The sequence below is a fragment of the Paenibacillus apiarius genome (assembly GCF_017052585.1).
Taxonomy (GTDB): domain Bacteria; phylum Bacillota; class Bacilli; order Paenibacillales; family Paenibacillaceae; genus Paenibacillus_B; species Paenibacillus_B apiarius.
Map to the genome: position 1 here is coordinate 3,700,001 of NZ_JAFFHZ010000001.1, position 115,343 is coordinate 3,815,343.

102 protein-coding genes, 16 tRNA genes, 1 rRNA gene, 2 pseudogenes, 1 riboswitch and 1 other annotated feature (2 of these 123 running past the window's edge) are annotated in these 115,343 nt (G+C 52.0%); of the genes and pseudogenes, 96 read left to right on the forward strand and 25 right to left on the reverse strand.

Translation table 11 applies throughout. The features are described 5' to 3' along the window. From JSQ80_RS16490 to JSQ80_RS16570, 17 genes are all read left to right on the forward strand, one after another. Positions 1 to 2,557: ribosomal RNA gene (locus JSQ80_RS16490) — 23S ribosomal RNA — on the forward strand (it extends 371 nt beyond the left edge of the window). A gap of 78 nt (positions 2,558 to 2,635) precedes the next feature. After that, positions 2,636 to 2,711 (forward strand) — tRNA-Asn (locus JSQ80_RS16495). 1 nt (position 2,712) lies between these two features. Further along, positions 2,713 to 2,805 (forward strand) — tRNA-Ser (locus JSQ80_RS16500). A gap of 5 nt (positions 2,806 to 2,810) precedes the next feature. Continuing rightward, positions 2,811 to 2,885: transfer RNA gene (locus tag JSQ80_RS16505), tRNA-Glu, on the forward strand. Between the two features lie 82 nt (positions 2,886 to 2,967). Further along, positions 2,968 to 3,043, forward strand: a tRNA-Val gene (locus JSQ80_RS16510). Between the two features lie 4 nt (positions 3,044 to 3,047). Beyond that, a tRNA-Met gene (locus JSQ80_RS16515) sits at positions 3,048 to 3,124 on the forward strand. A gap of 5 nt (positions 3,125 to 3,129) precedes the next feature. Then, positions 3,130 to 3,206, forward strand: a tRNA-Asp gene (locus JSQ80_RS16520). A 4-nt stretch (positions 3,207 to 3,210) separates the two neighbouring features. Beyond that, positions 3,211 to 3,286, forward strand: a tRNA-Phe gene (locus JSQ80_RS16525). 12 nt (positions 3,287 to 3,298) lie between these two features. Then, positions 3,299 to 3,371: transfer RNA gene (locus tag JSQ80_RS16530), tRNA-Thr, on the forward strand. A gap of 10 nt (positions 3,372 to 3,381) precedes the next feature. After that, positions 3,382 to 3,467: transfer RNA gene (locus JSQ80_RS16535), tRNA-Tyr, on the forward strand. A 7-nt stretch (positions 3,468 to 3,474) separates the two neighbouring features. Continuing rightward, positions 3,475 to 3,548 (forward strand) — tRNA-Trp (locus tag JSQ80_RS16540). 19 nt (positions 3,549 to 3,567) lie between these two features. Further along, a tRNA-His gene (locus tag JSQ80_RS16545) sits at positions 3,568 to 3,643 on the forward strand. 11 nt (positions 3,644 to 3,654) lie between these two features. Further along, a tRNA-Gln gene (locus JSQ80_RS16550) sits at positions 3,655 to 3,729 on the forward strand. Between the two features lie 3 nt (positions 3,730 to 3,732). Further along, positions 3,733 to 3,807: transfer RNA gene (locus JSQ80_RS16555), tRNA-Gly, on the forward strand. Positions 3,808 to 3,810: 3 nt separating this feature from the next. Next, a tRNA-Cys gene (locus tag JSQ80_RS16560) sits at positions 3,811 to 3,885 on the forward strand. Positions 3,886 to 3,896: 11 nt separating this feature from the next. Further along, positions 3,897 to 3,973, forward strand: a tRNA-Arg gene (locus tag JSQ80_RS16565). Positions 3,974 to 3,995: 22 nt separating this feature from the next. After that, a tRNA-Leu gene (locus JSQ80_RS16570) sits at positions 3,996 to 4,078 on the forward strand. 340 nt (positions 4,079 to 4,418) lie between these two features. Here JSQ80_RS16570 and JSQ80_RS16575 read toward each other — a convergent pair. Continuing rightward, positions 4,419 to 5,969: a flotillin family protein gene (locus JSQ80_RS16575; protein ID WP_206096053.1), complete on the reverse strand. Its 1,551-nt coding sequence runs from the start codon at positions 5,967 to 5,969 to the stop codon at positions 4,419 to 4,421. 45 nt (positions 5,970 to 6,014) lie between these two features. Continuing rightward, the gene (locus tag JSQ80_RS16580; RefSeq protein ID WP_206096054.1) at positions 6,015 to 6,554 is read right to left on the reverse strand and encodes an NfeD family membrane protein; all 540 of its coding nucleotides are present in this window, start codon (positions 6,552 to 6,554) and stop codon (positions 6,015 to 6,017) included. Between the two features lie 255 nt (positions 6,555 to 6,809). Between JSQ80_RS16580 and JSQ80_RS16585 the strand changes: the two genes are divergently transcribed. The 7 genes from JSQ80_RS16585 (at position 6,810) to JSQ80_RS16615 (ending at position 11,573) form a co-directional block, all read left to right on the forward strand. Continuing rightward, positions 6,810 to 7,115, forward strand: a complete 306-nt coding sequence (locus JSQ80_RS16585) for a LiaF transmembrane domain-containing protein (protein ID WP_087435859.1) — start codon at positions 6,810 to 6,812, stop codon at positions 7,113 to 7,115. Positions 7,116 to 7,167: 52 nt separating this feature from the next. Continuing rightward, the gene (locus JSQ80_RS16590) at positions 7,168 to 7,833 is read left to right on the forward strand and encodes a PspA/IM30 family protein (RefSeq protein ID WP_087435860.1); all 666 of its coding nucleotides are present in this window, start codon (positions 7,168 to 7,170) and stop codon (positions 7,831 to 7,833) included. An 8-nt stretch (positions 7,834 to 7,841) separates the two neighbouring features. Continuing rightward, complete coding sequence (locus tag JSQ80_RS16595) at positions 7,842 to 8,321, forward strand: PspC domain-containing protein (protein ID WP_087435861.1); 480 nt, start codon at positions 7,842 to 7,844, stop codon at positions 8,319 to 8,321. 1 nt (position 8,322) lies between these two features. After that, positions 8,323 to 9,006: a PspA/IM30 family protein gene (locus JSQ80_RS16600; protein WP_206096055.1), complete on the forward strand. Its 684-nt coding sequence runs from the start codon at positions 8,323 to 8,325 to the stop codon at positions 9,004 to 9,006. A gap of 110 nt (positions 9,007 to 9,116) precedes the next feature. Further along, a complete protein-coding gene (liaF, locus tag JSQ80_RS16605; RefSeq protein ID WP_087435863.1) occupies positions 9,117 to 9,767 on the forward strand; it encodes a cell wall-active antibiotics response protein LiaF in 651 nt (216 codons plus the stop codon). Positions 9,768 to 9,841: 74 nt separating this feature from the next. Beyond that, entirely contained in the window at positions 9,842 to 10,945 is a 1,104-nt protein-coding gene (locus tag JSQ80_RS16610) for a HAMP domain-containing sensor histidine kinase (protein WP_087435864.1), read from the forward strand. Continuing rightward, positions 10,926 to 11,573 (forward strand): response regulator transcription factor, encoded by a 648-nt coding sequence (locus JSQ80_RS16615; RefSeq protein WP_206097636.1) that lies wholly within the window; start codon positions 10,926 to 10,928, stop codon positions 11,571 to 11,573. Before JSQ80_RS16610 ends, JSQ80_RS16615 begins: the two co-directional genes overlap by 20 nt. Before the next feature lie 81 nt (positions 11,574 to 11,654). On the opposite strand, the gene JSQ80_RS16620 is transcribed toward JSQ80_RS16615, so the two are convergent. Continuing rightward, the gene (locus JSQ80_RS16620; protein WP_140397948.1) at positions 11,655 to 11,903 is read right to left on the reverse strand and encodes a hypothetical protein; all 249 of its coding nucleotides are present in this window, start codon (positions 11,901 to 11,903) and stop codon (positions 11,655 to 11,657) included. A 330-nt stretch (positions 11,904 to 12,233) separates the two neighbouring features. Between JSQ80_RS16620 and JSQ80_RS16625 the strand changes: the two genes are divergently transcribed. The 10 genes and pseudogenes from JSQ80_RS16625 (at position 12,234) to JSQ80_RS16670 (ending at position 24,697) form a co-directional block, all read left to right on the forward strand. Then, positions 12,234 to 13,010, forward strand: coding sequence for a YwmB family TATA-box binding protein (locus JSQ80_RS16625; protein WP_206096056.1), 777 nt, complete (start codon positions 12,234 to 12,236; stop codon positions 13,008 to 13,010). A 198-nt stretch (positions 13,011 to 13,208) separates the two neighbouring features. After that, a complete protein-coding gene (zwf, locus tag JSQ80_RS16630; RefSeq protein ID WP_206096057.1) occupies positions 13,209 to 14,753 on the forward strand; it encodes a glucose-6-phosphate dehydrogenase in 1,545 nt (514 codons plus the stop codon). 232 nt (positions 14,754 to 14,985) lie between these two features. Then, positions 14,986 to 16,593: an ABC transporter substrate-binding protein gene (locus JSQ80_RS16635; RefSeq protein WP_087435868.1), complete on the forward strand. Its 1,608-nt coding sequence runs from the start codon at positions 14,986 to 14,988 to the stop codon at positions 16,591 to 16,593. Positions 16,594 to 16,673: 80 nt separating this feature from the next. Further along, on the forward strand, positions 16,674 to 17,624 hold the full coding sequence (locus JSQ80_RS16640; RefSeq protein WP_087435869.1) for an ABC transporter permease: 951 nt from the start codon (positions 16,674 to 16,676) through the stop codon (positions 17,622 to 17,624). Positions 17,625 to 17,631: 7 nt separating this feature from the next. Continuing rightward, positions 17,632 to 18,477: an ABC transporter permease gene (locus JSQ80_RS16645; RefSeq protein WP_206096058.1), complete on the forward strand. Its 846-nt coding sequence runs from the start codon at positions 17,632 to 17,634 to the stop codon at positions 18,475 to 18,477. A gap of 104 nt (positions 18,478 to 18,581) precedes the next feature. Beyond that, on the forward strand, positions 18,582 to 19,592 hold the full coding sequence (locus tag JSQ80_RS16650) for an ABC transporter ATP-binding protein (protein WP_206096059.1): 1,011 nt from the start codon (positions 18,582 to 18,584) through the stop codon (positions 19,590 to 19,592). Beyond that, on the forward strand, positions 19,589 to 20,578 hold the full coding sequence (locus JSQ80_RS16655; RefSeq protein ID WP_206096060.1) for an ABC transporter ATP-binding protein: 990 nt from the start codon (positions 19,589 to 19,591) through the stop codon (positions 20,576 to 20,578). The genes JSQ80_RS16650 and JSQ80_RS16655 overlap by 4 nt, the downstream gene beginning before the upstream one ends. Before the next feature lie 142 nt (positions 20,579 to 20,720). After that, positions 20,721 to 21,179 (forward strand): hypothetical protein, encoded by a 459-nt coding sequence (locus tag JSQ80_RS16660; protein WP_206096061.1) that lies wholly within the window; start codon positions 20,721 to 20,723, stop codon positions 21,177 to 21,179. 393 nt (positions 21,180 to 21,572) lie between these two features. Beyond that, positions 21,573 to 23,159 carry a peptide chain release factor 3 gene (locus tag JSQ80_RS16665; protein ID WP_087435874.1) on the forward strand — a complete coding sequence of 529 codons (1,587 nt, stop codon included), beginning with the start codon at positions 21,573 to 21,575 and terminating at the stop codon, positions 23,157 to 23,159. Between the two features lie 173 nt (positions 23,160 to 23,332). Beyond that, positions 23,333 to 24,697 (forward strand): annotated as a pseudogene (locus tag JSQ80_RS16670) (IS1182 family transposase). A gap of 114 nt (positions 24,698 to 24,811) precedes the next feature. Here JSQ80_RS16670 and JSQ80_RS16675 read toward each other — a convergent pair. From JSQ80_RS16675 to sspI, 3 genes are all read right to left on the reverse strand, one after another. Then, positions 24,812 to 25,579: a class I SAM-dependent methyltransferase gene (locus tag JSQ80_RS16675; RefSeq protein WP_206096062.1), complete on the reverse strand. Its 768-nt coding sequence runs from the start codon at positions 25,577 to 25,579 to the stop codon at positions 24,812 to 24,814. Between the two features lie 3 nt (positions 25,580 to 25,582). After that, complete coding sequence (locus JSQ80_RS16680) at positions 25,583 to 26,647, reverse strand: MerR family transcriptional regulator (protein ID WP_206096063.1); 1,065 nt, start codon at positions 26,645 to 26,647, stop codon at positions 25,583 to 25,585. A gap of 327 nt (positions 26,648 to 26,974) precedes the next feature. Continuing rightward, positions 26,975 to 27,202 (reverse strand): small acid-soluble spore protein SspI, encoded by a 228-nt coding sequence (sspI, locus tag JSQ80_RS16685; protein ID WP_087435877.1) that lies wholly within the window; start codon positions 27,200 to 27,202, stop codon positions 26,975 to 26,977. A gap of 289 nt (positions 27,203 to 27,491) precedes the next feature. On the opposite strand from sspI, the gene JSQ80_RS16690 reads away from it, so the two are divergent. The 3 genes from JSQ80_RS16690 (at position 27,492) to JSQ80_RS16700 (ending at position 29,667) form a co-directional block, all read left to right on the forward strand. After that, a complete protein-coding gene (locus JSQ80_RS16690; protein ID WP_206096064.1) occupies positions 27,492 to 28,160 on the forward strand; it encodes a potassium channel family protein in 669 nt (222 codons plus the stop codon). After that, a complete protein-coding gene (locus JSQ80_RS16695; protein WP_206096065.1) occupies positions 28,157 to 28,999 on the forward strand; it encodes a TrmH family RNA methyltransferase in 843 nt (280 codons plus the stop codon). Before JSQ80_RS16690 ends, JSQ80_RS16695 begins: the two co-directional genes overlap by 4 nt. Before the next feature lie 146 nt (positions 29,000 to 29,145). Continuing rightward, the gene (locus tag JSQ80_RS16700; RefSeq protein WP_206096066.1) at positions 29,146 to 29,667 is read left to right on the forward strand and encodes a GrpB family protein; all 522 of its coding nucleotides are present in this window, start codon (positions 29,146 to 29,148) and stop codon (positions 29,665 to 29,667) included. Positions 29,668 to 29,733: 66 nt separating this feature from the next. On the opposite strand, the gene JSQ80_RS16705 is transcribed toward JSQ80_RS16700, so the two are convergent. Continuing rightward, on the reverse strand, positions 29,734 to 31,272 hold the full coding sequence (locus JSQ80_RS16705; protein ID WP_206096067.1) for an ABC-F family ATP-binding cassette domain-containing protein: 1,539 nt from the start codon (positions 31,270 to 31,272) through the stop codon (positions 29,734 to 29,736). A 435-nt stretch (positions 31,273 to 31,707) separates the two neighbouring features. Here JSQ80_RS16705 and yunB point away from each other — a divergent pair, with 435 nt between their 5' ends. Next, positions 31,708 to 32,709, forward strand: a complete 1,002-nt coding sequence (gene yunB, locus JSQ80_RS16710) for a sporulation protein YunB (RefSeq protein ID WP_206096068.1) — start codon at positions 31,708 to 31,710, stop codon at positions 32,707 to 32,709. Between the two features lie 75 nt (positions 32,710 to 32,784). On the opposite strand, the gene JSQ80_RS16715 is transcribed toward yunB, so the two are convergent. Beyond that, entirely contained in the window at positions 32,785 to 33,900 is a 1,116-nt protein-coding gene (locus tag JSQ80_RS16715) for a M23 family metallopeptidase (protein WP_087435884.1), read from the reverse strand. A 171-nt stretch (positions 33,901 to 34,071) separates the two neighbouring features. Here JSQ80_RS16715 and lipA point away from each other — a divergent pair, with 171 nt between their 5' ends. Together lipA and JSQ80_RS16725 are read left to right on the forward strand one after the other, a co-directional pair. Next, complete coding sequence (lipA, locus tag JSQ80_RS16720; protein ID WP_087435885.1) at positions 34,072 to 34,959, forward strand: lipoyl synthase; 888 nt, start codon at positions 34,072 to 34,074, stop codon at positions 34,957 to 34,959. Between the two features lie 35 nt (positions 34,960 to 34,994). Beyond that, entirely contained in the window at positions 34,995 to 35,648 is a 654-nt protein-coding gene (locus JSQ80_RS16725) for a YutD family protein (protein ID WP_240463699.1), read from the forward strand. A gap of 112 nt (positions 35,649 to 35,760) precedes the next feature. Here the strand turns inward: JSQ80_RS16725 and JSQ80_RS16730 are convergent, their stop codons facing one another. Together JSQ80_RS16730 and ylbJ are read right to left on the reverse strand one after the other, a co-directional pair. Continuing rightward, positions 35,761 to 36,567 carry an NAD kinase gene (locus tag JSQ80_RS16730; protein WP_206096069.1) on the reverse strand — a complete coding sequence of 269 codons (807 nt, stop codon included), beginning with the start codon at positions 36,565 to 36,567 and terminating at the stop codon, positions 35,761 to 35,763. Positions 36,568 to 36,691: 124 nt separating this feature from the next. Continuing rightward, the gene (ylbJ, locus tag JSQ80_RS16735; RefSeq protein ID WP_206096070.1) at positions 36,692 to 37,954 is read right to left on the reverse strand and encodes a sporulation integral membrane protein YlbJ; all 1,263 of its coding nucleotides are present in this window, start codon (positions 37,952 to 37,954) and stop codon (positions 36,692 to 36,694) included. A 514-nt stretch (positions 37,955 to 38,468) separates the two neighbouring features. Here ylbJ and JSQ80_RS16740 point away from each other — a divergent pair. Both JSQ80_RS16740 and JSQ80_RS16745 read left to right on the forward strand, forming a co-directional pair. Continuing rightward, complete coding sequence (locus tag JSQ80_RS16740; protein ID WP_087435888.1) at positions 38,469 to 38,849, forward strand: globin domain-containing protein; 381 nt, start codon at positions 38,469 to 38,471, stop codon at positions 38,847 to 38,849. An 82-nt stretch (positions 38,850 to 38,931) separates the two neighbouring features. Continuing rightward, a complete protein-coding gene (locus JSQ80_RS16745) occupies positions 38,932 to 39,651 on the forward strand; it encodes a DUF2225 domain-containing protein (RefSeq protein WP_087435889.1) in 720 nt (239 codons plus the stop codon). A 560-nt stretch (positions 39,652 to 40,211) separates the two neighbouring features. Here the strand turns inward: JSQ80_RS16745 and JSQ80_RS16750 are convergent. Together JSQ80_RS16750 and JSQ80_RS16755 are read right to left on the reverse strand one after the other, a co-directional pair. Further along, positions 40,212 to 40,442, reverse strand: coding sequence for a hypothetical protein (locus JSQ80_RS16750; protein ID WP_087435890.1), 231 nt, complete (start codon positions 40,440 to 40,442; stop codon positions 40,212 to 40,214). After that, a complete protein-coding gene (locus tag JSQ80_RS16755) occupies positions 40,439 to 40,621 on the reverse strand; it encodes a YycC family protein (protein ID WP_087435891.1) in 183 nt (60 codons plus the stop codon). Before JSQ80_RS16755 ends, JSQ80_RS16750 begins: the two co-directional genes overlap by 4 nt. 161 nt (positions 40,622 to 40,782) lie before the next feature. Here JSQ80_RS16755 and JSQ80_RS16760 point away from each other — a divergent pair, with 161 nt between their 5' ends. After that, positions 40,783 to 42,573 (forward strand): M3 family oligoendopeptidase, encoded by a 1,791-nt coding sequence (locus JSQ80_RS16760; RefSeq protein WP_206096071.1) that lies wholly within the window; start codon positions 40,783 to 40,785, stop codon positions 42,571 to 42,573. 74 nt (positions 42,574 to 42,647) lie between these two features. Next, positions 42,648 to 43,832 carry an MFS transporter gene (locus JSQ80_RS16765; protein WP_206096072.1) on the forward strand — a complete coding sequence of 395 codons (1,185 nt, stop codon included), beginning with the start codon at positions 42,648 to 42,650 and terminating at the stop codon, positions 43,830 to 43,832. A 98-nt stretch (positions 43,833 to 43,930) separates the two neighbouring features. Here the strand turns inward: JSQ80_RS16765 and JSQ80_RS16770 are convergent, their stop codons facing one another. Next, complete coding sequence (locus JSQ80_RS16770) at positions 43,931 to 45,187, reverse strand: methyl-accepting chemotaxis protein (protein ID WP_087435894.1); 1,257 nt, start codon at positions 45,185 to 45,187, stop codon at positions 43,931 to 43,933. Positions 45,188 to 45,440: 253 nt separating this feature from the next. Between JSQ80_RS16770 and JSQ80_RS16775 the strand changes: the two genes are divergently transcribed. Then, complete coding sequence (locus tag JSQ80_RS16775) at positions 45,441 to 45,833, forward strand: O-methyltransferase (RefSeq protein ID WP_087435895.1); 393 nt, start codon at positions 45,441 to 45,443, stop codon at positions 45,831 to 45,833. Between the two features lie 181 nt (positions 45,834 to 46,014). On the opposite strand, the gene JSQ80_RS16780 is transcribed toward JSQ80_RS16775, so the two are convergent. Both JSQ80_RS16780 and JSQ80_RS16785 read right to left on the reverse strand, forming a co-directional pair. Then, the gene (locus tag JSQ80_RS16780) at positions 46,015 to 46,242 is read right to left on the reverse strand and encodes an alpha/beta-type small acid-soluble spore protein (RefSeq protein WP_087435896.1); all 228 of its coding nucleotides are present in this window, start codon (positions 46,240 to 46,242) and stop codon (positions 46,015 to 46,017) included. Positions 46,243 to 46,368: 126 nt separating this feature from the next. Continuing rightward, positions 46,369 to 47,334 carry an aldose 1-epimerase gene (locus tag JSQ80_RS16785; protein WP_206096073.1) on the reverse strand — a complete coding sequence of 322 codons (966 nt, stop codon included), beginning with the start codon at positions 47,332 to 47,334 and terminating at the stop codon, positions 46,369 to 46,371. A gap of 182 nt (positions 47,335 to 47,516) precedes the next feature. Beyond that, positions 47,517 to 47,777 (forward strand) — a binding site (T-box leader). 63 nt (positions 47,778 to 47,840) lie between these two features. On the opposite strand from JSQ80_RS16785, the gene trpS reads away from it, so the two are divergent. Further along, entirely contained in the window at positions 47,841 to 48,827 is a 987-nt protein-coding gene (gene trpS, locus JSQ80_RS16790) for a tryptophan--tRNA ligase (RefSeq protein WP_206096074.1), read from the forward strand. Between the two features lie 103 nt (positions 48,828 to 48,930). Here the strand turns inward: trpS and JSQ80_RS16795 are convergent, their stop codons facing one another. Continuing rightward, positions 48,931 to 49,119 carry a hypothetical protein gene (locus JSQ80_RS16795; RefSeq protein ID WP_087435899.1) on the reverse strand — a complete coding sequence of 63 codons (189 nt, stop codon included), beginning with the start codon at positions 49,117 to 49,119 and terminating at the stop codon, positions 48,931 to 48,933. Positions 49,120 to 49,240: 121 nt separating this feature from the next. Here JSQ80_RS16795 and JSQ80_RS16800 point away from each other — a divergent pair, with 121 nt between their 5' ends. Then, a complete protein-coding gene (locus JSQ80_RS16800; protein ID WP_087435900.1) occupies positions 49,241 to 49,459 on the forward strand; it encodes an alpha/beta-type small acid-soluble spore protein in 219 nt (72 codons plus the stop codon). A 191-nt stretch (positions 49,460 to 49,650) separates the two neighbouring features. On the opposite strand, the gene JSQ80_RS16805 is transcribed toward JSQ80_RS16800, so the two are convergent. Next, a complete protein-coding gene (locus tag JSQ80_RS16805; protein ID WP_087436122.1) occupies positions 49,651 to 50,628 on the reverse strand; it encodes a metal-dependent hydrolase in 978 nt (325 codons plus the stop codon). An 86-nt stretch (positions 50,629 to 50,714) separates the two neighbouring features. On the opposite strand from JSQ80_RS16805, the gene JSQ80_RS16810 reads away from it, so the two are divergent. The 3 genes from JSQ80_RS16810 to JSQ80_RS16820 all read left to right on the forward strand — a co-directional run bounded on the left by JSQ80_RS16810 (position 50,715) and on the right by JSQ80_RS16820 (position 52,738). Beyond that, on the forward strand, positions 50,715 to 51,011 hold the full coding sequence (locus tag JSQ80_RS16810) for a hypothetical protein (protein WP_254912330.1): 297 nt from the start codon (positions 50,715 to 50,717) through the stop codon (positions 51,009 to 51,011). 129 nt (positions 51,012 to 51,140) lie between these two features. Next, entirely contained in the window at positions 51,141 to 52,073 is a 933-nt protein-coding gene (gene cyoE / locus JSQ80_RS16815; RefSeq protein WP_087435902.1) for a heme o synthase, read from the forward strand. Between the two features lie 50 nt (positions 52,074 to 52,123). Further along, entirely contained in the window at positions 52,124 to 52,738 is a 615-nt protein-coding gene (locus JSQ80_RS16820; RefSeq protein WP_087435903.1) for an SCO family protein, read from the forward strand. Between the two features lie 11 nt (positions 52,739 to 52,749). Here the strand turns inward: JSQ80_RS16820 and JSQ80_RS16825 are convergent, their stop codons facing one another. Both JSQ80_RS16825 and JSQ80_RS16830 read right to left on the reverse strand, forming a co-directional pair. Continuing rightward, on the reverse strand, positions 52,750 to 53,100 hold the full coding sequence (locus tag JSQ80_RS16825; protein ID WP_087435904.1) for a toprim domain-containing protein: 351 nt from the start codon (positions 53,098 to 53,100) through the stop codon (positions 52,750 to 52,752). 505 nt (positions 53,101 to 53,605) lie between these two features. Further along, the gene (locus JSQ80_RS16830) at positions 53,606 to 54,796 is read right to left on the reverse strand and encodes an MFS transporter (protein WP_087435905.1); all 1,191 of its coding nucleotides are present in this window, start codon (positions 54,794 to 54,796) and stop codon (positions 53,606 to 53,608) included. Between the two features lie 166 nt (positions 54,797 to 54,962). On the opposite strand from JSQ80_RS16830, the gene JSQ80_RS16835 reads away from it, so the two are divergent. From JSQ80_RS16835 to JSQ80_RS16950, 24 genes are all read left to right on the forward strand, one after another. Further along, positions 54,963 to 55,403, forward strand: a complete 441-nt coding sequence (locus tag JSQ80_RS16835) for an ATPase (protein WP_087435906.1) — start codon at positions 54,963 to 54,965, stop codon at positions 55,401 to 55,403. Beyond that, the gene (locus JSQ80_RS16840; RefSeq protein WP_206096075.1) at positions 55,400 to 56,596 is read left to right on the forward strand and encodes a transglutaminase domain-containing protein; all 1,197 of its coding nucleotides are present in this window, start codon (positions 55,400 to 55,402) and stop codon (positions 56,594 to 56,596) included. The genes JSQ80_RS16835 and JSQ80_RS16840 overlap by 4 nt, the downstream gene beginning before the upstream one ends. 87 nt (positions 56,597 to 56,683) lie before the next feature. Beyond that, complete coding sequence (locus JSQ80_RS16845) at positions 56,684 to 58,795, forward strand: peptidoglycan D,D-transpeptidase FtsI family protein (RefSeq protein WP_206096076.1); 2,112 nt, start codon at positions 56,684 to 56,686, stop codon at positions 58,793 to 58,795. Positions 58,796 to 59,044: 249 nt separating this feature from the next. Then, positions 59,045 to 60,040: a metal ABC transporter solute-binding protein, Zn/Mn family gene (locus JSQ80_RS16850; RefSeq protein WP_206096077.1), complete on the forward strand. Its 996-nt coding sequence runs from the start codon at positions 59,045 to 59,047 to the stop codon at positions 60,038 to 60,040. 72 nt (positions 60,041 to 60,112) lie between these two features. Next, positions 60,113 to 60,883 carry a metal ABC transporter ATP-binding protein gene (locus JSQ80_RS16855; RefSeq protein WP_206096078.1) on the forward strand — a complete coding sequence of 257 codons (771 nt, stop codon included), beginning with the start codon at positions 60,113 to 60,115 and terminating at the stop codon, positions 60,881 to 60,883. A 5-nt stretch (positions 60,884 to 60,888) separates the two neighbouring features. Next, positions 60,889 to 61,842, forward strand: a complete 954-nt coding sequence (locus JSQ80_RS16860; RefSeq protein ID WP_206096079.1) for a metal ABC transporter permease — start codon at positions 60,889 to 60,891, stop codon at positions 61,840 to 61,842. After that, positions 61,839 to 62,720 carry a metal ABC transporter permease gene (locus tag JSQ80_RS16865; RefSeq protein ID WP_206096080.1) on the forward strand — a complete coding sequence of 294 codons (882 nt, stop codon included), beginning with the start codon at positions 61,839 to 61,841 and terminating at the stop codon, positions 62,718 to 62,720. The genes JSQ80_RS16860 and JSQ80_RS16865 overlap by 4 nt, the downstream gene beginning before the upstream one ends. Positions 62,721 to 62,970: 250 nt before the next feature. Next, the gene (locus JSQ80_RS16870) at positions 62,971 to 63,705 is read left to right on the forward strand and encodes a Cof-type HAD-IIB family hydrolase (protein WP_206096081.1); all 735 of its coding nucleotides are present in this window, start codon (positions 62,971 to 62,973) and stop codon (positions 63,703 to 63,705) included. Between the two features lie 63 nt (positions 63,706 to 63,768). Then, the gene (locus JSQ80_RS16875; RefSeq protein WP_206096082.1) at positions 63,769 to 64,254 is read left to right on the forward strand and encodes a DUF456 domain-containing protein; all 486 of its coding nucleotides are present in this window, start codon (positions 63,769 to 63,771) and stop codon (positions 64,252 to 64,254) included. An 82-nt stretch (positions 64,255 to 64,336) separates the two neighbouring features. Continuing rightward, positions 64,337 to 65,971 (forward strand): putative polysaccharide biosynthesis protein, encoded by a 1,635-nt coding sequence (locus tag JSQ80_RS16880; RefSeq protein ID WP_087435914.1) that lies wholly within the window; start codon positions 64,337 to 64,339, stop codon positions 65,969 to 65,971. Between the two features lie 333 nt (positions 65,972 to 66,304). Then, complete coding sequence (locus tag JSQ80_RS16885; RefSeq protein ID WP_206096083.1) at positions 66,305 to 68,281, forward strand: methyl-accepting chemotaxis protein; 1,977 nt, start codon at positions 66,305 to 66,307, stop codon at positions 68,279 to 68,281. Between the two features lie 252 nt (positions 68,282 to 68,533). Beyond that, the gene (locus JSQ80_RS16890; protein ID WP_206096084.1) at positions 68,534 to 69,715 is read left to right on the forward strand and encodes an acetyl-CoA C-acetyltransferase; all 1,182 of its coding nucleotides are present in this window, start codon (positions 68,534 to 68,536) and stop codon (positions 69,713 to 69,715) included. Next, positions 69,684 to 71,324 (forward strand): AMP-binding protein, encoded by a 1,641-nt coding sequence (locus tag JSQ80_RS16895; protein WP_206096085.1) that lies wholly within the window; start codon positions 69,684 to 69,686, stop codon positions 71,322 to 71,324. Before JSQ80_RS16890 ends, JSQ80_RS16895 begins: the two co-directional genes overlap by 32 nt. A 94-nt stretch (positions 71,325 to 71,418) precedes the next feature. Next, the gene (locus tag JSQ80_RS16900) at positions 71,419 to 74,796 is read left to right on the forward strand and encodes a winged helix-turn-helix domain-containing protein (RefSeq protein ID WP_206096086.1); all 3,378 of its coding nucleotides are present in this window, start codon (positions 71,419 to 71,421) and stop codon (positions 74,794 to 74,796) included. An 86-nt stretch (positions 74,797 to 74,882) separates the two neighbouring features. Beyond that, a complete protein-coding gene (locus JSQ80_RS16905; protein ID WP_206097638.1) occupies positions 74,883 to 76,214 on the forward strand; it encodes a substrate-binding domain-containing protein in 1,332 nt (443 codons plus the stop codon). Between the two features lie 15 nt (positions 76,215 to 76,229). Continuing rightward, the gene (locus JSQ80_RS16910; protein WP_206096087.1) at positions 76,230 to 77,030 is read left to right on the forward strand and encodes an ABC transporter ATP-binding protein; all 801 of its coding nucleotides are present in this window, start codon (positions 76,230 to 76,232) and stop codon (positions 77,028 to 77,030) included. Continuing rightward, on the forward strand, positions 77,008 to 77,706 hold the full coding sequence (locus JSQ80_RS16915; protein ID WP_206096088.1) for an ABC transporter ATP-binding protein: 699 nt from the start codon (positions 77,008 to 77,010) through the stop codon (positions 77,704 to 77,706). Before JSQ80_RS16910 ends, JSQ80_RS16915 begins: the two co-directional genes overlap by 23 nt. A gap of 29 nt (positions 77,707 to 77,735) precedes the next feature. Then, complete coding sequence (locus JSQ80_RS16920; protein ID WP_206096089.1) at positions 77,736 to 78,596, forward strand: branched-chain amino acid ABC transporter permease; 861 nt, start codon at positions 77,736 to 77,738, stop codon at positions 78,594 to 78,596. Between the two features lie 5 nt (positions 78,597 to 78,601). Continuing rightward, positions 78,602 to 79,618, forward strand: a complete 1,017-nt coding sequence (locus tag JSQ80_RS16925; RefSeq protein WP_206096090.1) for a branched-chain amino acid ABC transporter permease — start codon at positions 78,602 to 78,604, stop codon at positions 79,616 to 79,618. Beyond that, positions 79,615 to 79,893 (forward strand): hypothetical protein, encoded by a 279-nt coding sequence (locus JSQ80_RS16930; RefSeq protein WP_206096091.1) that lies wholly within the window; start codon positions 79,615 to 79,617, stop codon positions 79,891 to 79,893. Before JSQ80_RS16925 ends, JSQ80_RS16930 begins: the two co-directional genes overlap by 4 nt. Next, complete coding sequence (locus JSQ80_RS16935) at positions 79,883 to 80,932, forward strand: 3-oxoacyl-ACP synthase (protein WP_087435925.1); 1,050 nt, start codon at positions 79,883 to 79,885, stop codon at positions 80,930 to 80,932. Before JSQ80_RS16930 ends, JSQ80_RS16935 begins: the two co-directional genes overlap by 11 nt. Then, positions 80,932 to 81,843 carry an intracellular short-chain-length polyhydroxyalkanoate depolymerase gene (phaZ, locus tag JSQ80_RS16940; protein ID WP_087435926.1) on the forward strand — a complete coding sequence of 304 codons (912 nt, stop codon included), beginning with the start codon at positions 80,932 to 80,934 and terminating at the stop codon, positions 81,841 to 81,843. The genes JSQ80_RS16935 and phaZ overlap by 1 nt, the downstream gene beginning before the upstream one ends. 61 nt (positions 81,844 to 81,904) lie before the next feature. Beyond that, positions 81,905 to 82,648: a 3-oxoacyl-ACP reductase FabG gene (gene fabG / locus JSQ80_RS16945; protein WP_206096092.1), complete on the forward strand. Its 744-nt coding sequence runs from the start codon at positions 81,905 to 81,907 to the stop codon at positions 82,646 to 82,648. After that, the gene (locus tag JSQ80_RS16950) at positions 82,645 to 84,210 is read left to right on the forward strand and encodes an acyl CoA:acetate/3-ketoacid CoA transferase (protein WP_206096093.1); all 1,566 of its coding nucleotides are present in this window, start codon (positions 82,645 to 82,647) and stop codon (positions 84,208 to 84,210) included. The genes fabG and JSQ80_RS16950 overlap by 4 nt, the downstream gene beginning before the upstream one ends. Positions 84,211 to 84,299: 89 nt before the next feature. Here JSQ80_RS16950 and JSQ80_RS16955 read toward each other — a convergent pair whose 3' ends face one another. Beyond that, the gene (locus JSQ80_RS16955) at positions 84,300 to 84,938 is read right to left on the reverse strand and encodes a DsbA family oxidoreductase (RefSeq protein ID WP_206096094.1); all 639 of its coding nucleotides are present in this window, start codon (positions 84,936 to 84,938) and stop codon (positions 84,300 to 84,302) included. A 274-nt stretch (positions 84,939 to 85,212) separates the two neighbouring features. On the opposite strand from JSQ80_RS16955, the pseudogene JSQ80_RS16960 reads away from it, so the two are divergent. Then, positions 85,213 to 86,574, forward strand: a pseudogene (locus tag JSQ80_RS16960) (IS1182 family transposase); the annotation flags it as partial. A 311-nt stretch (positions 86,575 to 86,885) separates the two neighbouring features. Here JSQ80_RS16960 and JSQ80_RS16965 read toward each other — a convergent pair. Next, on the reverse strand, positions 86,886 to 88,145 hold the full coding sequence (locus tag JSQ80_RS16965) for a DUF2515 family protein (protein WP_206096095.1): 1,260 nt from the start codon (positions 88,143 to 88,145) through the stop codon (positions 86,886 to 86,888). Positions 88,146 to 88,320: 175 nt separating this feature from the next. Between JSQ80_RS16965 and JSQ80_RS16970 the strand changes: the two genes are divergently transcribed. After that, complete coding sequence (locus tag JSQ80_RS16970) at positions 88,321 to 88,659, forward strand: thioredoxin family protein (RefSeq protein WP_087435931.1); 339 nt, start codon at positions 88,321 to 88,323, stop codon at positions 88,657 to 88,659. Positions 88,660 to 88,973: 314 nt separating this feature from the next. Further along, a complete protein-coding gene (locus tag JSQ80_RS16975; RefSeq protein ID WP_206097639.1) occupies positions 88,974 to 89,918 on the forward strand; it encodes a COX15/CtaA family protein in 945 nt (314 codons plus the stop codon). A 120-nt stretch (positions 89,919 to 90,038) separates the two neighbouring features. Here the strand turns inward: JSQ80_RS16975 and JSQ80_RS29530 are convergent, their stop codons facing one another. Further along, complete coding sequence (locus tag JSQ80_RS29530; RefSeq protein ID WP_254912332.1) at positions 90,039 to 90,170, reverse strand: hypothetical protein; 132 nt, start codon at positions 90,168 to 90,170, stop codon at positions 90,039 to 90,041. A gap of 232 nt (positions 90,171 to 90,402) precedes the next feature. On the opposite strand from JSQ80_RS29530, the gene JSQ80_RS16980 reads away from it, so the two are divergent. From JSQ80_RS16980 to arcC, 18 genes are all read left to right on the forward strand, one after another. Beyond that, the gene (locus JSQ80_RS16980; protein ID WP_206096096.1) at positions 90,403 to 92,187 is read left to right on the forward strand and encodes a UbiD family decarboxylase; all 1,785 of its coding nucleotides are present in this window, start codon (positions 90,403 to 90,405) and stop codon (positions 92,185 to 92,187) included. Positions 92,188 to 92,256: 69 nt separating this feature from the next. After that, the gene (locus tag JSQ80_RS16985; RefSeq protein WP_206096097.1) at positions 92,257 to 92,958 is read left to right on the forward strand and encodes a Cthe_2314 family HEPN domain-containing protein; all 702 of its coding nucleotides are present in this window, start codon (positions 92,257 to 92,259) and stop codon (positions 92,956 to 92,958) included. A 73-nt stretch (positions 92,959 to 93,031) separates the two neighbouring features. Further along, a riboswitch (SAM riboswitch) is annotated at positions 93,032 to 93,179 on the forward strand. A gap of 206 nt (positions 93,180 to 93,385) precedes the next feature. Continuing rightward, complete coding sequence (locus JSQ80_RS16990; RefSeq protein ID WP_272491137.1) at positions 93,386 to 94,411, forward strand: methionine ABC transporter ATP-binding protein; 1,026 nt, start codon at positions 93,386 to 93,388, stop codon at positions 94,409 to 94,411. Next, positions 94,408 to 95,076 (forward strand): methionine ABC transporter permease, encoded by a 669-nt coding sequence (locus tag JSQ80_RS16995; RefSeq protein ID WP_176392970.1) that lies wholly within the window; start codon positions 94,408 to 94,410, stop codon positions 95,074 to 95,076. Before JSQ80_RS16990 ends, JSQ80_RS16995 begins: the two co-directional genes overlap by 4 nt. Before the next feature lie 91 nt (positions 95,077 to 95,167). After that, positions 95,168 to 96,007, forward strand: coding sequence for a MetQ/NlpA family ABC transporter substrate-binding protein (locus tag JSQ80_RS17000; protein ID WP_206096098.1), 840 nt, complete (start codon positions 95,168 to 95,170; stop codon positions 96,005 to 96,007). Positions 96,008 to 96,265: 258 nt separating this feature from the next. Continuing rightward, a complete protein-coding gene (locus JSQ80_RS17005; RefSeq protein WP_087435938.1) occupies positions 96,266 to 97,042 on the forward strand; it encodes an SDR family oxidoreductase in 777 nt (258 codons plus the stop codon). Positions 97,043 to 97,234: 192 nt separating this feature from the next. Next, positions 97,235 to 98,419: a sugar diacid recognition domain-containing protein gene (locus JSQ80_RS17010; protein ID WP_206096099.1), complete on the forward strand. Its 1,185-nt coding sequence runs from the start codon at positions 97,235 to 97,237 to the stop codon at positions 98,417 to 98,419. Positions 98,420 to 98,550: 131 nt separating this feature from the next. Then, entirely contained in the window at positions 98,551 to 99,819 is a 1,269-nt protein-coding gene (locus tag JSQ80_RS17015) for a GntP family permease (RefSeq protein WP_087435940.1), read from the forward strand. Between the two features lie 50 nt (positions 99,820 to 99,869). After that, the gene (locus JSQ80_RS17020) at positions 99,870 to 101,012 is read left to right on the forward strand and encodes a glycerate kinase (protein ID WP_206096100.1); all 1,143 of its coding nucleotides are present in this window, start codon (positions 99,870 to 99,872) and stop codon (positions 101,010 to 101,012) included. A 241-nt stretch (positions 101,013 to 101,253) separates the two neighbouring features. Then, the gene (locus tag JSQ80_RS17025) at positions 101,254 to 102,945 is read left to right on the forward strand and encodes a PucR family transcriptional regulator (protein WP_087435942.1); all 1,692 of its coding nucleotides are present in this window, start codon (positions 101,254 to 101,256) and stop codon (positions 102,943 to 102,945) included. Positions 102,946 to 103,346: 401 nt separating this feature from the next. Continuing rightward, entirely contained in the window at positions 103,347 to 104,579 is a 1,233-nt protein-coding gene (allC, locus tag JSQ80_RS17030) for an allantoate deiminase (RefSeq protein ID WP_087435944.1), read from the forward strand. A gap of 64 nt (positions 104,580 to 104,643) precedes the next feature. Continuing rightward, positions 104,644 to 105,882, forward strand: coding sequence for an MFS transporter (locus JSQ80_RS17035; RefSeq protein WP_087435945.1), 1,239 nt, complete (start codon positions 104,644 to 104,646; stop codon positions 105,880 to 105,882). 61 nt (positions 105,883 to 105,943) lie between these two features. After that, entirely contained in the window at positions 105,944 to 106,711 is a 768-nt protein-coding gene (gene allE, locus JSQ80_RS17040; RefSeq protein WP_087435946.1) for a (S)-ureidoglycine aminohydrolase, read from the forward strand. Positions 106,712 to 106,791: 80 nt separating this feature from the next. Beyond that, positions 106,792 to 107,841, forward strand: coding sequence for an ureidoglycolate dehydrogenase (allD, locus tag JSQ80_RS17045; RefSeq protein ID WP_087435947.1), 1,050 nt, complete (start codon positions 106,792 to 106,794; stop codon positions 107,839 to 107,841). Between the two features lie 58 nt (positions 107,842 to 107,899). After that, a complete protein-coding gene (fdrA, locus tag JSQ80_RS17050) occupies positions 107,900 to 109,660 on the forward strand; it encodes an acyl-CoA synthetase FdrA (RefSeq protein ID WP_206096101.1) in 1,761 nt (586 codons plus the stop codon). A gap of 64 nt (positions 109,661 to 109,724) precedes the next feature. Further along, on the forward strand, positions 109,725 to 110,984 hold the full coding sequence (locus tag JSQ80_RS17055; protein ID WP_087435949.1) for a YlbE family protein: 1,260 nt from the start codon (positions 109,725 to 109,727) through the stop codon (positions 110,982 to 110,984). A 25-nt stretch (positions 110,985 to 111,009) separates the two neighbouring features. Then, complete coding sequence (locus JSQ80_RS17060) at positions 111,010 to 111,963, forward strand: oxamate carbamoyltransferase subunit AllH family protein (protein ID WP_240463700.1); 954 nt, start codon at positions 111,010 to 111,012, stop codon at positions 111,961 to 111,963. Further along, a complete protein-coding gene (gene arcC / locus JSQ80_RS17065; RefSeq protein ID WP_206096102.1) occupies positions 111,893 to 112,828 on the forward strand; it encodes a carbamate kinase in 936 nt (311 codons plus the stop codon). The genes JSQ80_RS17060 and arcC overlap by 71 nt, the downstream gene beginning before the upstream one ends. Before the next feature lie 68 nt (positions 112,829 to 112,896). On the opposite strand, the gene JSQ80_RS17070 is transcribed toward arcC, so the two are convergent. Continuing rightward, positions 112,897 to 113,142, reverse strand: a complete 246-nt coding sequence (locus tag JSQ80_RS17070; RefSeq protein ID WP_019423746.1) for a NifU family protein — start codon at positions 113,140 to 113,142, stop codon at positions 112,897 to 112,899. Positions 113,143 to 113,232: 90 nt separating this feature from the next. Between JSQ80_RS17070 and JSQ80_RS17075 the strand changes: the two genes are divergently transcribed. Further along, positions 113,233 to 113,487, forward strand: coding sequence for a YuzB family protein (locus JSQ80_RS17075; protein ID WP_087435951.1), 255 nt, complete (start codon positions 113,233 to 113,235; stop codon positions 113,485 to 113,487). Positions 113,488 to 113,507: 20 nt separating this feature from the next. On the opposite strand, the gene JSQ80_RS17080 is transcribed toward JSQ80_RS17075, so the two are convergent. After that, a complete protein-coding gene (locus tag JSQ80_RS17080; protein ID WP_206096103.1) occupies positions 113,508 to 114,581 on the reverse strand; it encodes an NAD(P)/FAD-dependent oxidoreductase in 1,074 nt (357 codons plus the stop codon). Positions 114,582 to 114,760: 179 nt separating this feature from the next. Continuing rightward, a protein-coding gene (gene mqnE / locus JSQ80_RS17085; RefSeq protein WP_206096104.1) for an aminofutalosine synthase MqnE crosses the window boundary here: on the reverse strand, positions 114,761 to 115,343 show its 3' portion. 524 nt of this gene lie beyond the right edge of the window; the window shows 583 of its 1,107 coding nt (coding positions 525-1,107); its start codon lies beyond the right edge, outside the window; it ends in the stop codon at positions 114,761 to 114,763.

The following is a 115,343-nucleotide window of genomic DNA, read 5'->3' on the forward strand; positions in this document are numbered from 1 at the left end:
TAACAGCCCTGTATTCGAAAGTGAATGCCCTCCGAGACGGATCCCGAGTACCGCGGGACACGTGAAACCCCGTGGGAATCTGGCAGGACCATCTGCTAAGGCTAAATACTCCCTGGTGACCGATAGTGAAGCAGTACCGTGAGGGAAAGGTGAAAAGCACCCCGGAAGGGGAGTGAAATAGAACCTGAAACCGTGTGCTTACAAGAAGTCAGAGCCCGTTAACTGGGTGATGGCGTGCCTTTTGTAGAATGAACCGGCGAGTTACGTTTACGTGCAAGGTTAAGGTGAAAAGCCGCAGCCGCAGCGAAAGCGAGTCTGAATAGGGCGAATGAGTACGTAGTCGTAGACCCGAAACCGTGTGATCTACCCCTGTCCAGGGTGAAGGTGCGGTAACACGCACTGGAGGCCCGAACCCACGTACGTTGAAAAGTGCGGGGATGAGGTGGGGGTAGCGGAGAAATTCCAATCGAACTCGGAGATAGCTGGTTCTCCCCGAAATAGCTTTAGGGCTAGCCTCGGAGTCAAGAGTCGTGGAGGTAGAGCACTGATTGGATGCGGGGCCCGCCAAGGGTTACCAAGTTCAGTCAAACTCCGAATGCCATCGACTTATATCCGGGAGTCAGACAGTGGGTGCTAAGGTCCATTGTCAAGAGGGAAACAGCCCAGACCATCAGCTAAGGCCCCTAAGTATACGTTAAGTGGGAAAGGATGTGGAGTTGCCCAGACAACCAGGATGTTGGCTTAGAAGCAGCCATCATTTAAAGAGTGCGTAATAGCTCACTGGTCGAGTGACTCTGCGCCGAAAATGTAACGGGGCTAAACGTATCGCCGAAGCTATGGCTTGCATCTATGATGCATGGGTAGGGGAGCGTTGTGTATCGGGTTGAAGGTAGACCGGAAGGACTGCTGGACTATACACAAGTGAGAATGCCGGTATGAGTAACGAAAAGACATGTGAGAATCATGTCCGCCGAAAGCCTAAGGGTTCCTGGGGAAGGCTCGTCCGCCCAGGGTAAGTCGGGACCTAAGGCGAGGCCGAAAGGCGTAGTCGAAGGACAACAGGTTGAAATTCCTGTACCACCGTAAGCCGTTATGAGCAATGGGGGGACGCAGAAGGATAGGGACGCGAGCTGATGGATGCTCGTCCAAGCAGTGAGGCCGGTCAGTAGGCAAATCCGCTGACCATAAGGCTGGGCTGTGATGGGGAGGGAAATTTATAGTACCGAAGGTCTTGATTTCATGCTGCCAAGAAAAGCCTCTAGCCAGGTGAAGGTGCCCGTACCGCAAACCGACACAGGTAGGCGAGAAGAGAATTCTAAGGCGCGCGGAAGAACTCTCGTTAAGGAACTCGGCAAAATGACCCCGTAACTTCGGGAGAAGGGGTGCCTCGGTAGGGTGAATAGCCCGAGGGGGCCGCAGTGAAAAGGCCCAAGCGACTGTTTAGCAAAAACACAGGTCTGTGCGAAGCCGCAAGGCGAAGTATACGGGCTGACGCCTGCCCGGTGCTGGAAGGTTAAGGGGAGTGGTTAGCCGCAAGGCGAAGCTATGAACCGAAGCCCCAGTAAACGGCGGCCGTAACTATAACGGTCCTAAGGTAGCGAAATTCCTTGTCAGGTAAATTCTGACCCGCACGAATGGCGTAACGACTTGGGCGCTGTCTCAACGAGAGATCCGGTGAAATTTTAATACCTGTGAAGATGCAGGTTACCCGCGACAAGACGGAAAGACCCCATGGAGCTTTACTGCAGCTTGATATTGGACTTTGGTACGGTCTGTACAGGATAGGTGGGAGCCTGCGAAGCCGGTGCGCCAGCATCGGTGGAGGCATCGTTGGGATACCACCCTGATCGTATCGGAGTTCTAACCTAGGACCGTGATCCGGTTCGGGGACAGTGTCAGGTGGGCAGTTTGACTGGGGCGGTCGCCTCCTAAAGAGTAACGGAGGCGCCCCAAGGTTCCCTCAGAATGGTTGGAAATCATTCGAAGAGTGCAAAGGCAGAAGGGAGCTTGACTGCGAGACCTACAAGTCGAGCAGGGACGAAAGTCGGGCTTAGTGATCCGGTGGTACCGCATGGAAGGGCCATCGCTCAACGGATAAAAGCTACCCTGGGGATAACAGGCTTATCTCCCCCAAGAGTCCACATCGACGGGGAGGTTTGGCACCTCGATGTCGGCTCATCGCATCCTGGGGCTGAAGTAGGTCCCAAGGGTTGGGCTGTTCGCCCATTAAAGCGGTACGCGAGCTGGGTTCAGAACGTCGTGAGACAGTTCGGTCCCTATCTGTCGCGGGCGCAGGAAATTTGAGAGGAGCTGTCCTTAGTACGAGAGGACCGGGATGGACGTACCGCTGGTGTACCAGTTGTCTCGCCAGAGGCATGGCTGGGTAGCTACGTACGGAAGGGATAAGCGCTGAAAGCATCTAAGCGTGAAGCCCCCCTCAAGATGAGATTTCCCAATTTAGTAAGACCCCTTGAAGACGACGAGGTAGATAGGTTCGGGGTGGAAGCACAGCAATGTGTGGAGCTGACGAATACTAATCGGTCGAGGGCTTATCCTACTAACACAATTGATTCTAGAGCAAATGAAACTTTCGCGTTCAGTTTTCAAGGCGCAATGCCTTGTTACAGATTCATATTCCCTGATAGCTCAGTTGGTAGAGCACTCGGCTGTTAACCGAGTTGTCACAGGTTCGAGTCCTGTTCGGGGAGCCATGGAGAGATGTCCGAGTTTGGTCGAAGGAGCACGATTGGAAATCGTGTAGGCGCCAAAAGCGTCTCGAGGGTTCGAATCCCTCTCTCTCCGCCAGCTGTGGCCCGTTGGTCAAGGGGTTAAGACACCTCCCTTTCACGGAGGTAACAGGGGTTCGAATCCCCTACGGGTCACCACTTACATCATTCAACTGGAAGAAATTGAGGGTTGAAAAGAGTGAGTGATGATGATAGACTATAATAGTCATCGCAAAAAAATGGACGCTTAGCTCAGCTGGGAGAGCATCTGCCTTACAAGCAGAGGGTCGGCGGTTCGATCCCGTCAGCGTCCACCATTATCGCGGGGTGGAGCAGTCTGGTAGCTCGTCGGGCTCATAACCCGAAGGTCGTAGGTTCAAATCCTGCCCCCGCAACCAAATATGGAGCTGTGGTGTAGAGGCCTAACATGCCTGCCTGTCACGCAGGAGAACGCGGGTTCGAATCCCGTCAGCTCCGCCATTTTGGCTCGGTAGCTCAGTCGGTAGAGCAGAGGACTGAAAATCCTCGTGTCGGCGGTTCGATTCCGTCCCGAGCCACCATACAAGGCTTGAGCCGGTGTAGCTCAGTTGGTAGAGCGGCTGACTTGTAATCAGTAGGTCGAGGGTTCGACTCCTTTCGCCGGCACTGATACTGTGGAGGATTAGCGAAGTGGCCAAACGCAGCAGACTGTAAATCTGTTCCCGGACGGGTTCGGTGGTTCGAATCCATCATCCTCCACCACTTATATAGGGGCATAGTTTAAAGGTAGAACAGCGGTCTCCAAAACCGTTAGTGTGGGTTCAATTCCTGCTGCCCCTGCCAAGAGAAAATTGTGAATATGGCGGTCGTGGCGAAGTGGTTAACGCATCGGATTGTGGCTCCGACATTCGGGGGTTCGATTCCCCTCGATCGCCCCATATTACCACAATGGGGATTAGCCAAGCGGTAAGGCAACGGACTTTGACTCCGTCATGCATAGGTTCGAATCCTATATCCCCAGCCATTTGCGGACATAGCTCAGTGGTAGAGTATCGCCTTGCCAAGGCGAGGGTCGCGGGTTCGAATCCCGTTGTCCGCTCCAGATGGCGCCATAGCCAAGTGGTAAGGCAAAGCTCTGCAAAAGCTTTATTCCCCAGTTCGAATCTGGGTGGCGCCTCCAACTTGCAATATGTGCCCTTAGCTCAGCTGGATAGAGCGTTTGACTACGAATCAAAAGGTCAGGAGTTCGAATCTCTTAGGGCACGCCATTTAAGATAATTAGCTTCATATGCCGGTGTGGCGGAATTGGCAGACGCGCGCGACTCAAAATCGTGAGGGAAACCGTGGAGGTTCGAGTCCTCTCACCGGCACCACTATTACAGATAAGCTACCATAAATATGGGGCTTTTTTTGTTTATATAACAATCCCCCTTTATAGTTGCAATGCTGAAGCGCACGCTGTGTTTTGTAAATAATTGAACACGGCCTTACACCATCCATCCGTACGTGATTGATGACAGCGGCCTGATGCCGATCGCGAGAAGAGCTGTCGCCTGAATTGACGAGGGGGACATGGTGTGCGGCCTATTGGTTATCGCAATGAAGCCATAATAAAGAAAGCCTTGCGGGCGCAGCTGAGATCAGGTGCTGCCCGCAAGGCTTTCGTCATAAACAGGTCATAAATAGATAGAAATCAATTAGGGCATGCTAACGTTAGGCTTCCGGCGCATCCGTTGCTTTAATTGCAGGCAGCTTCTCGGCCGTCGCTGCAACGTTAGATACAGCAGAGGCTGGAGCTTGATTATCAATGCCGGCGCCTTCTGTCAGCCGCTTAATCATGCGTTCGATATCGAGACCCGATACATCTTTCAGCATTTGCGGCGCGGTTGCCATCAGCTGTGTGACATAATTGCTCACACGTGCCGCTCCTTCGCCATTACCCGTATCGACGACTGTCAGCTTGTCGATGGATTTAATCGGCTCAGCCACTTTACCAGCCAGCTCAGGCAGCATCTTCACGACAATGTCGAGCACCGCTGCTTCGCCGAACTTCTCGAACGCTTCGGCAAGCTTCTGCTTCGCATCCGCTTCCGCAAGACCGCGCAGCCGAATGACTTCTGCTTCCGCGGTACCGCGCGCACGCTCCGCATCCGCTTCGGCAAGCCCTGCGAGGCGCTTCTGCTCCGCTTGCGCCTTCGCCTCAGCCTCGATGCGGTATTGCATCGCATCCGCTTCAAGCACTTTGCGCGACTTCTCCGCTTCCGCCGCTTGAACGACCGAATAGCGATCAGCGTCCGCTTTTTTCTTTACTTCCGCATCGTACTGCTTCTCGCGCCGCAAAATCTCTTTAGCCTCGAGGTCAATTTCCCGTTCCTTCCGAACGAGCTCAACGCGCATTTGCTCTTCCACAACGCTTTGCTTCGAGCGCGCTTCTTGAATGAAGTAGGCCTGGTCGGCTTCGGCGCGCGCCAGATCCTGGTCTTTCTTGAACGCCGCGATCTTCAATTCCTTCTCCTTCGACGCTTCGGCGACGTTGGTGTCGCGAATGAGCTCTGCCTTCATTCCTTCTTCTTCCGCCTTCGCCTTCTGAATGCGGGAATCACGAACGGCTTCCGCTTCAGCAATATCGGCGTCGCGCTTAACAGCAGCAATACGCGGCTTCCCGAGCGCATCCAAGTATCCGTGCTTGTCACGCACGTCTTTAATGGTGAACGATACGATTTGCAGGCCCATCTTCTTCAAGTCTCGCGCAGCAACCGACTGCACCTCCTGAGCGAAACGATCACGGTTGCGGTACACTTCCTCGACGGTCATCGAGCCAAGGATAGCGCGCAGATGGCCTTCCAGCACTTCCTGCGCCTCACTTTTTAACGCTTCCGTCGGCTTGCCCAAGAATTGTTCGGCTGCCGTCGCGATGTCTTCCACGGTACCGCCAATCTTGATGATGGCGACCGCGTCCGTCATGACGGGAACCCCTTGCTCGGTATATACCTCTGGCGTCATGACGTCCAGTTTGTGCGAGAGCAAGGACAGATTACGCGACTGCTGGAAAATAGGCAATATGAATGCGCCGCCGCCGCGGACAATCTTCATCTTGCGTCCAGATTCATCTGCGTTTACATTTTTCGTGCCAAGATAAGAACCGGTGACAATCATCGCTTCGTCTGGCCGGACCGTCTTGTAACGGGCCCAGAAGGCGAGTCCGAGCAGAACGATGACTCCGATGACGATGGCTGGAATCACAATTACATCATTTAAATCCATGGCATACAGCTCCCTTTTATATATAAATTTGTGGAAACACCAATGTTAGCGGCTTGGACGGAGCAAATCTTCGGTGAGAGGAGCAACATATAGCGTATCTTCCTTCACTTCGACTACGACAATGGTCATTCCAGAAGGAATGTTCTCCTTATCGAAAGAAGCCGCAATCTGATTCGTCAAGCCCGCTCCGATGCGCACGGTCACTTCGCCGAAGCCTGTTGCCGGAATCGGCACGATTACTTCGCCTACCTTCCCGGTCAGATCCTGGATAGAGAAGCCGATAGAATTCTCTCCTTGCTCCATCGGTTTTATATAGAAGAAATACATCATAACGGAGACGAGAAGGGCGCAAGCGATGGCGATAAGCAGGATGCTGGCCGACTGGAAGGCCGTGTAGCGGGTAAGCAGTATCCCGGTAGCACCAAGCGCAGTCAAGCCGCTTACTAATGCGGTAGGTTGCAGGAAGGAGAGGTGTCCGTCGCCTACTAAGGCGTCAAAGGCGTGGCTTAGCACTTCTCCGAAGATGAAGGTAATGACGGCATATAAAGCGCCGAATACGAGCAAGCTCCAATATAAAGCTTCCATAGCATCTCTCCTTAGCAGCAGGTTCGTGTGGTGAGGATCAGGTGTTTGGATCCTTATGGAAATATATACGTGCGATACTGCGCGGTAGTTTCACTCCTGCATCTAATCTGTCTAGCATCGGCTCAAACTGGGGTCGATCCCGGCCCCCGACTTCAGTCTAGGTTCAAAAACCGCCCCCAGCCTGTTTTGAATAAATGCGATTCCACCTAAAATAAAGACATAAGCAAGGCACAACGAAAGGTGGTGACGAACCGAATGCAAATGAACAAAGGAAATACCTTCGCTTTTATACTTATCGCACTGGGTGGCTTCATCCTTCTCAGCAAGTTCGGGATTCACTTGGGTAGCTGGTTCGGCTATTTGCTTCCGATTCTCCTGATTGGACTGGGTTACTATGGTGTGAAGGCGGGAAATTCGACCTTCGGATGGATTTTCATCATTATCGGCTCGATTAGCTTAATCGGTAAGTTATCTTGGCTCATCGGTATTATCGTTGCCGTAGCAATGGTTGGATTCGGGATATCGATGTTGTCCAGTAAGCGCAATAGACATCCTTACTAAACAAAACAAAAACGATGCAGCAAAATGACGAGTCAAGGAGGGAAAGAGCGGTATGAGCAACATTTTTAAAAGGGTTCGCGACATCACACTCGCTACGCTCAACGAGCGATTGGATAAAGTGGAAGACCCTGTGCGCTTGATTGACCAGTTTCTAATGCGCACACGGCACGATATTGCGGAAGCAGACCGCCTTTATCAGCAATATGTGATGCACGCGAATCAAATGAGACATCAAATGAATCAAGCGCAGGAAATGCGTGACCGCAGAGAACAGCAAGCGATGCTGGCATTGAAGGCGGGCGAGGAATTCGCCGCAAAGATCGCTTTGCAAGAGAAGCTGATGCATGAAGAAAAAGCAATACAGTACGCTGATTTATATGATAAGAGCAAGCAAGCCATTCTTGATCTGGAAGAACAGTTGAACCTGCTCAAGAGTGAATATCAAACGGTGTATGACAAGCGCCAATATTATTTCGCCCGTATGCAAAATATTCGACTGCAGCAGCAGATGAATCAACGCTTCGGACAATATGGCGGCGGGCAAGTCGACGGCATGTTCCGGCGCCTGGAAGACCGCGTCACCGATATGGAGTGGGAAACAGAGAGTATCCAACAAGTTCGCCGGATGGGCGGACAGGCGGGCAGCCTGGGGCAAGAATCGGCGCTGCAGCGCGAGATGGAACGTTTAAGACAGAAATTAGATTCGACAAAGGAGTGACATGAGTCATGAACAGAAAATTATATCGTTCGGTTCGTGACCGGAAGCTGTGCGGCCTCATCGGCGGCCTGGGCGAATGGCTCGGCTTTGATGTAACTCTGCTGCGTATCCTATTTGTGATTGGGTGTTTCTTTTCCGGCTTCACGTTACTGTTCGTCTATTTCATCGTGGCGCTTGTAGTGCCAAAAGAACCTTATTCTCCGTATGGTCCGCAAGGATACGGCTCGGGCCCGTACAATAACCCAAACGGCTACAATAGCTATAATGGCGGCTATACGGCGAATGACCAAGGATGTTACAACAACACCCGTCAAGGCGGAGCGTACGACAATTACGGCTCTTACAACTCTTCCAGCTATGGAAGCATGAAGCAAAAGGATAATTCCTCCATTGATTCCATGATGGAAGATATCGAAAGAAAAGCAATGATGAAAGAATTACAAGAATTGCGCAATAAAGTCGCAAAGTATGAGAAAGGGGATAAGTAAAATGGGAGTATTCAAACGAATTAAAGATATGACAAAGGCGTCGGTTCACGAGGTATTGGATAAAGTAGAAGACCCGGTAGTAATGTTAAATCAGTATCTGCGCGACATGGAGCAGGAAATTCATGAAGCGGAAGTGACGGTAGCGAAGCAAATGGCAAACGAGCGCCGCATTAAGCACCGCTTCGATGAAGCGATTCGGATGTCTGCCGACCGTGAAGCGCAAGCCGAGCGCGCGCTGACTTCAGGACAAGAAGAATTGGCCCGCAAATGCCTGGAAGAGAAGCTGTACTATGATCAAAAAGTAGCGGAATACAGTGACTTGCATACACAAGCCAAATCGCAAGCAGACGAATTGATGCAGCAATTGCATTCCATGAAGGATGAATTCTACAAGCTGCGCAACAAGCGCAATGAATTGGCTGCCCGCGCACAAATGGCGAAGGCCCGCAAGCAAATGGCTTCCATCACAAGCGTCCATTCCATTGAAGCGGGCAATGCTTCCCGCGGCTTCCACCGCATGGAAGAGAAGATTATGCAGTTGGAGGCGGAAGCAGAAGTGATGCGTGCCCCTTACGGAGGCTATTCTACACCGGCTTCGTACCAACAACCGGTTGATGTCGAGAAGCAAATCAAAGTCGACGAGCAGTTGGCTGCGTTGAAACAAAAATTAGGCCAAAACGAATAACCCCTTGGGGTAGGCCTCAGGTTATGATATGCTAACAAAGGAGCTCTGCGGCGATGCATTTGCATCGCCGTTATTGGCTTCACACGATTCTTTGCGACAGGAGGTGCGACATGAAGACAAACAACCGTTTACTTGCATATGTGCTCATTGTTGTTGGATTGCTTATTCTGATAGGCAAGTGGCTTAGTTTCGGTACGTTTGTCGCCCTCGTAATGCTATATTTAGGCGTCCGTAAAGTTCGTGCTGCGGAATTGCGTGTCGGTTATATTTTGCTCGGTGTCGGGGGAGCGCTGCTGTTGTTGGAGCATTTGATGCTCTTTATGGGAATTATCCTTATATCGTTAGGCATTTTTTATTCGCGGACCCGACAGGATGAAAAGCAAGAGCGGGTCGAGAAACGCCAAAATTTGACCGCAAGCTTGAAATGGGATCGGGAGCCCTATATTTTGCATAGCCAGAGCATGTGGCACGTAATCGGAGAGTGCGATATCGACTTATCGCTTGCCATATTGGAGGAGCCAGAAACGAAGCTGCTGTTCCAGGGCGTGATGGGCGATATGGATATTACCATTCCGGACGATGTAGGCGTAGAGATCGAAGCTACCGTTTTATTCGGACAGATCGATATCGGGCGGGATAAAGAGACGGGATTGTTCAACAAGTGGACTTGGCGTTCCCCCAATTATGATTGGGCCGAACAACGAGTGAAACTATACATCTCTTATATCGTAGGAGATATAGATATCAAATTGCACGTATAGAGGTTGTTCAAAAAGCCCCTTTTGAACACGAATTTTAGCGAATGGAATGTGGAAAGGAGATGCAATAGCCGGCGATGGAACCGAAGAAAAATGCGAACATGGTTGTGCGTTTAGTGGGCGAAACGCTTCTCCTTTCATGTATTTTATTTTTTATCATCGTATATTTAATGCAGTCCTACGGCTACGTAAAGCCGTTTGAAACCTGGCTTGACGGCGTGAAGGCGACGTTGTCGGCCTTAATCGTGGTTGCCATCATTGCGACCAGCTACGGTTTCTTTCAAGGATACCGCATGAAGCGCCGCATTGAGCTGCTGCGCGAATCGATGCTGCTCTTGGAGAAGGGGAACTTGTCCCGGCCGATGCCCGACTTGGGCGAAGATGAAATCGGTCAATTGGCCGATCAATTGGGGAGGGTCAGCAAGCGTTGGGAAGAGCAGGTCACATCCTTGCAAAGGCTGTCGACGAACAACGCCCAGTTGGCCGAGCAAGCCCGGATTTCGGCTATTATTGAAGAGCGGCAACGCTTGGCGCGGGAGCTGCATGATGCGGTAAGTCAGCAGCTGTTCGCCATTTCGATGACGGCAACGGCCGTCAGACGCACATTGGATAAAGACTTCGACCGCGCCGAACGGCAGGTGGAGCTCATTGAAGAGATGGCTTCCGTGGCTCAATCCGAGATGCGCGCACTGCTGCTGCATTTGCGGCCGGTTCATTTGGAAGGCAAAGGGTTGGCCCAAGGGATTGCGGAATTGATACGGGAGTTGCAAAGCAAGATACCGATTGAAATTCTATGTGAAATGGATGAGCATATCGAGCTTGTCAAAGGCGTAGAAAATCATCTGTTCCGCATTGTGCAAGAAGCGCTGTCGAATACACTGCGGCACTCGAAGGCAACCCGCATGGAGATTAAGCTGCAGAATCGGGATGATTTCGTTCGTCTGTTCATTCGGGACAACGGCGTGGGCTTTGACTGGGATGATAAAAAGCAAGCGAGCTACGGACTTCGAACGATGCAAGAGCGTATTCATGAAGTGGGAGGTTCCATTCAGTTCATTACTGCTCCGGAAAAAGGGACCCGCATCGAGATACGCGTACCTGTCGTGAAAGAGGAAAGTGGCTTGAGAGAGGAAGAAGGTAGCGATGGAGATGGAAGCATCCATGATGGAGACAACCGTTAAAGTATTGCTGGTCGATGATCATGAAATGGTTCGAATCGGCCTGGCAGCCGTGTTAAGCACCGAAGACGGCATCGAAGTTGTAGGTGAGGCAAGCAACGGCGAGGATGGCATTCGCCTTGCGCAGGAGTATAAGCCGGATGTCGTGCTGATGGACCTGGTTATGGACGGCATGGACGGCATCGAGACGACGCGCAAGCTGCTGCAGTTATACCCGGAATGCAAAGTCATCGTGCTCACCAGTTATTTGGATGATGAGAAGATGTATCCAGTTATTGAGGCGGGCGCGTTCAGCTATTTGCTGAAGACATCGCGCGCAACCGAAATCGCAGAAGCGATTCGGGCCGCGGCAAGAGGACAATCCGTTCTGGAATCCCAAGTGGCATCCAAGATGATGAACAGGTTCCGGCAACCGAAACAATCATTGGCTGCGCATGAGCAGCTGACAGAACGAGAAATGGACGTTCTGCGCTTGCTCGCACAAGGAAAATCGAATCAGGATATTGCCAACGATCTTTTTATCGGTATTAAGACCGTGAAGTTCCATGTCACGAACATATTAGCGAAGCTAGGAGTAGAGGACCGCACGCAGGCGGCTATTTACGCCTATAAGAATGGTTTGGCTGAATAACAAAGAACCCGACACTTTCAGGAGAAAGCGGTCGGGTTCTTTGTTCACGAACAGAAGGGCGGAATAGGTAAGCAGGATTTTTCAGATGAAAAGCAGAAGCAATAAAGTTACCAGACCTAAATCCAAATCAACGCGGGGACCGTAGTTGTAAGGGGCGTACGGATAAGGATAATACGGGCCATAGGGAAAAATGGCGTTGGTGCGTGCCTTCCGGGCTTTTTTCGCGGACGCTGCAGTGCTTGGTTCATTTTGTTTTTTTGCCTTTTTTCTTTTTTTTGCAGGAGTGAGCGAGTGCTGCTTGGAGACAGAAGGCGCATCGGCGTTCAGCACGAGCTTTCCCCCTTGGCATGAGCTCAGCCGGCCGATATACCGTCGTCCGTCTTGCGTCTCGACATAAACCGTCCGACCGCAATAATGTTGGATGGTTCGTTCATCCAGTGGAACCGGAACCATGTTACTATGCCTCCTTCTTCCTTCCGAGACGTTTATGACAACAGTCTATTCCATAGAGGATACAAGCGTATGGTCATTCACCCAGAAGAAAAGTGCCTATTTTACCATTAAGGAATACTTACGTTCCGTGGAGCGATAAAGCGGAATCAACATTTCTTATGGCGATAAAATTTCGATTCACAATTTCTGCAAAGGCAAGGTGATCGAATGTCGAAAGCAGTCCGCCGTACGGGTTCGGCAGCTATCGGATTAGTGGTGCTTGCGCTCTGCGGCGCTTTGTTGGCGGTGTGGAACGGCGCGGAGTGGCGTCTTGCCTCTTCCCAAGAGAAGGAGCCCGTTGACATGATGAAGCGGGTGAAAATGCTGTGGGTACTGGCCGAGCTAAGTGGCGAGCGGCAATTCAACACAGTCGTCGCGGTTCATGGCAGCTTTATTGCGGAGGAAGACACGGATGACGAAGTAAACCGCTGGCGGATAGCAGTGGGCATGAGAGAAGCTTTGGCACCGGTTCAGGAGCGGGGCAGGGAAGTGTATCGCGGGAGCTATGCGACGTCTTCGTATATTGGGGATATGCTGTTGTTCCAAGAAGCGGATGGAAGGATATACTATACTGTAAAAATTCAAGGCTCCGCCAAAGGCGGGATGTTGGCAACTGCGCAGGAGGGGGAACGGCTGATTTATGCGCTGGCGGGCAACAATTTCAAGCCGGATTGGAACGCAACGGTACGAACGGTCACTGCTGCCTCTCTTCAGCAAAGCTTCGACAAGGCAGAGAATGCGCTGCGGGAATGGGGACAAGCGGAACCGCTTGACCGGTACGAGGATGAGCGAACCATAAGCGTATCCTATGAGACCGACTATATGGGACAAGGCGTACAAATGAAGCAGGGCCATGCGAACTTGCAGCTTGCCGTCCATGATAACCGGGAGAAAGGGGAGACCCGAATTTCATTCGGCACGCCGCTTATTGCCGGGGAATATTAGAAGTTCGAGTTATTGCAACCTTCTCGGTTCGGGAAAATATGCCTTTTTGAACGCGCATGATTAGAGTTTTATCCCCTCAATGACTTTTCTACTTGACGGGAAGGCATAGCATCTGTGCTTTAAGTATGCTAAAATGGCATCACATTCGAAATGTGATATATTTAGATCGATAAACGAGTGTAAGGATGATGGAGAGAGATGACTGTGATGCAGAATCAAGAATCCCAATTGGCTGAGGGCGCCGTCTTTTACATATTCGGTGCAACCGGCGACCTGGCACGCCGCAAACTGTTCCCGGCTATATACAGTCTATACCGCGAAGGCAAGCTAGGCGAACGCTTCGCTGTCATTGGACTGGCGCGCCGCGAACGCACAAACGATCAATTCCGTGAAGATGTGCGAGCATCAATTGACGAATTTTGTCGTTACCCGATTCAGAACGAGGAAGAATGGAGCGGCTTTGCCAAGCATTTTGAGTACAAACCGCTCGACATCAATAATGTGGAAGGCTTCCGCGAACTGCTGGTCCAGACGGAACATATTGAACGGGAATATAATATTCCGGGCAATCGCCTGTTCTATTTGGCTCTCGCACCTGAGCTGTTCGGCAGCGTATCCCATAACTTGCGCGAAGGCGGGATGCTTGACAGCGCTGGCTGGCATCGTCTTGTCATCGAGAAGCCATTTGGCTATGATCTTCGATCAGCGCAGAAGCTGAATGAAGAAATTCGCCAAGTGTTCAAAGAGGAAGAAATTTATCGCATCGACCACTATCTCGGCAAAGAGATGGTTCAGAACATTGAAATGATTCGCTTCGCGAATGCTTTCTTTGAACCATTGTGGAACAACAAGCATATTGCGAACATTCAAATCTCCTTATCCGAAACGGTGGGTGTAGAAGAACGCGGCGGCTATTATGATCATGCGGGCGCACTGAGAGACATGGCGCAGAATCATATGCTGCAAATGCTGACGATGATTGCCATGGAACCGCCTAGCCGTCTTCATCCGGAAGATATCCGCGACGAGAAGGTGAAGGTGCTGCGCTCTCTTCGTCAATACCATACAGGGGAAGAAGTGCGGCGCAATGTCGTGCGCGGACAATACTCCGCCGGGACGTTGAACAACAAGGAGCTTCCGGGATACCGCGAAGAGGACAAGGTTAATCCGGCATCCGTCACGGAGACGTATTTTGCCGCACGCGTATATGTCGATAACTTCCGCTGGGCCGGAGTACCGTTCTACATTCGTACCGGCAAGCGGCTTCCGGTGAAGACGACCGAAGTCGTAGTGGAATTTAAAAACATGCCGACCAATGTATATCTTGGACAGAAGCACACGCTTGAGCCGAACCTGCTCGTCATTCGCGTCAATCCGATGGAAGGCATCTATATTAAGATTAACGGGAAAAAGCCTGGCGCTGAAGGCGGCGTTCAACCGCTTGCCATGGACTTTTGCCAAAGCTGCATGATCGGCATTAATACGCCAGAGGCGTATGAGCGTTTGATCTTTGATGCGGCACGCGGGGATTCCACCTATTTCACGCGTTGGGACGAAGTCGCTTCGGCGTGGACATTCGTTGATCGCATTGCTAACGCATGGAAGGAAGGCAATGACGATTTGTTCTTGTATCCAGCTGGGTCTTGGGGACCGGCGCAAGCGGACGAGATGTTGGCACAAGACGGATTCCATTGGTGGCCGGTTAACGGACAAGAAGAAAGCCAAGTGGTGTGGACGAAATAACCAGAATTCGAGCTGAGTCTGCCCGGGTTTTTAGTAGTGGTTAATATTGGTGGACAGGCTGTGCTCTAGGAAAGAGCGCAGCCTTTTTGCTGCTGCATAAGCGTTTTATTCGTACTGTTCCTCACTAAAATGTTTAATTCCTATAAAGAAACTCGGGAAAAAGATTGCTATCTGATGAAAGATCGTTATACTAATATCATACTCTAGTTTACATCATTCAGGGGGAATCGACATGAAACGCAAGAACATCTGGATTACAGGTCTGTTATCTCTTCTCGTTCTGTTCATGAGCGCATGCGGTAACAGCTCGACTCCAGCACAGGATCCTAATTCAACATCGTCGACAGCGGCGGAAGGGACAGGCCAGCCGAAGGACGGCGGCAATATTATCATCGCTGTGCATGAGGATCCCCGCGTATTGAATCCGTTATATTCGAACGACCGGGTGACGTTAACGATTAACCAATCGTTGTTCGCTCCATTATATACAATTGAAGACGGAGGCGAAAAGAAATTCGTGCTCGCAGAAAGCCTGACGTCTTCGGAAGATTTTCTGACGTATACGCTGAAGCTGCGCGAAGGGCTGACATGGCATGATGGCCAGTCGCTGACGGCTGACGATATCGTGTATACAATGAACAGCATTTTGGATGAGAAGCAGAACAGCTCTCAGCGCGGATCCTTCGTATTCAACGGCAAGCCATTGACCGCGAAGAAGGTGGACGATCGCACCGTAGATTTCGTGCTTCCGCAGCCATCTGCATCCTTTGAAGCGATGCTGGCGACGTTGAAGCCGATTCCGGAGCATGTATTCAAAGGGGAAACCGACTTGGAGAAAAGCGGCAAGAACAGCAATCCAATCGGTTCGGGACCATTCAAATTCAAAGAATACCGTCCTGGTGAATATGTGACGCTTGAGCGCTTCGACAATTATTTTGGCGGTAAAGCCCGTTTGGATTCCGTCACATACCGGATTGCGAAAGATCCGAATGCAGCCAACCTGGCGCTGCAAAATGGCGAATTGAATATGCGCAAAATTGACCCAGCGGATTACAACAAGCTGAATGGCACCGGCAAATTCAATATGGTTATTTATCCGGAAGGCCGTCTGAACTACATGGTATTCAACTTCAATACCGAGGCGCTGAAAAAGAAAGAAGTCCGTCAAGCGATTGGATACGCGCTCGACAAGAACGAATTGATTGCGACCGCATATGGTTCATCTGAGTTTGCTGAGCCGGGAACATCCATCTTCACGCCGGATACGCAATATCAATCGGCAGACCATGAACAATACAATTACAATGCAGACCAAGCGAAGGAACTGCTCAAGGCGGCGGGCGCCGAGAACTTGAAGCTTCGCCTCGCATATGCGAATTCAAACAAAATCCAAGAGGCTCAAGCTCTTGTCATTCAGCAGAAGCTGAAAGAAGTCAGCATCGAAGTAGAATTGATGCCGCTGGATTCCACGGCGTACAGCAATATGTCACTGGATCCGAATAACACGAAGTTCGACCTGTCGTTCAATGGCTACATTATGGGTGTCGAGCCGGATGCTTATAAATCGCTGTACTTGAGCGATGCGGCTTACAATTACTCGCATTATAAAAATGCGGACCTCGACAAGCTGTGGGATCAAGCGGCGGTGGAAATGGATACGGCCAAACGGGCCGAGCAGTACAAGCAAATCCAGCAAACCATTGCCGATGAAATGGTCGTCTATCCGATTGCGTTCGACAAGGCAATTATTGCAGTGGACAAACGCTACGGCGGACTGGACGAAGCCCGTCCGAAGCCGGTCTTCATGTTCGAAGATTTGTCCAAGCTTTATTTGAATTAATAGGCCTGCAAGGCACTGAACTATACAACTAGAAAAAAAGCGCCGGTGATGTCACCGGCGCTTGTTCGGAGGGAACCCCTTTGCAGAAATACATCTTGCGACGAGTCCTGCAGGCGATTCCGCTTCTGTGGTTCATCTCAATCGTATCGTTCGCGCTCATTAAGCTTGCACCGGGTGATCCGGTGCTTTCGTTCGTCACGCCGGACATGGACGCGGAAGCCGTAGAGAGAGTTCGCCAAAGCTTGGGGCTGGATCAGCCGATCTATATTCAATATTGGATTTGGCTCAAAAATGTATTTATGGGCAACTTGGGCTACTCTGTATCCAATCATCGGCCGGTGTTGACGCTCATTGTGGAGCGCCTGCCGGCTACCATTGGGTTAATGGGGTCAGCCCTCTTGTTGTCGCTTATCATTTCCATTCCGCTCAGCATGTATGCCGCATCGAGACAAAATCGTCCGGCTGACCGCGTGCTGGGGTTGATTTCCTATATCGGCATTTCCATTCCCAGCTTCTGGTTCGGCATTATGCTCATCTATTTGTTCTCGTTGAAGCTGAATTGGCTGCCGAGCATGGGGATGCGCACGATCGGCGTTGATTCGGTGTGGGATATTGTCAAGCACGGCATCTTGCCGTGTACGGTGCTCGCTTTCATGAACGTGTCGGTCTATATGCGCTACATCCGATCGCACACGATCAGTCAATTGGAGGAGGATTATGTCCAGATCCAGTATGCTTATGGGGCGACTCAAGGCACCGTGCTGCGTCGCCATGTGCTGAAAAATGTGCTGCTGCCGATTATTACGATATTGGGGATGTCCTTTCCTGAGCTGATAGCAGGGGCGTTCATTACGGAATCGGTATTCTCATGGCCAGGAATGGGGCTGCTCGGCATTAATTCAGTCTTCTCTCTCGATTATCCCGTCATCATGGGGATTACCATGATATCGTCGGTGATGCTTGTCATCGGGAATTTGGTGGCAGACGTACTGTACGGCGTGGTTGATCCGCGAATAAAGACGATGGGGTGATGGAGAAATGAACCAAATGAAATGGCGCAACGTACTGACACAGTTGAAAGAACAGAAGGCGGCGCTCGCCGCGCTTATCATACTCGCCGTATTTGTCCTCATGTCCGTCTTGGCCTTTCTGTCGCCGTATGATCCGAACAAGATTATGCCTATGGACAAGCTGCAGGCACCGAGCGCAACCCATTGGTTCGGAACGGATGATTACGGGCGTGATTATTTCGCCCGCGCGCTGTATGGCGGACGCGTATCGCTCTCCGTCGGTTTCTTGTCCATGGCGATCGCCGTCTTGGTCGGAACGGCCGTGGGGACGGTGAGCGGATATTTCGGAGGATGGGTCGATAATGTGCTGATGCGCACGGTCGACGTATTGATGTCCATTCCGTCGTTCTTCTTAATGTTGATTTTAAATGCGTATTTAAAGCCGGGAATCAGCACGATTATTATTATTATCGGCATGCTCAGTTGGATGAATATAGCGAGAATTGTGCGTGCGGAGACATTGTCTGTCAAGGAGAGGGAATATGTGCTCTATGCTCGTGTCTCTGGACAGAGCAGGCTTGCTATTATTTTGAAACATATCGTACCGAACATTATGCCGACCATTATCGTCGCGGCCACGATTAACATCGCATCGGCCATTTTGATGGAATCGTCGCTCAGCTTTCTCGGCCTTGGCGTGCAGCAGCCGAATTCATCATGGGGCAGCATGCTGAATAACGCGCAAGGTTATATCGGGGAGGCTCCATATTTGGCGTTATTCCCTGGAATGTTCATCTTGTTGACTGTTCTGTCCTTCAATTTCTTGGGCGATGTATTCCGTGTAGCGTTCGAACCGAGAGCGAATCGAAGATAAAAGATTGCGCGGACGCTTTCATTCAACTCGCATGAATCGCACAGGATACAGCCCGACGATACGATGGGAACTGGCGAATGATTATATACAACGGAGTGAGACTTATGACTGAATTGCTATCCGTTCAACAACTGAGAACTTCGTTCATGACACGGGGTGGGGAAGTGCAGTCTGTCCGGGGCGTCAGCTTTGATGTGCGCGAGGGGGAAGTAATCGGCATCGTTGGCGAGTCGGGCAGCGGCAAAAGTGTTACCGCTAAGTCGCTCATCGGTCTTATTCCCCCGCCAGGACAAATAAAAAGCGGAGAGGTATGGTTTCGCGGCGAAAATATGTTGGCCATGTCCGATAAAGAACTGCGCCGCATCCGCGGCAACCGTATCGCTATGATTTTTCAAGACCCGATGACCTCGCTCAATCCGGTAATCAAGGTCGGCGCGCAAATCATCGAGGTGCTGCAGCGGCACAAGAAGCTCGGCAAAACGGAAGCCCGCGCCCGGGCTATCGAACTGCTCCGGCAGGTGGGGATCCCCTCTCCGGAGACACGCATCGACCAATATCCGCATGAGTTCAGCGGCGGCATGCGTCAACGCGCGATGATCGCCATGGCGTTGTCCTGCCAGCCGGAATTGTTAATTGCGGACGAGCCGACTACCGCTTTGGACGTTACGATTCAGGCGCAAATTCTCGGATTGATGAAGCAGCTGCGGGATACGACCCGCACTGCCATCTTGCTAATTACGCATGACTTGGGCGTTGTAGCGCAAGTATGCACCCGTGTAGTCGTCATGTACGGCGGACTCATTATGGAAGAGGGAGCGGTAGAAGATATCTTTGAAAGACCGCAGCATCCATACACGCAAGGGCTGCTGCGTTCCATTCCAAAAGTCACGGATGGTCAGCGTGAAAGATTGGCTACGATAGAAGGCACACCGCCTAATTTGCTCCATCCGCCCGAAGGCTGTCCATTCATGGAACGCTGCGCCTACGCGACCGAGCAGTGCCGCCAGATGCCGCCTTACGTGACGACGGAGCCGGGGCACCGTTCGCTTTGTTGGCTGCTGGATGAACAGCATCAAGAAGGCAGCAATCAGAAGCGGGAGGAGGATGCCGAATGAGCAAGAAGGAAGATGTGCTGCTGGACGTCCGCGGTTTGAAGAAATATTTTCCTGCTTCCAAAGGTTTATTTGGCCGCAACCGCGAAGTGTTAAAAGCGGTGGACAATGTAAGCTTCCAAATCAACCGTGGCGAAACATTCGGTCTTGTAGGCGAATCAGGCTGCGGCAAATCGACGACAGGGCGTTCCATCGTCCGCTTATATGATGTGACAGGCGGTGAGATATGGTTCGATGGAAGCAATGTAGCCGGCATGCATGAAACGGAGCTGAAGCCGTTCCGCAAACGGATGCAGACGATATTCCAAGATCCGTATTCATCGCTGAATCCCGGAATGAACGTTACGCAAATCATTAGCGAGCCAATGGAAATTCACGGGTTCGGAAGCCCGCAGGAGCGCCGCCAGATCGTGTTGGAGCTGTTGGACAAAGTCGGATTAAAGCCGGAGCATGCCGAGCGTTATCCGCACGAGTTCAGTGGCGGGCAGCGGCAACGCATCAGCATTGCGCGCGCGTTGTCGGTGAGACCTGAATTTATATTGTGTGATGAGCCGATATCGGCATTGGATGTGTCTGTCCAAGCGCAGGTTGTAAATATGCTTGAGGATTTGCAGGCGGAGTATGGATTGACCTATTTATTCATAGCCCATGATTTATCGATGGTACGGCACATTTCGAATCGAATCGGCGTCATGTATCTCGGCAAGCTGGTGGAGGTTGCGGAAAGCGATGAGCTGTACCGTCGTCCCGCGCATCCTTACACGCAAGCTCTGCTATCGGCTATTCCCGTGCCTGATCCGAAGGCGGTAGGCGGAGCTTCATCCGCGATGCTGCAGGGGGATCTGCCAAGTCCGTTGGATGAGATTCACGGGTGCAAGTTCGCTTCGCGCTGTCCGTTTGCTACCGAGCGGTGCCGTGAACAAGAGCCGGAGTGGCGGGAGATTGCTCCGGGCCACTATGCAGCCTGCCATCTGCATGCCGGGGAATGAGCATGATTAGGATGAGGTGCACCCGGGATTAGAGCAAGGCGGATACAGAGGTCTGCTTCGTGATTTAATGGTGATCAGCGACGGCTGAGGCTCTCAACTCAACAATAACTGTCTTGTGGACAGGGAAATGGAAGGTGTCTAGATGGCAAACGGAATTTTGTTGTCGCAAAATACAGCAATCATGTTGGAGCGGGCGCGCCGCAAAGGCTTGACGGACGAGCAGTTGCTGCACATCATCCGCACTGAAGATATTAGCCAGCTTCTTCGGATTAATGAAGAATGGTACACATATGATGAATTTTTGTCCTATGCGAAAGAGCATGGCGAATCGTTGGAGGAAGCCGTTCTGGAAGGCTACCGCATCACTTTCAATACGATGAACGGATTGAAAATTTGGCTCCATGAACGGTTCGGTGTGGAGGAAGGCGCAGATTTCACCCGGGGAGAGGGACAATACAGCGGGTTGAAGCTGTCCGAAGCCGACCTGGATGTGCTTCGAGCGACACTTGCGGCGAACTGGACCGTTATCGAGGAAGAAACGGCTGCTCATGGTCAAGAACGAACGGTGACGCTCGCGGTGCGCGCCTTGGTTGGGCAATAAGCTTGAATAATTGAGGACTGTAAGGCGCCTGTTTCTCTTCTAGGGGGAGAATCAGGCGCTTATTTTTAGCATCACTCTCCGAGATAATCAGAATAACCTTAGTTTCAATCTCCCAAGCAGTCAGGATTCAAAACGTTGAGAAGAAGCAGACGGAGCGCTTTCTATAGATATAAGTCATGAAGCAGCCTGATGGAAGGGGAAAATGAAGCAAAGAGTCGTATCAAGCAACTCCTAGTTTAGATGTAATCAGCTCAAAATATTTCTTTATACGATTCGCCGACACAAAATATTTTTATGTTAACGCTCATGTTGTTCGCTTTCCCCATTTATGGCCTTCCCTATTTTGTGATACAATAACAGATACGTGATTTTGTGATGAGAGGGCTAAAAAATATGAGCAAATCGTTATCCGAACAATTGAAGCAAGAAGTGGAGAAACGCCGCACATTTGCGATCATTTCCCACCCTGACGCCGGGAAGACGACGTTAACAGAGAAGCTGTTGCTGTTTGGGGGAGCTATTCGCCTGGCAGGAACGGTAAAAGCGCGCAAAGCGAGCAAGCACGCGACGAGCGACTGGATGGAAATCGAGAAGCAGCGGGGAATTTCCGTCACTTCTTCGGTTATGCAATTCGATTATAAAGGACACCGGATCAACATTCTCGATACGCCGGGTCACCAAGACTTCAGCGAGGACACATACCGCACGCTTACCGCTGCGGACAGCGCCGTCATGCTGATTGACGTGGCCAAAGGGGTCGAGGCGCAAACGATTAAGCTGTTCCAGGTGTGCGCGAAGCGGGGCATCCCGATCTTTACGTTTATTAACAAGCTGGACCGGGAAGGACGCAGTCCGTTCGAGCTGATGGAAGAAATTGAGCAGGTGCTCGGCATCCGTTCGGTTCCGATGAACTGGCCGATCGGCATGGGACGCGGGTTGTGCGGCGTCTATGATCGGATGAAGAAACAGGTGGAATTGTTCCAGGGGGACGACCATTCTGTCATTAAGGTAGAAAAAGTCGAGGATTACCGCGATCCGGTCATTCGGGACATGGCGGGCGATTATTTGCATGATCAATTGTGCGAAGAGCTCGAGCTGCTCGATGTGGCGGGCGATGAATTCGATTACGAGAAAGTCAAGCGCGGTGAATTGACTCCGGTCTTTTTCGGCAGCGCGATCAATAACTTCGGTGTACAGACATTTCTGGAGAACTTCCTGCAATTGGCGCCGAAGCCGGAAATCCGTCAGTCGACGGAAGGGCCGGTTGATCCGACCGATGAGAAATTTACAGGCTATATTTTTAAAATTCAAGCGAATATGAACCCCGCGCATCGTGACCGTATCGCCTTTTTGCGCATTTGCTCAGGCAAATTCGAACGCGGAATGAGCGTGAAGCACGTTCGTGCAGGCAAAGAGATTAAGCTGGCGCAGCCGCAGCAATTTTTGGCTCAAGACCGGGATATCGTTCAGGAAGCGTTCCCGGGAGATATTATCGGTTTGTTCGATCCGGGCATCTTCCGTATCGGAGACAGCTTGAGCCAAGGTTCGGAGGTAACGTTCGACGAGATGCCGACGTTCTCTCCCGAGATTTTTGCACGGGTAACGGTCAAAAATGCATTGAAGCATAAACAGTATCAAAAAGGCGTAGACCAACTGACGGAAGAAGGCACTATTCAAGTGTTCCATGCGACAGGCGTATTCGACGAGACGATTCTGGGCGTCGTCGGGCAACTCCAATTCGAGGTGTTCGAATACCGCATGAAGGCGGAGTATGGAGTGGAAGTGATGCTTCAGCGCCTTACGTACCAGTTTGCGCGTTGGGTGTCGGGGGCATCGCTGGATCCATCGAAGTTCCGTATCAATTCGCAATTGGTCACAGATAAGAATGGGAATTATGTGGCGCTGTTCGAGAACGAATATGCAATGCGTACGGCTATGGACAAAATGCCGGATGTGACCTTTTCGGAGACTGCGCCATAAGCGGAGAATTACAAAGCGAGAAGCTGGATCAAACAGACCCGCCGATATATCGGCGGGTCTCAGGCTGTCGAGAAAGTTCTCGACAGCTATTTTTATTTGACTTAATTCAACACGACACCGCGTTAATATTGTATAATATAGGTAACAATACTCATGACGGAAGGTGCTTGGTTATGTTGCGTTCCAATCGGGAAAGACAACAATCTTACGAATTCGTTTCAATTGAGGATTTGGTTCCCCAAGATCATTTGCTGCGTAAGGTGGACAGATACATTGACTTCTCGTTTATAGATAAGAAGGTTCGTCCCTTGTACTGCGAGGACAATGGTCGGCCTGCAATTGATCCTGCAGTCCTCTTCAAGATGATCTTTCTCGGTTATTTCTATGGCATTCGCTCCGAACGCCAACTTGAACGTGAAATTCAAACCAACCTGGCCTATCGCTGGTTCTTAGGGCTAGGGCTTACCGATAGAGTTCCTGACCATACAACGATTAGCTGGAATCGACGTACCCGTTTTAAAAATACGGATATTTTTCAAGAGGTCTTTGATGAAATTGTACTGCAAGCGATTCAACACCGGATGGTCGGAGGACGTGTACTGATTTCCGACTCCACACATGTCAAAGCGAACGCTAATAAACACCAGTATACCAAGCAACAAGTGCTGCAAAACACCAAAGATTACATTGGCGAGCTCAACGCTGCGGTTGAAGTAGACCGGAAGGCAAACGGAAAAAAGCCCTGAAAACCAGAGAGGACGTGAGAGTAGAAAAAGAGATAAAAGTGAGCAAGACGGATCCCGACAGTGGATATATGATTCGAGACGGTAAGCCGGAAGGATTCTTTTATTTAGATCACCGCACCGTAGATGTAAAATACAATCTGATTACGGATGTACATGTCACGCCCGGAAATGTCCATGATTCTGTGCCGTATTTGTCACGCTTAGATCGCCAAAGTGAACGATTCGGTTTTGAAGTAGAAGCTGTCGCCTTAGATTCAGGTTATTTGACTACGCCTATTTGTAAAGGTCTGCAAAAACGAGGGATTTTTGCTGTGATTGCTCACCGAAGATTTCATCCTACGCAAGGATTATTTCCAAAATGGAAATTCACTTATGATGCTGAGCGGAATATTTACGTCTGTCCAGCTAAGCAGGAGCTTTCTTACCGGACAACCAACCGAGAGGGTTACCGGCAATATGCCTCTGATCCAGAACATTGCAAGAGCTGCCCTTTACTGAACGAATGTACACGCTCTCGAAATCACCGAAAGGTGATTGCCCGGCATGTATGGGAGGACAGCAAAGAGTGGGTACGGAACAACCGGCTTAGCAAGTCAGAAGTCAGGCAAATGGTTGTACCGCAAACGAAAAGAAACAATTGAGCGAAGCTTCGCGGATGCTAAAGAGCTCCATGGGTTTCGCTATTGCCGTTTACGCGGACTGCAAAACGTCAGGGAACAAGCCTTGATGACGGCGGCCGTGCAGAATATGAAGAAGATAGCGATCCACCTGGATCGCCTGGAAAGAGGGTAATTCCCCCTCTTTTCTTTACTCATGTAGCTGGATGAAAACAAAGAGAAACCCTCGTCTTGAAAAAGACAGGGTTTCTCGACAAGCTGAGACCCGCCGATATATCGGCGGGTCTGTTTACCATTCTTTCACCCACATGCCCGTGAAGGATGGCAGCAAGACAGTTCCATCAGCCTCTTGACGGAGCATGCGAAGCGCCTCGGTGCCAAAGAACCAGGCTGAGAGCGATTCTGCCTCACAAAGATTCGGAAAGCGAAAGTCGGTCTGAAGTATGGTGCGGCGAAAATGATGGCGTTGTTCGATAGCTTCAATGTATCCGCGTAATAAGGGAAGAACTTCAGGGGCCTCCACACCGGTTCCGAGCGTTTCCCAGATGACCATGCGACCGCCCGGCCGCAGGATGCGGCACGCCTCTTCCATGATGGTGGGCAGCATGTCGTTCTGCTCCTCATCGCTGCAGGCGTAGCATATGGTCCAGCCAGCCAGCACCAAGTCGGCGGAAGCATCTGCCAGAGGCAGACGATGATGCGATGCCGTCACGGTACGAACCCTATTGGCCTGTACGCTGTCATAATGCCCAGCCTCGACGTCACGCCGCACATTCGCTTCCAATTGGCGCAGCATGGAAGCAGAGGCGTCACAGGCGGTGTATTCGATTAACTGAGGAGCATATTGGAGCACGAGACGCGCCAAGCGCCCTGTGCCCGCTCCAAGCTCTGTGACCCGGCCATGTGATTCCGCTTGCAGCAGCGCGCTTAGCGCTTGTCTCAATTCCAGCCTGTCGTCCTCACACCCGATAAGCCGATCATATTTATCTGCTTGATGCTCATAGATGAAGTCATGATCGGGAACGGCAATATGATTCGCTGAATGCTCAGATGCCATCGTTCAGACTCCTTTCTTTTTTCGCACAACGAGCAAATGCATCAAGTGAGTCAGTTGATCGGCAGTTACGTCATAATGATGCCGTTCCAACCAGGATATTAAGCGGGAGCGATCCGCATAATATTCGTCGTGAATCGCCGCGATGGAGTGCGTATCTCCCTTCGCTTCCAATTCAGCAATAAATGCTGTCCGGTGCGCTTTATCAATGAACATCAGATCGGCAATGACGAGGCGCCCCTCTGAAGCGAGCACACGTCCCATCTCTTCAAGGGCGATTTCTTTCTGCTCATCCGTCAAATGATGGAGCGCATAACTTGTCACAATAAAATCGAACCGCTCGTCTGCAAGCGGCAAGGCCATCATATTGCCCTGAAGGAGCCGGATGGCCGGCCACTTCTCCTGACAGCGTTCAAGCATGGCCGCGGATTGGTCCACCCCTGTCATCTCGGCTTCAAGGCGCAGGCAGCGACCCGCCAAATTGCCTGTTCCTATACCCACCTCCAGCCCGCGATCTCCCGGCTTCGGGTCGGCTTCCCGGCATACCCGGTCCAAGATCTGCTCGTAATCGGCATGTACTCTGAGCGAATCAGTATTCATATACACCGCGTCATCGTATCGAGTAGCTTGCGCATCGAAATTCCAGCGATCGGACCAATCGCTGCGCAGCTTTTGATAACGGCGTGACTGTTCGCCGATATGATGCAATTGTTTCACGACAACCTCTCCCTGTTGGTTATGATCCATGTCAAGCAGATTATCCAGCAGCCCGAGCAAGCGTTTGAGCTCTGCATATTGCAAAGCCAGCTCTTGCCGCTTCTCCAATAAATAAGGACGCAAGGCCATCATTTCACCGGCCTCCGCCTCGTCGATGCAGCTGCGGATGTGCTCCAAGGACAAATTCAGCTCCCGCAAAGCGCCGATAGTGCGCAGACGGTCAATGTCCGCTTCACGAAACACGCGGTAGCCATTATCCTCTTGCTTCGCAGGGGATAGCAATCCCTTCTGTTCATAGAACCGGATGGCGCGGGCCGTCATGCCTAACCGCTCTGCCGCTTCTTGTATTTTCATGCATTCAACTCCTTTTGCAATCATTGTAACGTTTGACGCTGCGTCAATGTAAAGCAATTTCGCTAGAATGCTGAATTAACATAGCCGCATGGGTTTGGCTAATAGGTTGCTTAACCGATATGATTACGGGTATCTAATTTGCACGTGATGGCTCGCGTTCGTATGAAGCACGGATGAATTAGGTTGGGGATTGGACAAGATTGCGGAAGAAGAAACCAAAAGGGGAAGGGTTATCCGGCATCGGGAACAGGGGAGGGCGGCTGTTTCGCTTACCGTCATGCCGCCGCTGCCCGTTCTTTGACGCGCATATTCATACCAGCTTGCCTGTTATTGCGGTCCTTGTCCTTCGTGCAGCTTATGCTGCAAAGTATCGACCAATTGTTGACGCATATCATCGTCGCTTTCTTTCCAGATCATTTCGAACAACACGCCAAGCCCAGGAAGCGCGCGTTCGTCAAAATCGATAGAGCCCTCGATCATGCCGACAATGTCCTCATCCGACTTATTCGTTACTTTTTGAACGATGGCTTGACGCAAATTAAGAGTGACGGCCATTGGGTACTCCTCCTTCTTTCACGTTCCGCATGTTCGCCGAGCTGTCTATTCGTATAGCCTTAGTCCTGTTTATCCCTTTCTCAAAAAGTGGGAGTAAGAGGCGCACAATATGTACGCAAGACACGGTTACACTACATAGCAGAAGGTTCACCTTGCGGCTTCGCGTATAACGTTCCCTAAGGTTTTCGTCCTCATGCATCGATTGTCAGACAGACAAATTTCAACAAACGGGATGACCATGGTATAATAATTGCATTGATAAGTGCCGGTATATGGGGAAGGTGAGTCTATGGCTGCGAAAAAGCAATTTGCAATCATTGGGATGGGACGGTTCGGTTCTAGCATCGCACAAAGCTTGAGCAAGATGGGCTTCGAAGTGCTTGCGATCGATTCAAGCCAACAGAAAATACAAGAAGTCGTGAATATGGTGACGCATGCCGTATCTGCAGACTGTACAGATGAGGATGCGCTTAAGGCACTTGGCGTCCGTAACTTCGACGTTGTCGTGGTTGCCATCGGACAAGATATTCAAGCTAGTATTTTAACGACGTTAATATTAAAGGATCTCGGGGTGCCGAAAATTGTGGCGAAAGCGCAAAATGAGCTGCATGGCAAGGTATTGAGCAAGATTGGAGCCGACAAGGTCGTGTTCCCGGAACGAGACATGGGCACACGGGTCGCGCATAATCTGATTTCTCCTAATATTTTGGATTACATCGAGCTGTCTGAGGATCACAGCATCATTGAAGTGCGCGCATCTTCGCTAATGGTTGGCAAGAACCTGAAGGAATTGGACATTCGCGCCAAATACGGTTGTAACGTTATGGCGATTAAAAATAACGGAAAGACGAACATTTCTCCATATGCGGAGGATCGTATCAAAGAAGGCGATATTTTGGTCATTGTCGGCCTTAACGATCATCTGCACAATCTGGAGTTGGCATTCTCCGAATCATGAGAGAACAGAGAATAACATCCCTGCAAAATATAAGAGTGAAGCAATGGGCCCAGTTAAAAGAGCGCAAGCATCGCAATAAGGAAGGCCGGTTCCTTGTAGAGGGAATCCATCTAGTGCTTGAAGCGCTGCGTTCCAAGGCAGACGTTGAGACAGTAGTGTACGATATGGAAGCGGGTATTCCGCGGGAATTGACCTCATATGGTCCAGACATCGTCTCAAGCATGTCTCAAGGCGACGGAACTGCGCAAGCGGGCGTAGAATGGATAGCTGCTACCGATGCAATTATTCGCAAGTGTTGTGACACAGATACGCCGCAGCCTGTATTTGCTGTAGTGCGAAAGCGGAAGGCAGATGGGCTGCAAGCTTTGCTTCGCGCAAACTCTGCGCTAGTCGTCGTCGTCGATGGTGTGCAGGATCCCGGCAACCTGGGAACGATTATTCGAACGGCGGATGCGGTCGGTGCTGACGGCGTGGTCATAGGTAAAGGGACAGTCGACCTATACAATGCCAAAACAGTGCGTTCCACTATGGGGTCTTTATTTCATCTGCCCATTGTGGAAGGGAATTTAACGGAACTGCTGCCGGAAGCGAAAGAATGCGGGGCGCGGGTTGTGAGCACAAGTCTACAGGCGTCGCACTCGTGCTATGGCTACAATTATTGCGCTGCGACCTGGATTGTCGTGGGTAATGAAGGGCAAGGCGTGTCCGAGGCGGTGCAGGCGCTGGTGGATGACACGATTATTATTCCGATGCGCGGTCAAGCAGAATCGCTGAACGTCGCGATGGCGACGACCGTGCTATTGTACGAAGCGATGCGTCAGCGTCATTATTCTAACTAAATCTCATGCAGCAAGCTGTCTGCAAAAACTTACTTTCATGATAAAAAAACGGGGACAGGAGCGAGGGGAATCAATGCTCTTGCTCCCGTTCTTTTTTGGTACATCTATTCCTCTACTAAACTATAAGAAGGGAGCGCATATGAACAATGGCAGAAAGAACCAGGGTTATCGAGGTTGTTCCATACAATGCGGACTGGAAAACGCAATTTTATAACATGAAAGAAATGATTACGAGTTACATCGGTGATTTGATCTTGAAAGTAGAGCATGTTGGCAGCACCGCAGTAGAAGGATTATCGGCTAAGCCAATAATTGATATAGATGTAGTCATTGAGAGCTACAGCGTGCTGCCAGCAATTATTGCTCGATTAGCTAAGGAAGGATTTGAACATCAAGGAAATTTGGGAGTGGAAGGTCGGGAAGCTTTTCAAAGAACGTTTGCCGATGGGCATATGAAGTATCACCTTTACGTATGTCCCCAAGACGGCAAAGGATACTTGGAACATATTGCATTGCGCGATTATCTTCGCGCCAATGAAGCCGCCCGCAACGAATATCAATCATTAAAATTGAAACTGGCGCAAATGTATCGTTATGATATTGATAAATATGTCGATGCAAAGACAAAATTTATAACAGATATTTTACGTAAAACGCTCTATCGTTGAGTAAAAAGATAAATGAAATAGGTATCAACAGAGTTGAAAACACAACTCCGTCGATACCTCTTTTTCTTAATGGTTGCACCAACCTTGCACTTCCCATACTTGCGTCACCCAGCCTTCATAGAAGTCCGGCTCGTGTGAAACAAGCAGAAGCGTGCCTTTATATAGTTGCAGAGCCTCTTTAAGTGCATCCTTGGCCCGGCTATCCAAATGATTCGTCGGCTCATCCAAGACAAGCACATTGCTTGTTGTCAGCATGAGCTCGCATAATCGGACCTTGGCCTGCTCTCCGCCGCTCAAGGAGCTGAGCGGCTGCCGAATATGGTTGTCTGTCAGTCCAGACATTGCCAGCGTTTGCCTAATTTCTTTCTGCGTCAAATCAGGCCGGAATGACCACAATAGTTCGAGCGCTGTGCGGGTTGAAGCAAAATCCTCTTGCGCAAAGTAGGCTGCCTTTACTTGCTCGCCTACTTGCACCGTGCCGCTTATTGGTTGCAAATGCCCCAATAATGTTTTGAGCATGGTGGATTTGCCGACACCGTTATGCCCGACAATTGCAATTTTTTCACCGCGCTTGATCAGCAAATCAATCGGTCCGAATAGCGGCTCTGTATAGCCAATTTGTAGATTGTTCGCCTCGATAATTTTGTTTACGGGGTCCGTGTTCACTTGGAACGCAAAGCGGGGCCGTGGTCCGGACGCAGGTCTATCGATGCGGCTCATTTTTTCAAGCGCCTTTTCCCGGCTCTTCGCTTGCTTTGCTTTCCGGTTTCGATTTTTTTGGATAAAGCTTTCCAGCCTGCCGATTTCTCTTTGCTGTCTGTCATATGCAGCTTGCAGCTGCTGCTTGCTTTGTTCGTAGCTGTTGAGAAAGGCTTTATAATTACCTGTATACCGCTTGAGCGTTTGATGCTCTAGATGGAAGATCGTATTTGCAATCTCATTTAAAAAACGTTCGTCATGCGATACGACAAGGTAAGCATGCTTATAGCTTTTTAAATATCCGATAAGCCAATCAATGTGCGAGTCGTCCAAATAGTTTGTCGGTTCATCAAGCAGCAACACATGCGGTTCTTCCAATAACAGCTTGCCTAACAACAGCTTCGTTCGCTGGCCGCCGCTTAGTTTCTCTACATCGCGGTCTTTGCCTAGCTCTAAAATGCCCAATCCGGCAGCAACTTCTTCGATTTTCGCATCAATCTGATAAAAATCAGAATGCTCCAGCTTATTTTGCAGCTCGCCATATTGTGCCAACCATCGGTCCAGATCATGATCTGCCGCAGCCATTTTCTCTGCGATTTGCAGCATGCTGCGCTCGATCTCATACAAATGGGCAAATGAGCTGCGTAAATATTCCATAATGGTTGTTCCCGGTACCAAATCAATGTGCTGCTGCAGAAAGCCGATATTGACATGAGGATACCATGCCATCGTGCCTTCGTCAGGCAGCATTTCTCCAGCCAAAATGCGGAGCAGCGTCGATTTGCCCGCTCCGTTGCTTCCGACGAGTCCGGCGTGCTCTCCTGGCAGCAAACGCAAGCTTATATCTTTAAATATTTTTTTATCTCCGTACATATGGGTAAGTCGTTCAACGGTTAATATACTCATTTCATTCTCTCCTTTTCGCTTTGCATTCAAAGCCAAGCCGAGAGAACAGCAGCTTAAAGATCGCATTCAATTTGCAGCATTGGTGAAGTTAACAAAAAATGGGTAAGGCGAACATACGCCTTACCCATTACAAAACGAATTTGTAAGAAAGGAATCGTTCTTTATCAACTGTTCTTCGGTTGGCTTAGATGAAAAATGGGCAGATCTCTCCCGTGTTAAGCCAAATACCGTTTCAGAACAGTCGATAAAATCATCATTTCCTTTCCACCTCATTAGAAATTTATAGTTATACATCAGCAAGTATACGCAGTCGTTTGCTGACCTGTCAAGACAACGCTCCTTGCCATGTCCGTTCTTCTTTTTTTGCGGCCGTCCGCATACACTGGGAACGTACAGGCTGCTCCTGTCAAGCCGAGCCGGAAGGGGGGATGTGAGTTGAGCAGATGGCGGCCAGGCTGGCGCTCGGGATTTCGACCGCGCAGATGGCAACTGCCCACTATATCGTTCAGCAAAAGGCGCGCTTCCGGATGGCGTGCAGCAGGCTGGCGCAAAAGCGTTCGCCCGTTGGGCAGCGGAAGCGCTAATACTGCCTCGCAATGGCAGAATCGGCCGGTTAAGCCGCGACGCAAGCGGAGGCTGTTCTTTATTGCGCTCGTTATATTTACGCTGCTGTCGGTACAGATGTTCGCCTATGTGGATAAAAATGTGCGGGGACCGTTAATGCACCTTGCGAAAATAAGGGTAAAGCAAATTGCGACTCAGGCGATTAACAAAGCGATAACCGAGCAAGTGATGCGGGGCAGAGAACTTAATAAACTAATCGAATGGAAGACAGATTCACGCGGCAAGGTCACCAGCGTCGCCTTGAACTATAATGAACAAATGCGAATTACGGCGGATACGGTCGAGGTCGTTCAATCGACGCTGAATCAAGCGGATGAGCTCAAGGATCATATCCCGGTCGGCCAAGCATTGGGCAGTCCGTTGATCGCATCGTTCGGTCCGCGCATTCCGGTGCGGATGGAGCCGCAGGGAGCAGCCAAGGTCGAGCTGAACACCCGCCCTAGGGACGTTGGAATTAATATGGTAATCATTGAAGTATACATAAAAGTAGTGGAAGAAGTGGCGATTGTCATTCCATTCGATTTGGAGCCAGAAGTGGTGGAAACGGAAATTCCGATTTCCTATCTGCTCGTCGTAGGCGATGTGCCAATGTATTATTATGACGGCAAAGGGCAACCGGTCGGCACGAATAGTGATAAGGCGCCAGCGTTATCATTGCCGATGCAGTCTTTGCCAGGGGGCTCGATAGGCGCATCCACGCCGCAGGACGGCATCAGCGTTCCTGCACAGACAGAGACGCATACGGAGCCTGCTCAGCCGGTTGAAGGCAGCACGGAATCATCTGTGCCTGTGCAAGGACAAGGGCATGAGTAACACGCAAGAAGCGTCCGGGGAGAGGCCGCTTCTTGCGTTTCTTGTGCTTCAGCGCATTTATGGATGCATGCTGCGCTATTTTTTTGTTTCTTTGGCAGGCTTGGCGGAATTCTGCTTCGTTTTTTTCGGCTGTTTGAGTTTCCGCTTTTCAGACTGCTCCCATTGATGCAGCAGGGGGTACGGATCGAACGCATACTCCACCAGCCCCCGATCCCGGTACACGCCGTAATGCAGATGCGGAGGGAACTTGCCGGATGTGCCCGGTTTGCCGTACCCTGAGCTGCCCACCCAGCCGATCGTTTGACCGGGTTTGACAATATCGCCGATTTTGATGCTTTTCTCATAACCGGATAAGTGAGCGTAATAGTGGTAAAGGTTGTTCAAATCGCGGATTCCGATGCGCCACCCGCCGTAACGGTTCCAGCCCTTCACTTCCACTATGCCGTAGCAGGTGCTGCGCACGGGCACTCCGTATCCGGCAAATATATCGGTCCCCTCGTGAATTCGGAACCCGCCGTAATGCCGCCCCATGCCCCAGGTGCTGCGGTAGGAATAGGTGGACTTCACCGGCAATGGAAAGGCGTGCTCGAACAGCTGGAGTTGGTCAAAGTGCTCATAGATGCGGGCGAACTGCTTCACCCGCTGCACGGATCTGGGATTGGAATAGTAATTCCAGAGCCCCGCGCCGAAGTCGTCTTCGTTCGGACCGTAGGAGCCTATGAACGAGGCGACGCTGTATAGCAGGTCGGTATCGTTGTTGGCGTCGGCACGTTGATCACCCGAACCGTCGCGCCCGATCCCCTTGAACAAAGAAATCGATTGCGGATTTTTATCTTCAATATCCGGGTTCATGAGACCGACCCATTTCGGGGGTTCGACGTATACACTGGTTAACCGTTTTGGATGTTCGCGTTTTTTAGGATTCGCCTTCGTCAATGTTCGTTCATATTGATCGATGGCTGCCAGACGATACCATGGAATTCCGGTCACTACACTCATTTTTTCATATAAGTCTCGCCGTTCTCTCCATACCTCGCCATCCGAATCGGCTGTTGCAGCCAACTCATCCGAAAAGGCGCGCTCTGAAATTTCGTTGCGGCCCAAGGAATGCGCAGGCGATGCGTCAAGCGGCGAGCCAAAGGTAATCGATAAGGCAAGACTTGCAACCAATACAGATGCAACTTGTCTCATGCGGCAGTTTCCTCCTTATTCCATATCCGAAAGGGATGGTTTAATGTTAGAATGTGCGTTGGTGGCCTTTTTATCCAAGCAATGGACACACAGGTATGGATTTTTGAGGGTTCATGGTATAATACTGAATTAGGTCAAGGTTAAGCGAACAGAGAAGGAAGGGTACACTCCATGAAAACGAGAGAGCAGAAACCAGACTGGATACGCATCAAACTGACCACAGGAGAGAATTACACCGAAATTAAAGATATGATGCGCTCCAAAACGCTGCATACGGTATGCGAAGAGGCGCGTTGTCCGAACATATACGAGTGCTGGGCCAACCGCACGGCAACGTTCATGATTTTGGGTGATATTTGTACGCGTGCTTGCCGCTTCTGTGCAGTGAATACTGGTATGCCAACCGAATTGGACTTGCAAGAGCCGGAACGCGTGGCTGAAGCAGCTGAACGCATGGGCTTGCGGCATTGTGTCGTAACTTCCGTCGCCAGAGACGATTTGCAGGACGGCGGAGCTTCTATCTTTGCGGAGACGATTCGAGCGGTTCGCCGCCGGATGCCATTCTGCACGGTAGAAGTGCTCATCCCCGACTTTATGGGGAATTGGGATGCGCTCCGTATCGTGATGGACGCCAAACCGGATATTTTGAACCACAATGTGGAAACAGTAGAACGGATGTCTGATCGTGTGCGGGCTAAGGCGAAGTATGATCGCACTTTGGAATTGCTGAAGCGGGCGAAGGAAATGCAGCCGCAAATTCCAACGAAATCCAGCATTATGCTTGGTGTCGGTGAAGAGTGGGATGAAATCCTGCAAACGATGGATGACTTGCGTGCTGTAGATTGTGATATTTTGACCCTTGGGCAGTATTTGCAGCCAACTAAGAAACATTTGAATGTTGAAAAATATTATCGTCCGGAGCAATTTGCAGAGTTGAAGGACGAAGGATTGAAGCGCGGGTTCAGCCATGTCGAATCAGGACCGCTTGTGCGCAGTTCCTACCATGCGCATGAACAAGTGAAATCCGCTCATCAGACGATGGCTTCCTCGAATGCTTAGGCTGCTCATCAGCCGCGGTATGCAGACCGGGGGGCATGAAGCAGCGTGCTCATCCGTTCGTGCTTGAGCCTGTCATCGACGGGGAAGGGGGAATCACGGACATGATTCATGTTGGAGGCAGAACGTACGAAGTTATTCAAGAGCACAAAAATGCATGGAATCCGGAAGCGTTCCGAAGCCGATACAGTGAAGTGCTGGAACGGTATGATTACATACTGGGCGATTGGGGCTACAGCCAGCTACGCTTAAAAGGCTTCTTCCGGGATAATCATCCGAAGTCCACCAAAGAGTCGGCCGTATCAAGTATGATGGACTATATTAATGAATATTGCAACTTCGGCTGTGCTTATTTCATCCTTGAGAAGGTCAGCAACAAAGATGCGCGCCTGCGCTCGGGCACTGATCAAGGGGATGAAGCAGAGCGGGAAGGGGCGGCAGCAGTGGAAGATGCCGGTGCAGAAGCCGTGCCGCAAGCGCAGCAAGGCATATCATTGCAGCCGAAGACAGCCGCTAACGATGCTTCTGCCGAGCAGACTCCAAAACCAGCCTCGTCGGAGCGCAAACCGCGTCAGCACCGCAATCGCCATAAGCATGGCGGTAAAGGTAATGGAGCGCCGAATGCGCACGCACAGCAGCGTGGCCCGGCGGAATCGAAAGAGTCGCGTGAAGCGAAGGAAGTTCGATCATAGCGTGAACATTCCCTGTGCCTGATGCGGTTATGGCTTATAGAAAAGGTGCGCCCATTGAAAGGGACGCACCTTTTTTCGCTGTAAATGAGACATTGCAGGGCACAGGCTCGTCTTAGCCGAGAAATGCTTCGCGCACGCGATTCCAAAACGGAAACGGCCGGTAGCGGATGAACGTCACGGACTGATCGGCAACCCGGCAGCGAATCGAACGCAAATGGTCAATGGGAATGTTCACATGATCCACCGTCAGCAGCAGCTTCTGCTTCTTGCGCGGATGAATGTCGAAATGGTGATGTTGGGGCAAAATAAGCGACGACCCCAGCGTGCGGTACACACGGTTGTTGATGGATGCGATCTCGGCAAGCTGAATGGACGGGATGGAAGGGTGCACCATGGCCCCGCCAAGGCTCTTGTTATAAGCCGTGCTGCCGGATGGCGTAGATACGCATATCCCGTCGCCGCGAAACATTTCGAACAGTTCGTCATTAATATCGATTTGAGCGACGAGCGTATTCTCTACGCCCTTCAACGTAAATTCATTCAAGGCAATATACATCCTCTTGCCAGTATCCTCTCCGTCCACTTGCAGCTCAATGAGCGGATACTTCACGATGCGCGGATAAATCTGGTCCTTCGAACGGTTCTCGGCCATCAACTGAACGAGCAGTTCGATTTCATCAGGCTTCCAATCAGCGTAGAAGCCAAGATGGCCGGTATGAATCCCGACGAACGCGATTCTATCAAGTTGGCCGACATAGCGGTGAAAGGCTTGAAGCATCGTTCCGTCGCCACCGATCGACAGAACAATCTCGGGCTCTTCATCGTCACAAATGAGACCTTGGCCGTGGGCTAAACGGTGAAACGTCTCGGTCAAAGTGACAGAGATCTCGTCTCCTCGGTTTAATATTGCGTATTTCAAGGCGCTGACTCCTTTGTTATGCGTTAATGTATAATCTTCTTTATCGAACATATCAACTACATATTATACGTTCCGCCACAGGAATACAATCGCCATTTCGGGTAAAGATGGCTGACAATGCAAGTTATTTGCGATTCAAGCGCACTGTCTCGATAAAGAAGGAGAGGAGGCACATCAAGATAAAAAAGAGCGCTGCCAGCACAAGTCCGACTCGCGTTGAACTCCAAGCGGTCTCCCAAGGAGACATCCATGCAGCGGAGTCCCCGAGGAATGGAAGCCAAGCAGGGAGCTGCGGCTCCAATCGCATGAGGAACGGATACAGCCAGTATGCGGCCACAGCAGCTCCCACACTATGGATAAGCCTGGCCAATAGAAACGGCATGTACCTCAGATCGCTTTGGTTCATGATACTGGCAATTTGTGCATGGACCGACAATCCGGCCCATGACAGCACCCAGGCGGCTGCCACCACCTGTGCATGGGTGCCGGCAGTGACGGCGGCGCCTGCGCTTTTCGCCCCTAAGGTCACTTCAAATAAGCCTCCCGTGAAAGCGGGAGCAAGATTCGGGGATAAATGAAAGGTCTTCAGCAGCAGCTGAAACAAATGTTCCCAGAACTGCATAACTCCGATGACGGCAAGCAAATCCATGACAACGGAAAAGAAGACGACAAGACCGCCGACCACGATCATGAGTTTCAATGAGGAATCGATTGCTTCTTTGAGCAGGGTGCCCAACGGCCGGCCATCCTGTTTCCTCGCTTCGTGCATCGCTCGAAAAGCTCTCCGGAAAATGGACGCCTTCTGGACTTTCCCCGAACCATCTGCAGGCGATGGCTCATCAAGCGGCGTCAGCGGCGCATGCGGCGCGTAAAATCGCATGATTATCCCGACGACAAGCCCGGAGCCATAATGAGCGAGCGCGAGGGTTAAGGCAAGGCGGGCATCTCCGAAGAAGCTGACCGCCACGGCTCCGATGAGAAAGATAGGATCGGACGAGGTAGTGAACGCAACGAGCCGTTCGCCTTCTTCTCGCGTAATTAAATTTTGTGTGCGCAGCCGTGTCGTCAACTTGGCGCCTACCGGGTATCCGGAAGCATAGCCCATCGCCACTACGAAGCCCCCGATGCCAGGAATACGGAACATAGGGCGCATGACAGGGTCAAGCAGCATCCCGATAAAGTGCACAATGCCAAAGCCTAGCAGCGCTTCGGAAATAATGAAAAAAGGCAGCAGCGAAGGAAACAGCACGTCCCACCAAATGGACACGCCGCGCGTGGCTGCGTCCAAGACAGTGGAGGGGTGCGCTGCCATTAGCATGAGAAATAGGCCGCATATGCCTGCGATGAGCAATAGCGCCAAATAAGAACGGCTTGTCCTGTGTTTCATGGGCACTCTCCTTTCACAAGGCCTGCACGCATTACTCCCTTCAAACATATGATGAGATAAAGGCAAACATGCCAAGCACCAGCTTATCGTACGTCTCCAATCGAATTTTGTAATCAAAATGTAAAGTAAACGCTTGCAGAAGAACGTATATTTTTGGGTATCGTTGTGATAAAATAAATGTAGAGAACGATGAAACGCGTAGTAGTTCGTTAGGGGTGATGAGGATGGGTATAATTGCTGGCATCCTTGTGTGCGCTTTCGTCTATGTCATTCGAGAGTCGTTGATGGGACCGCAGGAAGAGGATTGGGAAAGGTATTATAATTAAGTCACGGCGCTGAATTCATTCAGCGTTTTTTTGTGCAGATATACGTATGCAGCAGCCAGCATCTTCCTGAAATGAATTGAAAACAGGGTGCTTTTGTAATAAAGTTGAGCAGAGAGTACTATTATTATAGGGCTGAAGGAGGGGAGTCTGATGTGCTTACCCTACTTGCGCCAAAGACAGGAGTGCGTATGGAAAGATATAGCCAGACGATATATGAAGCGATCGGGGGGGAAGCGACCGTTCGGCGGATTGTAGAGGCATTTTATCCGAGGGTGCAAGCTGACCCTCTAATCGGGCCGCTGTTTCCGGAAAATATTATGCCTGTCATGGAAAAGCAGTTCATGTTTCTGACGCAATTTTTCGGAGGACCGTCACTCTTCTCCGATGAATACGGCCATCCGATGATGCGGGCGCGCCACATGCCGTTCCCGATTACCCGCGAGCGTGCGGATGCATGGCTGGGCTGCATGCGCGAGGCGTTGACAGAGATCGGCTTGGAGCCTTCGCTGCGAGACATGGTGTTGGAACGATTATCGGGACCGGCCTATCATTTTGTTAACACCAATTAGTTCACAGCATAAGTTCCGATAATGTGGTAAAGTTCCCTCATCACTTATGCTTATCAATCAGCAAGAAGGAAGGGACACTATAATGGAGGTTGAACCACTTTACCTGCTACAAGTGGAATGCCCATATTGCAAGAATACATTCCAATCGTCACGCGTACGATCGCGTTTTAAAAAGCCGATTCGCATTGACAGCGATTTTTGTCCGCATTTCGGTGAGGATAAAGTGAATCCCGACTTTTACGTTGTGCGGGTCTGTCCGGAATGCGGCTGCGCCTCGACAGAGAATTCGCTGAAGAATTGGCTGCCTGCCAACCGGGAAGCTTTTGAAGAAGTCATCGCTTCCCAATGGACATCGCGGGAATACGCTGGCGAGCGTACATGGGACCAAGCGCTAGAAACCTATAAACTCGCCTTGTTGACAGCCCAGACGATCGGGGAAAGCAAACGCGTCGTTGCCGGTCTGCTGCACCACATTGCGTGGCTCTACCGCTACCGGAACGATACGAACAACGAGCTGCGCTATCTGCGTTTTGCCCTGGATTCGTATATTATCGTATTCGAGCACGAATGGCGCGATCAGAACGATGCCCGCCTCATTTATATTATCGGTGAGCTATACCGCCGGCTGGGCGATCTGAATGAAGCTGCCAAGTGCTTCGCCCGGATTATTCACGACAAGCGCATTATGGATGCCGCGATGATTCGTGCGGCACGCGAGCAATGGGCCGTCCTTCGGGAACAGATGGCGGAGGAAGGAGATGCGCCGCCTGCCGTTAGCATCAGCGGGGGATTCACACAATAATGTTCACTGGCAAGCTGGTTCCTGAGAATATAAGGGAGCCAGCTTGCTTGTTGTTGCCGTGATTGGGTATGAAGAGTCAGCTTTTTTATTTTGAGGATTGATGACTAGGTGGATAAGGGGGGAAGTGAACTGCAAAAGGCAGTTTATTTTGCTGAAAAATTCCTTCTTCAGCATTTCAAATGCAAAAGTGCAGTTAAAATAAAAAATTCCCTCTATATCAGCGATTTTCACGAAAATGAAATGCACATTTGCAGTTAAAGACCAGTGATGGCGAGTTATTAGATTTAAATAAGTGTACTATTGCAGTTCAGTGCCATTGAAATGTGAACCATGAGACTGGCAAGGGCCAGTTAGCCAGTTCCGGGCGTTGCAAGGCAAGCTCGTATTAAGTAGAGGCGGGCAAGATGCTGCAGATGGATGGGACAGTCAATCATCATTTCATACAGGTCGGTTTTTTGGGTAATATTCAGTGTTGAAAAAAGAAAAACCCCCTCAGCACATTGAAGTTGTTACTACAAGGTGCTGCATCAATGTGCAGAGAGAGGGGTGTCCGTCGAAGATTAACGAATCTGGCGGTCAGCCAACAAGTAATCGCTATCCGCGTCGATGAGAACGATGCGGTTCCGGCAGCATGGGAACACGAGCAGCCGTTTCTTGCCGTCGCGGATATCCGGCAGTTCTTGCGGTTTCAAGGGGAGCAAGACGTTGTCTTTATGACAGAACGGGCAGCTCGAAACATAAATATCTCCCATGATGTGATCGTAAGGCAGCGTATTCTCTAATGGTATCATTTCGAATTCTCCGCCGAAGTGTGATTTTTGGCAGCGGAAGAGTCAGCATCGGCTTGGGCCAGCTCGGCAAGCTGCTTCAATAAAATATGCTGCGGCATATGCATAAGCTGCTCCACGGGGACGCCGAGCGCTTTCGATAACTTCAACGCGGTATCCGCTGAGATTTGCAAAGGTCTCATGCGCTATAATCCTCCCTGTGCGAGTAAGTTTAATTTTGGTATAGTTTAGTTATACACGGTCAAGGTGCAAAACTCAAATAGTTGCGTGTTCAAAAAGAGCTTTTTGAACAACCTATTATGCCTTCCGTTACCAATAATATTCGCAGAAAGGTGTGTGTGGCATGAAACAACCGTTAAGCCAAACGTGGGATTTGGATGTCATTTTCTCCGGAGGCGCGGAGTCTGAAGCATTGCGACAATCGCTTGCAGCCGCAGAACAGGATATCGCGGCACTGACCGGCAAGCTTAAAGAAATGTCTGCTCCGCAGACGTTGGAGGATACGAAGGAACTTGTACATATAACTGAACAACTGCAGGATGTAAATAAACGCCTCCATGAAGCGGGGGCTTATGTCGGTTGCCTTACAGCACAAAACATTAAAGACAAGAAAGCGGTTCAATTGTCCGGCCGCATTCAAACGCTGGGCGCGCAGCTGCTTACAGTCGATACGCTGTATGATGAATTGCTGCGCAGCATGCCGGACGAAGTCTGGGCAGCTTTCGTGAAGCTTCCGGAAAATGATGGCATCGCCTTCAACTTGAATGAGCGCCGTGAATGGGCTCAGGAGAAGATGTCCCCCGAAAAAGAAGCGCTCGTCGGCGATCTGGCTACAGACGGCTATCACGGCTGGTCGGAAATGTACAACACGGTCATTTCGCATTTCCGGATCGACTATGAAGAAGAGGGTACAAAGGTACAGCTATCCGCCGGTCAAGCGCACAATAAGCTGTCGCATCCCAACCGCGAAGTCCGTGAACAAATGTTCAAGCTATGGGAAGAAGCATGGAGCGAGAAGGCGGACTTCTGCGCAGACGCGCTGAATCGTATTGCCGGGTTCCGGCTGAAGTTGTATGAGCATCGCGGATGGGACAGTGTCTTGAAAGAGCCGCTTGCCATGAACCGCATGTCTGAAGAGACGTTGGACGCCATGTGGAATACGATTGTACGCAATAAGCCGAAGTTCGTCGCATATCTGGAGCGCAAAGCCAAGCTGCTGGGCGTAGAAAAATTGACGTGGTGCGATGTGGAAGCGCCGCTGGGCGGGACGCAAGCGACGATTTCGTATGATGAGGGCGCAAATACTATCGTTGAGCAGTTCGGCAAATTCAGCCCGCGCATGTCTGACTTCGCCGTGCAGGCTTTCGAGAACCGTTGGATTGAAGCGGAAGATCGTCCTGGCAAGCGTCCGGGCGGATTCTGCACCTCGCTTCCGGTCGTGAATCAAACACGGATATTCATGACATATGCAGGTACGCCTTCCAACGTGTCTACGCTGGCGCATGAGCTGGGTCATGGCTATCATCAATACGTCATGGACGGATTGCCTGCATTTGCGCAGCAATATGCGATGAACGTCGCAGAGACCGCATCGACTTTTGCAGAGATGATCGTATCTGATTCTGCTGTGAAGCAGGCGAAAGACGAGCAGGAGAAGCTGGCCTTGCTGGAGGACAAGATTCAGCGTTCCATTGCTTTTTACATGAATATACATGCTCGCTTCCTGTTCGAGACGCGTTTCTTCGAGAAGCGCAAAGAAGGACTCCTGTCCTCCGAGCAGTTGTGTGCTCTAATGGAAGAGGCGCAAAACGAAGCGTTCTGCGGGGCTCTTGACTCGCTGCATCCGCATTTTTGGGTTTCCAAAATGCACTTCTATTTCACGGATGTTCCGTTCTATAACTTCCCGTACACGTTCGGTTATCTATTCAGCACCGGACTGTATGCGCGCGCATTGCAGGAAGGCGAATCCTTCGCTGCCAAATACGATGCGCTGCTGCGCGATACAGGTGTCATGACAGTCGAAGCGTTGGCCGAGAAGCACCTTGGCGTCGATCTGACGAAACCGGATTTTTGGCAAACCGCAATTGACGTTACGCTCAAGGATGTTGAATTGTTCCTGCAAATGACGGAATAAGCCAGAAGCGCGGCGGCATTTCCTCTTAGGCGCAGGAGCGCAAGTAGAGCAATCTGGAAAGGAAAGACCTCATTGTGACATCGAATCGCTTGTTAAAGATGTTTCATGCTTTGTTCTATTCCATCAATGCGCTGCTCATCCCTTATTTGCCGCTCCTGTTGCGGGAGCGGGGGTTTCAATCCTTTGAAGTCGGAACGTTGCTAATGCTGGGGCCTTTCCTTGCAATGTTCGCTCAACCAGTCGCCGGGCTCTTGAGCGACCGTATAAAGGCGATTAGACCGCTCCTGCTCGGTTTATGGCTCGGAAAAGGAATTGCCGCTGCCTGCTTGTTTTTGTCTACAGACCGCATTACGGCTGCAGTCAGTCTGCTTGTGCTGTATATTTGCTTTCTGCCGGCTGTTTCCTTGCTTGATACGCTGACGGTCAAGTCGGCGACGGCGGTCGGCCAGTCTTACAGCTCGATTCGAATGTGGGGCTCGGTCGGATTCACGTTAACCGCCATCGTGATGGGGCAGATGTTCGACTTATGGGGCGGGGTCGACTCGCTGTTCTGGATGTACGTGCCGATATGGGGCAGCCTGTTCGTGAGCATGTTCTTGCTGCAAGAACCGCCGCAGGAAGCGGCGGGCGCGGAAGCTGCAGTAAATGCAGCCGTGCTGAAAAAAGCGCTTTCCGTGCCCTCTCTGCTCCTCTTTTTGACGCTTATCTTTATCATTGCCATGCCGCACCGCATGAATGATGCGTTGTTGTCGCTGCATATGAACGACTTGGGAGCCTCATCGGTACAGGTGTCATGGGCCTGGGCCGTCGCCGGATTAAGTGAGGTAATCGGCTTTGCCATGATGACCAGACTGATGCGGCGCAGCCGAATGCTGAAGCTTCTAACACTGGTCAGCGCCCTATATGCGATAAGATGGCTCATATATGCCCTTGTGAAGGAGCCATGGGTAGTTGTCGCGCTTCAGGGAGCGCATGCGATTACGTATGCGGCGCTATGGGTGCTTGCAATCGAATTTGTCGTGCAGCTTCTGCCGAAGCAATTGGCAGCGACGGGGCAAGCGTTGCTCGGCATGGTGTTCCTCGGACTCGCCGGCATTGCTGGAGGTATGAGCGGTGGAGCGCTGCAGGAGGCGTACGGTGGTCAGGCCATGTACTTATACGGCTTCGTCTGCGGGTTGACAGGCACAGTTGGATTCATGCTGTGGCTGAGTAGAGAGCGCAGGCGTTCCGCTCGTACCGGAAAGCATAGGATAGGCTGATCGGCCGTGAAAGGGCGAAGGGCTGCAGATCTTGATGATCTGCAGCCCTTTTTGACTCGGGGGAAGATGAACTGTTGTCACGATGCAAGCTATTTGTTTCACAATTTGAATACTTGAAAGGTACGCTGCAACTGTACTACTTTCAGCTGCAGTTCCTCGGTAGTCTCCACCATAGCTTGAACGGAAGCAATCTGTTCGTTCATGGAAGCGGATACCTGCTCGGTTCCGGCGGCGGATTGCTGCGTAATCGCAGAAATGTTCTCAATGGAGCTGGAAATCGTCTTGGCTCCGTCCAGCATACTGTCGCTCTCTTGGGCAAAGGCCGCAATTTGCCCCGTTATGAACCGGATGCTTTCTACAATCTCATTAAAGATGCGTTCGGTTTCCCGAATCATTTCTGTTTGAGTATGTACAACTTCTTCATTGATATGAATATTTGTAATCGCTTGCTTGATGCCTTGCTCGATTCCTTTGACAAGCGTGAATACTTCCTTGGTGGAAGCGGTTGATTCCTCAGCGAGATTCCTTACTTCCTGGGCGACTACGGCAAAGCCTCTGCCATGCTCGCCGGCGCGCGCCGCTTCAATGGAAGCGTTCAAGGATAGAAGGTTCGTCTGTTCGGCAATCTCTGAAATGGTGCGGGTGATTTTGGAGATTCCTTCGGTCTGGCGTGCCAGCTGGTTAATCGCAGTCGCTACATGCTCAGTCGCTTCAATATTCCGCTGCATGCCCGCACTTTGCGTGTCTACGGCCGTCCGGCCCTTATCCACCAAACGCAAGGTCAGGGCGGATCGATCGTTCATTTCTTTTGTGGAATGAGTATAGGATTCGACTTTATGCTCGATTTGCTTGATGGAATCCGACATGGCGGATATATCTTCTGAAATTTCGGCAGCGCCGATAGCCAGCTCGTTCGACGATGCAGCCACCTGCTCCATGACCATTTTCATGTTCTGGTTCTTATGATACATATCCCGGCCGGAGTCGGAAACGTGGCGGGATATATCGGTCGTTTGCTGCAATATTTCACGCAGCTTGATGACCATTGAGTTAAACGAATGACCGAGCTCTCCCAAGGCATCATTTGCCGACACCTGAACGGTCTGGGAGAAGTCTCCCTTCGCAATCTGCAATGCGGATCGGGACATCTCCATAATAGGCTCAGTCAGGGATTTCTCCAACATGTTGATGAACGGATAACTGATTCCGATAAGGATGACAAGGGTAATTAGTCCTGGTATGAGCGAAGCGCCGCTTGTAAGCAGCACAATCGTTGTCAATGCGAACAAGCCCACGATGCCATAGCAGCCGATTAACAGCTTATGCTTCAAGTTTAGCGTATTGAACCAATTCATATGACCGCTCCTTTATATGTCCCAAGAGATCCATAATATAGCATGCTAGCATCATTATAGCATCGCCCCTATACAGGGTCTATGCAAATGTTAGCAAAAAAACAAACATTTATTATAGTTTTGTCGTTTGAAGTCAAGAAAAATCTAAATATGTATATATGTGTTGAAAATAGGAAAAAGTTCCCTTATAATGAGTCTTGAGAACCATTTTCAGGATGGTGCGGTTATTTTATATAAGGAGGGACTTTGTAAAATGAAGACTAACGGAATGCCTTTGGCTAGGCAATTAAGCCTAGTGTTTGAGCAATTGGAGTCTGAATTGATCGGACTAACTGGGGGGACGGTCATTGTCTGCATTCGCAATGACGTGGTAGGGAAGTTCGGCGTGAAGCACGATGCGCTGGAGAGCAGCAATGGTATCAACAAGCCCATCAGACAGGGCTTGACGCTGCGTCATGTGGCCTCGTTCCGCCAGACTGCCATCGATTCTTTGAAGCACAAGAAGCAATGGACACACGGTGAAATCGTATTTGACTTTGCTGTCAAGCAGGATACATTGCATATCAGCACATGGTTCGAATCGAATTATAATTTGGTACATATGCTTGATAAGCAGGAATCCCAAACATATAAGCGCGCTTCCTGAGCCGAGGACAAAAGCAAAGAAGCTCTCTATCTTAGAAAAGAGAGCTTCTTTAACATTGGCGAGCAAATGATTCTGCCCGCCACGCAGGAACGGTAGTGGCCGAAGGAAGAGGCCGAATAAGCCGAAGCTGCTTGTGCTGCTTAAGTATGGACGATGCATTGGCCTTGCTGCACGGTAGCTATTAGCGAGTGCGGCCCGCCAATTGTTGTTCAGCCATTTGAACAAGACGCTTTGTAATAAATCCACCGATGGAACCCATGTCACGGGAAGTGTAGTTTCCATAGTAGCCATCTTGTGCGATTGGAATACCCAATTCTTGAGCAATCTCATACTTCATTTGTTGAAGAGCTGCTGTAGCTTGAGGTACCACCAAGTTGTTAGAGCGGCTTCCTGATTGATTTGCTGGCATGTTGTTCACCTCCTTGTGTTTGTTAGTATGGAAAGCTAGAGTGGAAATATGCGATGAACCTTGCTAAGCCGTTCATGTAAATAATGCCAAGTCAGAGGGCCGACTTGGCATTGGTAAAACGAACATTTATGGATGTTGGATTTCTAGATCGAGCACGAGCGTGATCGGCTCATTCGGCTGTAAGTCGATTAAACCGGTCGTGTCGTTATCAAATGGCAGATTAGGGGCATCGGTCAACCAGGTATACGGTTCCACACAGACGATTTCATCCGCAACACCGCGGGTGTAGAGCACCCAATGCTTAAAGAACGGACGGTTGCCTGCATAACGGATGCGATAGCCGTCATCCCGTGTCAACCATGCCTCAGGCTTGTCCAAACCGATGCTGAATACCGTATCGAAGTTCGTGCCTTGCAAATTCATTCCCTTAAGAAGCTGTTCGTTCTCGCCTAACGGCAAAGTATTGCCTGTAGTTATCAGTTCCTCATCCAATTCATAAATACCGCTTACCGGAACCTGAAGCGTCCAGCGATTCGGTTCGCCGTCGATGAGGAACCAAGTATGCGTTCCAAAGCCGAACGGTGCCGCCTGCCCGCCAACGTTCGTCACCGTCAAGTGCTGGGATAGCGTGCTTCCTTGCAGGACGAACGTTAATTGAAACTCCAGCGGAGTCGGGTATTGGCGCATCCAATTGTCATCGTCAGCTGTATGGAATTGTGCCGTAACCACAGCCTGATCGGCTTCCGCTTCCGCGCGAATGACAGACCATGGCTGCAAGCGATGCAGGCCATGAATGTGGTTATCGTTCGCCGTATTTTGGTCGAACTGGTAGGACACGCCCGCATATTCGAAATGTCCCCGGCGAATCCGTCCGGGCGGCATCAGCATCGGAATGCCGAAATGATATGGCTTCGTCATATAATAATCGAGGTCGCTCTCCGCTGGTGCACGCAGGATGTCGCGCTGGGCGGATTTATCCCACAGCCGGATGACATTGCATCCAAGTCCGGGAAGCAGAGTCGCTTCCAGGGCGCCGCTGTCCATGATGAGCGTCTCATAACCGTTCCATTGGCCTTTTGTAATCTGATACATATGTAATTGCTCCTTTATACAATGAATTTTGAGCGCTTCTGCGTTACGATTTATGATATCAAATCCGCTCCGTAAAGTCATATGACTTGATGTACGCGAGGGCGATTGACAAAAGGGGAGTTCTTCGCTATTCTAGTGGCTAATCAAGTACGCGTTGCCTGTGGCAAGGCGGAGGCATCTAATTGAAAGCGATGATAAGGACAAGTATGCGATACGTTGGGCTTCAGAGAGCCGGTGGATGCTGTGAACCGGTGCTGGCGCATCAGCTGAATGGACCTTTGAGCGCTGAGCCGAACCGGTGCGATCCGAGCATCGCCAGTAGGCTTGGCCGCATCCCGGCGTTATCGGGCAGAGATTCGCGCAACCGCGACTTCAGTACATGCTAAGTACATGCTGGTTGAGGCGAATAAAAGAGGGTGGCACCACGGTCTTTCGTCCCTTGACGAAAGGCCTTTTTGTATTTTTCTAAGCATGATAATGCAGAAAGTAAAAGGAGTGTGAACAGGATGAAACGTGTATTATCGGGCATCCAACCAAGCGGTCAATTAACGATGGGCAATTACATCGGAGCGATTCAAAATTTCGTGAAGCTGCAGCATGAGCATGAATGCTTCTTCATGGTCGTCGACCTGCACGCGATTACGGTCCCTCAAGATCCTGAAGCGCTGAGAGAGCAGACGGAATCCGTCGCCGCCCTGTATATTGCGGCAGGCATCGATCCAGTTAAAGCGGCGATTTTCCTGCAATCGCAGGTGCCGCAGCATGCGGAGCTCGGATGGTTATTAACGACGTTGACGTATATGGGCGAATTGGAGCGAATGACGCAGTTCAAAGACAAATCGGAAGGCAAGGAATCGGTCGGTGCCGGGTTGTTTGTCTACCCGTCACTAATGGCGGCAGATATTTTGCTCTACAATGCGGATTTGGTTCCCGTAGGCGACGATCAGAAGCAGCATTTGGAGCTGACTCGCGATATTGCGAACCGGTTCAATCACCGATTTGGCGATTACTTTACCGTACCTGCGACCTACACTCCCGAAGTGGGCGCACGAATCATGTCGTTGGACGATGCGTCGAAGAAAATGAGCAAGAGCAATCCGAATGCGGGAAGCTACATTGCGCTGTTGGATGACCCTGCTGTCATTCGGAAGAAAATTAGCCGGGCCAAGACCGACTCCGAAGCTGTCGTCAAATACGATCCGGCCAATAAGCCGGAAGTCAGCAACCTGCTTAGTATCTATTCTCACGCTGCAGGAATGTCGATTGCGGAGATTGAAGCGAAATACGAAGGCCAGATGTATGGGCCGTTCAAGAAGGATTTGGCGGAACAAGTCGCTGCGCTTATCGAACCGCTGCAAGCCCGTTATCATGAAGTCCGCCGCACGGGGGAACATCACGATGCTCTTAGCCGGGGTGCCGAACGGGCCTGCGAAGTGGCACAGAAGACGCTTGATGAAGTGAAGCGCCGCATGGGATTTGTGCTTCCTCGATAAGGTTAGCCTGCCGGTATGAATGCGATGGCCGTCCGGCCGCCAACAAAAAAGCAAGAGGCCTCTCCAAGAGCGATTCACTTCGCGGGAGGTCTCTTGCTTTTGTTCATTTATTCACGGAGGAAGCGGATTGGCGACGCAGTCTTGCTTTCGTCACGAAGCCGAATCCAATATTGCATACGGCCAAGACTGCAAACAAGGCGACAAGCCATGCACTGTAGCTTAAGGAGATGGCGGTGGCCGTCAAGAGGCCGATAGATGAGCAGGCGAACCATAGCGCCAGGCCTTTACTCATGGAGATCGCTCCTTTTGGATAGAAATTGAGTCGACAACAAGTATAACATTCCGCAGAGCGGATAAAATAAGCTTGCAAGCTTGCACAACTAGAACCGCCAATGTGAAAGGAGATTCACCCTATGTCTAATCAATCCCGTTCCAACAATTTGGTCGTTCCTCAAGCCACTGCAGCACTGCAACAAATGAAATACGAAATCGCTCAAGAATTGGGCATTCCGATCGCTCAAGACGGCTACTATGGAAACTACACTTCCCGTGACATGGGTTCCATCGGTGGATTTATTACAAAGCGTCTTGTGCAAATGGCTGAGCAACAATTGTCCGGCGGAAATCGTTAATAGCATGCATTGAAGTTTTGAGGCTACTCCTGCGCGCGGAGTAGTCTTTTATCGTTATGGTGAGGCTAGGCGTAACCAAATACCTTTTATGGTGATTTTAGTATATCACATACCGTCGTCGAACAGGTTTTTATTACGGGCAGCGCAACGTGTATGGAAGCCAAAGATGCGTCTTTATCCTTAACGCGCCGCTATTCCAAGCCGTACCGTTTGACGGTGCGAGTATGACTTAACCAACCGATAAAGTAGTCCAGTGTTTCGTACTTTAAGTTCATCATGACGATGGCCACTAATGGATACTGCTTGCGGTGACGATACCTTACGTCCACCCAACGAACGGCGTAGCCGTATCCCGTCTGCTCCACGGTGGCGCAAGCGTAGTTGGAGAAATAAAGCAGGGCCTGCACGGCAGGGTGCGACTTGGATGCTTCAACGGCGGGATGATCGTGACATACCGCTCTTTCCGTCCAATAAAGGATGCCCCGTTTCCAGTGGCCAATCATAAAAGAGCCGTTTGGCTTCCGCTTGACTACATTCCATCTCGACAGAGCAACGGTCGGAATAATCGTGTACGTTTCTCCTTTTTCATAGTCCGTGTCGAGAAGGGGCAAATGCCGCTCAACTTGCCGGTGAACACGGGTTCGCCATACATAGTAAGCAATAAGCAGCAAATATAGAGCTGGAAACAGCACGCGTGGTGAGAGGATGCCGAATCCCCAGAGCACAATCGCAATGAGATGAGTGGAAAAAATAATCGGATCGAACAAAGAAATGATATTCCATGATATCCATCGTTTTGTAAATGGCCAGCCCGCTTGAGTGCCATAAGCATTGAAGACGTCCGTTAGGACATGAAGGCATACGGCCAAGCCTGTCCACACCAATACGTGCGTGAAGGAAGCCCCTTTATTGAGCCATGTCAGCACACCGGATATAAGAAACGACCATACTGCAATCATAGGCAGCGAATGGGAATACCCGCGATGCTGGCGAATATAAAGCATATTGCTTTTCCATTTTAACACCGTATCGAAATCTGGAGCTTGAGAACCAATCAGCACGCCGAAGAAGACGGCAGTCGAGGTTGCCGGCTCCAAGGCTACGAGAGCGTCGCATTGGGCCAGCCCGGCCAATCCGAGTCCGATTATGGCATGTGTGCTTGTATCCATCATTAATCACCCTCTTGTATTGTGCACAACTTTGTTCCAAAATATGACTCATGGGTTCATAAGAGATTAGAGAGAGGGTGGTAAAGGTGAATCGAATCATATTTGTCGAATATCGGATTGATCCGAAGCTGCGGGAAACATATCTGTCTCTCGTGAAGAAACAGCTGCAGCGCCACGCGAATGCGGTGCTGTATGAGGGGACGGATCAACCTAATGTGTTTGTCGAACAATGGTTGCGCACTTCTCACGAGGATTATGTTCGGATGAAAACTTTGCGGCTTGAAGAGAGCAGTGAATGGGACGCAATTACGGCCTGCATTCCAGGAGGAAGAGAAAAATTGCATATTTGGGAATTTGAAGAAATGAACAAACATTGTGAATAAAAGGTCAATGCTTTGTCAAATTATTGAACGACATTGTCATGTGCTGGACACTTTTGCTATGATAAAAATTACAGCGGAATGCACCAATTTTCTGCTCTTCTCTGAACAATACAAGGAGGATAGGGTCACGTGGATAAACAAATGACTTATCAGGCTCCTTCCGATGCCGTTATGCTATCGCCGGAACCGATGCGGGCCGGATTATGGAGAGAGTTTATTCTGTTAACGAAGCCGGGCATTATACGCTCCAATTTATTGGCAACGTTTGCGGGCTTCTGGGTGGCAGCGAAATGGGACATTCCTTGGATGACCTTGCTGTGGGTGCTGGCGGGAACAACTCTCGTTATGGCATCCTCATGTGTGTTTAACAACTATTTCGACCGTGATTTCGATATGAAGATGGAACGCACGCGCAACCGGGCGCTGCCAATGGGTCGATTGCAGCCCCGGGTCGTACTTTGGTATGCGATTGGATTGGGAGTCGCCGGATTGTCATGTTTATTTTTGCTCGTCAATCCGTTGGCAGGTTTGTGCGGCATCGCAGGGATGTTTGCCTATGTCGTTATTTATACGCTCTGGCTGAAACGAACATCCACTTGGAGCACATCGGTGGGCGGGATCTCGGGAGCGATGCCGCCGGTTATCGGTTATGTGGCCGTTACGGGGAATGTGGACATCGGAGCGGTTCTGCTCTTTGCCTTGCTGTTCTTATGGCAGCCGCCTCATTTCTGGGCGCTCGGCATTCTCCGCGTGGAAGACTACCGCGCGGCAGGCTACCCTCTGCTGCCGGTCGTCAAGGGCATCAAACGGACAAAGTGGCAGATGACTCCTTATGTCGCGTTGCTTTTGCCTGTTTCATGGTTGTTTTACACCTATGGATACGTCAGTCTTATTTACGGCATTGCGGGAACGGTTATTAACTTAATTTGGTTGTATGTGTGTGTTGCAGGACTTCGCAGCAGCAACGACGAGGTGTGGGCCAAGCGCAACTTCATTCTCTCGATCAACGCCCTGATGCTGCATCTGATTATTCTTATCTTGGATACAATGGGTAAAGCCTGAAGTATAGGTTAAGAATTATAGAACATGGGAGAGTAACGGGGGATCGAACGATGTCACAATGGGCGAAGAAATATTCTTTTCAAATTTTTCTGATGGCATTAGTCCTTGTATTTGCTGTCGTGGCGGCCATTCTGTACTGGCCCCGCGGGCCGGAGCTTCCCCTTACGGGGAAGTCGGCGCCGGATTTTACGATGCAGAACGTAGACGGCAACACGGTTAGCTTGGCAGATACGAACGGCAAGGCGCGTTTGTTCTATTTCTACTTTACCAATTGTCCGGATGTATGTCCGCCAACGACATACATGCTGTCCGAAGTTCAGCAATTGTTGAAGGACAAAGGCGTATTTGGCAAAGATGCAAGCATTGTGTCCATATCGTTCGATCCGGAGCGGGACACGCCGGAAGCGATTCAAGAATGGTCAAAGAAATACAATGCCGATTATAGCGGATGGTACTTCCTGCGCGGTGACGAGGCAGACGTGGCCAAGATGATGCCAGCCCTCGGTTCGAGTGTCATCAAAGACGAGGATGGCAACTTTACTCATTTGAATGTCATTACGTTGGTCGATAAGGATGGAAACATCCGCAAATACTACAACGCCAATGATCGTGAAACCGCATCACCTGAGATCATTGTGAATGACGTTATGAGTTTAGCGAAATAGTAAATAAACAATCAGGCGAACGGGGCTGGGTCCGGATACACGATGTATTCGTCCAGCCCCGCTTTTTCTAGCTGCTGGATTAAATATTCGTCAGGGGTGCCTTCCACGCCCGCATAGCCGCGACGGGTATATATATGCTCGGCATCGGGAAACGTATCCCGCAGCACGCCTCGTATACGCTTGCCAGAGGCATCGTTATCCATAAACAGATAGACCGGCTTGTCCCCCGCTTTTTTGCGCAGCGCTTCGGTCCGTTCCGTATTCAATGTGCCATTTGTACACAAAATGCAGACATCATCGTTCAAGAGGCTGCGCAAGCGGCTGCGGTCGTTTTTTCCTTCTACAATGATTGCGATTTCCATGGCGTTCACCTACTAATATGTAAAGTTCATTTTTGTTAAATGAATCGGTTGTGATTTCCTAGTGTAACACAAACCCCGCACTGTCTTGCAACGTTCCGGCCGCTACTTCCGTACCTATGCGGGAAAGGCTCCAACGAACAATTCAAAGATGATAACGGCGTTAAGCAGCAGATGAAAAAACGGCTTGCCTTGAGACAAGCCGCATGAGGAGAGAGCGAGAGGAGTTTAAAGCAATGGAGCGCGGAGAATGATGACAAGCAAGATGTAAAGAACGAGGATTGTGCTTGTTGCCGTCCAAAAGCCTATCCCGCATCCAGCGGCGATTGGCGCAACGGGGGCCGGACCAGGACCGCATGGATCATAACAATTTCCCATCTCGTTTCACCCCGCTTTCGTCGATAGTCTGTTGACACAATGCTATACTATGTCAGATGTCAGGGGTTGTTCTGTGCTTCTACCCAGATCGACCCAATTTAGATTAGCGCCCGTTAGTCAGCCAATGCCTTTACGTACGCGGGGAGGTTGCATGGGGCTGCTGCGCGCGCAGCCTGCCATGCGGTATAAACGGTTGTCTGGCTGGAAGCAACGTGACTGCCAGCATAAGAAACAGAAAAGCGATAAAATAAGGGGAAATCGTATCCCGCAGTTGTCCGGCAATCATCGGACCAAGAAACGAACCGATGGAAGAAGCGATGGACAAGATGGAAAATATGCGTCCATAGCGGACTCCGCCGCTAAGCTGTATCAGATGAGCTGATAGGGCGGGAAGTATGATTCCCTTGGTCATTCCGATAAGAAACAAGGTTGCCATTAACGGTATGGGCCAATGGATAGCGAGCCCGAAGAACAGCAGCGATAAGCCGAAGGCGCCCATCCACGTGCGCGTAAAGGCAGGGTATTGGTTCAAGAACAGCAGGCTAAGCGTGAATAGGGCGCCTAGGCTGACAGCGGAAAATAAAATGCCTGTCTTCATTATGGATTCAAGCGCGTCGGCCATAAGCGGAAGCTCGAAGAACAAGATGCCCTGCGAGCAGGCAATGGCTAACGGCATAAAGTAGAAGCGCCACGGCACTGCAGGCGCTTTGTCTTTGGCGGTAACGGGAGTTGACGTACTTTCGCTCTGTGCAGGCGTCTTATGCATGTCGCTTTCTTTAATATCATGTATAAAAAACCAAGCCAACGCACCGACGAAGACGAGCGCGATGCCAAGCGCCTGAAATGCCATTGAGAAGCCTATTTTGGCGACGAGGTAGGCCCCGGCTGCCGGAGAGACGACGGACGCGAGCGTATGCACAAGGCCGTTGCCCGCCATAAGCTTGCCTTGCTGCACATGATCCCGCGCCATGCGGGCAAGCAGCGTCAAGCAGGCCGGAGACAGAAAGGCAAGCACGAATCCGCTAATCGAGCGCAGCACGAGCAATTGCCACGGATTGACGACATGGGCCTGCAGAATCATGATAATACCGGCGCCGATAAGGCTCAGCACAATAAAAATCCGGCTACCGAATCGGTCGACTCCGTAACCGGCCATAACATTGCCTGGCAGATGGGTAAAGGAGTACATGCCCATCATCAATCCGATAAAGGACGGGGCCGCACCTAAAGAAATGGCAAACGGGGTCAATATCGGATACTGCGCATGAAGATCAAAAAAAGCAACGAATAAGAACAAGTAGAGCCAAAGCACAGAGCGCAAATCAGTCACCTCCAGATCGCTATGGTATACTTGTACGTCGGAATGGACGAACTTATTACTTTTAAGAGACAGTTCACAAAAGTACTCTTTTGATCCGGTCTTGCTGTTGCAACTATAGGGAATGATGTATAATACGCAAAGACGCAATGGAAAGGATGATTGACTAGTGAATCAATTGGAAATGTGGTTCGAATTCATAAAGCAAAATTGGCTTGTCTTCCTGATCGCACTCATCGTGTTGTTCGTTATCGTAAGTTTCGTGAAGACGATGGTCAAATGGGCGCTTGTCGTCGTCATTGTGGCGGCGGTGGCCGTATATAGCGGCATTACATGGGACGATGTGAACCATGTCGTGACGACGGTCACGGACGAGGCGGTAGTCAAGCTGAAGGATCAAGCGGTCCAGGCGATGATGGACGAAGCGAAGCAGGCTGACTTTACCGCCAATGAAGACGGGACGTATACAATCAAAACGACGAATCTCGAATTGAAAGGAACGCCGAACAGCGGGAAGGTAAACGTGTCCTTCCGCGGCGTATCGCTCGGTGAATGGGACATGAACGATTCGATCCGCCAATTCATTCAAACGGCGAAACAAAATAAATGAATTCGGGGATAGTATGGGAATGGAATGCCGTGACGATCTTGCTCCTCGTCATCGTCCTTCTTTCCGTTCTGCAAGGGGTGATGAGAGGCGCTACGGGGTCTATGCGTCACCTCTTCTTCTTTATTATGGACTCGTTGTTTACGTTCATGTCCTTGTTCATCACCTTTCATATGTCGCTATGGCTTTCTCCATACGTTCAACGTCAATTCGCCGCTTGGAACATTGCGATTCCGCCGCATTCTTTGGCTTGGTGGGAGCAAATGTATTACACGTTTATTACCGGAATACGCGATTTCGCTCTGCTGCGCTTTGCGATTCTGTTCATGCCCCTCTATCTGATCGTGCGGATGGTGCTGGCATGGATCGGGGCGCATACCGTAATGCGCGGAGGCGGTGCGTCCGCGCAGAGCAGCCGTGGAGAGGGTCGGCAATCGGGGATGATGCGCGTGCTCCAGGGGACAGTCAATTGGCTTGTCGGTGCCGTGCTGGGCGGTGCTGTCGGAGTTGCGCGCGCCTTTTTCGTCATCTTGGTGTTATTTGCCTATGTCACACTGCAGCCTAATACGAAAGCAAGTGATATGATACAAGCTTCGTCTGCTTATCGCACCGTGGCAAGCCGGGTCATCGAGCCGGTAGCCGGCAACTTTATCGCGGATCAGCTTCCTGTGTTTACTTCGCAGGTGGAGAAGGAATTAAGCGCGCTGATGCAGCGGAAGTACGAGGTAATCGATAATCAAATCCCGCCCGATATCGAGCAGGCTGCGCTTGAAATTACGCGCGGCGCGAAGACGGATGAGGATAAAGCGCGCCGGTTATACGACTGGATCGGCAGCCGGGTGCAGTATGATTGGGACAAAGCGCGACAGTATGAGACGAAGCGCATTTGGAAGGAGCAGGGGCCCGAAGAGACATTTGCGTCCAAACAGGGCGTATGCATTGATTACGCGCGTCTATACGCGGTTATGGCGCGCGTGGTTGAGCTCGACGCGAAGGTGGTGACAGGGCTCGGATATAACGGAACAGGCGGCTATGGCCCGCATGCATGGAACGAAGTATGGCTGCGCGAGGACAAGCGGTGGATTCCGCTCGATGCAACATGGGCAAGCTCCGGCGACTGGTTCAACCCGCCGAAGTTCGATGCGACGCATATCCCGGACAAGCTGCTTTCTGCCAGCAATTTTTCCTCGCCTTAATATTCTGAACAACCTCTTTGAATGTAGAGGAACGGATATGGTAAAATAGACAGGATTGTAAAGTAAAGCAAGAAAGGATGATGAGGCTTGAGTCATCCACATGCGGATGATCCGCAGAAGCGTGAACTCCAGAACCGCCGGAATTTCTCGTTCCGGTTGAACTTATTCTTTTTTATAACCTTTGTCGTATTTACCGTGCTTATCGTGCGGCTGGCGATATTGCAATTCGTAGAAGGCCCCAGCCTGAAGGAGAAGGAGTCGCAGCTCGGGTTCCGGGAGACGGCGATTCCGCCGCTGCGGGGCACGATTTGGGATGCTTCCGGCAAGACGAGGGTGGCATATTCGACGGCGACCCAGTCGCTCTATTTCAACGTGGAGAAGAACTACGGAGATCCGAAGAAAGCCAAGCTGACGGAGACTCAGGAGAAGAACCGTGAAGAGGCCAAGCTTCTGGCGAACCGGCTAGCCGAAGTGTTCAATACGCTAGGGACTCCGAGCGAGAAGCCGTTAACGCAAGATGTCATATATAATGAGCTGATGGATTTAGAAGGAAAGAGAAATTTCGTCTATGTGCCGCGCCTCATCAAGACCGGGCTGACACAGAAGGAAATCGCGTATTTTCTCGAGCATAAGCCGGAATTCAAAGGCATCGACATTGTCGAAGACAGCGTGCGCAACTATGATCCCGATTCGGTAGCCGTGCAGACGGTGGGCTACTTGAAGAAGTTCAAAGGGGTGCGCGAGGACTCTTCCTATTACAAAGAAAAATATGAAAACCGCAATGAGTTGTCCACTGAAGAGCAGTATTTGGAATACGAGGATGTCGGCTTCGACGGCATAGAGCTCATGTACCAGGATGAGCTGCGAGGCTTGAACGGCGTCAAGAAGTTCCCGGTCAACGTTGCCGGACGCATTATCGGTCCGATGGAATTGACGAGGCCGCAGAGGGGCAATGATCTCTATTTGACGATTAACAAAGATATTCAGGAACGAACGGAAACCGCGATTATGGAGCATCTGAAGAAGCTCCGCAATTCGTCCAACCGGTTCGAATCGGCTCCGAACGCCCGTACAGGCTTTGCCGTCGCAATGGAAGTGGACACAGGCAATGTAGTATCTATTGCGAGCATGCCTGACTACGATACGAACGTGTGGAAGAACGGAGCGATAAGTCCTGAAAACTATCGAAATAATCAGTATTTCATGGGCAACGGGGCAATCCGTGAAGTGCAGGCGCCTTATGAGGATGACAAGGAGCGGATGAAGCATCCGAGCTCGCTCGTCTATCTCGGCTCGACGATGAAGCCGTTGTCCGTACTCATAGGCTTGCAGGAGGGATTTTATGGCCCTTACTATGAATACTATGACAATGGGTATGCAGAAATTGGTCGTAAAGGCTACGAACGTAAGATATGGAACTCGAGCCGCCGTTCATATGGACGTATGAATATTCCGTATGCATTAGAGAAATCGTCCAACGCATTTATGGTAGATATGATCGGGAAACGATTGTACAGCATGCCGGAGAAGAATGGCAAGAACGGTCTGCAAATTTGGGATGAATACATGGAAGCATTCGGTCTCGGCGTCAAGACCGGCAGCGGCCTCCCGGGCGAGTTCCTTGGCTTGAAGGATTACATGGCGGAAGCGGAAAGAAATAATGCCCAATCTGCCTTGGCATTTGCTTCATTTGGCCAATTAGGGAAATATACGACGCTTCAGCTTGCGCAGTATGCGACAACGCTCGCCAACCACGGCCAGCGCGTCAAGCCGCAGTTCGTCAGCAAAATTGTGGATGGGGAAGGTAAAGTAGTCAAAACATTCGGCCGCGAGGTGTTGAACGAAACCTCATTCAATCAACAATACTGGGATGTCGTCGAGCAAGGGATGCTGAAGGTCGGCGTTCAAGGGTTCGATGGCTTCCCTTATCAGTTCTACCGCAAGACGGGTACGTCCGAGCAGGATGTTGGCGGCGGTAAGCGCGTTGAGAACGCGGTATTTATCGCATATGCGCCTGCGGATAAGCCGAAGCTGGCGGTGGCCGTCGTCGTGCCGGAAGGCGGCTACGGTTCATACGGGGCTGGCCCGATCGCACGTGAAATCTTCGATGCGTATGACGAAGAATACGGCTTGGATGGCGTGCCGAAGAAGAAGGCGAAGACAGATACCGTGAAGTCAGAGACAGAAGCGGAAGAATAAAGATTGCCGTAAGGCCAAGAAATTGAGATGACAACAACAAGAAAAAGACTTTGTCCACTGTCCGGAAAGCGCACCAGAAATGGGGTGTCCGCATAGAATAATGACAAAGTCTTTTCTTTTTTTTACCACAAATGTTGTATTGAAGAAACATTTTTGCATATATTGAAAAAAGAAGGTGTGTAACAAAATTTTTGAATCTATCAAAAAATGGAATCAGGGGAAGCGGAAAGATAGGAGAGTGCAGGTTGAATGATTAGGAAATTGGGGAAAGCGGCAAGTAAAGTGAAATGGAATTCGGCGATAAAGAGGTTGCTGATGACGGTGCTATTCCTGAGTGTAGCGCTTGCTCTTGCAGCCTGCGGCAAGGCGACCGAGGAGAAACCGGCAGATGGAGGTGTGAAGGCTGACAGCAAGCTGAAGGTGACCGCGACGATCGGCATGATTGCGGACGTCGTCAAAGAAGTAGGCGGCGATCATGTGGATGTTATCGGCTTAATGGGACCGGGCGTCGATCCGCATCTGTATAAAGCGTCGCAAGGGGATATCAAGAAGCTTGACGATGCGGATATTGTGTTCTACAACGGACTTCACCTTGAAGGCAAAATGGTCGATATTTTGGAGAAGATGAGCGAGAGCAAGACAACGGTTCCCGTCTCGAAAACCATTCCGGAACCGGAGCTGCTGGCTGACCCGGCATTGAAAGAATCACATGACCCGCACATTTGGTTTAACGTGAAAAATTGGATGAAGGCGACCGAGGTCATACGTGACACGTTGATAAATGAAGATGTCGTAAATGCGGACGAATATAAGCAGCGGGCAGAGGCCTATTTAAGCAAATTAACGGAGCTGGATTCGCTTGTAAGAGCGCGCGTTGCGGAAATCCCGGAAGCAAGCCGGGTGCTCGTCACGGCGCATGACGCGTTCGGATACTTCGGTGAAGCGTATGGAATGAAGGTGATGGGACTGCAAGGGATTAGCACCGCCTCCGAGTACGGAAGCAAGGATGTATCGGATCTGCGCGATTACCTCATTGAGAACAAAATCAAAGCGGTCTTCATCGAGTCAAGCGTGCCGCAAAAGGCGATTGAAGCGGTTATCGAAGGGGCAAGGAAAAAGGGCCACGAGGTGGTCATCGGCGGAGAGCTGTTCTCTGACGCAATGGGCGAACCCGGAACAGCAGAAGGCACTTACATCGGTATGGTCCGCCATAACGTAAATACGATTGTGGAAGCATTGAAATAAACGGAAATAATAGAACTTATTTACAGTGGTTGGTTGGCACGATCGACCCCCGTGGAGAGAGGAGCGAGCAGCTTGCAAAATACGGAGAAGACGCCTCTGCAGGTCAAAGGCTTGACAGTGGCCTATCAGAAGAAGCCAGTGCTGCGCAATGTTGGCTTTACGATTCCCGAAGGGAATCTTATCGGCATTATCGGCCCGAACGGCGCCGGAAAATCAACTTTAATCAAGGCCGTGCTCGGGCTCATTCCGAAGGTGAGCGGAGAGGTGAGCATATATGGCAAGCCGTACGTAGAGACGCGCAAGCGGGTAGGGTATGTGCCCCAACGGGAGTCGGTAGACTGGGATTTCCCGACGAACGCGCTCGATGTGGTCATGATGGGGCGGTACGGTCATCTTGGGTGGTTCAAGCGTCCAGGCGCGAAGGAGAAAGAAATGGCGCTCGATTGTCTCGCCAAGGTCGGCATGGCCGATTTCGCAGAACGGCAAATCAGTCAATTGTCAGGAGGACAGCAGCAGCGCGTTTTTCTAGCCCGGGCTCTCGCCCAAAATGCGGATTTGTACTTTATGGATGAGCCGTTCGCCGGTGTAGACGCAATGACGGAGAAAGCCATCATTACGCTCTTGAATGAATTGAAGCGACAAGGCAAGACGGTGCTGGTCGTTCACCATGACTTGGCTACCGTCAAGGAATATTTTGATTGGGTTCTTCTGCTTAATGTTGAATTGGTCGCATTTGGGCCGACGGAAGATATCTTCACGACGACGCTGTTACAATTCACATACGGCGGCCGCCTTGCCGTGCTGGATCAGCAGCCAGGCGCCGTTCTGGCAGAATCGAGGTGAACGGTATGTTCGGTATTTCATGGAGCGTGCTGAGTGACCCTAATACGCAGTGGATTCTTATCGGTTGCTTGCTGCTCGGGCTGATGAGCGGAATTGTGGGCAGCTTCGCCTATTTGCGGAAGCAGAGCTTGGTCGGGGATACACTCGCTCATGCCGCTCTGCCCGGCATCTGCATAGCTTTCATGCTGACGGGCGTCAAGTCTTTGCCGTTATTCTTTCTCGGCGCATTTCTTTCCGGCATGCTGGCGACAGCAGGCATCTCGATCTTGACGCGCTATACGCGCATAAAAGCGGATGCTGCCATGGGAATTATGCTCTCGGTGTTTTTCGGGGCCGGAATCGTCCTGCTGACGCACATTCAACATTCCAACTATGGAAATCAGAGCGGACTGGATAAATTTTTGTTCGGTCAAGCGGCATCCATGATTCAGAGCGATGTTTATACCATGGCCGGTGTATCTGTGCTTATCATTGCGGCATGCAGTCTGCTCTTCAAGGAATTCAAGATGCTGAGCTTCGATCCGGGCTTTGCCCGCGGCCTAGGCTTTCCGGTAGCGATGTTGGAGCAATTGCTGATGCTGTTTACGGTTATGGCCGTCGTCGTCGGCATCCAAGCCGTTGGCGTAGTGCTTGTCGCCGCGTTGCTGATTACTCCGGCCGTGTCAGCGCGTTATTGGACGGACCGCTTGGGGCTTATGGTCACGTTAAGCGGTGTATTCGGCGCAGCAGGCGGCGTCATTGGCACGCTCGCAAGCACGGCGACGAGCAATTTGCCGACGGGACCGCTCAGCGTGCTGGCCGTCACATTCGTATTCCTTTGTTCCGTGGTGTTTGCGCCACGCCGGGGCATGCTTGCGAAGTGGATCCGCCGTCTTCGCAACAACCGTTCCATTCGCGAGAATGAGCGTTCCCGCCAAGCGCAAGCGAGCCCGCGGCTGCGGAAGGAGGCGTCCTTATGACCGACTTGTGGATTATACTGACCGGCGCGCTCGTTGCTGCAACATGCGGAATTTTGGGCTGTTTCCTCGTGTTGCGGAAAATGTCCATGATAGGCGATGCTATCAGCCATTCCGTGCTGCCGGGTATCGTAATCGCTTTTATGGTGAGCGGTTCGCGCGATTCGTTCGTCATGCTGCTCGGCGCTTCGATCGTCGGTCTCATTACGGTGTTTCTCATTCAGATGTTCCAACAAAGCGGCGTCCAGTCTGACGCAGCGATCGGCGTCGTTTTTACGGCTCTGTTCGCGGTGGGCGTTGTGCTCGTGAGCTTGAATGCGCGTAACGTAGACCTTGACCTAGACTGCGTGCTGTTCGGCGAAATAGCCTATGTGCACTGGAATACGATATCCATCTCCGGGATCGATATCGTGCCGAAGGCCGTCTGGATCCTCGGATTTACGCTGCTTGTCATTTTGCTGGTCGTCGGATTGTTCTACAAGCAATTCAAAATATGCGCGTTCGATCCGGCCATGGCGCTCGCCTGCGGCATACCGGTGGCGCTGTTCCACTATTTGCTCATGGGGCTCGTCTCGATGACGACGGTGGCCTCCTTCGAAAGCGTCGGCGCCATTCTCGTCGTTGGCATGCTCATCGTGCCGGCATCGACAGCATATTTGCTTACCGAACGGTTGAGCGTCATGATTGTGTATAGTGTTGCCATCGGCATTACATGCGCGGTTGCGGGATATTATCTGTCCGCCCTGCTGGATGCGTCCATTGCGGGAATGATGGTGACGGTAGCAGGGGCTTTGTTCGTGCTGGCGCTCATCCTCTCGCCTTCGCATGGCTTGCTCGTTCGTGTGCTGAAGCGCCGCCGGATGGCGGAAGGAACTGCATAATGGAGATGAGGGAACGCTCCTTGCTCGGTATATTCGGGCAATGGGGCGTTTTTGTCGTATGATGCGATAACAGACAGTTAAACTAGGAAGGAAGTCTTTGTTGTAGCCGCATCGTTATGATACAATGTCGTTATGCAAATTTACGTATGACAAACTTCAACATATTCAAATATACAAGTATACAAGCTTCGACAATAACGACGGCAACGAGTCTGAAGCTGGACAGCCAGAGCTGGGAGTGAATGCTGAAATGAGTAAATATACATTATTGGCCCTTGATATGGATGGAACGGTGTTGGACGAAGATCAGAACATCAGCAGTGAAACGGCGGATGCAATTCGCGCCGCGCGCGATGCGGGCGTCATTGTCATGTTCTCTACGGGGCGGGCGTTTCAGAACGCGCAGCCTTATGCGGAGGAGCTTGGATTGGAGTCGCCGATGGTAACGGTAAATGGCAGTGAAGTATGGAAAAATCCGCATGAATTGCTTGTACGCCACCTGCTTGACCGCGATACGGTTAGAAAAATGGTGGAGCTGTCAGAAAAGCACGACGCTTGGTTCTGGGCTTACTCCACAGAGCGACAATATAATCGAGAGAACTGGGATGCTGATATTGACGCGGAGGAATGGCTGAAATTCGGCTACTTTACGGAGGATGACAACGTTCGGGAACAGCTGTGGAAAGAACTGCGCGCGATGGGCGGACTGGAATTGACTAATTCATCGCCTCATAATATAGAGATCAATCCGATCGGAATAAGTAAAGCATCGGGCATTCAGACCGTGTGCGATCTGCTTGGATTTACGATGTCGCAAGTAGTTGCTGTAGGAGACAGCTTGAATGATCTGGCGGTAATCCGGGCGGCAGGACTTGGCGTTGCTATGGGCAATGCGCAGGATGAAGTAAAGAACGCGGCGGATGTCGTCGTACGTTCGAACAATGAACATGGCGTGGCCCAAGTAATCCAGGAATATTTATTGTAGAAAACTTATGGTGAGTGTTCAAAAAGTGACTTTTTGAGCAACCTCTTTTGGAGGCGTCTATCTATGACCATCCTTGCTTGGTTATGTGTGATCGCATTATTTGTTATTGGCATGGCCGGTGCGATCTACCCGATCCTGCCGGGAGCGCTCGCGATCTATGCAGCTTTCTTTGCATATGGCTTGTTTATCAGCTTCGAACCGTTCGGATTCTGGTTCTGGGCGATACAGACAATGATCGTAGCCGTATTGTTCATAGCCGATTACGTCGTCAATGCATGGGGCGTAAAACGGTTCGGCGGATCACGCGCTTCGATTATCGGCAGTACGATTGGAATTCTGATCGGCCCATTCGTTATACCGGCGTTCGGTATTATACTGGGACCGCTTCTCGGCGCGTTTGTCGGGGAGATTATTGCCGGGGCTAATGTTGAGACATCAGCGAAGTCGGCTATTGGAGCGGTCGTCGGTTTGTTTTCAAGTATCGTGGTAAAATTTGCTTTGCAAATCGTGATGATTATCCTGTTCTTCATTTGGGTGTTCATGTTCTAATGTAGAAGAGCTTCGACAGAGGCTCTTCCTGCTTGTATGACCTATTGAGGCACGGGCTAGCATAAAGAAAGAAGGGAAACGTTTGGCAAAGGAATCATTTATAAAAGGAACGCTCATCATTGCCGCCGCGACGTTGGTGGCGCGTGTGCTCGGCTTATTCCAGCGCGTGCCGCTCGAGCATATGCTGGGGTCCGTCGGGAACGCTTCGTTCGCGGCTTCGCAGACGGTATATCTCATGATTCTTGCCGTTGCGACGGCGGGTATTCCAAGCACACTGAGCAAAATGGTCTCCGAACGCTATGCGCTGAACCAAGTGCGCGAAGCGGAGCGGGTCTATTATGCGGCGCTCTTGTTCGGATTAATCTCTGGCGTCGTAACGACGGCTCTGCTGTTCATATTCGCACCGCTCTATGCAGATATGATCCAGCTGCCGCAAGCGGCGCTTGCCATTCGTGCGCTGGCTCCGGCACTGCTGTTGTTCCCGGTTATCGCCATGATGCGCGGCTACACACAAGGCCGCAACATGATGCAAGCGAGCGGGGTGTCTCAGATCGTGGAGCAGGTTCTCCGCGTCGTGACTGCGATCGGACTAGCCTTCGTGCTCGTGCAGAACGGAGCGTCCCAGGAATGGACGGCGGCTGCGGCTTCCTTCGGCGGCGTGCTGGGAAGCATCGGCGCCTTCATCATTATGGTATATTATCTCGGCAAGCTGCGCCAGGCAGATCGCAAGGCGGGCATCCGTGCGCGCCGCACCGGGGTTAAAAAGGTTCCTTTGAGTGATATTTTCCGTTCGATCTTTGCTTTGTCCGTGCCTATCGTACTGTCATCATTGGCCGTACCTGCGGTCAACTTCATCGACACTTCCATTACGATACCCCTGCTCGCTCCGGATCTTGGACAAGTGGAAGCCGCGCATTTATACGGGATTCTCGGGCAAAGGGCACAATCGATTGCGGGCATACCGCCGATTTTGGCCATTGCGCTCAGCACTTCGCTTATCCCGGTCATTTCGGCGGCATTTGCCAAGCGCGACATGAATCACTTGAAACGCCAGACCTCTTTGGCAATGCGTATTTCTGTCTTGAGCGGCATGCCGATCGTATTGGCGCTTGCAGTCGGAGCTTATTCTGTCAACGGCTTCTTGTTCAGTACGCTGGATGGTGCCGGGATTATTGCCATGCTTACATTTGGAACCATTTTCCAAATTACGATGATGACGTCAAGCTCGATTCTGATCGGTCTAGGCAAGCCTTATATCGCTATGATTAGCGTAACACTTGGCATTATTATAAAATTGCTCGCAAGTTTTGGACTTGTTCATTTCTTCAGCATTTACGGCATCATTGGCGGTACGGCGATAAGCTTCCTGATCATTACATGGCTCAATCTTCGCGTCATGAAAAAGGTAGTTCCGTTCGAGGTGCTCGGCAATCGTTGGCCGGGCTTCCTGCTGACCATAGCACTGGCCGGCGGCTTAGGCTTCGGTGTCGAGAAGCTGGGGGAGCAGTTGGTAGGAATATTGCCGGCCAAGCTTGTATATATGTTTACGGCCGGTATTGTAGCTCTGGTTGTCGTAGTATTGTTCGTGGTTGGATTGGTCGCTTTCCGCGTCGTGCGCCAGGATGAGCTGGGAAGCTATCCGCGTCTCGTTCAGAAGGCGCTGCGCCCGTTAATGCGCCTGCAAGGCGGCTCGACACGGGGGCGTTCGCGGAGATAGAACTGCAAAAAACAAGACTGTGCCTAAGAGAGCTTAGAGGCGCAGTTTCTTTCCCTAAAAATAGGACTGAATATTAAAAATGGCTTAGCTCCCGTATTATTAATAGGGATCTAAGCCATTTTTAATTTTTTAAATGATAGAAGTTGAGCAATTAAAAAACGTGTTCAATTTTAATATAACGTATAGTTTAGAAGCAATCAGGCAGGCGCGAATCAATCATTACCTTTAATTACCTCCCACCTTTTTTCTGAAAAAGTATAAAAAAATGATAAATATTTCCGATATACGAACAGGGTTTGACTTGACTTCAAGACTGGCAAAGGGGATTTTACATTGAAATACTATAGAAATTGGGCTCAATCGATTCGACGTTCTCTACATAGAAAGATTATTCTCCTGCTTACCAGCTTTATTATCGTTCCGACGATTGTCCTCATTGTTATCTTAACCATCACGGCATCCAACAACACGAAAGATATGATGTATGACGAGGTCAATGAAGCGACGCAATCCATTTCGCGGCTGTTGAATCAGACGTACGAGGCAAATGCGCATATGATAAGCAGCTTGGCGGATGGCATTAGCAAGAACTCGCAGGATGTGGCGCGGATTAAAAATCGGGTCACGGATCTGGCAGGAGACATCGATAACATATTATTTGCCTATGTGTTGCTGGGAGATCAATATATCGACAACAGCGGCAGCAAGATTGATATCGATGATGCGAAAAAACGCGAGTGGTATCAAGTGGCTAAAGAGCGTGCGGGCGAAGTTATCGTCTCCAAGCCTTATCAAGACATGATTACGGGGCAAATGATCGTGACGTTCTCGCGTTCGTTAGCTAATGGTGACGGGGTTGTAGGCCTCGACGTCTCAATCGATAACTTAAATCAATCGGTAAGCCAATTCAAAGTGGGAGACAGCGGCTACATCAGCCTTGTTGACAAGGATAATAACGTATTATCCCATCCCGTATACAAGCAAGGCTCCCAGCTGAACAAAGAACAATATAAAGAGCTGCTGTCAGGCGAAAACGGCGAGTTTAAGTCGGACGTTGACGGCAGACATGAATTCATCAGCTACGACAAACGGAATAAGCTGGGCATCAATATCGTATCGGTCCTGAGCCTAAGCGAAATCGAGGCGCAAGCGAATGAAATCGTCATTATCGCTTCCGTGTTTCTCGTCATAATAATTGGTCTTATTTCCTTATTTCTGTGGATGTTCATTCGTAAAATCATACGCCCTGTCGTGCGGATTCAACAAATGACGGAGCGGATTGCCGACGGTGATTTCTCGGTTCGCGTTCCGGCGGGTGCAAGGTTGGATGAAATCGGCCGTCTGGAAAAGAATTTCAATGCCATGACGCAATCCTTATCCGACATTATGACGCAAATACGCGAAGTATCCGAAGCGGTTGCGGCTTCTGCTGAGGAGCTGTCCGCTAATTCGGAGGAGAACGTAAGCTCCTTGCAAGAGGTAGCAGCCTCCTACCAGCAAGTGTCGGCACAATCGGCACAGTTGAACGAGCGCTTGAATACGGTAACGGACCAAGCGCATCAATCCTCGGCACATCTCAATCGTGTCGTCACGCTGGTCGGCAGCTCCTCCCATGCGGCCCACGAGATGAGCGAATGGGCAGTGAGCGGAGGAACGGCGCTGGACAAGGTGCGCATGCAGATGGATGCTATTACGCAGAACACGGAACAGGCCAAAGCGGAGACGGAGCGATTGAATGAACAGTCGCATCACATTCATCGTATCGTTGCCTTTATCCAAGAGGTGGCTGCCCAGACGGAGCTGCTTGCGCTGAACGCAGCCATTGAAGCGGCGCATGCTGGTGAACACGGGCGCGGCTTCGCAGTCGTAGCGGATGAGGTCCGCAAGCTGGCAGAGGAGACGAAGGAGGCCGCCGGGAAGATTACGGGCATGGTGCAGCAGATTAGAGAGCGTTCTGACTCGGTGTGGACCGCCATGCAGAATGGAGTCGAGTCCGTGGCCATGGGCCAACAGTTGACAGAATCGGTAACGAACAGCTTTACGGATATTTTTCAAGCGATCGATGAAATGAACGCTCAGTTGAGTCACGTAACGGAATTGGGGGCCCAACTGGCGTCTTCGAACGCTGAGATGATCGAATCATTCGATGCAGCAAGCGAAATGACGAACGGCACGCTAATGGAGATGGAGACCGTCGCGGCAGCGAGTGAGCAGCAAAATGCGGCAATGCAAGAAATGGCCTCATATGCGAATCATTTGGCAAGCATCGCCGATGATTTGCAGCAGCTATCCGCGCGCTTCAAGTCATAAATGCAGTTGTAAAAGAGCGTCTGCGCCCGAAAAGGGCAGGACGCTCTTTTTGCTGTCGCAAATGACAGGATTCTGTCCACTGGATCTGTTCAGTTTCGTTCAACGGCGACAATGCTTCTGCGGAAATCAGTATGCAACACGGGATGCTTTTCAAGGGGGACTGTTTATAGCTTTTCCGGCAGGTGCAACTGATTTGCAACCGTCATCCTGTTTACTGGAAGCGACTCTAGAACGAACAATGAGGTGGACGACTTGAATGAAGTGTTCATTGCGAGTGCCGTGCGTACTCCAATCGGAGCGTTTCAGGGCAATTTCCGGGATATGGCGGCTGTGGATCTGGGCGCATCTGTCATGGAAGAAGCCTGTAAACGCGCAAAAATTGCAAATGAGCGGGTAGATCATGTCTACATGGGACAGGTGCTGCAGGCCGGAATTGGGATGAATGGCGCGAGACAGGCAGCATTGAAGGCGGGAATTCCGGTGCATGTTCCGGCGACGAGCGTGAATCTTGTATGCGGGTCGGGCATGCAGACGGTGATGCTGGGAGCGCAATGCATACGCTCTGGAGATGCGGGCGTAATCGTGGCGGGCGGCATGGAAAATATGACGCAGTCCCCTTATCTGCTGAAGCAGGCTCGTCAAGGTTACCGGTATGGACATGGAGAACTGATTGACTCGGTGCTGTTTGACGGATTGACGTGCGCAATCGACCATCAGCCAATGGGAATGACGGCGGAACGCCTTGCCGAGCGTTACGGTCTGACACGCGAGCAGCAGGACGCCTTTGCGCTGCAAAGCCAGCAACGCGCGGAAGCGGCGATGGGGGACGGGCGGTTCCAGGAGGAGACGGTCGCGATATCCATTGCGGACCGCAAGGGCAGCGCGCGGCTGATCGCCGCGGATGAGCATCCGCGGCGGGGAATGACGATGGAGGCGCTTGCCAAGCTGAAGCCGGCCTTCAGTGCCCAAGGCACGGTGACGGCCGGCAATTCGTCCGGCATCAATGACGGCGCGGCTGCCGTCGTGCTGTGCAGCCAAGAGGCGGCTGCCGCGCATAGCCTCGCGCCCATGGCTGCCATTCGCGGGTATGCCGCGGTCGGGCTTGAACCGGAGTGGATGGGGCTTGGCCCGGTTCCCGCCGTCAAGCAGGCGCTCCGCAAAGCAGGCTTGCGGCTGCAGGATATCGGCCTGTTCGAAATCAACGAAGCGTTCGCGGCCCAGTCGCTGGCCGTCATGCGCGAGCTGGAGCTTGAACCGGAGCGGGTGAACGTGAACGGCGGCGCCATTGCGCTCGGCCATCCAATCGGGGCAAGCGGCACGCGGGTGCTGATCACCTTGCTTCACGAGATGCAGCGCAGACAAGTTCGATACGGCGCAGCGGCTCTGTGCGTAGGAGGCGGTCATGGTGTCGCTGTTGTTGTCGAACGAGGCTGAGCACGAATGGAGGAATCAGGCAGTGCATGACAGTGCGGTTCGCTGGTTCGATAAGCGGTGTCAGTCTACACCGGAGCGGATTGCAGTGGTGGATTGGCAAAAGGGACGCCGTCTCACCTACCGCAGCCTTCATAGTCGCGCGGAGCGCTTGGCTGGCGCATTGCAGTCGGCAGGCATTAAGCTGGGCGATCGCGTCGCCATCCTGCTGCACAATCAGGCCGAAATGTTGGAGGCTATGCTTGCCTGCGGCATGATTGGAGCGATTGCGGTGCCATTGAATTGGCGGCTGTCGATTCCGGAGCTGAGCGAAATTATACTGGACTGCGATCCGAAGCTGCTGTTGTATGACAGTGATGAGGCGGAGTTGACCCGGCTCGTAACGGGGCTGCAGCTATTATCCTGCGCTCTGCTGACTGTAATGGCTCTTGAATCGGATAAACAATTATGTGGGGATTCCGACAAGGGACCGGAAGAGGAAGCGGACAAAAAATCGGATGGGGCGCGCCCTGCGAGTTCAGCCGGTGAACGTGCGGTGGTGCAGCGGGCGGCTCTGGCACTCGACGATGCGTGGATGATGATCTATACCGGCGGCACGACTGGCAAGCCGAAGGGGGTTGTGCTGACCCACGGCTCGGTATTTTGGAATGCGGCCAACACGGTCGTCAGCTGGCAGTTGACGGAAGCCGACGTGACGCCGACCATATTGCCGATGTTTCATACCGGCGGGATGAACGCGCTGACGATGCCGATGCTGATGGCCGGAGGAACAGTCGTCGTGGTTCGATCGTTTCAATGCGAGGAGATGGTGCGCCTGTTGAACGAAGAGCGGTGCACGATAGCGCTCATGGTGCCGACCATGTACCATATGCTTATTCAATCCGACGCGTTTGCCCGCTCGGAATTTCCGACGATGCGGGCGTTTCTGTCTGGAGGGGCGCCCTGCCCGTTATCGGTATATCAAGCCTTCAAGGCGAAGGGTCTTCCATTCAAAGAAGGATACGGAGCGACCGAATCGGGACCGAACAACTTCGTGATTGACCCGCTCATCGCGGCACAGAAGCCAGGATCTGTCGGGCTTCCGATGCTGTTCAGCGAGGTGAAGCTCGTCACGGCCGAAGGAGATGCTTTAAATTCGCAATCTGATCAGGTAGGGGAGCTCGCGCTTCGGGGCGGGCATTTATTCTCGCGCTATTGGAATAATCCGGAGGCGACATCGGGCGCGATGCGCGAAGGTTGGTTTTTGACGGGTGATCTGGCGAAACAAGACAAGGACGGTTATTTTTATATCGTCGGACGCAAAAAAGATATGATTATTACCGGCGGAGAGAACGTGTATCCGCTGGAGGTGGAGCAGGCGCTGGAAAGCCATCCGGGAGTCAAGGAGGCGGCGGTTGTCGGCCTGGCGGACGTTAAGTGGGGAGAGGTCGTCGCGGCGGTTATTGCAGCAGATGCCGACGCCCCTGCTACGGAGGCCGACCTCGTGGCTTACTGCGCTGCGCGTATCGGCAAATATAAAGTGCCGAAGCGGTTCCTGTTCGTGGCAGAGCTGCCGAAGACGGCGGTAGGCAAATTGGACAAGAAACGAATGAAGCAGTGGTTCGGCGGTTGACGCAGTCAGCCGCTCATTTTTTTGCAAAGGGCATGGGGAATCGAATCAAGTATGCTACAATAAACAGGAGAATGTTGGAAAAGAGAGGTTCTGCATGAAAGAAGGACGCGTGCTTAAAATGAAGTTGATGCCGCCCCCTTTGAAAAAGCAGCTGCTTCACCGCCCTCAGATAGCCAAGCGGCTCTCCCGCATACCGGACTACCCGCTCACTGTGCTGACATCAGGTCCGGGTTTCGGCAAGACGACGGCGCTCTCCGCATTTCTTCGTTCCTCTGACATGACGTATGCATGGTACGGCGTATCTCCCCAGGACAATGACTTCATTCCTTTTGTATCTCATATCGTCTATACGCTTAGGCAAGCGGTTCCCGAATTCGGAGAGACGATGCTTGCCGAGCTGAGAAGCGGGAACCGGAGCGGCAGCGAGGACATCTATGCGTTGGCAGATTTGTTTCTGAATGAACTAACCGGACTTCCACAGCTGACGGTGCTCATTATCGACGATTATCATCTAGTGGAAGCAGCCGACAGCATCGAGCAGTGGATGCAATATGTGCTCGCTTATTTGCCCGATTGCGACAAGCTGCGGTTCGTCATCTCCTCCCGTTCGCGACCGCAATGGGACAGGTTAGCCTCCATGCGAATCCGTGGCCATTTACTTGAACTCACCAAAGAAGATCTCACCTTTAATGAAGAAGAAATCGATGTTCTGTTCAGCGATTACTATGATTACCCGCTGACGAAGCGGCAAATCCACCAGGTGTACGAGCAGACGGAAGGATGGATCATTGCGGTCCAGCTTATTTGGCAGCGCTTACTTTCATCGAATGGATCGTTGGAAGAGGTGCTTGAGGCTCCTCGGGAAACGATGGAGGACCTATTCCAATTTCTAGCATTGGAGCTGTTCCAGAAGCAGCCGTCTTCCATCCGCACGTTCATGCTGGAGACGAGCATCTTTGACGAGCTGACCGGAGAGTGGTGCGACGCGGTATGCGGAAGGAGCGGCTCTCATGCCTTGCTGCTTCAGTTGTGCGGTGGCGGTATTTTAACGGCGGTTGACGATCGGCAATTTCGTTATCATGCTTTATTTCGGGAATTTTTGGCGGAACAGCTCAGGAGACAGCCGGAGTGGCATGAATCTTTGTTGAGGCAGGCGGTGCACGTTTTTGCGGCCCGCAAACGATACGACCTTGCGATGACGCAAGCCGTTGCGCTGCAAGATCCGGATGAAATGGCGTTGTTGCTGCAGGACGGAGGCAGCGAGCTGATACAGAACGGCCATCTGGAGCTTGTCTACACCTCGTTAATGAAGCTGCCGGAGCGCACAAAGCATCGTCATCCTTATCTGCTTGTCCTTCAAGGCGATATTTTCCGTTATCAATGTCAATATGAAGCGGCGTGTGAGCAGTATCGGCTGGCAGAGTACGGAGCCGGAAGCGTTGGCAATCGGATGGTGCAGATGCTGGCCCTCGAAGGACAGTCGCTCTTATATTTGGATACGATTCGGCCGGGAATGGCGGAGACGCTGCTTGAACGGGCCATTGCGCTGGCAGAATCGTTGTGCGGATACTACCCGCCGTTAGAGCAAGAGGCTGGAACGGATCCGTTAGGGCCGGGTCCGTCTGGCAACCAAACGCACGAACAAGCTCAAGCCCCGATCGCCACTTATTACTCCACGTGGCACGATCATACGGGAGAGCGGCAGCGGCTGGCGCGGCTGTATGCGATGATGGCGGAAAATATGCTGAACGCGGGCAGGGGAATGGAAGCGCAGATCTGGTATGATCGGGCGATCCGCGTGGATCGGGATAGCCGTGACTGGCTTTTGGAGGCGAGGCTGTGTCTGCGAACGGGTAGGCTGCGCGAAGCGAAGGCGAAGCTGATGCGGGCGCAGCATTTGGAACGGGAAGAAGGGACGCTCTACCGAGGCCTCAGCTATCATCCGAAGACGCTGTCGCGGTCCCATCGTGAAATCGATCTGCTGCTGTCGTTTATCGACAGCATGTGCGGCGAACCAAGCTCGGCTAAGCGGGCAGCCGAAGCCGGCATGATGCACGGCATTCGCTTAAAGGCGCCGTTCGTGGAAGCGTGCGGCTGGATGAGAATGGGGAATGCCGCGCAATTGATGGGCACCTACGATGCCGAGGTGGCATCCGATTGCTATCATACGGCACTGACCATCATGGAGCGCTTGGAGGTAAAGCGGGGAAACGCAGAGCCTTATATGGGCTTATGCCTGGTGTACGGCAAAGCCCGATCGGCGGAAACGGCGCTTCGTTACGGCCAGACCGCGTGGGCTGAGACGCAAAGCGCGAACGATGGCTGGCTGACCGCGCTCATCAGATTGAGCATGGGGATAGCGCTGTTCTACGCCAATCGCTGCGAGGAAGCGGAGCAGGTGTTCCGTGAATGCGGCGAGCGCTTCGTGGCCTGCGGAGACAAATTCGGATGCGCGTCCACGGAAATGTGGCAGGCGCTGACCGCCTATCGCTTGGAACGGGACGGCTGCTTTGCGGTCTCCATGGAACGCTTCTTGACGCTTGTCGAGCGGGAAGGGTACGCATTTCTTTTTACACGGCGCTCCTTGTTCGGTCCAAGCGACACGCAGCAGCTCATTCCGCTGCTCATTGAAGCGGTCCGGCTGGGCCTGTGCCGCGCCTATGCCGCTACTCTGCTCACGGAGCTTGGCATGGACCGCTTGACTTATCATCCCGGCTACACACTATATGTGGATACGCTGGGTGAATGCCGCGTTCGTCTCGGGGATGTGGAGCTGGAGGATAAAGATTGGCAGCGCGGCAAAGCGAAGGAGCTGTTTCAACTGCTCGTTACCCGCCGTCATCGCCCCTTGACGAAGGAGGAGCTGCTCGCCCAGCTGTTTCCTGCAGCGGAAGAGAAAGCGGCCAATCGTGATTTCAAGGTTGCGCTCAACGCATTGAATACCGCTTTGGAGCCTCATCGCCGGGCCCGCTCTACGCCTTACTTCATCATTCGCCGGGGAGCGGCCTATCAATTGAATCCGGCTGCAGGCTGGGTGCTCGACGCGAATCGATTCGAGCAATTGATCGTGCGCGGGCTGGAAGCGAACGAAGCGGAAGAGGCAATCCCCTTTTTGGAAGAGGGGCTCCATCTGTATCAAGGGGATTATTTGCCGGAACGGCGTTATGAAGATTGGTGCATCGAGGAGAGAGAGCGGCTGCAGGTGCTGTTTATGCGCGGAGCGGAACGGCTGTCCCATTATTATATCGAGGTCGAGGCCTACGACAAGGCGATACGCTGGGCAGAGGCGATGACAGTCAAGGATCGCTGCTGGGAAGAGGCGTACCGAATCATGATTTCGTGTCATCTAAGGCTTAACAACCGCAACCAGGCGCTGAGATGGTACCGCAAGTGCGCCAAAGCCCTGCAGGATGAACTTGGCATCGAGCCGATGGCAAGCATTCGGGAATTGAAGGCATCTATAACAGAATGAAGACAGGATGCGATGTGCAACTCATTTGCAACCAAACCCTCTTATGATGAACGGGAATTGAATCGTAAGGGGGTTTTTGCGTGTCCATGAATAACGGTATCACTCCTCGGCTGTCTCGCGTCTGCATGTTCGGGCTGCTTGCCTTCATCCTTCTCTTCGCTGCCGCTTGCGGAAGCAACGGCGGAACAGGGGGAGGCGCGGGCAATGGCGGCGAGTCCGGCAAAGCAGCGGGCGGCAGCTCCGGCAGTAATTCCGGAGAGAGCAAGGATAAGGAAGGCGAGGACAAAAGCACGGAAACAGCCGATAAACCGCCTATTAAAATTGGTGTCCTGGCTTCAATGACGGGCGCGCTGGAAAGCTACGGCAAGCAGAGCACACGCGGATTCGAGCTCGGCATTGATTATGCCACTCAGGGAACGCAGACGGCTGCTGGCCGTAAAATCGAATTCATCATCGAAGATACGGAGACAAAGCCTGATGTGGCGGTGAAGAAAGCAACGAAGCTGCTCGAGACCGACAAAGTTGATTTCCTCGTTGGATCCTCCAGCTCAGGCGACACGCTTGCCGTGCTTCCGCTTGCGGAGGAGTATGAGAAGGTGATGGTCGTTGAACCGGCGGTTGCCGACAGCATCACCGGCGAGCTGTGGAATAAATATGTGTTCCGCACCGCACGCAACTCTTCGCAGGATGCGGTGGCGGGTGCCGCGGCGATTGCGAAGCAGGGCGTGAAGATCGCCACGTTTGCTCCCGACGGCGCATTCGGCCGTGATGGCATTACAGCGTTTACGGACGCGGCGGTCAAGCTTGGAGCGGAAATTGTGGAAGAGCAGTATGCGGACGCGGCGGCAACCGACTTTACTGCGAACATTCAGAAAATCGTGAGCGCCAAGCCGGACTATTTGTTCATCGTCTGGGCCGGAGCGAACACGCCATGGAAGCAACTGCAGGACATGAAGGTACGGGAACAGGGCATTAAGATATCGACCGGCGCGCCGGATATCGCAGCGCTCAAGACGATGCAGGAGCTGGAGGACATGGAAGGGTTTTCGGTCTACTACCACACGCTGCCGGACAATGACGTGAACAAATGGCTGGTGGAAGAGCATAAGAAACGGTTCAACGGCGATTTGCCGGATCTGTTTACGCCGGGAGGGATGTCTGCCGCGATCGCGATTATCGAGGCGATTAAGAAAACCGATGGCGAGATGGACACGGAGAACTTGATTGCGACGATGGAAGGAATGAGCTTCGAGTCGCCAAAAGGAAAAATGACGTTCCGGGCAGAGGATCATCAAGCGCTGCAGACACTGTATGCGGTTAAGTTAGAAAAACGGGACGGCATCGATTATCCGGTACCGGTGCTCATTCGCGAGCTGTCGCCGGAGGAAACGGCTCCGCCTGTACGCAACAAACGCTAGTCAGGAGGTGGGATCATGAGTGGGACGGCAACGGATCAAGCAGATGACATGATATTGGAAACCGAAGGGCTCACGATTGCATTCGGCGGTCATGTGGCCGTTCAAGAAGTAAGCTTGAAGGTAGAGCGCAACCGCTTCAAGTCCATTATCGGACCGAACGGCGCAGGCAAGACGACTCTATTCAATCTGCTCAGCGGGCAGCTGCGACCGACGGCCGGATACGTGCGTTTCAAAGGTCAGGACGTTACGCCGCTTGCTCCGTTTCAGCGCACGCGTTTGGGAATGGGGCGTTCCTTTCAGATTACGAATGTATTCCCCAACTTGACCGTGCTCGAAAATGTGCGCTTAGCCGTTCAGTCGCAGCAGGGTGTCCGCTTGAACTGGCATGCTTCGGCGAAAGCGTACCGCAGGTTCGAAGAGGAAGCGAAGCATTGGCTTGATACGGTGCTGCTTGGCAACCGGAGCGGCGTATTGGCTACTTACCTCGCTCATGGGGAGAAGCGCAAGCTGGAGCTGGCGATGCTGCTTGCGCTGCAGCCGGATCTGCTGCTGCTTGACGAGCCGACGGCCGGAATTTCCATTGAAGAAGTGCCAGCCATTCTTGAAGTCATCCGCAAGATGAAGGAAGAAGGAAATCGCACGATCGTGCTGATTGAACACAAGATGGATATGGTGCTGGATTTATCCGATTCCATCGCAGTGCTATTCAATGGCAAGCTGCTGGCGGACGGACGCCCAGAAGTCATTATGAACAACGAGACGGTTCAAGCGGCTTATTTGGGAGGGCTGTACGATGTTGCAAGTGCAGGGGATTGAGACGCATATTGGACAATTTCATATTTTACAAGGCGTTACCTTCGAGGTGGAGCCAGGGGAAATTACGGTGCTGCTTGGACGGAACGGCGCGGGCAAGACGACGACCCTCCGCTCCATCATGGGGCTGAATCCGGTATCCAAGGGAGAAATCCGCTTTCAAGGCGAACGGGTGGAAACGCTTCCGACACATCGGATATCACGTCAAGGTATCGGATATGTTCCAGAGGACCAAGGGATCTTTCCAGATTTGACCGTAGGGGAAACGATGCGCATTGCGATGAGGAAAAACGACGACGACACGAAGGCGCGGCTGGAATGGGTGCTGGAGCTGTTTCCGGATTTGCGCAAGTTCTGGGGGCGCAAGAGCGGGCTGTTAAGCGGGGGGCAAAAGCAGATGCTGGCCATTTCCCGGGCTTATGTGAACGATAATCGGCTGCTGCTCATCGATGAGCCGAGCAAGGGGCTGGCTCCGATTATGGTGGAGAAGCTGATGCTGGCCATTGAGCAGATGAAAGCGAAGACGACCGTGCTCTTGGTGGAACAGAATTTCATGATGGCAAGCCGCATCGGACATCGGTACTACATGATGGATGAAGGACGCATCGTTTCCGAAGGGACGATGGCGGAATTGCGGCAGGATGAAGCGACAAGACGCAAATATTTGGGCATCGCATAGCTGGCCCGTGGAACGGAGGGACACAAATATTGAATGGCATCATCAACTTGCTCGTAAACGGGCTGGCGACGGGGATGCTCATCTTCCTGCTGGCGTCGGGACTTACGCTCATCTTCGGGCTGATGAGCGTGCTGAATTTCGCCCATGGCGGATTGTTCGCTTGGGGAGCTTATGGAGGGGTGTGGCTGTATGCTGCGACGGGTTCATTCTTCGTTGCCATTATAGGGGCCGTCGCCATCGGCATGCTGCTCGGTCTCGTGATGGAGCGGCTCATCATTCGGCCTGTATACGGCAATCACATCCCGCAAATTCTCGTGACGTTAGGCGCGATGCTCGTCTTAAGCGAACTGCTGAAGGTAGCGTTCGGCCCGAACCCTCTCAAGGCAGACGTTCCTCCGTTATTGAATGGCAGCTGGGAGGTGGGCGGCGTCATTTTAATTAAATATCGGTTGTTCATCATTTGTATTGGAGCGTTTGTATTTGGCGGATTGCTGTTTGTGTTAAAACGGACGAAAATCGGTCTCATCGTGCGTGCCGGCGTCATGAATCCCGAGATGGTGCAGGCGCTGGGCATTCCGATCAGCCGAATTTTTACGCTGGTATTCATGGCGGGTGCCGGCTTGGCAGCGCTTGGCGGCGCGCTTCTCGCACCGTATTCGGGTGTTATTTTCGCAGAAATGGGCATGCAGTTCGCCATTCTGGCCTTTATCGTCGTCGTCATCGGCGGCATGGGAAGCATTCAGGGCTCCGCGTTTGCGGCGCTGCTCGTTGGTTTGTCAGGAGCGTTTATGGCTTATTACGTGCCGGAGTTGTCGCTTGCCGCGAACATGCTGCTTATGGTCATCGTGCTGCTCATTAAGCCGTCCGGTTTGTTCGGGGCAAAGGGGTGAGCGGGATGGGAACGTCAAAAATCGGAACGATATGGTTCGTTGTCTTTGTTGCTGGTCTGGCGGCGCTGCCATTTGTAAATGATTCGCGCAGCTTTCTTATTTTGATGACGCAAATATGCATTTTCGCTGTCTTTGCGATGAGCTATGACATCTTGCTCGGATTTACCGGCATCGTATCGTTCGGACATTGCATGTTTTTCGGAATCGGGGCCTATACGAGCGGGATTATGCTCGAACGCCTCGGCGCTTCCATCGGAACGCTTCTCTTGTCCGCTTTGGCAGGCGTGCTGTTATCCGCGTTGCTCAGTTATATTGTAGGCATGCTCACCTTGCGGCTGAAAAGTCACTTTTATGCGATGCTGACACTCGCGTTCTCGGGACTGCTGTTAGTGCTGGCGGAAAAATGGCGTTCGCTGACGAACGGCAATGACGGCTTTACGTTTCCGATACCGTCCGTCATGAAGGATCGGACCGTCCTGTATTTCACCGCGCTGGCGGTCATGGTTGCCATGTTCTTGCTGTTGCGCCGATTTACGCACTCTCCGGTCGGCCGGGTGCTGCTGGCCATTCGCGAAAATGAGCAGCGGACGGAGTCGCTCGGTTATGAAATCGTGCACTATAAAGTGTTTGCCACCATCGTTGCGGGTATGGCGGCCAGTATAAGCGGTTCTCTCTATGTGCTGACATTGCGTTTTGTCAATACGACCGTCTTTGGGATGGATATGACGCTGAATGCTTTGTTAATGACGATTATTGGCGGGGTGGGGACACTATATGGCGCAATTCTCGGGGCTTCCATCATTGAATGGGCGCATCATGGATTATCGGAATTGGCCAAGTTCCATCCGATTTTTGAACGATGGATTATCTTTTTTGGCTTATTGTACATTGTGGTCGTGCTGCTGTTCCCAGCCGGGATTGTCGGCACGCTGCGACTCTGGTGGCTGAAGCGCAGAGGACGCCGGCTTGAGCGGCAGCCGGAGGCTGAATCCAATGCGCTGCGAAAGGAGGAAACGGGATGACGGCGGGCGGCAGGAAGGAAGCATACGGCCAGCATGAGCAGGAGAACGCATGCAGTCTCCACGGAGGGCCAGGTGGCGTATTGGAATGCGGAACGACTGTCGGTTCGTTCGTCATCCGCTGCCAGGCGCACCACGATGAAGCCGTGTGCGACGCTTGGCGCATACGCGTCACTTATGTTCAAGGCCAGGAAGAGATGACGGTCGCTTCATGGGAGGATGCGGTGGTCTTCATGCAGCAGCGGATGAAACGGGGGATAGAGTCACATGAACGTTAACGCAAATGCAGCGGAGGCTGCTGTTCGTCTGCTGTCAACAGGGATCTGCGTGCCGGAAGGACGGATGACGAGCGCGGATATTGCACAGGCTTCAGGCATACCGCGGGAGATCGTTGAGACGAAGCTTGGCATTAAGGAAAAACCGGTTCCCGGACCGGACGATCATCCGTGCGCGATGGGAGCGCGCGCGGCACGGCAAGCGCTGGAACGGGCGGGCATCGATCCCGGCGAGATCGATCTCGTCATTTATATCGGTGAAGAGCATAAAGAGTATCCGGTGTGGACGGCTGCTCTTAAGCTCCAGCACGATATCGGAGCCGTCAATGCTTGGGGCTTCGATCTGGCGTCCCGCTGCTGCACGACACTGATGGCCGTGAAGACGGCGAAGGCGATGATGCTGGGCGATGCGCGCATTTCGACCGTTCTGCTCGCGGGCGGGTACCGCAATGGCGATCTGATTGATATGTCCGATCCGCATACGCGCTTCATGGTCAATCTCGGCGCCGGCGGCGGGGCGATGATATTGCGCCGGGGGAGCGAGGCGGGCGCCGCTTATCCTAAAGTGTTGGAGACGTCGATTATAACGGACGGATCGTTCGCCGAGGATGTCATCATCGCGGCGGGCGGGACCAAGCAGCCGCTAACGGCGGATCTTATCGCGCAAGGGGAGCCGCGATTCCGCGTGCCCGACCCCGAACGCATGAAAAGCCGGTTGGACGCCGTATCGATGGACCGCTTCGCCGAAGTGGTGGAACGCTCGGTACGGGACAGCGGCTATAGTCTGGACCAGATTGACTTTATCGGCCTGCTTCATATGAAGCGCTCCGCGCATGAAGCGGTACTCCGGGCGTTAGGCATTCCAGGCCGAAGGTCGGTATATTTGGATGAATTCGGACATATCGGTCAATTTGACCCGATGATTTGCATAGAGTTAGGTGTGAAGCAAGGGCTGATTCGTCCGGGAAGCATAGTGGTGCTGGCCGCGGCAGGCATCGGCTACGCATGGGGGGCGCTCACTTTGAAATGGGGAGGAGTCTAATGAAGGCAGAGTTGAAATCGGTGCTGCTGCCGAACGGGGAAACGCTCGGGTATCGCGAACGCGAAGGCGGGGACGAGGTTATCCTGCTCATTCATGGCAACATGAATTCTTCTTATCATTGGGATGTGGTCCTGGAGCATCTGGATGCGCGTTATAAGGTGTATGCGATTGATTTGCGGGGATTCGGCATCTCGACGTATCATCAGCCGATCCGTGCTTTGCGCCAATTTTCCGAAGATGTGAAGCTTTTTGCCCAGGCGATCGGACTGAAACAGTTCGCCGTCATGGGATGGTCCACGGGCGGCGGCGTCGCGATGGAACTGGCTGCGGACTGGCCTGAGGCGGTCACGAAGCTGATTTTGCTGGCTTCGGTATCCACGCGCGGGTATCCATTCTATGATAATGGCGAGAACGGGCTGCCAGACGTGACTAAGCGGATTGCGACCTATGAAGGCATTGAAGCGTTGCCGCGCAATCAAGCGGTACGGGAGGCGAATGCCCGGGAAGACCGAGCCTTCATGAAGCAGCTGTACGAGGCGGTCATCTATGACCGGAACCGCCCGGATGAAGCCCGCTATGAAGCGTATATCGATGACATCCTGACCCAGCGCAACTTGATGGATGTGTATTATGCGCTGAATGCATTCAATATCAGTGTGTTCGACAATGAGGCAGCAGCGGGGAGCGGCGCGGTACAACGCATTGCAGCGCCAACGCTTGTGCTGCGCGGAGAACGGGACATGGTCATCAGCGAAGCGATGGCGGCGGAGACGCTGGCAGACTTGGGAGCTATCGCGCAGTTCATCTCGCTGCAGGATTGCGGGCATTCCCCGCTCGTCGATGATTTGCCGCAGCTGCTGCAAGCGGTGGAAGCGTTCTTGTCGTCGGAGGTATCGATTCAGCGCCATTAATGCCTTCCTGACGAATGCAGGTTGACGGCAGATAGCCAGACAAGCAGATAGGAGGATTATCATGAAGCTTACCGGAAAGACGGTAATTATTACGGGCGGAGCAAATGGCATTGGTGAAGCCGCTGTACGGCTGTTCATGGAGGCAGAAGCGAATGTCGTCATTGCGGATTTCAATGAAGAGGCAGGGCTGCGGGTGCTCAATGGGCTTGGACCGTCTGCGGCGGAGCGTGCGATCTTCGTTACATGCAATGTAGCGGAGCCGATGAGCGCACAGCAGCTCATGGAGAAGACGATGGAGCGCTTCGGTGCGATTGATGTGCTGATCAATAACGCGGGCATTACCCGCGATGCGATGCTGATGAAGATGTCGCCGGAACAATGGCAAGATGTGATCGATGTGAATCTGAACGGAGTGTTCTACTGCACCCGCCATGCCGCGCCCTACATGGCGGACCGAGGGCGGGGCAAGATCATTAACACGTCCTCCATCGTCGGCGTGCAGGGCAACATCGGGCAGACCAATTATGCCGCGACCAAGGCGGGCGTCATCGGAATGACGAAGACGTGGGCGCGTGAGCTCGGATATAAAGGCATCTGCGTCAATGCGGTCGCGCCGGGATTTATTGCGACGGAGATGGTGGCGAAGATGCCGGAGAAGATCGTCGGCGGCATGCGGGACAAAGTGCCTTTGCGACGTCTGGGACGGCCGGAGGATGTGGCTCAGGCCTATCTGTTCCTGGCATCCGACGCGGCGAATTATATTAACGGCGCCGTCATTGAAGTGAACGGAGGGCTATCTATTTGAACGGTGTTCCTATTATGCCGAAGACACGGGCGCCGTGGCAAGGCGTCCGCTTTATGAACGCGCACGAAGCGGTGCGCCTCATCGCCGACGGGACGACGGTCGGGATAGGGGGATTCGCCGGCTGTGCGAATCCAGAAGCGCTAACGGCGGCGCTGGAGCGGCGTTACTTGACGGATGCAGCGCCATCTGCACTGACGATCGTCTACGCGGCAGGTCAAGGCGACGGGGTGGCGCGCGGCGCGAACCATCTGGCCTATGAGGGGCTGGTGAAGCGCGTTATCGGCGGCCATTGGGGCTTGGCTCCGCGCCTTGGCGTTTTAGCGCTTGCCAACCGGATTGAGGCTTATAATATCCCCCAAGGCGTAATCGTGCATTTGTATCGCGATATCGCTGCCGGACGCTGCGGAACGGTCACGCATGTCGGCCTGCACACGTTCGTCGATCCGCGCGCGGAAGGAGGCAAGCTGAATGAAGTGACAAGGGAAGAGTTGGTCGAGCTTGTTCAGCTCGGCGGACGTGAACAGCTACTGTACCGGGCCTTCCCGATTCACACGGCCTTGCTGCGCGGCACGACGGCGGACGAGCGCGGCAATATCTCGATGGAACGAGAAGCCGTAACGCTGGAAATGCTGGCGCTCGCCCAAGCGGCACGCAACAGCGGCGGGCTGGTCATCGCCCAGGTCGAGCGCAAAGTGCCGGCCGGCTCGCTTGATCCGAAGCGGGTCATCATTCCGGGGGTGTTCGTGGATGCCGTCGTGCTGGCGGAGCCTGAAGAGCATGCGATGACGTTCGCCGAACACTATAACCCGGCATATGCGGGCGGTGACAGTGCATCCCGGGCAGAGCTGCCTCCTATGGACAGGGACGAGCGCCTCGTCATTGCCCGCCGCGCCTTGCAAGAGATTCCCCCGCATAGCGTGGTGAATCTTGGCATCGGCCTTCCCGAAGGCGTCGGTTACGCCGCTTGGGAGGCCGGACGCGGCGATCTGACGCTGCTGCTCGAATCTGGACCCATCGGCGGCACTCCGGCGCGGGGCCTCAGCTTCGGCGCATCCGCGCACCCCGAAGCCATCATTGACCAGCCGTCGCAGTTCGACTTCTTCGACGGCGGCGGCCTGGACGTGGCTTGCCTCGGCATGGCGGAGGCAGACGCGCAGGGCAACGTGAACGTGAGCCGCTATGGCGGCAAGCTAACTGGCTGCGGCGGCTTCATCAACATAAGCCAGAACGCGAAGAAGCTGGTGTTCTGCTCGACATTTACGGCCGGCGGCATGCAGGTGGAATTCGCAGACGGCGGCTTGCGCATTGTTCGCGAAGGCCGGCACCGCAAGTTCGTGCGGCAGGTGGAGCACCTGACGTTCAATGCCGCATATGCGGCGTCGCGCGGCATTGAGGTTCTGTATGTGACGGAGCGCGCCGTATTCCGGTTAAGCCGCGGAGAATTGGAGCTCATCGAAGTAGCGCAAGGCATTGATATAGAAGAGCATATTATCGCGCAAATGGACGTTCAGCCCCGTATCGATCCTCAACTGACGACGATGGCAGCAGAATTGTTCAGGTAAGGCGCAGCATATCGACAGGAATGAGAAAAGGACCTTGACCCGTTCGTGAAGCGTCGGCGCAAGATCCTTTTTCTCATGTCAAGCCATTGTTAGCAACCGCAGCCGTCAATCGAGCAGGAGGCGGCCCCGGAAGCATCCGGATCAGACGCAACCTTCCGTGCATCCTCGTCCCGTGCGAGCTCCAAGGATTCTTTGGATTGGATTCCTTGCAGCACCCGGTCACCGACGAAGAACGTCGGAACCGCTCTTACGCTGTCTGTCTGGCGGAGTCCTTCTTCGTGCAGCTTGGCGTAGCGCTCGTCTTGCAGCGCCGACAGGAATGCTTGGGTATCCAGACCGATGTGCTCCGCCACTTGGGCAAGCACGCCAGACTGGGAAATATCGCGTCCCTGTTGCCAGTACGCTTTAAAGACAGCGATGAAGTAGTCATTGCCCTTGCCGTGCTCCTTAGCATAGTAGAAGCCGATGTGGGCCAAACGGGTGCGAGGAATAGGTGAAATGTCCGGCAGACGGATCTCTATCCCCAATCGCTCGGCAATAGGCAAAACGCTTTGCTTCATTGATTGCTGCACATACGCGCTGTTCGGATCAAGCGGCACGCTGCCTTCCGGCCGCAGTTCAAATGGAATCCACTCGATTTCATTAGGCTGGAAGGTTTCTTCGACTGTCTTCTCTCCCAGAAAACAAAACGGGCATACAAAGTCGGAAACGATCTTGATTTGAGCCAATTAAGCCATTCCTCCTTCTTCGGGTGCTTGCAAACTTCACAGTGCTTACATGTGGTCTTTTAGAATACATACTTATAGTAAGCAATTTAAATATATATTAGGACTTACTATTAGTTATTAAAATAATATAAGGCTCAACCTAAGAAACAGGAAAGAAAAGAGGGGGCGAACTGCAATTGTCAGACTGTTGAAAAAAGCCGTGTTTTTCGGTGCACTAACGCATTAGTATGATACAATATCAGTAATTAATTTGGATGAGAGGCGTGTGGTGATCTTGTTGAATAGCAAGCAGTCCGAAAACAAAGCTCATAATGAAATGGAACTTATTTGCATGGATTTATTGGTACCTCAAGATCATCTGCTACGCCTTATCGATAAATATGTGGATTTCTCTTTTATCAGGGAAAAAGTTCGGCCTTACTATAGCGAAACCAAGGGACGACCGGCCTTAGACCCCGTTGTATTATTTAAAATGATGCTCATCGGATATTTGTACGGCATACGCTCTGAACGTCAATTGGAGCAAGAAATCATTCCGAATGCTGCTTATCGCTGGTTCCTTGGCCTGCGTTTCTCCGATCGCGTCCCCGATCACTCGACGATCAGTTGGAACCGGAATAATCGGTTTAAAGATACGAATCTCTTTCAAGAGATTTTTGATGAAATGGTACATCTGGCGATCAACCATAAGATGGTGGATGGTCGTCTCTTGGTGACCGATTCGACTCATATTCGAGCCAACGCTAACAATAATCGCTACACGATGCAGGTTCTCGAAGAGACCCCTCATGACTATCTAAAAGAATTAGAGAAGGCCATCAACGAGGATCGAGAGAGCCACGGAAAAAAGCCCCTTCCTCCCCGGAAGCCTTCCGGGGAGGAAAAACCACGTAAAGTAAGTCAAACCGATCCCGAGTGCGGACTGATGAAACGAAGCGGTAAACCGGAGGCATTCTGTTATCTCGACCATCGCACCGTCGACCATAAATATAACATTATCACCGATGTCCATGTGACACCTGGCCATGTTAATGACGCTGCCGTCTACGTGGAACGCCTCAAGCGACAAATCCAAACCTTTGCATTTCAATCGACGCTGGAAGCCGTCGCGCTGGATTCGGGGTACATGACGCCTTACATATGCGATCAGACGCTAAAGCTAGAGATCGCTGCGGCTATCGCGGAACGCAATGCTCCAACGCCCCCTGACATTTTTCCGAAGAAACAGTTTATCTACCATGCGGAAGAAAATGGCTACCTGTGTCCTGCAGGAAAAATGCTAATGTATACGACTACCAATCGACAAGGGTATCGGGAATACACGTCAAATGCCCAGGAGTGTGCAAACTGCCCCCTGCTCAATCAGTGTACGAAATCGGCCAACCACCAACGTAAGATCGAACGACATATATGGGAAGAGAGTAAAGAGAAGGTCGCTCAGTACCGGAAAACCCATTCCGGAGAGGCGGCCTATAAGTTGCGTCCTCAAACGATAGAACGAAGCTTTGCAGATGCAAAAGAGCTTCATGGATATCGTCGCTGCAAGTTCCGCGGGAGAGCTAAAACGCAGGAACAAGCTTTCATGACCGCAATAGCCCAGAATGTAAAAAAGATTGCCAGGTACCTGGCCCAAAAGGTCGGAGGTGGGCAGAAGCAAAAGACTCCACCTGTTGTTTTAACCAAATTAAGGAACTTATCGAAACCTTTAGCTCTAAATTCTGCCGCTTAAACCGATTTTTCAACAGTCTGAATTGTACAGTTAAATTAAATGATTTACCATTATTTATGGGATTGTGCAAAAGTGAAATGTACTTTTGCAGTTGGATCATGTTGCTCACGCGCTTTTGGCAGGACTTGACGGCATTGCCGTACAAAGCCCTTGCTCGGATTAACAAGGGCAATAAGGATAAGGTGTTTCTTTCGTGAAAGTCACGAATGCAGAGCTTCTTAGCTTGGCTGAATGAATCCGGCCAGCGAGGCCGTTTCCTTCCACATCCGATCATGCGGCAAGCTCATATCCGCGTTCAGAGGAGGGCGTGCCGGCTGCAGATGCTTCAGCATCCGATCATCGACGAACCAATCGCCGGGTTCGATTGGAGCATAGGGCTCGTCCTGCCATACATCGGTAAGGCTGGGGCTATACGCGCGGTGAGCGATCGGCAGCGTGGCATGTTCCGGCACCGATGCTTTTATCGAAAATATATGCGGCCAGTAATCGGAGCGTGATCCGGTATGCGGCACAGCACGCATATAGCGCAAGGCGCCTCCGTAAATTTCAGGAGTATGGAATAACAAGGCGTACAGCTTGCGGCCGAAAGCAATCCGCTCATTCAAATCAGAGAAATTTTCAAGGTTCAAGCCGACTAGCGGCACGGCCTCGCGTTCTTGCGACGACGGGATGCCGAGAGGATAGATGACTTGATTCATCTGCATCCATCCATGTAAACGGAAGTCCCATTTATCAATAACGTGTTCCCGATAATCCGAATGCTGCACGACTCTGCCTTCGATAACATTTTGTTCATTGATGATAAGGGCTGTCGTTAAAAGCGAGCTGTTCGGCTGAACCCAGAAGCTATCCCAGAATGGTGTCATGAAGGCGGATACGCCAAATGCAGGCAGCAAGTGAAACAGGCTTTTGCCTTCGCGGCGGCTTGCTGCATACAGCAAGAGCTGCGGATACGCATCGTGAAAAATAAGCGCATTGGCTCGCTCAAGGAAGCGGTACGTCCACTGGCGGTGCTTCGCGCTCATAATTCGAGGCAGCCACTCGCCCTGCAGATCGGTCATGTTCCAACCGCTGTTGCGCGATACCATATGGGCAAGGAAGGCCCAATGCAATTCCGGATATGCCTGATAGATGCGCCCATAAGCTGCCGTACGGGTAACGTTATTCCGGTTCGCCATGCGAACGGAGTTCCGGATGTGGCGCAGCAGCATCGTGTCCTCAGCGGATAAAGAAGAAGCCGCTGTTCTGTTGCCGCTGACGAACTGTTGCCGCTGACGTTCCAGCAGAATGCGGTTCGCATGCTCCTCCGTGCGCTTTGCCGCGGCACGATTCCATATCATCGTCTGGCTCTCCCGCATGTGCCTCACCCGATTATGCAGTTCAGCCCATTGTGTACGCATGGCATCGTAAGCCGTGCCGACTGCTTGACGCATCAGCTGAACCGCGTACCGCCACCGTTTGGACAGATTGGAAAGCATCGGGAAGCCTCCTTTTGGTAAAGTGGGCAAGTGCTAAAGCTGCTGAAAAATTACAGTTTTAATGCATTTCCTTCTCAGTATGTCCAAATTCAAGCGAGGCCGTACATTATCGTATTTGACTTTTCACAGGCCATTTGTTATATGTTGAACAGAAAAAAGTAGGGAGTGAAGCGCTATGGAAAAAATACAAGCGGTCGAACGGTTTCAGGAAGTAATCGCTCAACCTCAGACAGTCATTGCAGTATTTAAGACCTCTTGGTGCCCGGATTGCCATTTCATCGATCCGTTCATGCCAGAGCTCGAAGCGCAATATGATGGCAAAGCGACTTTCGTCGAGGTTGATGCAGAGCAGCTCCTCGATGTAGCGCAGGAATATCATATTTTGGGCATTCCGAGCTTCGTTGCTTTTAAAGACGGGAAGGAAACGATTCGATTCGTCAACAAGCTGCGCAAGACACGACCGGAAATCGAGCAGTTCGCAGATCGGGCCATTGCGGTGTCCGAAGCGATATAACAGGATAGGAAAGCGTATCCGTCCCATTTGGGGCGGATTTTTTTGTTTGCAGAAGCTAGAAGGCGATTGAACCCTGCTGAGTGTAATATTTGTCACAATTTAGCCGTACATTCATTTAGAAAATCTTGTATAATGGGAGACGGACTGGAACACTTTTCTTTTTTTTTTGCAAAGAACGACTTTTTTTATGTGTTCAAAAAGACAACTTTTCAGCACCAAGAAGGTTGCAGAACTCATTGGGACTTTTTGAACAACCACTTCAATTATGAACAACGGGTCAGGTGAAACTAGTGAATTCGAACATCTACCGTAGAATGAAACAGTTGGCTTATGCTACGTGCATCGGAATGTTTATTGTCGTGCTGAACGGAGCGTTGGTAACGAAGACGGGATCCGGAATGGGATGCGGTTCGGATTGGCCGCTCTGCAACGGCAAATTTGTTCCCGCTTACACGATTGAATCCATGATTGAATATTCTCACCGTTTCGTAACCGGAATTGTCGGTCTGCTCGTCTTGGCCTCGTTCATCTTCGTTCTGCGCGCAGCGAGGGACAAGCGCGATGCATTAAGCTACGCATTCCTTACGCTATTATTTACTGTTATTCAAGCGATTATGGGCGCCCTGGCCGTTGTGTTTACCCAATCTCCGCCAGTAATGGCGCTTCATTTCGGAATTTCTTTGCTTGCCTTTGCTTCTTCCTTCCTGCTTTGCGTCGTGCTGCGGCGATACGAACGGGGAAGAGCAGTGCAAGCGGCTCAGGGCCGCCCGATTCGTGCGGAATTTCGATATGGGGTCTGGTTTACTTTGCTTTATACCTATATCGTCATCTATGTAGGCGCATTCGTACGGCATACCGATTCGTCGGGGGGCTGCATGGGCTGGCCGCTCTGCAACGGGGAATGGATACCTGATTTGACAGGGGGCACGGCGATTGCGTTTTGGCATCGTGTAGCGGCGGCGCTGCTGCTTATTGTCGTTGCGGTAATGGCTCATTTTGCCTACCATAATCATAAGGATAACCGGGAGATTCAACTGTGCGGCATTTGGGCTGTTGCGCTCTGTGCGGCGCAAATCATCAGCGGGGCATTTGTGGTCCTTGCCATGCTGGATGCCAACCTGTTCCTGGTGGCAAGCCTGCTGCATACGACGCTTATCAGCGGTCTGTTCAGTGTCCTGTGCCACATGAGCATTCGCGTCTGGCAGCTTAGAAGTAGAAGTCTTACATACATCCACGATCGCAAGGTTCACGAATTATAATATGAAAAAGAAGCAGTTCACTTGACGTTGGTCGGAAGTTTTTCCGGTTAGCGCGGTTCAAGCGAGCTGCTTCTTTTGTTGGAAAATGAATCGTTATGTGATGCTTCAGTCATTTCGTGTTTACGCTCCTTCTTGGATTTTGCGGGCATCATTGGCATGCGTGCCGAACAGGACCACCGAAGCAGCGGCTTTGGCTGCGGCTAGCCAACGTACATTCCAAGGCTTGCGTAATGCCATTTGATTGTTTTTCATGAACATCTACCTCCTCAATTGGGTTTCGCATTTCATTTGATGTCTTTATTGTATCGGAGACGGACGACAGGTACCATGGAATCAACTTACGTCTAGCTTACAATGTCGTAAGTTGTCTATCCGGCATGCTTTAGGTTCGGATGAAAAACAGATATACTTATAGAGGAAACATGTAATCATTTTGTAAGAACGTCAACTCAAACGATGATGGAACTTTCAAGGAGGGCTTGTATTGTCTTTTTCTAATATTCGTGATTTCATCCACACGCTAAAGCGAGAGAACGACTTGGCGGTGATCGAAACGGAAGTCGATCCGTATTTAGAGATTGCCGAAATTCACAGACGCGTTATCGCAGAAGGCGGTCCTGCCCTTTTATTTACAAATGTGAAGGGCAGCCCTTTTGCGGTCGCGACCAATCTGTTCGGAACGATGCGACGGGTCGATCTTGCGTTCGGACCTCGTCCCGAACAATTTGCGAACAAATGTATCGAGGCGATTCACCGCTTGATGCCGCCGTCGCCGAAGAAGCTATGGGAAGAACGCGGCTTGGTGAAGGACCTGCTGGGCTTGGCGAAGGTGGGCATGAAGGACGTTGCGCCGACGCAAGCTCCTATTATGGAAGTGAAGCGCACGGATAAGCCGATGCAAGGTCTTCCGGCCTTGACGAGCTGGCAGTTGGACGGCGGCCCGTTCATTACGCTTCCGCTCGTCTATACCGAGCATCCTTTACATAAAGGAAGCGATCATAACCTCGGCATGTATCGGATTCAAATATACGATGAAGAGACGACCGGCATGCACTGGCAAATTCAAAAGGGCGGCGGTTTTCATCATCATGAAGCGGAATTGCGCAATGAAGCGCTTCCAGTCTCGGTGCTTGTCGGCGGCCCGCCGGCACTCATTGCGGCAGCTATTGCGCCGCTCCCGGAGAAGCTGCCCGAGCTGCTGATGGCCTCGTTCGTGATGGGCGAACGGCTCCCGGTTGTAGACAGCGGCTTTGAAGGGCACCGTATACCGGCAGAAGCGGAATTCGTCATTCAAGGCTACGTGCCGCCGCACGTCCGCCGCATGGAGGGGCCGTTCGGGGACCATTACGGCTATTATTCATGGGCGCACGAGTTCCCGGTGCTCAACGTGAAGCAGATGTATCACCGCAAGGATGCAATCTATCCGGCGACGGTCGTGGGCAAGCCGCGTCAAGAGGACTATTACTTGGGCGAGTATTTGGTAAGGCTCCTGTCCCCGGCGTTCCCGCTCGTCATGCCGACTGTGCGCAAAGTGCATCCGTATCCGGAAACGGGCGTCCATTCCTTGGCCGCCGCCGTCGTGCGCGAAAGCTATTCGCGTGAAGCGCTTCTGTCCGGCTTCCGCATTCTCGGCGAAGGCCAGCTCAGCTTGACGAAGTTCCTCCTGCTGACGGATCAGCCCGTGGACTTGGAGAACTTTGCGGAGCTGACGGAAGCGGTGCTGGAGCGGTTCAAGCCAGAGACCGATCTATATGTGATAAATAATACGTCGCATGACACGCTCGATTATACCGGGCATAAGCTGAATCACGGCAGCAAGGGCATTATGCTCGGCGTAGGCGATCCGGTGCGGGAACTGCCGCATACGTATGAGGAGGGCGAGATTGCCGAGATTCATGATGTCGCCGTCTTTTGCCGCGGCTGCTTGACGGCAGCCGGCGCTTCATATGAAGAAGAGCCGCGACTGGCGGAACGCGTATTGGCGCGCCTTACGGAGAAAGAGACGAAATGGCCGCTTGTCTTTTTGGTGGATGACGCCCAAGTCGCGAATGGGCAGCTTTCGTTTTTGTGGACGGTATTTACGCGTTTTAACCCTGCATCTGATATATACGCCGGAATGGAAGTCCGTAATCACCATCTTTCCTATAAATTACCGATTGTTATCGATGCGCGCATGAAGCCGGGCTATCCGGACGAATTGTTCCCGCGTGAAGATATCGTGCAACAGGTTGACCAACGTTGGAAAGACTATTTCCCGAACGGATTATAAGCGGTTGGTGAAGAGGCCTCTTATAATCGCGGATCCATTCAAGTGCTAGTATCGACAAGGAGGAGTTCCATGCTGCGGATTCTGTTCGGAGACCCGCCCCGTCAGGACGAAGGAGAATTGAAGGAAGCCATGGCGGTGCTGGAGCGCTACTTGAACGTTGTGCGCAAGCATATGGACAAGCATGGCGATCCGGAGCACTATTGGCGCAAAATTGAAATCTGGACCGTCGGGTTGAAGACATCCTTGGATGAGCTGGAACAGAGCGTTTATGCTTCCGATAAGTTTGCGGATCGCGTAACGAAGCGATATCAAGCCGAGATGGACGATGAGGAGCTGGATGATTACTATCGGCACGTCTATTTTTACAAAAACGGCTTTATTCGGGTCTTCTCCATCTTGGACAAGCTCGGCACACTTGTGAACACGGTGCTGCGATTGGAGACCGAGAAGGTGAAGCAACGCTTCTCTTATTTCACGGTTCTGCGGCAAATCCGGTTCAAAAACAGCCATCCGCGCTTGGCCGAACGGTTAACCGCCCTGAAGGAGCAGCATGGAGATGCTCTCCAGCGTCTCCGCAAGCGGCGCAATACGGAGATTCACCATATGAATGCGGAAATGCAGGATGATTTATGGCAGCGGCATCGCAGCCTAAGCGATAAAATCAAGCTGGAGGATATCCATGCGAATCTGCAGGACTTGCAGGATGGATTCCATATGGCATGCGAGACGCTGCTGATCGTGTTTGAAGAACTGTGCAAGCTGGAAAAATGAAACGTAAGGGAAAAAAAGTTAATTGACAACTTTCAAATGCTGAATTATACTCAATTTAAATTTCATAACCGTTTTCTTATCAAGAGTGGCGGAGGGACAGGCCCTGTGAAGCCCGGCAACCGATCTTGCAACCCGGTCAATATGACGCTCGCGCGTTATATGTTTGCAAGATGTCAATGGTGCTAATTCCTTCAGAACGTGACGGTTCTGGCAGATAAGAAAAGGGAGAGTTGCGAACAACCGCCAGTTTCAACCGCAGAGACAGCGAATCGACGTAGCCCCCTTTTGGCATCTGCCAAGAGGGGGCTTTTTATATTATATTATTCTGTATAATACATTCATGGGCTATCCGATTATAAATAAGCGGGAGCCAAATAACTCGTATGCCATTTGCATACGCGATGCATAAAGGAAGGTGACGATTCCATTGATTCGTTTGGAACATATAAGCAAACAATATAATGCGAAGGGCAAAGCAAGCGGACCGCTGGCGCTGAACGATGTGAGCCTGACGGTGGCAGAGGGCGAGATTTTCGGCATTATCGGCCACTCCGGGGCAGGCAAGAGTACTTTGCTGCGCAGCATTAACCTGCTGGAACAGCCGACATCCGGCACCGTAACCGTTGACGGCGTCGAGCTGACAAAGCTGACCCAGGGAGGGCTGCAGCAGCAGCGCCGCAAGATTGGCATGATTTTTCAGCATTTTAATCTACTGTCGTCTGCGACGGTATTTGACAACATCGCCTTTCCGCTGCAGCTTGCACATACACCGAAAGAAAAAGTGAAGGCAAAGGTGGACGATCTAATCCGTCTCGTCGGATTGGAGGAGCACCGCAATAAATACCCGGCGCAATTATCCGGCGGACAGAAGCAGCGGGTCGGCATCGCGCGAGCTTTGGCTAACGATCCGAAGGTACTGCTCTGCGATGAAGCGACATCGGCGCTCGATCCGCAGACGACGAACGCGATTCTTGATCTGCTGCTCGATATTAACCGCAAGTTCGGTATTACGATTGTGCTTATTACGCATGAAATGCACGTCATCCAAGCCATATGCGACCGTGTTGCCGTCATTCATGCCGGTGAAATTGCGGAACAGGGCAAGGTTATCGACGTATTTCTGAAGCCGCAGCATCCGGTGACGCGCGAGTTCATATTGGAAGAGCGCAACGATGCGGATCTGCAGCCTTGGGCAGCCTTCAAAACGCAGGCGACCGAACATTCCCGCGTGGTGAAGATCGATTATTTGGGAGACGTGACATATGCGCCGGTGCTTCATCAAGTATTGACCGCTGCCGGTGTCAGCTTCGCCATTTTGCAAGGGACGATCTCTCGCATGAAGGATGTTCCGTATGGCCAACTGGTCGTAAGACTTGATGGAGAAAAGACGGCTGTGGAACAGTCGCTCCTGTCATTGCGCGATAAAGGATTGGAAGTGGAGGTGATTGCATAATGAAGCTTGATTTCTCTACAGTGAACTGGGAAGAAGTGAGCACGGCCACGACCGATACGTTCCTGATGATGCTCTTTTCCGTATTGTTCACCTTCATTATCGGTCTTCCGCTCGGCGTACTGCTTTACTTGACGGGCAAATCCAGTGGGGCGGCGGCCAAAACGGTGTACGCGATGTTGTCCTTTATCGTCAATATTTTGCGATCGGTACCGTTTGTTATTTTGATGATTGCCATCATTCCGCTCACCCGGGTGATTATGGGAACCTCTATCGGTGTGGAAGGTACGATACCGCCGCTTGTCATCGCGGCAGCTCCGTTTTTCGCCCGTCTGGTCGAAACGTCGCTGCGAGAAGTGGATCGCGGCGTTATCGAGGCAGCGCAAGCGATGGGGGCGTCCACATGGCAGATTGTGCGCAAGGTATTGCTTCCTGAAGCGATGCCTGGACTTATCGCGGGCACGACGATTACGGCGGTTACACTGGTCACTTATACGGCGATGTCCGGGCTTATCGGCGGCGGCGGTCTGGGTGATCTGGCCATTCGCTATGGTTATCACCGGTACGAGTTCGAAGTGATGATTGTATCGATTGTCGTAATGGTGCTGCTTGTGCAGGTGCTGCAGTGGATTGGCGACGCGTTGGTACGCAAGTATACCCGTAAATAATGCGGTCTTGAGTGGTTAGGAAGCCCGCTCTTCGGAGCTTCGACATATAAAAAAATTCAATTGGGGCAGTTTGGAAGGAGAAGATGTTGGCATGAAAAAGTGGACTTATGTATTGACTCTCTTAACGTTAGTATTGGTGCTGGCCGCATGCGGTAGCAAGCCGGCGGCAGACAACGATGGAACAAATGCCTCAGGCAATGCAAGCGGTGAAACGACGAAGCTGGTCGTCGGCGCAACTCCGGTTCCGCACGCAGAAATTTTGAATCATATTAAGCCGCTGTTGAAGGATCAGGGCATTGATCTGGAAATTAAAGAGTTTACCGATTATGTTCAACCGAACGTGCAGGTGCATGAGAAGCAGCTTGATGCGAACTTCTTCCAGCATAAGCCATACATGGACAACGAAGTGAATACGAAGGGCTACAAGCTGGTGAGCGTTGGCAACGTGCATGTGGAGCCATTCGGCGCGTATTCCAAAAAAATAAAATCCATCGATGAATTGCAGGATGGTGCGACAGTTGCCATTCCTAACGATGCGACGAACGGCGGACGCTCCTTGCTTCTGTTAGAGAAACAAGGCATCATTAAGCTAAAAGAGGGCACAGGTCTCGAAGCAACGGCTCGCGACATTGCAGACAATCCCAAAAATCTGAAGTTCAAAGAGCTGGAAGCCGCGATGCTGCCGCGCGCCTTGGATGAAGTCGATATGGCGCTCATTAACACGAACTATGCGCTGCAAGCTGAATTGAATCCGACGAAGGATGCGCTCTTCATTGAAGATAAAGATTCTCCGTATGCAAATATTTTGACCGCCCGCGAAGATAACAAAGACAGCGACGCAATTAAGAAGCTGGTTGCCGCGCTGCAATCCGACGATGTGAAGAAATTCATCGAGGACAAATACAAAGGAGCGATCGTTCCAGCGTTCTAATGATTGCAGTTCAATGGAACAGATCTATATAGCCTTGGCGTTTTATGGCATATTCATTGGAAGATGAGAAGCCTTAACGCCAAGGCTTTTTTACTATTAAGTTAATGGATGCCCGTTCCATCCTTGGCCACACTCTCCCCCTCATTCAGAATGGCATCTTCTGATGGAAAGGGAGAATTCGTTCTGTTGTTCTCCCCTTGCAAATCATCTATACTGGACATGGATGTTCTTTGAAGCGCCGGGAGGAGGATTGCGACGTTGGAACAACAGCGTAAGATTGCTCTGGTTACGGGGAGCGCCAAGGGCCTAGGCAAGATGGCGGCCATGACGTTAGCCGATGCCGGACACGATATCGTCTTGAACTACGTGCATAGTGCGCAGGAAGCGGCGGAGCTGAAGCGGGATATTGAAGCGAAGGGTGTCCGGTGCGCTGCCATTCAAGCCGATATTTCGCAAATGGACGATATTAAACGGTTGGTGCAGACGATGAAGGAAGAGATGGGACCCGCCGACATTGTCGTGAACAATGCCGGGCCGTTCGTTCGGGAGCGTCGTTTGTTTGCCGATTATACGGAAGAAGAGATTTTGTATTTGTTAAACGGGAACTTGACGGGCGTTATGCTGCTCGATCATCTGCTGCTTGATTCGATGCGGCGCAAAGGCTGGGGACGAATCATTCATTACGGTTTTGGCCATGCCGGAGAAGCGCGCTCGTGGCCGCATCGCGCCGTATATGCTGCGGCCAAGGTCGGGCTCGTCTCCTTTACGAAGACGCTTGCCGTGGAGGAAGCCCCGCATGGCATTACGGTAAATATGATTTGTCCTGGAGATATCCGCGGTGACAACAAAGAACGGCGCATCGATGAAGTGCAGGACGTTAAGGACGAGGAAACGCCGCGTGGCCGTCCGGGCACCGGTGAGGATGTAACCCGGGTGATTCGATTTCTGTGCGAGCAGCGATCGGATTTTATAACCGGCAACATTATGAATGTATCTGGCGGACTCGACCCGATACGGGCCAATATAGGCAGATGATGTAAGCCGGAATGACAACTTCTTTTCGTGCGTGTTTAAAAGATGACTTTTTGAACAACCTCTAATAAGGGTGTATATAATGTAATCTGAAGCTTAATGCCCCTATCTTGGTAAGGACGCGAGTCGTCGAGCTTATCGGATGGAGGGCGTTTTTTTCATATCGTTATCGATATAGACAGGTGGTAGACAAGGATGAGCCGACTGACGAAAGAATTGGCGCAGGAAATTGTAACTCGGACCATGCAGGTTATTCATTATAACGTGAACGTCATGGATGAAAGAGGGCGAATTATCGGTTCCGGCGACCGCTCGCGCTTATATCAGAAGCATGAAGGGGCACTCATCGCGATTGAGCGGAAGGGACGCTTCGAAATTGACGAGGAAAGCGCACGCAAGCTTCAAGGGGTGCTGCCCGGCACGAATTTGGCTATCAAATTTCAAGGCGAAGTCGTCGGGGTCATTGGCATTACAGGCGATCCGAACGAGGTGACCAAGTACGGCGAGCTGGTGAAAATGACGGCGGAAATGTATTTAGAGCAAGCCGATCTGTTGGAAAAAGCCCAATGGGACAAGCGGATGAAGGAAGATTTTCTTCTCTCTGTCATTCATGCGGACGGAAAGGATATTGCCACGCTGCGCCTCCAAGCGGAACGGATTGGCTTCAATCCGGATAAGGCGCGGGTCGCGTGCCTAATGGAGCTGACAGGCACGCAAAACGCCGATTCGTTGCCTACGCTCAAGCGGGTGGTCGAATTACTGGAGGGGCGGCCAACCATCGACTTAATTGCCATTCGCAATACGCGTCAAATCGTGGTGTTCAAGCCCCATCTCCATCCGCGAGAGCCGAACACGGATATATGCGAAGGCATCCGGCACATTCGCAGGCTGCTGGAGGAGAAGCAGATCGCGCCGCTTTGCATCGCCGTTGGCAAAGCTTATTCCGGCATCGACGGATTAATTGCGTCATACCGATCCGCGCAAGATACGATGCGGGCAGGACAAGCGATTCTCCCGGAGCAGACCGTATATTATGGTGAAGATATGCCGAACGAGACGGTAGCTGCCAATGTGAAGCCATCTTGGGTGGCGGAAGAGCTGCATTGGCTGTGGCGGCGGTTTGCGCAGGAGGATAAGAGCGGGGAGCTGCAGCAGACGCTGCAGGCTTATTATGAGGAGAACGGCGAGCAGCAGCGTGTAGCAGAGCGGTTGGCGATTCACCGCAATACGCTTCGCTACCGCCTGCAGCGCATTCACGATGTGACAGGCAAGGATCCAAAGCATTTTCGCGACTTATATACGCTGATGACGGCCCGCTGGTTGAGCGCTCTGGCAGAGAAGGACCCGGAAACGGATAACGTATGGAAGAAACATATTTGAATTGTGCATTTGAACAAAAAACACGTTCATTAAAGCGCTGTATTTCATTTTTATGCATGATGAAGCGCTTTCAAATTACAGGTACAGTAATAGTACAACGAATTGCTACAACACCTTAGGGGGTTTGAACTATGGACGTATCTGTATCTGTACTCGGTGCTTTGACGGCATTGGTCGTAGCTATTGTGCTCATATTGCGTAAGGTCCCTCCGGCCTATGGCATGATGATTGGCGCGCTGGCTGGCGGGGTTGTCGGCGGAATCGGACTGGTTGATTCCGTAAACTTGATGATGGATGGCGCGAAGGGCATGATTCCGGCCGTGCTGCGCATCTTGGCAGCCGGCGTGCTTGCCGGCGTACTGATTGAGTCGGGCGGGGCGAAGACGATTGCCGAAACATTAGTCCGGAAGGTTGGCGAGACGCGCGCTCTGTTCGCATTGGCGTTTGCGACGATGGTGCTGACGGCGGTCGGCGTATTCATCGACGTCGCGGTCATAACGGTGGCGCCGATAGCGCTGGCGATTGCGCAGCGCGCTGACTTGTCCCGTATGGCGATACTGCTCGCCATGATTGGCGGCGGGAAAGCCGGGAACATTATGTCGCCGAATCCGAACGCGATTTCGGCGGCGGAAGCGTTCAACATTCCGCTGACATCGATGATGATGGCAGGGATTATACCGGCGCTGCTGGGCCTTTTTGTCACTTATATGATTGCGAAACGGTTGGCCAATAAGGGCACGAAGATTATGGCACAGGAAAGCGTGGACGATGGAGAACAGCAGCTTCCAAGCTTCCTGGCAGCGATGATGGCTCCGATAACGGCGATTGCGCTATTGGCGCTCCGTCCGTTGGCGGGTGTGGTCATCGACCCGATTATCGCTTTGCCGGTAGGCGGCTTCGTTGGCGCCTTGTGCATGGGCCGTATCAAACAGATTAACCAATATGCGATATCGGGCTTAGGCAAAATGACTGGCGTGGCTGTTATGCTGCTCGGTACGGGCACGCTCGCAGGAATTATTTCCAATTCCCAATTGAAAAACGTTATTATCGACAGTCTGGCTTCTTCCGGCTTGCCGGCTTACTTGCTTGCGCCGATAAGCGGTGCGTTAATGTCCTTGGCCACGGCTTCGACGACGGCAGGAACTGCGGTAGCGAGCTCGGTGTTCGGCTCAACGATTATGGAGCTTGGCGTCGCTTCCTTGGGCGCTGCGGCGATGATTCACGCCGGGGCGACCGTCTTCGACCATATGCCGCACGGCAGCTTCTTCCACGCAACGGGCGGAAGCGTCAATATGGCGATGAAGGAGCGGTTGCGCCTTATTCCGTATGAAACATTAATCGGTTTTGTCTTGGCCATTGTATCGACATTGGTGTTCGGCGTGTTCGGTTGGTTCTTGTAACAAGATTCGGCCATGTGTCTATAAAGGTTGATAGAGAGGGAGTGGAGAGAATGAAGGTTGTTATTGCTCCAGACTCATTTAAAGAGAGCTTATCCGCATTAGAGGCATGTCATGCCATAGAGAAGGGATGGCGCAAGGTGTTTCCCGATGCGGAAATGGTAAACGTGCCGATGGCTGACGGCGGGGAAGGCACGGTACAGTCCTTGGTGGATGCGACAGGCGGGCGATTGATTCACTGTGAAGTGACGGGACCGCTCGGCACGCCTGTGAAAGCGTTCTACGGCATGCTTGGCGACGGGAAGACGGCGATTATCGAGATGGCGGCGGCATCGGGTCTGGCGCTGGTGCCGCAAGACCTGCGCAATCCGCTCGTGACGACGACGCGCGGCACGGGCGAGCTCATTGTATCGGCGCTGAACGAAGGCGTCAGCACGATTATTCTCGGGCTTGGCGGCAGCGCCACGAATGATGGCGGCGCAGGCATGGCACAGGCGCTCGGGGTGCGGCTGCTTGACGCAGACGGCTCGGAGATTGGACATGGCGGCGGAGAACTGCATCGCATTGCCCGCATCGAGATGACCGAGGCCGATCCGCGGCTTAAGCGGGTTACATTCGTGGCAGCGTGCGATGTGGATAACCCGCTGACCGGAGAGAGGGGCGCCTCGGCTGTATTCGGCCCCCAGAAAGGGGCCGGGCCGGACATGGTGCGTCAGCTCGACGGCAATCTCGTGCATTATGCGGCCATGATTAAGGAGTGCTTGGGCAGCGACGTGGAACGGATGCCCGGCGCAGGAGCTGCCGGCGGGCTTGGCGCGGGCGTGCTCGCTTTCTTGGACGCTGAGCTGAAGCGGGGCGTTGACATCGTCATCGAAGCGACTGGACTTGCTTCGCATGTGAAGGATGCGGATCTCGTCATTACGGGTGAAGGCCGAATCGATAGTCAGACGATTTTTGGCAAAACGCCAATGGGAGTGGCCAAGACGGCCAAGCGATACGGGGTGCCTGTCATTGGCATCGCGGGCTCGCTGGCGGATAGGCATGAAGTCGTGCATGAGCATGGCATCGATATGGTGTTCCCGATCGTGCCCGGAGTATGCACACTTGAAGATGCGTTGCATAGAGCAGCACCCAATATGGAGCGGACGGCGCGCAACATTGCGATGGCGTTAAAGTGCGGCAGCAACCTGGCATAATACGATGGCGCTATGAGGCGGATGCTTCCTTTCTGGAAGGCACCCGCCTCTTTTTAACCACTATCTATTGCTTTAGGAGCTAGCCGATTGATGACGGTCACAAAATTTTCATGGGGCTATTGCCGAATATGATGAATTTCATGCTGACTTGCGTTACTCTTAATAGATAACAAGTAAATGTGTAAGTTGCCTATTTCTTTGCTCGACTAATCTACCTCTACATCGATGGGAGCCGGAAATAATGGAATTCAGGGTAAAGGATTTGTTTCAAATCGATACACTAAAGCAAGCGTTCGTCGTCAGCGGCAAGCAGGGCCTGAATAACCCGATTCGCGGAGTGACAATCATAGAGGCGCCGGATATTGCGGAATGGATTAGCGGGGGAGAATTGCTGCTGAGCAGTCTATATCCGCTGCAATCTTACAACCATAGCGAGCAGCAAGCCTTCATGGCGCAGTTGTCCGAGAAAAAAGTAAGCGCTTTAGTTATAAAGACGGGGCGGTTTGTCCATGACATCCCTTCCGGCATAATTGAAGCGTCGGAGACGCACCATCTGCCCGTCATTCAAATTCCGAAACAAGTCCCTTACCGTGAAATCATGTATCCGGTGATGGAATCTCTCTTTAACAACCAAGTGATCAAGCTCAAATATTTTAAGGAAGTCCATGATAGATTTATTGCGCTTACGCTTGCCAATAAAGGCTCGGACAATATTATCGCTTCCTTGAAAAAGCTGATTGGCAATCCCGTTACCCTGTATGACCGGAACTTCTGCCCCATATCGGCAACCGATCCGCATTTGGTGCAGTTTGAGGTATTGGAACAGGAGGAAGCGGATGCTGCCCGGACGGGTACGGAATTTCCTTGTTACCGGCAGCGGGTAATCTATCCGGATTGGAGCGGAGGAACGTGCGATCATTTTGTCATTCCGGTTGAAACGGTGAATCATATAAAGATACATCTCGTTATCCATGAGATGTGCAAAACTGTGGAAGCGCTTGATTTCGTTGCGATTGAAAACGCAGCCACCTCCTTGTCGCTCGAACTCGTCAAGCAATATGCCGTAGCTGAAGTGGAAATGAAGTTCAAAGATGACTTAATCGATGATCTGCTGCACGCCAAGATTGAATCGCTGCAGAGCGTATATCAGCGAGCCAATTTGATCGGCTGGGATTTGAACAAGACGTACGTCGTTGTGCTGTTCCGCCTGCGGAGTGTGGATGCTTGCGATGAGCAGGAGGCGGACTTGTATGGTCTTCATAATCCATATCAACACATGCTGTATGAATTAATTCAGCAGCAGGTTCCGGAAGGCACCATCCGGAACCGGAGCGATCAGCTCGTTGTATTGTGGAATGTTGACAGCGCCCAAGGAGATAAAACAGCCTGCTTGCGCACGATTAAGGAGGCAGCTAAGAGCATCCAGCAAATATTTTGCAAACGTATACAACATCTCGATTTGCAGGTGGGCATCGGGAACGCGGCTCATGCTATATCGGAGCTGCCCCGCAGCTATAAGGAAGCTCAGGATGCTTTACAACTCGGGACGATGATTAGAGGGAAATCCGCGATCGCAGCCTTTTCGGATTTGGGCATATATCGATTGCTCTGTCAAATCGAAGACGCTGACGAACTTGCTAATTTCATTCCGCCTTCGTTAAAAAAATTGCTCGCCTACAAGCAGCCGAACCGGGAAGATTTGATCAAAACGTTGCAAACGTTTTTACAGCATCATCAAAACGCCGCGAAAACAGCCGAAGATCTGTACGTCCATTATAAGACCGTGACGTACCGGATTGAACGCATCAAGGAAATTACCGGTATTGATATGGAAGATCCGGATGAGATGCTGTCTGTGCAAGTCGGTTTGAAAATTCTCGTCCTGCTTGGGGATAAAAATCTCTCTTTACAAACAGAGCAAGCAGGCGTGTGATCAAGGTATAATATGGGTTTTGGCATTCAGGCTCCGCTTCATGAGGGTAGAACCGCTCTCATGGAACGGAGTTTTTTTATAATTGGATCTTATTTATCCGATCTGGATAAAAAAACGGGGTGTTTTTTATCGAGATGCCTCGATGTTATTCATTTTTAAAGCGTTTACAATCAAGATGCAAGCAAAAACGGCCTTGAAAATGCGAGTTCAAAAAGGTCAGTTTTCAGCACCGAGAAGGTTGCATGAACTCGAAGCGTATGCGCTTCTTACGAGTTGTGCTCCGCAAAACTTGTAAGGGGCAGCGCCAAGCTAACCTCTAAAAGGTTGCGCCACGGATAAGCGGAATGCCATTTATCCCGCTTGGATAATGCACACATCTTGCAGAAAGGACAGATACGATCATGGAAAATATCCAAACGGAAACCATCCGCCTTGTCGAGTGGCTGAGCCAATTCGGCAATGACCCGGATGGAGGCGTCTCGCGCCTGCTGTATTCCAAGGAGTGGACGGCTGCACAGAAAGCATTGGAGCAGTACATGCAAGAAGAAGGGTTCACCACTTATTACGATGAGATTGGCAATTTGTACGGACGGTTGGAAGGAAGCCAGCACCCCGATGAAACGATTATGAGCGGTTCCCATGTGGACACGGTGCGCAATGGCGGAAAGTATGACGGGCAATACGGCATTATCGCGGCCTTGATGGCGATGCGGGACTTGAAGCGGCAGTATGGCCAACCGCTGCGCACATTGGAAGTGGTGTCGTTCGCGGAAGAAGAGGGCAGCCGCTTTCCTTATACATTCTGGGGAAGCAAAAATCTTACGGGCGTGGCAAAAAAGGAGGATGTCCTGGAAATCGCCGATTTCAATGGCGTGCCTTTCACGGAAGCGATGGCACAAGCGGGATTCCGCTTCCGCGATGAATCGGCGGAACCGCGCCCCGATATTAAAGCGTTTGTCGAACTGCATATTGAGCAGGGCAGCGTATTGGAACATGAAGGCCTGTCGGTAGGCGTCGTCCACAGCATCGTAGGCCAGCGGCGCTTTACCATCGAGATTGCCGGAGAAGCCAACCATGCCGGAACGACGCCGATGGGATACCGCAAAGACGCGGTTCATGCGGCAGGCCGGATGATTCAGCAAATTCTGGATCGGGCGCAAGCGTATGGGGATCCGCTTGTGACGACAGTTGGCAAGCTCGAAGTGAAGCCGAACGTGGTGAATGTCGTGCCGGGCAAAGCGTTATTCACCTTGGATATCCGCCATACGGACAAAGAGGAGCTGATCCGATTCACAGGCGAGGTGACGGAGTTGATGCAGCACACCGCCAGAACAAGCGGGGTGGAGTTGAAGATAGACATGTGGATGGATGAGGATCCCGTCCCGATGAACAACCGAATTCTTGATGTATTGGAACGGCAGTGCAGGGAACATAACATCCCGTTCAAGCTGATGCATAGCGGAGCAGGTCACGATTCTCAGATTATGGCGAAATTTGTGCCTACGGCTATGCTGTTCGTGCCAAGCCGCAAGGGGATTAGCCACAATCCGGAAGAATATACCAGTCCAGAGCATCTTGCAGACGGCGTTCAAGCTTTGACCCATGCGCTGTATGAGCTGGCGTACCAAGCATGATCGGCAACGAAGACAGGGCAAGCAGACAGGCACAAATCGATTTGCGCTGAGGAGAGTGGGAATTGTGAGGGACGCAAGCCAACAGGGAAAGTGGGAATATTGGAAAAAAGTCATCGTTATGCTTTGTCTCGGATGGACGGTCATTTGGATCTACCGCACCATCTTGAACCCGATTCTTCCCGAAATTCAACGAGATTTGAATGTAACATCAGATGCGAGCATGGGCCTCATCTTCAGTGTGTTTTTCTTTGCCTACACGATGATGCAAATTCCGTCGGGGCTGCTGGCGGACAAGTTCGGACGGAAGGCGATAATCATTCCGGGATTTATCCTGTTTACCGTCGGGGCTGTCCTCGTCGGATTCTCCACCTCGCTCATGTTCATATTGGTAGCGAGCTTCATTACGGGATTGGGACAAGGCACTTATTACGGTCCGGCCTATTCCATCTCGTCGGAGACGATCCCGAAGGAGAAGCGGGGCATTTCCACGGCTATTATTAACAGCGGTTCCGCCATTGGCATGGCCATAGGTCTCATCGGATCGAGCTTCCTCGTGAAGGATGCCGGCTGGAATTGGCGGGTGCTCCTCTTTATTACGGCAGGCTTGGCGTTCAGCTTAATGCTCGTGTTCGCCAAAAATATCAAGAAGACCGCGGCGCCGTCCAACACGGCAGCGGAAGGCATCGAAGAAGATGGTCAGGATAAGGCAACATTGAAGCGGTTGTTAGCCAATCCGAAAATGATTGCTTCCTATGTGCTTTATTTTGCGACCTGCTACGGGTATTACATGATCGTGACCTGGCTTCCGTCTTATTTGCAGGAAGAACGGGGCTTTCATGGGACAGCTATCGGCTTCGCAGCCGCTTTGGTGGCATTCAGCGCCGTGCCCGGCGCCTTGCTCTTCAGCCGGCTGTCCGACAAGTTCATGCACAAGAAAATTACGTTCATCATCATTTTGGAACTGCTGGCTGCGGTCATGTTATATTTGACCGTTTCTGTCGGCACGAACACCCTGCTAATCGTTTGTCTTATCTTGTATGGCTTCCTCGGCAAGCTGGCCGTCGAGCCTCTCTTAATCTCGTATGTGGCGGATATTGCGCCGAAGCAAGGGGTCGGGGCGACGTTCGGTTTCTTCAACTTTTTCGGCATGATGTCATCAGTCGTGGCTCCGTTCGTCACCGGACTCATATCCGATGCGACGGGCAGCAAGGTATTGGGCTTCTATCTGGCGACGATCATCATTGTCGTCGGGGCGGCGGTTATGCTGCTGGCTAATGTGAAGAAGACGCCTCAGACGCGATAAACTCCGACTTTTTGACATTCGATATTCCAATGGGTTCATTAGAAAAAGGAGAGTGTGTAACATGGGTTATCCGCAAGATTTGTTATCGAGCCGCTCCATTATCAAGCGTGGCAACTTTGCTTTAATTCCGCCGGAAGGCTTGGTTAAAAATATTGTGCCTGGCTTTGAACAATGTGATTTGACGATTTTGGCTTCCCCGCGTCTCGGCGCCAAATTCGTCGATTATGTGGTGACGATGCACGAGGGGGGCAAGAACGTGCAAGGCTTCGGCGAAGCTGGCGTGGAAACATTCGTGTACTGTATGGAAGGCCGGGTGAAGGCTTCCGCGGATGAAGAGTCATTCTCGCTGCAGGAAGGCGGTTACTTGTATTGTCCGCCGGGCGTTAAGCTGTACTTGGAGAACGAGCAGGCTGAGGATACGCGATTGTTTTTGTACAAGCAGAAATATACGCCGCTGGAAGGGAATGCCTCTACTCCATGGGTTGTTGCGGGGAACGTGCACGATATTGAGGAAATCGATTACGACGGCATGATGAATGTGAAGCTGAAGGACTTGCTTCCAACTGATCTTGCGTTCGATATGAATTTTCATATTTTGTCGTTTGAGCCAGGCGGCTGTCATCCGTTCGTGGAGACGCATTATCAAGAGCATGGGGCGATTATGCTGTCCGGTGAGGGCGTCTATAATCTGGACAATGAATGGATACCGATTAAAAAAGGGGATTACCTGTATATGGGGCCTTATGTGCCGCAAGCGACTTACGCCGTAGGCAGAGAACCGTTCGCCTACTTGTATTCCAAAGATTGTAACCGGGATGCGTCCCTGTAAGCGATATGGATCAACCGCTACCTGTTGCCGGCCGAACCGGCAGCAGGCGGAGGCGGAATACATGCAAAGAGGGAATTGACATGAGAGTAACCAAACGGAAACTGCATGAGCTTATCCAAACAAAATTGTCCCGTGCCGGATTGTCTGCCGGCCATGCGGATGTGGTGGCGGACGTGCTCGTTCATGCCGATGTCCGCGGCGTCCATTCGCATGGCGCCATGCGGGTCGAATATTATGCGGAGCGCATTGCGAAAGGCGGAACGAACGTGAACCCTCGCTTTACGTTCAACAAGACAGGGCCATGCTCCGCCGTGTTCGACGGGGATAACGGCGCCGGGCATGTGGCGGCCAAGCAGGCGATGGAAGAGGCAGTGAATATAGCCAAGGAACACGGCGTTGCCGTGGTTGGGGTAAGACAAATCGGGCACAGCGGCTCCCTGTCCTATTATGTGCAGCAAGCGGCGCGGGAAGGGTTAATTGGCCTCTCCGTCTGCCAATCCGATCCGATGGTCGTGCCTTTCGGCGGGGCCGAGCCTTATTATGGCACGAATCCGATTGCCTTCGCCGCGCCCGGCGAAGGCAGCGCGCTCATGACCTTCGATATGGCGACGACTGTCCAAGCTTGGGGGAAGATTTTGCATGCCCGTTCGAAGCACGAGCCGATTCCGGATACATGGGCGGTGGATGAACGGGGCGTGAGGACGAATGATCCGTTTCAAGTACACGCGCTGCTTCCGATTGCAGGTCCGAAAGGATACGGTTTGATGATGATGGTCGATGTGCTGTCCGGCATTTTGCTGGGTCTGCCATTCGGCAACCAGGTCAGCTCGATGTACCACGACCTGACCGAAGGCCGGAATCTGGGCCAGCTTCATATTGTGCTTGACCCGTCCTTTTTTACCGATCTGGAGACGTTCCGGCGCAACATCTCGAAGACGATGCGTGATTTGAACGGCATTAATCCGGCCCCGGGCTTCGAGCGCGTTCTCTATCCGGGTCAGAATTATGACCTAATCGAGCAGGAGAACGAAGCTAACGGCATTGAGATTGTAGATGAGGTATATGACTATCTCGTGTCGGATGTCGTTCATAACAACACTTACGATCATAAAGATCCGTTCGCCACGTAACAGTTGCATGATAGGAAATGTCAATACAATCAAAACGGACAACCAGAGGTGAACCAAAATGCTGCATACGATCATTAAAAAAAATTCGTATCAAGATTCAGTCAATTTGATGCTTCTGACCAATCATATTTCTGCGCTTGAAGGCGTGACGCAAGCGTCTATCATGATGGGGACGCCGGCCAACAAGGACATTATGCGCAATTCCGGATTGTATACGGATGAGTTGGAGCAGGCTGGAGCCAACGATATGTGCATTGTTATCGATGCCGAGGCGCACAGCAAGCTGGATGATATTCTCGCTGCCGTTGACAGCTTCTTAAGCGACCAATCGGTCAGCAGCAGCCAGTCTTCCATCGAGAGCGTACGCTCGTGGGAGCGCGCGCTGAAGGAGAACCCGAATGCCAATCTGGCCATTATTTCGGTACCCGGTCAATACGCGGCGGCAGAAGCGGACAAAGCGCTCGATTATGGCCTGCACGCCTTCATTTTTAGCGACAATGTGCCGGTGGAAGAAGAGTTGAGCCTGAAACGGAAGGCTCATGACAAAGGGCTGCTTGTGATGGGTCCTGATTGCGGCACGGGTATTTTGTCAGGCGTTCCGATTGCCTTCGCGAATCGGGTGAAAGCGGGCAATATCGGCATCGTCGGCGCCTCAGGCACAGGCATTCAAGAGGTGACGACGCTGATCGACCGTATGGGCGGCGGCATCAGTCACGCGATTGGCACCGGAGGACGTGACCTCTCGGAGACCGTCGGCGCGATTACAATGTTGGACGGCATCCGCGGGCTGGCGCACAATGACCAGACCGAGGTGATCGTCATCGTGTCCAAGCCGCCTGCCAAGGCGGTGCGCGATAAGGTGGTGCGCGAGCTGCAAGGACTCGCGAAGCCGGTGGTCACCCTTTTCCTCGGAGAGAAGCCCGCCGTACACGAAGGGAATGTCTATCAAGCCTATACGTTGGAGGAAGCGGCGATGATTGCGATCGACCTGGCCAAAGGCGCCGCAGTGGAGCCGCTGTATAGCTTGCCGCTCGATGTGCCGGAGACAGTATTGAATCCGGGCCAGACCTCGATTCAGGGCTTGTATGCCGGCGGCACATTGGCTGCCGAAGCGGCGATGCTCATCGCGGATGCGCTTAAGCTGAAGGACGGGCTTATTCATGAGGCCGGTTATGTCCTCAAATCGAGCGGTCATGCCATAGTTGATTTGGGCGACGATATGTATACGCAAGGCAAGCCGCATCCGATGATCGATCCGGCTACTCGGATTCAGCATATCGAGAAGGCGGCGCAAGATCCAGCCACGGCGGTCATTTTGTTCGATGTCGTGCTGGGGTACGGCGGCCATAACGACATGGCGGGCGTGCTGGCGCCGGCTATCGAGAAGGCGGCAGCCAAGGCGAAGGCGGAAGGGCGCAACCTCTATTTTGTGGCGGCACTGTGCGGCACTCATCAAGATCCGCAGTCTTATGCGGAGCAGAAGCGTAGGTTCGAACAGGCAGGCGTAATTGTCAAAGAGAGCAACAATCAAGCGGTGCGCACTGTGCTGGCCATGATGAAGCTCGGCCTTGAAGACGTGCCGAAGGCGCATCGTCCGGCGGCAACGGCTGTTCCCGAAGCGTTCTCCGCCTCTGCTGCTGTCGAAGCGCTGCTTGGCGGGAAGCCATCCGTCATTAATGTGGGTTTGCAGAAGTTTACGGAAGCCATTACTGCAAGCGGTGCCACGGCGCTCCAGTACGATTGGCGGCCGGTTGCAGGAGGCAGCGTGAAGATGCAGCGCATATTAAGCCAATTGAACGATTACCGGTTCACGAATTAACTTAATAACCGCGTCAATGATGAATAATCGACGCCGCAGATGAACAGCTGGGAGGAAATCTCATATGAAATATCAGACTATTGATGAAGCCAATCAGGCGGTTATTGATAAAATTGCCGGCGGAACGCCGTTTCTCGTCGATGTGGTGCCGGCACGCACCGTCATTCCGGAGTTGGAAGGGAAGACGCTGCTGCATGCGGGGCCGCCGATAGCATACAAGGACATGACGGGCCCGATGCAAGGCTCATGCGTAGGCGCCGCTTTATTCGAGGGCTGGGCGAAGGATGAAACGGAGGCCCGCGCCATGCTTGAACGGGGCGACATCCATTTCATCCCGTGCCACCATGTCAAGGCAGTCGGCCCTATGGGAGGAATCACGTCCGGCAATATGCCGGTATTCGTAGTCAATAACCGTTCCGAAGGCAATGAGGCTTACTGCATCATGAATGAAGGCATCGGCAAGGTGCTTCGCTTCGGCGCTTATTCGGAAGAGGTCGTCACCCGATTGACATGGATGAAGGACGTGCTTGGTCCGGTGCTTTCCCGAGCGCTCAAGGCGACGAAGGAAGGACTTAACCTGAACGTCATGATCGCGAAGGCGGTTACGATGGGAGATGAATTCCATCAACGCAACATTGCCGCTTCGCTCGTCTTTTTGAAAGAAATCAGTCCTTATATCGTCAATCTCGATATGGATAAGCAAGAGATGCGGAACGTCATCAAATTTTTGGCGGACACCGATCAGTTCTTCTTGAACATCATGATGGCAGCGACCAAGGCCGTGATGGATGGAGCCCGCACGATCGAAGCAGGCACGGTCGTCACCGCCATGTGCCGGAACGGAAGAGACTTCGGAATCCGCATCAGCGGCATGGGAGACGAATGGTTTACCGCACCCGTAAACACGCCGCAGGGGCTCTTCTTCACCGGATATTCGCAAGCAGACGCCAATCCGGATATCGGCGACAGCGCCATTACGGAAACGTTCGGCGTCGGAGGGATGGCAATGATTGCCGCGCCGGGCGTTACGCGGTTTGTCGGCGCCGGAGGATTTCAAGATGCCTTGGCAACGAGTAACGAAATGGTCGAGATTTCTATCGACCAGAACCCGAACTTTACGGTCCCGACCTGGAACTTCCGCGGCATTTGTCTCGGTATTGATGCGAGGAAGGTAGTGGAAACAGGAATTACGCCTGTCATTAATACCGGTATCGCCCACAAGGAACCGGGAGTGGGGCAGATTGGCGCCGGTACGGTTCGTCCGCCTGTGGAATGCTTTGAGAAAGCGCTTGAAGCTTATGCGTCCAAGCTCGGACTCTTGTAACGCACCGCTATATACGTCGTGTATCATGGGGGAGGAGGTTCACGCTCAACTTGCGGCACTCCTCTCCCGGAGGCCGATCGGACGCGTCCACAGCATCTTCGAGAACGGAATCAACTTGGCTATGGGAGACGCGCTGGTATTTGTCGGGACAACGAAGAACGGCAGACTTCCGTTCGGGATTCATATGGGACAAGAGAGCGTGAGAAGGCTGCGCTTCTATGTCAGACGTTATGACGCAGTAGTTGCAGGGACGCCAGACATGATTCAATTCCATCATCCCGCATATCCGTTTATGCTTGATCTTTCGCAAGCCGCGCCATTCCATTATGGAATCTGTGCCGATCGTTACCGCACTTTTCGTGATATATTTCACGTGAACACATTTATGAAGATATGTCTTTCTTGGGGCGTGCCGACCGGACTCGATGTGGAATGGGACCGCTTTCTCGCGAATAATTATATGCCGGATGACCCGCAGTACGTCACGGTACAGCATGCGGAACAACTGCTTGATGCCTTGTTGTCTGGCGAAGTCCGTGTCATCGAATCGCATTTGCGCTATTTTCTTGGCCGCGGGAAAGGGCTGACGCCATCGGGAGACGACTTTCTTATCGGATTGTTGGCCGTCCATACGATGACACAAGCTTTTCATCCGTCTTTTTTAACCACCTTGCGTCATATTGTAGAAAGAGAAGACATCACGACGGACGTGAGCAAGGCTTATTTGCTCCATGCGCTGCATGGCCGTTTCAGCGACAAAGTAACCCATGTATTGAACGCGATGTTTACGGAAGATACATCTCGTTTTCAAGCCAAGCTTGCACAATTGCTGCACACCGGACACAGCTCCGGAATCGATACGGCATTCGGGATCGCCAATGCCATCATGGCCCTAAGGAGGTATGAACATGTCAGAACGAGTTGTGATTGCATTGGGGGGCAACGCCATTTTGCAGCCTCATCAAGAAGCAACCTATGAGAACCAGCTTGAAAATGTACGGAGCAGCAGCGAAATTATTGCCGATATCGTACAAAAGGGCTACGAAGTGGTCATTACGCACGGCAATGGTCCGCAGGTAGGATTGATTTTGCAGCAAAATGAAGAAGCGAAAGAGGTCGTCCCTCCATTTCCGCTAGACGTGTGCAATGCGAAGTCTCAAGGATTGATCGGTTACATGCTCGATCAATGCTTGAAGAATGAGCTGCGGAAGCGGGGATTGACGCAGCAGGTCGTCAGTGTGCTGACACAAACGCAGGTGTCTCAGGAAGACGAAGCCTTCCGGCATCCGACTAAACCTATCGGCACCTTCTACAGCGAAGAGGAAGCCAAGCAGATGATACAGAAGAAGGGCTGGAACATGCGGGAAGATGCGGGCCGGGGGTGGCGTCGCGTCGTTCCTTCTCCGCAGCCGCAATCCATTTTGGAGTCAGAGACCATTATGAAGCTTGTCGAGAGCGGAGCGATTGTCATTGCTTCCGGAGGCGGCGGCATTCCGGTTGTCCAACAGGAGGACGGAACGATTAAAGGCGTCGAAGCGGTCATCGACAAGGATCGCAGCGGACGCAAATTAGCCCAGGAAGCAAACGCCGATATCTTCATGATGGTGACCGATGTGAAGAATGTGTACATTCATTACGGAACACCGGAGCAGCAGGCGCTGGGCCAAATCAGTACGGGGGAAGCCAAACGCTATGTCCGGGAGGGGCATTTCTCCACCGGCAGTATGGGGCCGAAGATGGAGGCGGCCGTGTCGTTTGCGGAACAAGGCAAGCATGCCATTATATGTTCGCTCGAAGAGGCCGCTTTGGCTCTCAACGGAACAGCCGGGACGCATATTTCCTAATTACGCCGGCACAAACAAAGAGGCTGCAGCAAGCGGCAACATACCGCCTGCACACAGCCTCTTTTTCATTAAAATACTTGAACAACTTCCTTAACGCCTTCCACTTCTTCCACCAAAGCGCGTTCGATACCCGCTTTTAATGTAATGGTGGAGCTAGGGCAGCTGCCGCAAGCGCCCATTAAGCGCAGCTTTACGATGCCGTCCTCAACGTCGACCAATTCGACGTCGCCGCCGTCGCGTTGCAGAAACGGGCGCAGTTTATCCAACACTTCCAGCACTTCGTCGTACATGCCGACTTGTGTATTTTCGCTCATTTTTGCCAACTCCTTTCATCCATGCTGCTTTTATTATATTATAAAGCTAACTGAATTCAAAGGCGCAAGATGAAGGAAGGGATAAAGTCAATGCGGCCGATCATAGAATTCTGCGTCAACAATATGCACCATGGGACAGATAGCGTTATGAAGCGCTTCGAACAGAATCCAGAATATGATGTGCTGGAGTATGGGTGTCTCGGTCAGTGCGGAGAATGTTATATGTTTCCGTTCGCTTATGTCAACGGAGAGATCGTAGCAGCGGAAGCCGCTGAGGAGCTCTATGATAAGATTATGGCAAAAATAGAAGAACTGAAAGCATGGGAGCAGTTGGACGTCGATTGACACGCTGCTCCCTTGTTTGTTTATCCTTTATGATGCTTGGACATCCATAATACTCCGCTCTTGATGACGCGAGGCACATAGCCAACGACGGCACGTTTGCCGACGACGCCGAACCCGGATTTTTTGCCGAGCGCGCCCAGGACGCCCTTCAGCTTGATTTTGCCCAGTTTCGGCGTTTCTCCTTGCCACATCGCCCGTATGACGTCGGCAATCTGCTCGCCTTGGGCTCCCGCCGCTTGCGCGCTGGGAGAGAAGGGCAAACTTGCACAGTCTCCGACGACGAACACGTTCGGATAATCCGGAATTTGGTGATACGGGTTAATAATGACGCGTCCCTGCGGATCCTTCGGCACGAGCAGCTTCTGTACCGCTGCTACCGGTTGAATGCCTGCGGTCCATACGGTTACATGGGAATGAATTTCCTCTTCCCCGTCATCCGTGCGATTGTAAATAACGCCGTCTTCCAGGCGGCTGACGTTGACATGGGAGCGAAGCTCAACCCCGTGCTCTTCGAACCAGCCGGACACGAAGCGCGATAGCTTCTCCGGGAAGGAGGACAGGACGCGGCCGCCGCGGTCCAAAATGCGAATGTTCAAGTCAGCCCGGCTCTCGCGCAGCTCCGCCGCCAGCTCGACCCCGCTCAGGCCGCCGCCGACAATATTGACTTGCCCGTAAGGCTTAATGTCATTCAGCAGCTGGTAGGTGCGTCTTGTGCTCGCGAGCGATTGTATGCTGTTGCCGAACTGCTCGGCCCCCTCGATGTTGTGGTATTTGTCGGTGCAGCCGAGCCCTATGACCAGATGATCATAGCTGAGCGGCTCGCCGTTGCTGAAATGAAGAAGCTGCGCATCCAAGTCAATCGCTTGCACGTTGCCATAGTGGATATGCACGCGCGGATCGTTGGGAAATTGAACGCGAATCTCCACGTCCGACACCGCACCGGCAGCCAGCGCATAGTATTCTGTCTTTAAACCTTGATAGGGCATACGGTCAACCAATTCAAGCTGCACATCAGCAGGCAGTTCGCCCTCAAGCAAACGCCCGATGATGGCCAAACCTCCGTAGCCGCCTCCTAAAATGACGTATCGTTTCATCCTTTCGACTTCCCCCCATGATGCCGAATATGTTAGAAAGATGTTGTGTCGCCGCTAGCGGCGAGTACGTCGTATGGCTCCACTCGTCTGTCTAGGTTGCCGATTCTTACGCTGTCTATCCAAAAATAACATTAGGTTCTTATCTATATATCCTAAGTCAGCATACCAAAAAACCGTAATTACTCGTACACTTTCACTTCGTTATAGAACGTATCCCGCTCTATCGGAATGCGGCCGGCCCCTTTGACAAGCCAAATCAACTCATCGCGTGTCAGGCCTTCTGGAGTTAGCGCGCCTGCCGCATGGCTGATTCGCTCCTTCACGATCGTGCCGTGCACATCCGAAGCGCCGAAAGTGAGCGCCACTTGTGTAAGCTGTGTCCCGATATTGATGAAGTACGCTTTAATGTGCTGAATGTTATCCAGCATCAGACGGCTAATCGCGATCGTTTTCAAATCCTCGTACGCCGAATTGCGGCGTTTGATGCTAGCCTTCGGACTCTTCGGCTGCATGGAGAGCGGGATGAACACGAGGAATCCGTTCGTCTCGTCCTGCAGCTCACGAATCTTAATCATGTGGCTTACGCGATCTTCATGCGATTCGATGGCGCCGTACAGCATCGTCGTGTGCGTCTTCATGCCGAGCTTGTGCGCAGTGCGATGCACCTCCAAGTAACGGTCTACGCCCGCTTTCTCGACACGCATCTTCTTGCGGTACTCGTCCGACAAAATTTCAGCGCCGCCGCCTGTCAAGGATTGGAGC

What these genes read in the sequence shown, in the direction of transcription:
- JSQ80_RS16575 (WP_206096053.1), bottom strand. Translation starts at nt 5,969, where the DNA reads ATGGATTTAAATGATGTAATTGTGATTCCAGCCATCGTCATCGGAGTC.
- JSQ80_RS16580 (WP_206096054.1), bottom strand. Translation starts at nt 6,554, where the DNA reads ATGGAAGCTTTATATTGGAGCTTGCTCGTATTCGGCGCTTTATATGCC.
- JSQ80_RS16585 (WP_087435859.1), top strand. Translation starts at nt 6,810, where the DNA reads ATGCAAATGAACAAAGGAAATACCTTCGCTTTTATACTTATCGCACTG.
- JSQ80_RS16590 (WP_087435860.1), top strand. Translation starts at nt 7,168, where the DNA reads ATGAGCAACATTTTTAAAAGGGTTCGCGACATCACACTCGCTACGCTC.
- JSQ80_RS16595 (WP_087435861.1), top strand. Translation starts at nt 7,842, where the DNA reads ATGAACAGAAAATTATATCGTTCGGTTCGTGACCGGAAGCTGTGCGGC.
- JSQ80_RS16600 (WP_206096055.1), top strand. Translation starts at nt 8,323, where the DNA reads ATGGGAGTATTCAAACGAATTAAAGATATGACAAAGGCGTCGGTTCAC.
- liaF (WP_087435863.1), top strand. Translation starts at nt 9,117, where the DNA reads ATGAAGACAAACAACCGTTTACTTGCATATGTGCTCATTGTTGTTGGA.
- JSQ80_RS16610 (WP_087435864.1), top strand. Translation starts at nt 9,842, where the DNA reads ATGGAACCGAAGAAAAATGCGAACATGGTTGTGCGTTTAGTGGGCGAA.
- JSQ80_RS16615 (WP_206097636.1), top strand. Translation starts at nt 10,926, where the DNA reads ATGATGGAGACAACCGTTAAAGTATTGCTGGTCGATGATCATGAAATG.
- JSQ80_RS16625 (WP_206096056.1), top strand. Translation starts at nt 12,234, where the DNA reads ATGTCGAAAGCAGTCCGCCGTACGGGTTCGGCAGCTATCGGATTAGTG.
- zwf (WP_206096057.1), top strand. Translation starts at nt 13,209, where the DNA reads ATGACTGTGATGCAGAATCAAGAATCCCAATTGGCTGAGGGCGCCGTC.
- JSQ80_RS16635 (WP_087435868.1), top strand. Translation starts at nt 14,986, where the DNA reads ATGAAACGCAAGAACATCTGGATTACAGGTCTGTTATCTCTTCTCGTT.
- JSQ80_RS16645 (WP_206096058.1), top strand. Translation starts at nt 17,632, where the DNA reads ATGAACCAAATGAAATGGCGCAACGTACTGACACAGTTGAAAGAACAG.
- JSQ80_RS16650 (WP_206096059.1), top strand. Translation starts at nt 18,582, where the DNA reads ATGACTGAATTGCTATCCGTTCAACAACTGAGAACTTCGTTCATGACA.
- JSQ80_RS16655 (WP_206096060.1), top strand. Translation starts at nt 19,589, where the DNA reads ATGAGCAAGAAGGAAGATGTGCTGCTGGACGTCCGCGGTTTGAAGAAA.
- JSQ80_RS16660 (WP_206096061.1), top strand. Translation starts at nt 20,721, where the DNA reads ATGGCAAACGGAATTTTGTTGTCGCAAAATACAGCAATCATGTTGGAG.
- JSQ80_RS16665 (WP_087435874.1), top strand. Translation starts at nt 21,573, where the DNA reads ATGAGCAAATCGTTATCCGAACAATTGAAGCAAGAAGTGGAGAAACGC.
- JSQ80_RS16675 (WP_206096062.1), bottom strand. Translation starts at nt 25,579, where the DNA reads ATGGCATCTGAGCATTCAGCGAATCATATTGCCGTTCCCGATCATGAC.
- JSQ80_RS16680 (WP_206096063.1), bottom strand. Translation starts at nt 26,647, where the DNA reads ATGAAAATACAAGAAGCGGCAGAGCGGTTAGGCATGACGGCCCGCGCC.
- sspI (WP_087435877.1), bottom strand. Translation starts at nt 27,202, where the DNA reads ATGGCCGTCACTCTTAATTTGCGTCAAGCCATCGTTCAAAAAGTAACG.
- JSQ80_RS16690 (WP_206096064.1), top strand. Translation starts at nt 27,492, where the DNA reads ATGGCTGCGAAAAAGCAATTTGCAATCATTGGGATGGGACGGTTCGGT.
- JSQ80_RS16695 (WP_206096065.1), top strand. Translation starts at nt 28,157, where the DNA reads ATGAGAGAACAGAGAATAACATCCCTGCAAAATATAAGAGTGAAGCAA.
- JSQ80_RS16700 (WP_206096066.1), top strand. Translation starts at nt 29,146, where the DNA reads ATGGCAGAAAGAACCAGGGTTATCGAGGTTGTTCCATACAATGCGGAC.
- JSQ80_RS16705 (WP_206096067.1), bottom strand. Translation starts at nt 31,272, where the DNA reads ATGAGTATATTAACCGTTGAACGACTTACCCATATGTACGGAGATAAA.
- JSQ80_RS16715 (WP_087435884.1), bottom strand. Translation starts at nt 33,900, where the DNA reads ATGAGACAAGTTGCATCTGTATTGGTTGCAAGTCTTGCCTTATCGATT.
- lipA (WP_087435885.1), top strand. Translation starts at nt 34,072, where the DNA reads ATGAAAACGAGAGAGCAGAAACCAGACTGGATACGCATCAAACTGACC.
- JSQ80_RS16725 (WP_240463699.1), top strand. Translation starts at nt 34,995, where the DNA reads ATGAAGCAGCGTGCTCATCCGTTCGTGCTTGAGCCTGTCATCGACGGG.
- ylbJ (WP_206096070.1), bottom strand. Translation starts at nt 37,954, where the DNA reads ATGAAACACAGGACAAGCCGTTCTTATTTGGCGCTATTGCTCATCGCA.
- JSQ80_RS16740 (WP_087435888.1), top strand. Translation starts at nt 38,469, where the DNA reads ATGGAAAGATATAGCCAGACGATATATGAAGCGATCGGGGGGGAAGCG.
- JSQ80_RS16745 (WP_087435889.1), top strand. Translation starts at nt 38,932, where the DNA reads ATGGAGGTTGAACCACTTTACCTGCTACAAGTGGAATGCCCATATTGC.
- JSQ80_RS16750 (WP_087435890.1), bottom strand. Translation starts at nt 40,442, where the DNA reads ATGATACCATTAGAGAATACGCTGCCTTACGATCACATCATGGGAGAT.
- JSQ80_RS16755 (WP_087435891.1), bottom strand. Translation starts at nt 40,621, where the DNA reads ATGAGACCTTTGCAAATCTCAGCGGATACCGCGTTGAAGTTATCGAAA.
- JSQ80_RS16760 (WP_206096071.1), top strand. Translation starts at nt 40,783, where the DNA reads ATGAAACAACCGTTAAGCCAAACGTGGGATTTGGATGTCATTTTCTCC.
- JSQ80_RS16770 (WP_087435894.1), bottom strand. Translation starts at nt 45,187, where the DNA reads ATGAATTGGTTCAATACGCTAAACTTGAAGCATAAGCTGTTAATCGGC.
- JSQ80_RS16775 (WP_087435895.1), top strand. Translation starts at nt 45,441, where the DNA reads ATGAAGACTAACGGAATGCCTTTGGCTAGGCAATTAAGCCTAGTGTTT.
- JSQ80_RS16780 (WP_087435896.1), bottom strand. Translation starts at nt 46,242, where the DNA reads ATGCCAGCAAATCAATCAGGAAGCCGCTCTAACAACTTGGTGGTACCT.
- JSQ80_RS16785 (WP_206096073.1), bottom strand. Translation starts at nt 47,334, where the DNA reads ATGTATCAGATTACAAAAGGCCAATGGAACGGTTATGAGACGCTCATC.
- trpS (WP_206096074.1), top strand. Translation starts at nt 47,841, where the DNA reads ATGAAACGTGTATTATCGGGCATCCAACCAAGCGGTCAATTAACGATG.
- JSQ80_RS16795 (WP_087435899.1), bottom strand. Translation starts at nt 49,119, where the DNA reads ATGAGTAAAGGCCTGGCGCTATGGTTCGCCTGCTCATCTATCGGCCTC.
- JSQ80_RS16800 (WP_087435900.1), top strand. Translation starts at nt 49,241, where the DNA reads ATGTCTAATCAATCCCGTTCCAACAATTTGGTCGTTCCTCAAGCCACT.
- JSQ80_RS16805 (WP_087436122.1), bottom strand. Translation starts at nt 50,628, where the DNA reads ATGGATACAAGCACACATGCCATAATCGGACTCGGATTGGCCGGGCTG.
- JSQ80_RS16820 (WP_087435903.1), top strand. Translation starts at nt 52,124, where the DNA reads ATGTCACAATGGGCGAAGAAATATTCTTTTCAAATTTTTCTGATGGCA.
- JSQ80_RS16825 (WP_087435904.1), bottom strand. Translation starts at nt 53,100, where the DNA reads ATGGAAATCGCAATCATTGTAGAAGGAAAAAACGACCGCAGCCGCTTG.
- JSQ80_RS16840 (WP_206096075.1), top strand. Translation starts at nt 55,400, where the DNA reads ATGAATTCGGGGATAGTATGGGAATGGAATGCCGTGACGATCTTGCTC.
- JSQ80_RS16850 (WP_206096077.1), top strand. Translation starts at nt 59,045, where the DNA reads ATGATTAGGAAATTGGGGAAAGCGGCAAGTAAAGTGAAATGGAATTCG.
- JSQ80_RS16860 (WP_206096079.1), top strand. Translation starts at nt 60,889, where the DNA reads ATGTTCGGTATTTCATGGAGCGTGCTGAGTGACCCTAATACGCAGTGG.
- JSQ80_RS16865 (WP_206096080.1), top strand. Translation starts at nt 61,839, where the DNA reads ATGACCGACTTGTGGATTATACTGACCGGCGCGCTCGTTGCTGCAACA.
- JSQ80_RS16870 (WP_206096081.1), top strand. Translation starts at nt 62,971, where the DNA reads ATGAGTAAATATACATTATTGGCCCTTGATATGGATGGAACGGTGTTG.
- JSQ80_RS16875 (WP_206096082.1), top strand. Translation starts at nt 63,769, where the DNA reads ATGACCATCCTTGCTTGGTTATGTGTGATCGCATTATTTGTTATTGGC.
- JSQ80_RS16895 (WP_206096085.1), top strand. Translation starts at nt 69,684, where the DNA reads ATGGTGTCGCTGTTGTTGTCGAACGAGGCTGAGCACGAATGGAGGAAT.
- JSQ80_RS16900 (WP_206096086.1), top strand. Translation starts at nt 71,419, where the DNA reads ATGAAAGAAGGACGCGTGCTTAAAATGAAGTTGATGCCGCCCCCTTTG.
- JSQ80_RS16905 (WP_206097638.1), top strand. Translation starts at nt 74,883, where the DNA reads ATGAATAACGGTATCACTCCTCGGCTGTCTCGCGTCTGCATGTTCGGG.
- JSQ80_RS16910 (WP_206096087.1), top strand. Translation starts at nt 76,230, where the DNA reads ATGAGTGGGACGGCAACGGATCAAGCAGATGACATGATATTGGAAACC.
- JSQ80_RS16915 (WP_206096088.1), top strand. Translation starts at nt 77,008, where the DNA reads ATGTTGCAAGTGCAGGGGATTGAGACGCATATTGGACAATTTCATATT.
- JSQ80_RS16925 (WP_206096090.1), top strand. Translation starts at nt 78,602, where the DNA reads ATGGGAACGTCAAAAATCGGAACGATATGGTTCGTTGTCTTTGTTGCT.
- JSQ80_RS16930 (WP_206096091.1), top strand. Translation starts at nt 79,615, where the DNA reads ATGACGGCGGGCGGCAGGAAGGAAGCATACGGCCAGCATGAGCAGGAG.
- JSQ80_RS16935 (WP_087435925.1), top strand. Translation starts at nt 79,883, where the DNA reads ATGAACGTTAACGCAAATGCAGCGGAGGCTGCTGTTCGTCTGCTGTCA.
- phaZ (WP_087435926.1), top strand. Translation starts at nt 80,932, where the DNA reads ATGAAGGCAGAGTTGAAATCGGTGCTGCTGCCGAACGGGGAAACGCTC.
- fabG (WP_206096092.1), top strand. Translation starts at nt 81,905, where the DNA reads ATGAAGCTTACCGGAAAGACGGTAATTATTACGGGCGGAGCAAATGGC.
- JSQ80_RS16965 (WP_206096095.1), bottom strand. Translation starts at nt 88,145, where the DNA reads ATGCTTTCCAATCTGTCCAAACGGTGGCGGTACGCGGTTCAGCTGATG.
- JSQ80_RS16970 (WP_087435931.1), top strand. Translation starts at nt 88,321, where the DNA reads ATGGAAAAAATACAAGCGGTCGAACGGTTTCAGGAAGTAATCGCTCAA.
- JSQ80_RS16975 (WP_206097639.1), top strand. Translation starts at nt 88,974, where the DNA reads ATGAAACAGTTGGCTTATGCTACGTGCATCGGAATGTTTATTGTCGTG.
- JSQ80_RS29530 (WP_254912332.1), bottom strand. Translation starts at nt 90,170, where the DNA reads ATGAAAAACAATCAAATGGCATTACGCAAGCCTTGGAATGTACGTTGG.
- JSQ80_RS16985 (WP_206096097.1), top strand. Translation starts at nt 92,257, where the DNA reads ATGCTGCGGATTCTGTTCGGAGACCCGCCCCGTCAGGACGAAGGAGAA.
- JSQ80_RS17000 (WP_206096098.1), top strand. Translation starts at nt 95,168, where the DNA reads ATGAAAAAGTGGACTTATGTATTGACTCTCTTAACGTTAGTATTGGTG.
- JSQ80_RS17010 (WP_206096099.1), top strand. Translation starts at nt 97,235, where the DNA reads ATGAGCCGACTGACGAAAGAATTGGCGCAGGAAATTGTAACTCGGACC.
- JSQ80_RS17015 (WP_087435940.1), top strand. Translation starts at nt 98,551, where the DNA reads ATGGACGTATCTGTATCTGTACTCGGTGCTTTGACGGCATTGGTCGTA.
- JSQ80_RS17020 (WP_206096100.1), top strand. Translation starts at nt 99,870, where the DNA reads ATGAAGGTTGTTATTGCTCCAGACTCATTTAAAGAGAGCTTATCCGCA.
- JSQ80_RS17025 (WP_087435942.1), top strand. Translation starts at nt 101,254, where the DNA reads ATGGAATTCAGGGTAAAGGATTTGTTTCAAATCGATACACTAAAGCAA.
- allC (WP_087435944.1), top strand. Translation starts at nt 103,347, where the DNA reads ATGGAAAATATCCAAACGGAAACCATCCGCCTTGTCGAGTGGCTGAGC.
- allE (WP_087435946.1), top strand. Translation starts at nt 105,944, where the DNA reads ATGGGTTATCCGCAAGATTTGTTATCGAGCCGCTCCATTATCAAGCGT.
- allD (WP_087435947.1), top strand. Translation starts at nt 106,792, where the DNA reads ATGAGAGTAACCAAACGGAAACTGCATGAGCTTATCCAAACAAAATTG.
- fdrA (WP_206096101.1), top strand. Translation starts at nt 107,900, where the DNA reads ATGCTGCATACGATCATTAAAAAAAATTCGTATCAAGATTCAGTCAAT.
- JSQ80_RS17055 (WP_087435949.1), top strand. Translation starts at nt 109,725, where the DNA reads ATGAAATATCAGACTATTGATGAAGCCAATCAGGCGGTTATTGATAAA.
- JSQ80_RS17060 (WP_240463700.1), top strand. Translation starts at nt 111,010, where the DNA reads ATGGGGGAGGAGGTTCACGCTCAACTTGCGGCACTCCTCTCCCGGAGG.
- arcC (WP_206096102.1), top strand. Translation starts at nt 111,893, where the DNA reads ATGTCAGAACGAGTTGTGATTGCATTGGGGGGCAACGCCATTTTGCAG.
- JSQ80_RS17070 (WP_019423746.1), bottom strand. Translation starts at nt 113,142, where the DNA reads ATGAGCGAAAATACACAAGTCGGCATGTACGACGAAGTGCTGGAAGTG.
- JSQ80_RS17075 (WP_087435951.1), top strand. Translation starts at nt 113,233, where the DNA reads ATGCGGCCGATCATAGAATTCTGCGTCAACAATATGCACCATGGGACA.
- JSQ80_RS17080 (WP_206096103.1), bottom strand. Translation starts at nt 114,581, where the DNA reads ATGAAACGATACGTCATTTTAGGAGGCGGCTACGGAGGTTTGGCCATC.